The sequence below is a fragment of the Chimaeribacter arupi genome (assembly GCF_002858805.1).
Classification (GTDB): domain Bacteria; phylum Pseudomonadota; class Gammaproteobacteria; order Enterobacterales; family Enterobacteriaceae; genus Chimaeribacter; species Chimaeribacter arupi.
This window is the reverse complement of sequence record NZ_PJZI01000012.1, coordinates 1-115343: the sequence shown is the minus strand read 5'-3', so window position 1 is coordinate 115343 and position 115343 is coordinate 1. Positions and strand designations below refer to the sequence as shown.

General features: G+C 61.8%; 53 protein-coding genes (1 of these 53 running past the window's edge). 38 read left to right on the top strand and 15 right to left on the bottom strand.

Annotated elements, in window-relative coordinates:
- The 21 genes from CYR52_RS09245 to menE all read left to right on the top strand — a co-directional run.
- Positions 1–114, top strand: partial view of a NuoB/complex I 20 kDa subunit family protein gene (locus CYR52_RS09245; RefSeq protein ID WP_072930543.1) — the end only. Its footprint begins 561 nt before the window's first position; 114 of the gene's 675 nt are visible here — the last part of the coding sequence; the start codon falls outside the window, past its left edge; it ends in the stop codon at positions 112–114.
- 151 nt (positions 115–265) lie between these two features.
- Positions 266–2065 carry an NADH-quinone oxidoreductase subunit C/D gene (gene nuoC, locus CYR52_RS09240; protein ID WP_072930541.1) on the top strand — a complete coding sequence of 600 codons (1800 nt, stop codon included), beginning with the start codon at positions 266–268 and terminating at the stop codon, positions 2063–2065.
- Between the two features lie 2 nt (positions 2066–2067).
- Positions 2068–2604, top strand: a complete 537-nt coding sequence (gene nuoE, locus CYR52_RS09235) for an NADH-quinone oxidoreductase subunit NuoE (RefSeq protein WP_072930539.1) — start codon at positions 2068–2070, stop codon at positions 2602–2604.
- The gene (nuoF, locus tag CYR52_RS09230; RefSeq protein ID WP_072930536.1) at positions 2601–3971 is read left to right on the top strand and encodes an NADH-quinone oxidoreductase subunit NuoF; all 1371 of its coding nucleotides are present in this window, start codon (positions 2601–2603) and stop codon (positions 3969–3971) included. Before nuoE ends, nuoF begins: the two co-directional genes overlap by 4 nt.
- Before the next feature lie 97 nt (positions 3972–4068).
- The gene (gene nuoG / locus CYR52_RS09225; protein WP_072930533.1) at positions 4069–6795 is read left to right on the top strand and encodes an NADH-quinone oxidoreductase subunit NuoG; all 2727 of its coding nucleotides are present in this window, start codon (positions 4069–4071) and stop codon (positions 6793–6795) included.
- Positions 6792–7769, top strand: a complete 978-nt coding sequence (nuoH, locus tag CYR52_RS09220) for an NADH-quinone oxidoreductase subunit NuoH (RefSeq protein WP_072930531.1) — start codon at positions 6792–6794, stop codon at positions 7767–7769. Before nuoG ends, nuoH begins: the two co-directional genes overlap by 4 nt.
- A gap of 14 nt (positions 7770–7783) precedes the next feature.
- Positions 7784–8326, top strand: coding sequence for an NADH-quinone oxidoreductase subunit NuoI (nuoI, locus tag CYR52_RS09215; RefSeq protein WP_072930529.1), 543 nt, complete (start codon positions 7784–7786; stop codon positions 8324–8326).
- Positions 8327–8339: 13 nt separating this feature from the next.
- Positions 8340–8885: an NADH-quinone oxidoreductase subunit J gene (gene nuoJ / locus CYR52_RS09210; RefSeq protein ID WP_072930527.1), complete on the top strand. Its 546-nt coding sequence runs from the start codon at positions 8340–8342 to the stop codon at positions 8883–8885.
- A complete protein-coding gene (nuoK, locus tag CYR52_RS09205; RefSeq protein WP_072930525.1) occupies positions 8882–9184 on the top strand; it encodes an NADH-quinone oxidoreductase subunit NuoK in 303 nt (100 codons plus the stop codon). The genes nuoJ and nuoK overlap by 4 nt, the downstream gene beginning before the upstream one ends.
- A complete protein-coding gene (gene nuoL, locus CYR52_RS09200; RefSeq protein WP_072930522.1) occupies positions 9181–11025 on the top strand; it encodes an NADH-quinone oxidoreductase subunit L in 1845 nt (614 codons plus the stop codon). Before nuoK ends, nuoL begins: the two co-directional genes overlap by 4 nt.
- A gap of 106 nt (positions 11026–11131) precedes the next feature.
- Positions 11132–12661, top strand: a complete 1530-nt coding sequence (gene nuoM / locus CYR52_RS09195; RefSeq protein WP_072930521.1) for an NADH-quinone oxidoreductase subunit M — start codon at positions 11132–11134, stop codon at positions 12659–12661.
- Between the two features lie 6 nt (positions 12662–12667).
- On the top strand, positions 12668–14125 hold the full coding sequence (gene nuoN / locus CYR52_RS09190) for an NADH-quinone oxidoreductase subunit NuoN (protein ID WP_072930519.1): 1458 nt from the start codon (positions 12668–12670) through the stop codon (positions 14123–14125).
- A 182-nt stretch (positions 14126–14307) separates the two neighbouring features.
- Positions 14308–15555 carry a VWA domain-containing protein gene (locus CYR52_RS09185; protein ID WP_101828477.1) on the top strand — a complete coding sequence of 416 codons (1248 nt, stop codon included), beginning with the start codon at positions 14308–14310 and terminating at the stop codon, positions 15553–15555.
- Positions 15556–15693: 138 nt separating this feature from the next.
- Positions 15694–16185: a DUF1097 domain-containing protein gene (locus tag CYR52_RS09180; protein WP_101828476.1), complete on the top strand. Its 492-nt coding sequence runs from the start codon at positions 15694–15696 to the stop codon at positions 16183–16185.
- A 155-nt stretch (positions 16186–16340) separates the two neighbouring features.
- The gene (gene elaB / locus CYR52_RS09175) at positions 16341–16709 is read left to right on the top strand and encodes a stress response protein ElaB (protein ID WP_072930512.1); all 369 of its coding nucleotides are present in this window, start codon (positions 16341–16343) and stop codon (positions 16707–16709) included.
- 229 nt (positions 16710–16938) lie between these two features.
- The gene (menF, locus tag CYR52_RS09170; RefSeq protein ID WP_072930510.1) at positions 16939–18249 is read left to right on the top strand and encodes an isochorismate synthase MenF; all 1311 of its coding nucleotides are present in this window, start codon (positions 16939–16941) and stop codon (positions 18247–18249) included.
- 117 nt (positions 18250–18366) lie between these two features.
- Positions 18367–20034 carry a 2-succinyl-5-enolpyruvyl-6-hydroxy-3-cyclohexene-1-carboxylic-acid synthase gene (gene menD / locus CYR52_RS09165; RefSeq protein WP_072930508.1) on the top strand — a complete coding sequence of 556 codons (1668 nt, stop codon included), beginning with the start codon at positions 18367–18369 and terminating at the stop codon, positions 20032–20034.
- Positions 20031–20795, top strand: coding sequence for a 2-succinyl-6-hydroxy-2,4-cyclohexadiene-1-carboxylate synthase (gene menH, locus CYR52_RS09160; RefSeq protein WP_101828474.1), 765 nt, complete (start codon positions 20031–20033; stop codon positions 20793–20795). The genes menD and menH overlap by 4 nt, the downstream gene beginning before the upstream one ends.
- A gap of 13 nt (positions 20796–20808) precedes the next feature.
- Positions 20809–21666 carry a 1,4-dihydroxy-2-naphthoyl-CoA synthase gene (menB, locus tag CYR52_RS09155; protein WP_072930504.1) on the top strand — a complete coding sequence of 286 codons (858 nt, stop codon included), beginning with the start codon at positions 20809–20811 and terminating at the stop codon, positions 21664–21666.
- On the top strand, positions 21666–22628 hold the full coding sequence (gene menC / locus CYR52_RS09150; protein WP_101828473.1) for an o-succinylbenzoate synthase: 963 nt from the start codon (positions 21666–21668) through the stop codon (positions 22626–22628). Before menB ends, menC begins: the two co-directional genes overlap by 1 nt.
- Positions 22616–23992, top strand: a complete 1377-nt coding sequence (menE, locus tag CYR52_RS09145; protein ID WP_420912793.1) for an o-succinylbenzoate--CoA ligase — start codon at positions 22616–22618, stop codon at positions 23990–23992. Before menC ends, menE begins: the two co-directional genes overlap by 13 nt.
- A gap of 39 nt (positions 23993–24031) precedes the next feature.
- Here menE and katA read toward each other — a convergent pair whose 3' ends face one another.
- Complete coding sequence (gene katA / locus CYR52_RS09140) at positions 24032–25474, bottom strand: catalase KatA (protein WP_072930498.1); 1443 nt, start codon at positions 25472–25474, stop codon at positions 24032–24034.
- Between the two features lie 317 nt (positions 25475–25791).
- Between katA and CYR52_RS09135 the strand changes: the two genes are divergently transcribed.
- From CYR52_RS09135 to mltB, 3 genes are all read left to right on the top strand, one after another.
- Complete coding sequence (locus CYR52_RS09135; RefSeq protein WP_241506080.1) at positions 25792–26337, top strand: YfaZ family outer membrane protein; 546 nt, start codon at positions 25792–25794, stop codon at positions 26335–26337.
- 130 nt (positions 26338–26467) lie between these two features.
- On the top strand, positions 26468–27658 hold the full coding sequence (locus CYR52_RS09130) for a nicotinamide mononucleotide deamidase-related protein YfaY (RefSeq protein ID WP_101828470.1): 1191 nt from the start codon (positions 26468–26470) through the stop codon (positions 27656–27658).
- 102 nt (positions 27659–27760) lie between these two features.
- Positions 27761–28831: a lytic murein transglycosylase B gene (gene mltB / locus CYR52_RS09125; RefSeq protein ID WP_101828469.1), complete on the top strand. Its 1071-nt coding sequence runs from the start codon at positions 27761–27763 to the stop codon at positions 28829–28831.
- Positions 28832–28912: 81 nt separating this feature from the next.
- Here mltB and yfaE read toward each other — a convergent pair whose 3' ends face one another.
- The 4 genes from yfaE to ubiG form a co-directional block, all read right to left on the bottom strand.
- The gene (gene yfaE, locus CYR52_RS09120; RefSeq protein ID WP_072930488.1) at positions 28913–29194 is read right to left on the bottom strand and encodes a class I ribonucleotide reductase maintenance protein YfaE; all 282 of its coding nucleotides are present in this window, start codon (positions 29192–29194) and stop codon (positions 28913–28915) included.
- Between the two features lies 1 nt (position 29195).
- Positions 29196–30326: a class Ia ribonucleoside-diphosphate reductase subunit beta gene (nrdB, locus tag CYR52_RS09115; protein ID WP_072930486.1), complete on the bottom strand. Its 1131-nt coding sequence runs from the start codon at positions 30324–30326 to the stop codon at positions 29196–29198.
- A 53-nt stretch (positions 30327–30379) separates the two neighbouring features.
- Positions 30380–32665 (bottom strand): class 1a ribonucleoside-diphosphate reductase subunit alpha, encoded by a 2286-nt coding sequence (gene nrdA, locus CYR52_RS09110; RefSeq protein WP_101828468.1) that lies wholly within the window; start codon positions 32663–32665, stop codon positions 30380–30382.
- Between the two features lie 491 nt (positions 32666–33156).
- Entirely contained in the window at positions 33157–33897 is a 741-nt protein-coding gene (gene ubiG, locus CYR52_RS09105) for a bifunctional 2-polyprenyl-6-hydroxyphenol methylase/3-demethylubiquinol 3-O-methyltransferase UbiG (protein WP_101828467.1), read from the bottom strand.
- A 220-nt stretch (positions 33898–34117) separates the two neighbouring features.
- On the opposite strand from ubiG, the gene gyrA reads away from it, so the two are divergent.
- Both gyrA and rcsC read left to right on the top strand, forming a co-directional pair.
- Positions 34118–36769 (top strand): DNA topoisomerase (ATP-hydrolyzing) subunit A, encoded by a 2652-nt coding sequence (gene gyrA / locus CYR52_RS09100; RefSeq protein WP_072930480.1) that lies wholly within the window; start codon positions 34118–34120, stop codon positions 36767–36769.
- Positions 36770–36914: 145 nt separating this feature from the next.
- On the top strand, positions 36915–39851 hold the full coding sequence (rcsC, locus tag CYR52_RS09095; RefSeq protein WP_072930478.1) for a two-component system sensor histidine kinase RcsC: 2937 nt from the start codon (positions 36915–36917) through the stop codon (positions 39849–39851).
- A gap of 75 nt (positions 39852–39926) precedes the next feature.
- Here rcsC and rcsB read toward each other — a convergent pair whose 3' ends face one another.
- From rcsB to CYR52_RS09075, 4 genes are all read right to left on the bottom strand, one after another.
- On the bottom strand, positions 39927–40577 hold the full coding sequence (gene rcsB / locus CYR52_RS09090) for a response regulator transcription factor RcsB (RefSeq protein WP_072930476.1): 651 nt from the start codon (positions 40575–40577) through the stop codon (positions 39927–39929).
- Positions 40570–43263: a phosphotransferase RcsD gene (rcsD, locus tag CYR52_RS09085; protein WP_072930474.1), complete on the bottom strand. Its 2694-nt coding sequence runs from the start codon at positions 43261–43263 to the stop codon at positions 40570–40572. The genes rcsB and rcsD overlap by 8 nt, the downstream gene beginning before the upstream one ends.
- Positions 43264–43285: 22 nt before the next feature.
- Positions 43286–44437, bottom strand: a complete 1152-nt coding sequence (locus tag CYR52_RS09080) for an MFS transporter (protein ID WP_101828466.1) — start codon at positions 44435–44437, stop codon at positions 43286–43288.
- A 71-nt stretch (positions 44438–44508) separates the two neighbouring features.
- Entirely contained in the window at positions 44509–44967 is a 459-nt protein-coding gene (locus CYR52_RS09075) for a DUF4186 domain-containing protein (RefSeq protein WP_101828481.1), read from the bottom strand.
- A gap of 466 nt (positions 44968–45433) precedes the next feature.
- On the opposite strand from CYR52_RS09075, the gene CYR52_RS09070 reads away from it, so the two are divergent.
- The 9 genes from CYR52_RS09070 to CYR52_RS09030 all read left to right on the top strand — a co-directional run bounded on the left by CYR52_RS09070 (position 45434) and on the right by CYR52_RS09030 (position 102499).
- Positions 45434–51943 (top strand): Ig-like domain-containing protein, encoded by a 6510-nt coding sequence (locus tag CYR52_RS09070; protein WP_165699081.1) that lies wholly within the window; start codon positions 45434–45436, stop codon positions 51941–51943.
- Positions 51944–52090: 147 nt separating this feature from the next.
- Positions 52091–58618 carry an Ig-like domain-containing protein gene (locus CYR52_RS09065; protein WP_165699080.1) on the top strand — a complete coding sequence of 2176 codons (6528 nt, stop codon included), beginning with the start codon at positions 52091–52093 and terminating at the stop codon, positions 58616–58618.
- Positions 58619–59063: 445 nt separating this feature from the next.
- Positions 59064–63725, top strand: a complete 4662-nt coding sequence (locus CYR52_RS09060; protein ID WP_101828463.1) for an Ig-like domain-containing protein — start codon at positions 59064–59066, stop codon at positions 63723–63725.
- Between the two features lie 629 nt (positions 63726–64354).
- Positions 64355–69910, top strand: a complete 5556-nt coding sequence (locus CYR52_RS09055; protein ID WP_101828462.1) for an Ig-like domain-containing protein — start codon at positions 64355–64357, stop codon at positions 69908–69910.
- 604 nt (positions 69911–70514) lie between these two features.
- Positions 70515–76940, top strand: coding sequence for an Ig-like domain-containing protein (locus CYR52_RS09050; protein ID WP_101828461.1), 6426 nt, complete (start codon positions 70515–70517; stop codon positions 76938–76940).
- Between the two features lie 709 nt (positions 76941–77649).
- Positions 77650–97590, top strand: coding sequence for an Ig-like domain-containing protein (locus tag CYR52_RS09045; RefSeq protein WP_101828460.1), 19941 nt, complete (start codon positions 77650–77652; stop codon positions 97588–97590).
- Positions 97591–97735: 145 nt separating this feature from the next.
- Entirely contained in the window at positions 97736–99100 is a 1365-nt protein-coding gene (locus tag CYR52_RS09040) for a TolC family outer membrane protein (protein WP_072930457.1), read from the top strand.
- A 77-nt stretch (positions 99101–99177) separates the two neighbouring features.
- The gene (locus CYR52_RS09035; RefSeq protein ID WP_072930455.1) at positions 99178–101322 is read left to right on the top strand and encodes a type I secretion system permease/ATPase; all 2145 of its coding nucleotides are present in this window, start codon (positions 99178–99180) and stop codon (positions 101320–101322) included.
- Between the two features lie 10 nt (positions 101323–101332).
- Positions 101333–102499, top strand: a complete 1167-nt coding sequence (locus CYR52_RS09030) for a beta-barrel domain-containing protein (protein WP_072930453.1) — start codon at positions 101333–101335, stop codon at positions 102497–102499.
- Between the two features lie 637 nt (positions 102500–103136).
- Here CYR52_RS09030 and CYR52_RS09020 read toward each other — a convergent pair.
- Positions 103137–105119 (bottom strand): DUF4034 domain-containing protein, encoded by a 1983-nt coding sequence (locus CYR52_RS09020; protein ID WP_101828457.1) that lies wholly within the window; start codon positions 105117–105119, stop codon positions 103137–103139.
- A 777-nt stretch (positions 105120–105896) separates the two neighbouring features.
- Here CYR52_RS09020 and ompC point away from each other — a divergent pair.
- The 3 genes from ompC to CYR52_RS09005 all read left to right on the top strand — a co-directional run bounded on the left by ompC (position 105897) and on the right by CYR52_RS09005 (position 112059).
- Positions 105897–106997, top strand: coding sequence for a porin OmpC (gene ompC / locus CYR52_RS09015; RefSeq protein WP_101828456.1), 1101 nt, complete (start codon positions 105897–105899; stop codon positions 106995–106997).
- Between the two features lie 314 nt (positions 106998–107311).
- Positions 107312–109537: a glycosyl hydrolase family 18 protein gene (locus tag CYR52_RS09010; protein ID WP_101828455.1), complete on the top strand. Its 2226-nt coding sequence runs from the start codon at positions 107312–107314 to the stop codon at positions 109535–109537.
- 296 nt (positions 109538–109833) lie between these two features.
- Positions 109834–112059, top strand: coding sequence for a glycosyl hydrolase family 18 protein (locus tag CYR52_RS09005; RefSeq protein WP_101828454.1), 2226 nt, complete (start codon positions 109834–109836; stop codon positions 112057–112059).
- 95 nt (positions 112060–112154) lie between these two features.
- Here the strand turns inward: CYR52_RS09005 and CYR52_RS09000 are convergent, their stop codons facing one another.
- The 5 genes from CYR52_RS09000 to CYR52_RS22810 form a co-directional block, all read right to left on the bottom strand.
- Positions 112155–112541: a helix-turn-helix domain-containing protein gene (locus CYR52_RS09000; protein ID WP_072930440.1), complete on the bottom strand. Its 387-nt coding sequence runs from the start codon at positions 112539–112541 to the stop codon at positions 112155–112157.
- A gap of 115 nt (positions 112542–112656) precedes the next feature.
- A complete protein-coding gene (locus tag CYR52_RS08995) occupies positions 112657–112872 on the bottom strand; it encodes a hypothetical protein (protein WP_072930438.1) in 216 nt (71 codons plus the stop codon).
- A gap of 873 nt (positions 112873–113745) precedes the next feature.
- Positions 113746–114069 (bottom strand): DUF2502 domain-containing protein, encoded by a 324-nt coding sequence (locus CYR52_RS08990; RefSeq protein ID WP_394853992.1) that lies wholly within the window; start codon positions 114067–114069, stop codon positions 113746–113748.
- A gap of 155 nt (positions 114070–114224) precedes the next feature.
- Positions 114225–114470 (bottom strand): DinI-like family protein, encoded by a 246-nt coding sequence (locus CYR52_RS08985; RefSeq protein WP_072930436.1) that lies wholly within the window; start codon positions 114468–114470, stop codon positions 114225–114227.
- 650 nt (positions 114471–115120) lie between these two features.
- Positions 115121–115343, bottom strand: a 223-nt coding sequence (locus CYR52_RS22810) for a hypothetical protein (protein WP_206605017.1), incomplete at its 5' end; no start/stop codon positions are given.

Below are 115343 nucleotides of genomic sequence, written 5' to 3'. Positions count from 1 at the left end.
TCGTGGGTGGTGGGTGACCAGGGGGTGTACCGCGCCAACATGCAATCCGAAAGAGAGCGTAAGCATGGTGAGCGTATTGCAGTGAAAAACCTGCGTACTCCTGACGAGATTTAACGCTACGGTCAGATTCGTCCGTTACGTTGGCTGCTGCACCCCGCACTCTGCGCGCCCGGCAACACGATGCCGCCGTGCAGGGCACAGAGCAGAAAGACAATAAGCGCAGCGACGCCCGGCACGCCCTGACCATTTTGTGTGGTGAAAAAATATGACAGATTTGACGACGCACGACCTCGCCCAGCCGGCCTGGCACTCCCGCGATCACCAGGATGATCCGGTCGTGGGCGAACTGCGTAACCGTTTTGGGCCGGATGCCTTTACTTTGCAGGCAACCCGTACCGGGATCCCGGTATTGTGGGTCAAGCGTGAGCAGTTGCTGGAAATCATGACCTTTTTACGTAAGCTGCCGAAGCCTTATGTCATGCTGTATGACCTGCATGGCATGGATGAGCGGCTGCGTACCCATCGCCACGGCCTGCCGGCGGCGGACTTTTCGGTGTTCTACCACCTGCTTTCCATTGAGCGCAACACCGACATCATGCTCAAGGTCGCGCTGTCTGAAAGCGATCTGCATGTGCCGACCGCCACCAAGGTCTTCCCGAATGCCAACTGGTATGAGCGTGAAACCTGGGAGATGTTCGGCATCACCTTTGACGGCCACCCGCACCTGACGCGCATCATGATGCCGCCGACCTGGGAAGGGCACCCGCTGCGCAAAGACTACCCGGCCCGCGCCACCGAATTTGATCCCTTTACGCTGACCAAGCAGAAAGAAGCGCTGGAGATGGAAGCGCTGACCTTCAAGCCGGAAGAGTGGGGCATGAAACGCGGCACCGAAAATGAGGACTTCATGTTCCTCAACCTCGGCCCGAACCACCCCTCCGCACACGGGGCGTTCCGCATCATCCTGCAACTGGACGGTGAAGAGATCGTCGACTGCGTGCCGGACATCGGCTACCACCACCGCGGCGCGGAAAAGATGGGCGAGCGCCAGTCCTGGCACAGCTACATTCCCTACACCGACCGCGTTGAATACCTCGGCGGCTGCGTCAATGAGATGCCGTATGTGCTGGCAGTCGAAAAGCTGGCCGGGATTGTGGTGCCGGATCGCGTCAACGTTATCCGTGTGATGCTCTCTGAGCTGTTCCGCATCAACAGCCACCTGTTGTATGTCAGTACCTTTATTCAGGACGTCGGGGCGATGACCCCGGTGTTCTTTGCCTTTACCGACCGCCAGAAAATTTACGACCTGGTTGAAGCGATTACCGGCTTCCGTATGCACCCGGCCTGGTTCCGCATCGGCGGCGTCGCGCATGACCTGCCGCGCGGCTGGGACCGCCTGCTGCGCGAGTTCCTGAACTGGATGCCGGCCCGCCTTGACAGCTATGTGAAAGCGGCGCTGAAAAACTCCATCCTGAAAGGCCGCTCTCAGGGCGTGGCGTCATATAACGCCAAAGAGGCGCTGGAGTGGGGCGTGACCGGGGCCGGCCTGCGCGCTACCGGCATCGACTTCGACGTGCGTAAAGCCCGCCCTTACTCCGGCTATGAACACTTCGATTTCGAGGTGCCGCTGGGCGACGGCAACAGTGACTGCTACACCCGCGTAATGCTGAAAGTGGAAGAGATCCGCCAGAGCCTGCGCATCCTGGAGCAGTGCCTGAACAACATGCCGGAAGGCCCGTTCAAGGCCGATCACCCGCTGACCACGCCGCCGCCGAAAGAGCGCACGCTGCAACATATCGAAACCCTGATTACGCACTTCCTGCAAGTGTCGTGGGGCCCGGTTATGCCTGCCAACGAGGCGTCGCAAATGATTGAAGCGACCAAAGGGATCAACAGCTACTACCTGACCAGTGACGGCAGCACCATGAGCTACCGCACCCGCATCAGGACGCCGAGCTTCCCGCACTTGCAGCATATTCCGTCGGTGATCCGTGGCAGCCTGGTATCCGATTTGATCGTGTACCTCGGCAGTATCGATTTTGTAATGTCAGATGTGGACCGCTAACGATGACAGATTTCAATAAAGACTCCCAACCGCTGGCGGTAAACGCTGCCGCACCGGCCGCTGCAGAGCCGTTTGTGCTCTCTGCGGCTGAACGCGATGCGATTGAGCATGAAAAGCACCATTACGAAGATGCCCGCGCCGCCTCCATTGAAGCGCTGAAGATTGTGCAGAAACAGCGTGGCTGGGTGCCGGACGGCGCTATCCACGCCATTGCCGAGGTGCTGGGCATTCCGGCCAGTGACGTAGAAGGCGTCGCGACCTTCTACAGCCAGATTTTCCGGCAGCCGGTTGGCCGCCACGTGATCCGCTACTGCGACAGCGTGGTATGCCATATCACCGGTTATCAGGGCATTCAGGCGGCTATCGAGAAAAAATTGAACATCAAACCAGGGCAAACCACCTTTGACGGGCGTTTTACCCTGCTGCCGACCTGCTGTCTGGGCAACTGTGACAAAGGGCCGACCATGATGATTGATGAAGATACCCACAGCCATCTGAAGCCGGACGATATTGACGGGCTACTGGAGCAATATCAATGACAACCACGGGCTTTACTCCACGAACCATCGTCCGTACCGCTGAGCAGCACCCGCTGACCTGGCGCCTGCGTGACGACAAACAGCCGGTGTGGCTGGATGAATACCGCAGCAAAAATGGCTATGTCGGCGCGGAAAAAGCACTGAAAGGGCTGGCGCAGGATGACGTGGTCACCCTGGTGAAAGACGCGGGCCTGAAGGGCCGCGGCGGCGCAGGCTTTTCCACCGGGCTGAAATGGAGCCTGATGCCGAAAGACGACAGCATGAACATCCGTTACCTGCTGTGTAACGCGGATGAGATGGAGCCGGGCACCTACAAAGACCGCCTGCTGATGGAGCAACTGCCCCACCTGCTGGTGGAAGGAATGCTGATTGCGGCCTATGCGCTGAAAGCGTACCGCGGCTACATCTTCCTGCGCGGTGAATACATTGAGGCAGCCGTCAACCTGCGCCGCGCCATTGCCGAAGCCACTGAAGCGGGCTTGCTCGGCAAAAACATCCTGGGTTCCGGCTTTGATTTTGAGCTGATTGTGCACACCGGGGCCGGCCGTTACATCTGCGGTGAAGAGACGGCGCTGATCAACTCCCTGGAAGGGCGCCGCGCGAACCCGCGCTCCAAGCCGCCGTTCCCGGCCTCTGCCGGGGTGTGGGGCAAACCCACCTGCGTGAACAACGTGGAAACGCTGTGCAACGTGCCGGCCATCGTCGAACACGGCGTGGAGTGGTATCAGGGCATTACCGGCGGCAAAAGCAAAGATGCGGGCACCAAAATGATGGGCTTCTCCGGCCGGGTTAAAAATCCGGGCGTCTGGGAGCTGCCGTTCGGCATCACCGCACGTGAAATCCTCGAAGATTACGCCGGGGGGATGCGTGACGGGCTGAAATTCAAAGCCTGGCAGCCGGGCGGGGCGGGGACGGACTTCCTGACCGCTGACCACCTTGACCTGCCGATGGACTTTGAAAGCATCGGTAAAGCCGGCAGCCGTCTGGGGACGGCACTGGCGATGGCGGTCGACCACGAGATCAACATGGTGTCGCTGGTGCGCAACCTGGAAGAGTTTTTTGCCCGTGAATCCTGCGGCTGGTGCACACCGTGCCGTGATGGCCTGCCGTGGAGCGTCAAAATCCTGCGGGCGCTGGAGCGCGGCGAAGGCCAGCCCGGCGACATCGAAACGCTGGAGCAGCTCTGCCGCTTCCTTGGCCCCGGTAAAACCTTCTGCGCCCATGCGCCGGGGGCCGTGGAGCCGCTGCAAAGCGCGATTAAATATTTCCGGGACGAATTTGAGGCGGGCATCGCCAAGCAGCATTTCAGCAATGCACATGCCATCAATGGCATCCAGAGCAATAACCTGCTGAAGCAGCGTTTTTGATTGCCGCCGCAGAGGCGGGGAGGTTATCCCGCCCGCGCCCTATAGAATTTTTGATTAACGCCCGTGCCTGCACGGGCCTCGTGGAAGCATGCTGACTATGGCTACGATTCATGTAGACGGCAAAGAATACGAAGTAGACGGAGCGGACAACCTGTTGCAGGCTTGCCTCTCCCTTGGCCTCGATATTCCTTATTTTTGCTGGCATCCGGCGCTGGGAAGCGTCGGCGCTTGCCGCCAATGTGCGGTCAAGCAGTACCAAAATGCGGAAGATACCCGTGGCCGCCTGGTGATGTCCTGTATGACACCCGCATCGGACGGCACCTTTATCTCCATTGATGATAAAGAAGCGAAGGATTTCCGTGAGAGCGTCGTTGAATGGCTGATGACCAACCACCCGCATGACTGCCCGGTCTGCGAGGAGGGCGGCAACTGCCATCTGCAGGATATGACGGTAATGACCGGCCACAGTTTCCGCCGTTACCGTTTCACCAAACGCACCCACCAGAACCAGGATCTCGGGCCGTTTATCTCACACGAGATGAACCGCTGCATCGCCTGTTACCGCTGCGTACGCTACTACAAAGATTATGCGGACGGCACCGACCTTGGGGTGTACGGCGCGCATGACAACGTCTATTTCGGCCGCCCGGAAGATGGGGTTCTGGAGAGCGAATTCTCCGGCAACCTGGTGGAAGTCTGCCCGACCGGCGTATTCACCGACAAGACGCACTCCGAGCGCTATAACCGTAAGTGGGACATGCAGTTTGCCCCGAGCATCTGCCAGCAGTGCAGCGTCGGCTGCAACACCAGCCCCGGTGAGCGTTACGGCGAACTGCGCCGTATCGAAAACCGCTATAACGGCACGGTTAACCAGTACTTCCTGTGTGACCGCGGCCGCTTTGGCTACGGGTACGTGAACCTGAAAGATCGCCCCAAACATCCCCGCCAGCGGCGCGGCAATGACTGGATCGAACTCAACGCCGAACAGGCGATGCAGGGCGCGGCGGATATCCTGCGCCAGGCGAAAAAAACCATCGGTATCGGGTCACCGCGCGCCAGCCTGGAGAGCAACTTTGCCCTGCGTGAGCTGGTCGGCGCTGAAAACTTCTATACCGGCATTGCGGCGCAGGAACAGGCGCGGCTGAAAATGATGCTGAACATCCTGCAAAACAGCGGCGTACATACGCCGTCGTTGCGCGAGATTGAGAGCTATGACGCCGTGCTGATTCTGGGTGAGGATCTGACCCAGACCGGCGCGCGTATTGCGCTTTCCGTCCGTCAGGCCGTGAAAGGCAAAGCGCGCCAGATGGCCGCCGCCCAGCGCGTGGCTGACTGGCAGATTGCTGCTGTGCTTAACATCGGCCAGCACGCCAAACACCCGCTGTTTATGACCAGCGTCGACAGCACCAAAATGGATGATATCGCTGCCTGGAGCTACCGTGCCCCGGTGGAAGAGCAGGCGCGCCTCGGTTTTGCCATCGCCCATGCACTGGACGACAGCGCCCCGGCGGTCACCGATCTCGCTGACGGCCTGAAAGGCAAACTGGACGTGATCGTGCAGGCCCTGGCCGGTGCGCAGAAACCGCTGATCATCACCGGCAGCAATGCAGGCAGTGATGCGGTGATTGCCGCTGCGGCGAACGTGGCCCGTGCACTGAAAACCCGCGGCAGCAATGTCGGCATCACCTTCGTGGCCTCGGCCGCCAACAGCATGGGCCTGGCCCTGATGGGCGGCGGGTCGCTTGACGACGCGCTGGCGCTGCTGGCGAACGGCCATGCAGACAGCGCCATCGTGATGGAGAACGATCTCTACCGCCATGCCGCCGCTGACCGTGTGGATGCCGCATTGGCAAACGTCAGCAACCTGATTGTGGCCGATCACCAGCATACGGCGCTGATGGATAAAGCGACGCTGATTCTCCCGGCCGCCAGTTTTGCCGAGAGTGACGGCACGCTGGTGAACCAGGAAGGCCGCGCCCAGCGCTTCTTCCAGGTTTATGATCCGGCGTATTACGATCACAGCGTGGCGATGCTGGAGAGCTGGCGCTGGATGCACTCGCTGCATTCAGTCTATACCAGCCGCCAGGTGGACTGGACGCAGCTCGATGATGTGATTGCCGCCTGCGTCACCGCGCTGCCGCAACTCAGCGCCATCCGTGATGCCGCGCCGGATGCCTCTTTCCGCATCCGCGGGCAGAAGCTTTCCCGTTCCCCGCACCGTTACAGCGGCCGTACGGCGATGCGCGCCAATATCAACGTGCATGAGCCGCGTCAGCCGGTTGACCGTGACACCATGTTTGCCTTCTCAATGGAAGGGAACAACAACCCGCTGGCCGACCGTAACCAGGTGCCGTTTGCCTGGGCACCGGGCTGGAACTCCCCGCAGGCCTGGAACAAGTTCCAGGACGAAGTGGGCGGCCACCTGCGCCACGGCGATCCGGGTGTGCGCCTGATCGAAGCAGGGGAGGGCAGCCTCGACTGGTTCCGCGATGTCCCGGCCGCCGTTCCGGCGGTTGCCGGTCAGTGGCGCGTGGCCCCTTACTATCATCTGTTCGGCAGTGAAGAGCTGTCACAGCGCGCGCCGGTTATCCAGCAACGGATGCCGCAACCGTATGTGATGGTCAGCCGCGACGACGTGGCCCGTCTGGGCGTCAACCCCGGTGCGCTGGTGGAATTCACCTGCGCCGGCCAGCGCCTGCGCCTGCCGGTACGCCTGAGTGAGACACTCAGCCAGGGGCAGCTTGGCCTGCCGCTGGGGTTGCCGGGTATCCCGCCTATCCTGGCCGGGGCAACGGTTGAAAATCTGCGGGAGGCGGCATTATGAGTTGGTTTACCTCTGAGGTGATCGATGTCCTGATCGCCATCCTGAAGGCGGTGGTGATTCTGCTGGTGGTGGTCTCCTGCGGTGCCTTTATGAGCTTCGGTGAACGCCGCCTGCTCGGCCTGTTCCAGAACCGTTACGGGCCAAACCGTGTCGGCTGGGGCGGGTCGCTCCAGCTGGTGGCCGACATGATCAAGATGTTCTTCAAAGAGGACTGGGTACCGCCGTTCACCGACCGGGTGATCTTCACCCTGGCCCCGATGATCGCGTTTACCTCGTTGCTGCTGGCCTTCGCCATTGTGCCGGTCAGCCCGACCTGGGCGGTCTCCAACCTGAATATCGGGATCCTGTTCTTCCTGATGATGGCCGGCCTGACGGTGTACGCCGTGCTGTTCGCCGGCTGGTCGAGTAACAACAAATACTCGCTGCTGGGGGCGATGCGTGCCTCTGCCCAGACCCTGAGCTACGAAGTGTTCCTCGGGCTGTCGCTGATGGGCGTGGTGGCACAGGCGGGGTCATTCAATATGGCCGACATCGTTAATGACCAGGCACACGTGTGGAACATCATTCCGCAGTTCTTCGGCTTCGTGACCTTTGCGATAGCCGGGGTAGCCGTGTGTCACCGTCACCCGTTTGACCAGCCGGAAGCCGAGCAGGAACTGGCGGACGGTTACCACATTGAATATTCCGGCATGAAGTTCGGGCTGTTCTTTGTCGGGGAATATATTGGGATCGTGACGGTTTCTGCCCTGATTGTGACGTTGTTCTTCGGCGGCTGGCAAGGCCCGTTCTTGCCGCCGTTTATCTGGTTCGCGCTGAAAACGGCCTTCTTCATGATGATGTTTATCCTGATCCGTGCGGCCCTGCCGCGTCCGCGTTATGACCAGGTGATGTCATTCGGCTGGAAAGTCTGTCTGCCGCTGACCTTGCTGAACCTGCTGGCGACGGCCGCGGTTATTTTGTACAACGCTCAATAAGGGGTGAATGAACCATGACATTGAAAGAGTTAGTGGTTGGTTTCGGCACCCAGCTACGCAGTATCTGGATGATCGGGCTGCACGCGTTCAGTAAGCGTGAAACCCAGATGTATCCGGAAGAGCCGGTTTACCTGCCGCCGCGCTACCGTGGCCGCATCGTGCTGACGCGCGATCCGGACGGCGAGGAGCGTTGCGTAGCCTGTAACCTGTGTGCGGTCGCCTGCCCGGTCAGCTGTATTTCCCTGCAAAAAGCAGAGACCAAAGACGGACGCTGGTACCCGGAATTTTTCCGCATCAACTTCTCCCGCTGCATCTTTTGCGGCATGTGTGAAGAGGCGTGCCCGACCACTGCCATCCAGCTGACGCCGGATTTCGAGCTGGGCGAGTTCAAGCGCCAGGATCTGGTGTATGAGAAAGAGGATCTGCTGATCTCCGGGCCGGGTAAATATCCGGAATATAACTTCTACCGGATGGCCGGTATGGCAATTGACGGCAAAGCGAAAGGCGATGCGGAAAATGAAGCCAAGCCGATCGACGTCAAAGGCCTGATGCCTTAAGGAGCCCGCAAGCATGGAATACGCCTTTTATATCGCCGCATTGGTGGCCGTGGTCGCGACCATCCGCGTCATCTCGCACACCAACCCCGTGCATGCCCTGCTGTACCTGATTATCTCCCTGCTGGCGATTGCCGCGGTGTTCTTCTCACTGGGCGCGTACTTTGCGGGCGCACTGGAGATCATCGTGTATGCCGGGGCCATTATGGTGCTGTTCGTATTCGTGGTGATGATGCTTAACCTCGGCAACTCGGTACAGGAGCAGGAGCGTACCTGGCTGAAACCCTCAGCCTGGGTCGGGCCCGGTATTCTGTCACTGCTGCTGCTGGCGGTGCTGATTTACGCCATCCGCACCATCAACGACCAGGGCATTGACGGCCAGGTCATTGATGCGAAAGCGGTAGGCATCAGCCTGTTCGGCCCTTACGTGCTGGCGGTGGAGCTGGCCTCAATGCTGCTGCTGGCCGGCCTGGTGGTGGCTTACCACGTAGGCCGTGAGCAGAAGCCCGGCGACGTGCTGAGCAATGACGCGGTGAAAAGAAAAACGGAGGAAAAAGCATGATCCCTCTACAACATGGCCTGATTCTGGCGGCCATCCTGTTTGTGCTGGGGCTGACCGGGTTGCTGATTCGCCGCAACCTGCTGTTTATGCTGATAAGCCTTGAGGTGATGATCAACGCGGCCGCACTGGCCTTCGTGGTGGCAGGAAGCTATTGGGGACAGGCCGACGGCCAGGTGATGTATATCCTGGCGATAAGCCTGGCGGCGGCAGAGGCCAGCGTGGGCCTGGCGCTGCTGCTCCAGCTCTATCGCCGTCGCCATACCCTGAATATTGATACTGTCAGTGAGATGCGCGGATGAACTTACTCTACTTAACTGTTCTGCTACCGCTGATCGGCTTTTTGCTGTTGGCATTTTCCCGCGGCCGCTGGTCGGAAAACCTGTCGGCGACTGTCGGCGTCGGGTCGATTGGCCTGGCGGCGCTGGTCACCGTCTATGTGGGTATGGATTTCTTAAGCCAGCGCGCGGCCGGGGTGCAGGTCTTTAACCAGAACCTGTGGAACTGGATGCAGGTCGGCGATTTCAACATCGCTGCCACCCTGACGCTGGACGGCCTTTCGCTGACCATGCTGTCGGTGGTGACGGGTGTCGGCTTCTTCATCCACATGTTTGCCTCCTGGTACATGCGGGGAGAGGAGGGCTACTCGCGCTTCTTCGCCTACACCAACCTGTTTATCGCCAGCATGGTGGTTCTGGTGCTGGCCGATAACCTGCTGCTGCTCTACCTCGGCTGGGAAGGGGTGGGCCTCTGCTCCTACCTGCTGATTGGGTTCTACTACACCAACCCGGAAAACGGCAAAGCGGCGATGAAGGCGTTTATCGTGACCCGCGTGGGTGACGTGTTCCTGGCCTTTGCGCTGTTTATCCTCTACCACGAGCTGGGCACGCTGAACATCCGTGAACTGATGGTGCTGGCCCCGCAGAAACTGGCGGTGGGCGACACGGCCATTACCTGGGCGACGCTGATGCTGTTGGGCGGTGCAGTGGGTAAATCTGCGCAATTGCCGTTGCAAACCTGGCTGGCTGACGCGATGGCCGGCCCGACGCCGGTCTCCGCGCTGATCCACGCCGCGACCATGGTGACGGCGGGCGTCTACCTGATTGCCCGTACGCATGGCCTGTTCCTGATGGCGCCGGAAGTGTTGCATCTGGTCGGGATTATTGGTGCCGTTACGCTGCTGCTGGCCGGGTTTGCCGCGCTGGTGCAGACCGACATCAAACGTGTGCTGGCCTACTCCACCATGAGCCAGATCGGCTACATGTTCCTGGCGCTGGGTGTGCAGGCCTGGGACGCGGCGATCTTCCACCTGATGACCCACGCGTTCTTCAAGGCATTGCTGTTCCTCTCCTCCGGTTCGGTGATCCTGGCCTGCCACCACGAGCAGAACATCTTCAAGATGGGCGGCCTGCGTAAAACCATTCCGCTGGTGTATGTCTGCTTCCTGGTGGGTGGTGCGGCCCTGGCAGCCCTGCCGCTGGTGACCGCGGGCTTCTACAGTAAAGATGAGATCCTGTTTGGTGCCTTTGCCAATGGCCACATCAACCTGATGCTTGCCGGGCTGGTGGGTGCATTCCTGACCTCGCTCTATACCTTCCGCATGATCTTTATCGTGTTCCACGGTGAGCCGAAAACCAAGGCGCACGCCGGTAAAGGCATCACCCATCATCTGCCGCTGCTGGTGCTGCTGGTGCTCTCGACCTTTGTCGGCGCATTGATTACGCCGCCGCTGGCGGGCGTGCTGCCGGAGAATCACTTCGGGGAAGAGGGCAAGATGATGCTGGAAATCACCTCCGGGATCGTGGCGATTGTCGGCATCCTGCTGGCGGCTGCCCTCTACCTGGGCAAGCGTTCGCTGGTGAACAGTGTGGCGAAGAGTGCCCCAGGCCGCTTCTTTACGGTCTGGTGGTTCCATGCATGGGGCTTTGACTGGCTCTACGACATGATCTTCGTCAAACCTTACCTGTTCATTGCGAAATTGCTGCACCGCGATCCGCTGAATTCAGTGATGAACCTGCCGGCGCTGGTAACCCGTGTCGGTAACCGCGGGCTGGTTCTCACGGAAAATGGCCAGGTGCGCTGGTATGTGGCGTCAATGGGTCTGGGTGCAGTGGTCGTACTGGCGCTGTTGTTAGTGGTTTAACGAATAAGAGTTTGTCGAACATTGCAATGCGGGCAGGTGCGCCAGGTATTGGCCGCCTGCCGGACAGCACGTTTCACGTTTATTCAAATAAGGGACACCAAACGCCATGCTACTACCTTGGCTAATTCTTATCCCCTTTATCGGCGGTCTGCTGTGTTGGCAGTGTGAGCGCTTCGGTAGCAAGGTACCGCGCTGGATCGCTCTGATCACCATGGGGCTGACGCTGGCGCTGTCGCTGCAACTCTGGTTGCAGGGGGGTTATTCTTTACTGGTGCCGCAGGGCATTCCGCAATGGCAATCTGAATTCCGCCTGCCGTGGATCCCACGTTTCGGCATTGAATTCCATCTGGCGCTGGATGGCCTGTCGCTGCTGATGGTGGTGCTCACCGGCCTGCTCGGCGTGCTGGCAGTGCTCTGCTCATGGCGTGAGATTGAACGCTATCAGGGTTTCTTCCACCTGAACCTGCTGTTCATCCTGGGCGGCGTGATCGGCGTGTTCCTCGCCATCGACATGTTCCTGTTCTTCTTCTTCTGGGAAATGATGTTGGTGCCGATGTACTTCCTGATTGCGCTGTGGGGACACAAAGCGTCAGACGGGAAAACGCGCATCACGGCGGCGACCAAGTTCTTCATCTACACCCAGGCAAGCGGGCTGGTGATGCTTATCGCCATCCTCGGGCTGGTGTTTGTGCATTACAACGCTACCGGTGTCTGGACGTTCAGCTACGAAGCACTGCTGAGCACGCCGATGTCGCGCAACGTTGAATACCTGCTGATGCTGGGCTTCTTCATTGCCTTCGCGGTAAAAATGCCGGTGGTGCCGCTGCACGGCTGGCTGCCGGACGCCCACAGCCAGGCCCCGACTGCCGGTTCCGTTGACCTGGCGGGGATTTTGCTGAAAACCGCGGCCTACGGCCTGCTGCGCTTCAGCCTGCCGTTGTTCCCGCACGCGTCGGCCGAGTTTGCGCCGATTGCCATGTGGCTTGGTGTCATCGGCATTTTCTACGGTGCCTGGATGGCCTTTGCCCAGACGGACATCAAACGCCTGATCGCTTACACCAGCGTGTCACACATGGGCTTCGTGCTGATTGCCATCTTCACCGGCAGCCAGCTCGCCTATCAGGGTGCGGTAATTCAGATGATCGCCCACGGCCTTTCTGCCGCCGGTCTGTTCATCATCTGCGGCCAGCTCTATGAGCGCCTGCACACCCGTGATATGCGCCTGATGGGCGGCCTCTGGGGGCGCATCAAGTTCATCCCGGCGTTGTCGATGTTCTTTGCGGTTGCCACCCTCGGGATGCCGGGGACCGGTAACTTCGTCGGCGAATTCATGATCCTGTTCGGCAGTTTCAGTGTGGTGCCGGTAATTACCGTGATCTCAACCTTTGGTCTGGTGTTTGCCTCGGTCTACTCGTTGATTATGTTGCAGCGTGCCTATTTCGGTACGCCGAAATCCGATCAGCCGCTGCCAGGGATGTCGTTGCGTGAGCTGTTCATCATTCTGTTGCTGGTGGTACTGCTGGTGCTGCTGGGGGTTTACCCGCAGCCTATCCTGGACACCTCCCATGCGGCGATGAGCAACGTGCAGCACTGGTTCGGGTCTGTGATTCCATCCATTTCAACAACAAGGCCGTAATTCGCCATGACATTTACTCCTCAACACCTGATCGCACTATTGCCACTATTGATCGTCGGATTGACGGTAGTGGTTGTGATGCTGTGCATTGCGTGGCGACGCGACCACTTTTTCAACGCGACTCTCTCGGTTATCGGGCTGAACCTGGCGTTGCTGTCGCTTTACTTTGTCTGGCAAAACGGCGCGATGGATGTCACGCCGCTGCTGCGCGTGGATGGCTACGCAATGCTCTACACCGGGCTGGTGCTGTTGGCCAGCCTGGCGACCTGCACCTTTGCCTATCCGTGGCTGGCGGGTTACCCGGACAACAAGGAAGAGTTCTACCTGCTGGTGCTGATTGCGGCGATGGGCGGCATTTTGTTGGCCAGCGCCAACCATCTGGCATCGCTGTTCCTGGGGATTGAGCTGGTTTCGCTGCCGCTGTTTGGCCTGATTGGCTATGCCTACCGGCAGAAACGCTCGCTGGAGGCCAGCATCAAGTACATGCTGCTGTCAGCGGCGGCCTCCTCTTTCCTGCTGTTTGGGATGGCGCTGCTCTATGCCGATTCCGGCGATCTGTCGTTCGTCGGCCTCGGCAAGAGCATCAGTGACAGTATGCTGCACCAGCCGCTGCTGCTGGCAGGCCTGGGCATGATGATTGTCGGCCTCGGCTTCAAACTCTCGCTGGTGCCGTTCCAGCTCTGGACGCCGGATGTCTACCAGGGCGCGCCGGCCCCGGTCTCGACCTTCCTGGCCACCGCCAGCAAGATCGCGATCTTCGCGGTGGTGATGCGCCTGTTCCTGTATGCGCCGGTCACTGACAGCGAAGCCGTGCGTACTGTGCTGGCGATTATCGCCGTCTGCTCGATCCTGTTCGGTAACATCATGGCGGTCAGCCAGAGCAACATCAAACGTCTGCTCGGCTACTCCTCCATCGCCCATCTGGGCTATCTGCTGGTGGCGTTGATTGCCGTGCAGACGCACCAACTGGCGATGGAAACTGTCGGTGTCTATCTGGCGGGTTACCTGTTCAGCAGCCTGGGTGCCTTTGGGGTGGTCAGCCTGATGTCCAGCCCGTACACCGGGCCGGATGCGGAATCCCTGTTCTCTTACCGCGGGCTGTTCTGGCATAAGCCGATCCTTTCTGCGGTGATGACGGTGATGATGCTGTCGCTGGCAGGTATTCCGGTCACGCTGGGCTTCATCGGGAAATTCTTCGTGATTGCGATGGGTGTCAGCGCGCACCTGTGGTGGCTGACCGGCGCAGTGGTGGTGGGCAGTGCGATCGGCCTCTACTACTACCTGCGCGTGACGGTGAGCCTCTACCTCAACGCCCCGGCAGAATTGCAGCGCGACACGCCAACCAACTGGGCGTTTACCGCCGGTGGGGTGGTGGTGCTGATCTCCGCCATTCTGGTGCTGCTGCTCGGGATCTTCCCGCAACCGCTGATTTCGCTGGTGCAGGCCGCGCAGCCGTTGCTGTAAATAACGCGAGAAAACAGAGCCGCCTCCGGGCGGCTTTTTTTATGGCGCAGGGCAGGGGCCGGCGGCGTTTTAACTCATGATTTATGAGTGATTAAACGTTAATGCCTGATCACTGCTTTACAGTAGTACCGGTGTTATTTCCCGGTGCATTGACCGGACATTTTTCTTTAAAGGAGGCAGTTATGCATCTTCAGGCCGGCCAGAATATCGTTTTACCCCACACATCACTCCAGTTAACCCTTGCTTACCCCACGACTGCGGCGTTCACCAGTGAAGTGGATACCTCGGCGTTTTTGCTTACCGCAGACGGCCGCGTCAGGGGCGACGATGACTTCTACTTCTTTAACCACCCAGCCGCAGCGGACGGCAGTTTGCGGCTGGACACGGCGCCCCGGAACAGCCGCATCACGCTGGATCTGGCAAAGGTGCCGGCTGACATCAGCAAAATAGCCATCACGCTGGTGATCGACGGGCCGGACACCCTTGCGCAACTCCAGCAGGTGACCCTGATGGCGGAGCATATTGCGCAGTTCGGGGTGGCGACCGCCGGGCGCACTGAAAAGGCGCTGATTATGGCGGAAATTTACCGCCATGCAGGAAACTGGAAACTCCGGGCGTTGGGGCAGGGCTTTAATGGCGGGCTGGAGCCACTGGCGGTGCATTATGGCGTTGAGGTTGAACCCGCGGCACCCGTGGTTCAGCCCCCGGCCAGGACGGTCAGCCTGGAGAAAAAGCTACAGGCGCAGGCACCCCGGCTGGTCAGCCTGGCAAAAGAGGCTACGATCAGCCTGAAGAAATATCAGTTACATGACATCCGGGCCAAAGTGGCGTTTGTGCTGGATGCCTCAGGATCGATGAAAGGGCAGTTCAGCAAAGGGAATGTACAGGCAGTGCTTGACCGCATTGCCGTGCTGGCGGTGCAATTTGATGACGATGGCGCAATGGACCTCTGGGGCTTTGCCGAGCGGCACCGGAAATACCCGGATGTGACACTGGCTAATCTTGATGAGTATATTCTGGAGATTCAGGGCACGGCGAAGCGCGCGGCCTGGGAAAACCTGCCCGGCCTGGGCGGCACCAATAACGAGCCGCCGGTGATGGAAGAGATTACCGACACGTTTAAACGCAGCGAATTACCGGTGTTTGTAGTGTTTATTACTGATGGCGGCATCAGCAAGACCCGGGAAATCAAGCAGGCGATCCAGCGGTCAGCCAATTACCCGATATTCTGGAAATTCGTCGGGCTGGGCGGAACGAATTACGGCGTGCTGGAAAAGCTGGATACCTTTACCGATCGGCGGCTGGATAATACCCACTTTTTCGCCATCGACGATTTTGCTGCGATGAAAGACGATCGTTTATATGACCTGTTGCTGACCGAATTTAAACAATGGCACGATGCCGCACAGAATGAACGGATCATCGGCTGAACGCGGCACTGGGTAGAGTGATGTAGATCACATTTTTTCATGCAAGCTACATTTTTTTTAGTATAAAAAGTGATGGAGATCGCGTTTATTTTTTAGCACTCGCGTACACTGCGCGCTTTTCTCTGCGGCAGGTCACTGATGAACGTACTTCTCTCTCTTGCACTGACCACCGGCCTGCTTTCCGGCCTGTGGGCCTGGGTGGCAGTCAGCCTCGGGTTATTGGGCTGGGCCGGGTTTCTCGGCTGTACCGCCTATTTTGCCTGCCCGCAGGGCGGCCTGCGCGGGCTGGCGATTGCCGGGCTGACCACCCTCAGCGGCGTATTCTGGGCACAGGTCATTATGGACGGCACGGCACTGCAACCGGAATGGACGATGCTCGGCTACCTGATGACCGGCGTGGTGTCGTTTCTCATGTGTGTGCAGGCGGCGAACCGCTGGCTTGCCTTTGTGCCGGGCACCTTTATCGGTGCCTGCGCCATGTTTGCCGCCCAGGGCAACTGGCGGCTGGTGCTGCCTTCACTGCTGGTCGGGCTGGTGTTTGGCTACGCGATGAAAAACAGCGGGCTGTGGCTGGCCGCCCGGTCGAAGACAGGTAAAGCCGGCCGACAACCGGTCACCAAATCCCGCTAAGGTTGTCGCGGGCGGGCTTTCGTCAGGCCACGCCGCGGTGTAAGAAGGTTCTTAAACTGCTGACTCCTCACAAAAACAGACGGCCGCGTTCTGCAAAATGGTGAAAAAGTGACTATGTTTAATAGACCAGTCCTACAAAAACCAAGGAGACACGCATGGTAGATACTACGGAACCACAACAGCCAAAACAGCCGAAACAAAATCCGCAGCCAAAAAAGGCTGAGTTCCAGGAAGACTCCAAAAGCTCCCTGGATGATGATCTGAAAATGCTGTCAGAAACCCTGGAAGAGGTACTGGCCTCCTCCGGCGATAAGTCTGATCAGAAATACATTGAGATCAAACATCGCGCGGAAGAAGCGCTGCATCAGGTGAAAAAGCGCCTGAGCGAAAAGTCAGATGCCTACTACTACAAAGCCAAGCAGGCTGCCTGTACTGCCGACAGCTACGTGCATGACAAACCGTGGCATGCAGTCGGGATGGGCGCAGCGGCCGGGATGATCCTGGGCCTGCTGATGCGTCGTTAACAGGCCAGGCCTTGTTATTGACAGGTATCACGTTAATAACAGGTGCAGCAGGGCCGCCAGCGACAGGCAGTCCGGTGACTGACAGGGTGCACTCAGGTGCACCCTTTTTTGTTGCGCCGCCGCCGGTGACAGACAGTTTTTTTCTCCCGCAGGCCACGTATAATCCCCTACTTTCTCTTTGGTTATTGAGGTTGCGGTGACGATACTTCCCGGATGTCTCCAACAGATCATGGCGGCGCTTGAACAGGCTTTACAGGATGAGGCGCTGTGCCGCGCAACCGGCGTCAGGCAATTGGTGCTGACCTTTTACAGCCCGCAGGATCTGCCGTTGCTGGGCTGGCTGGCGGCCCAGCCGCACTTCCCGAAATTCTACTGGCAACCGCGTGACGGCACCGAAACGGTGGCGGTGTGTGGTCAGGTCGCGCAGTTTGACGACCCGGCACAGGCGGGGCAGTTCTTACAACATCATGTGGAAGGGGCAGAGCGGCTGCGCGTCTGGGGCCTGAATGCTTTTGAGGCGGTGCCCCAACCGGGCGGGGCGCAACAGGCCTGCTTGTTTGTTCCGCGCCTGACCTTGCATCAGCAGGCCAACACCCTGACGCTGACCCTCAACCTGGCCGATCCGCACGCCTTACAGGGCGATCTGACACGCGCCGCGGCGTTCCTGCAACAACTCCAACCGGTAGCCATGCTGTCACCGCTGAATCTGACGCTTACCCATGCCTGCCACCAACCGGACGAAGCGGGGTGGGAAGCGATGCTGCGGCGCGCCCTGGCAGAGATCGCCGACGGTGTGATGGAAAAAGTGGTGCTGGCGCGCAAAACCGTGCTGACTTTCAGCCAGCCGGTGGATGCCTGGCGGATGCTGGCGGCCAGCCGGCAGGTTAATCATCACTGTTACCATTTTCTGATGGCGTTCTCGCCCACGATGGCGTTTCTCAGCGCCAGCCCGGAACGGCTGTTCCTGCGGCAGGGGGATCAGCTCACCACCGAGGCGCTGGCCGGGACGGTGGCAGGCAGTGACGACGACAGCCAGGCCGCGGCACTGGCCGCCTGGTTGATGAAGAGTGAGAAAAACCAGCGTGAAAACTGGCTGGTAGTGGATGACATCTGCCGCCAGTTGCAGGATGAAGCGCACGGGCTGGATGTGATGCCGCCGGAGATTGTCCGCCTGCGCAACGTGCAGCATCTGCGGCGCAGCATCCACGGCCAGTTGCGTGCCGCCAATGACGCCCTCTGCCTGGCGCGGCTGCAACCCACGGCGGCGGTGGCCGGGTTGCCGCGCCGGCCTGCAAGGCGGTTTATCCTCAGCCATGAGCCGTTTGCCCGCCACTGGTATGCCGGGTCGGCAGGTTACCTCTCCCGCGGCCAGTCAGAATTTGCGGTGTCACTGCGTTCAGCGTTGCTGGAGGGAAACCAGGTGCACCTCTATGCCGGGGCGGGCATCGTGGCCGGGTCTGACCCGGCGCAGGAGTGGCAGGAGATTGAGAACAAGGCCGCCGGGCTGCGCACCTTGTTACATACGCCCGCCGTCCAATAGCTGCTTTACCCGGTTCAAATCAATAATCGATCCATTGAAAAAAAATATACTCCCCCCGCACGGCCCCGGTTGCCGTGCATAACTGCCCCTCTTCTCCGCACGTTGCATAGGCTTCAGATGTTAACCAGTGAATTTAATCGCCGCTGGGCGACGTTAATCCTTGAGGCGCTGAGCCGCCATCATATCCAGCATGTCTGTATTGCGCCCGGATCGCGTTCTACCCCATTAACCCTGGCGGCAGCGGCCCACCCCCGGTTGCAGTGCCACACCCATTTTGATGAGCGCGGGCTGGGGCATCTGGCCCTGGGGCTGGCGAAAGGCAGCGGGCAGCCGGTGGCTGTGATCGTCACGTCCGGCACCGCGGCCGCCAACCTCTACCCGGCGTTGATTGAGGCCGGGCTGAGCGGCGAGCGGCTGGTGATGCTGACGGCGGATCGCCCGCCGGAGCTGTGGGCGTGCGGCGCAAACCAGGCGATCCGGCAGGAGGGCATGTTCGGCGCGCACCCGGCGGCCGTGCTTAACCTGCCGCGCCCCACACCGGCTATCCCGGCCGCCTGGCTGGTGTCGGCGCTGGATAATGCGATCTCCTCGCTTTCAGGCGGCGCGCTGCACCTGAATTGCCCGTTTGCTGAGCCGCTGTATGGCGAAGACGACGGCGCGCATCAGGCGTGGTCCGCGGCGCTGGGCGACTGGTGGCACGGGCATGAGCCCTGGCTGAACCAGCCGGCGCAGAGCCGGGTAACGCCTGAGCCTGACTGGCCACACTGGCGGCAGACGCGCGGCGTGGTGCTGGCGGGGCGGCTGAGCGCGCCGGAAGGTGAGGCCGTGGCGCGCTGGGCGGCGGCGCTGGGCTGGCCGCTGCTGGCGGATGTGCAGTCGCAAACCGGCCAGCCGTTGCCCTGCGCGGAACTGTGGCTCGCGACGCCGGAAGCCCAGGCCACGCTGGCCGAAGCGGAGCTGGTGGTGCAGTTCGGCAGCAGCCTGACCGGCAAACGGCTGCTGCAATGGCAGGCCACCGCCCGGCCGCCGCACTGGTGGCTGATTGAGGCGCAGCCGGGGCGGCGTGACCCGGCGCACCACCGGGGCCGCCGTATGGTGGCCCCGGTCATGGCGTGGCTGGCGCAGCATCCGCCGCTGGCGCGCCAACCCTGGGCACCGGCGCTGGCCGCCTGCGCCGCGCAGGCACAACAACGGGTGGCGCGTGAGGTCACGTCCTTCGGCGAGGCGATGCTGGCGCACCGGCTGCCGGCACTGCTGCCGGCGAACGGGCAACTTTTTATCGGCAACAGCCTGATCGTGCGGCTGGTGGATGCGCTGGCGCAACTGCCCGCCGGGTATCCGGTGTCCGGCAACCGGGGGGCGAGCGGCATTGACGGCCTGATCTCCACCGCGGCCGGGGTGCAGCGGGCCACCGGTAAACCGACGCTGCTGTTGCTGGGCGACCTCTCCGCCCTGTATGACCTGAACGCGCTGGCGCTGCTGCGCTATACGCCCGCCCCGCTGGTGATCCTGCTGGTCAACAATAATGGCGGGCGCATCTTCTCCTTGCTGCCGACGCCGGAAGCGGTGCGCGAGCAGTTCTACTGTATGCCGCAGCAGGTTTCGTTTAAACCGGCGGCCGCGATGTTTGGCCTGCGTTATGCCTGCCCGGCAGAGTGGCATGAACTGGAGGCGGCGGTGCAGGAGGCGTGGTGCTGGCAGGGCACCACCCTGATTGAAGTCTGTACCGCGCCGGATGCCGGGGCAGAGATGTTGCAGCGCCTGCAACAGGCAGGTGCGACATGAGCCTGGCCTGTCGCGCGTATCCCGCGCATTCCGGCGTTCAACGCCGTCCGTGGCTGGTGTTCCTGCACGGGTTGCTGGGTCGCGGCAGCGAATGGCAGCCGGTGCTGGCCCGGTGCGGTGACTGGCCCTGCCTGACGGTGGATTTGCCGGGGCACGGGGCGTCCGCCGCCGTCAGCCCCTCCGGCTTTGCCGCGCTGGACAACCAGTTAACCGCGGTGTTGCGTCAGCAGAACATTGAGCGCTATTGGCTGGTTGGCTACTCGCTGGGCGGCCGCGTGGCGATGTACCACGCCGCCCGGCAGCCTGTCGGGCTGTGTGGGCTGGTGGTGGAGGGCAGCCACCCCGGCTTGCTGCATCCGGCAGAGCGGCTGGCGCGGCTGGAGAGCGATCGCCGCTGGGCGCAGCGTTTCCTGCAGCAGCCGCTGCCGCAGGTGCTGGATGCCTGGTATCGCCAGCCGCTGTTTGCGGAATTGACCGACCCCCAGCGGCAGGGGTTGATTGGCCTGCGCAGCCACAATCAACCGGCCGGGATCGCCCAGATGCTGCTGGCCACCTCGCTTGGCCACCAGCCGCCATTCGATGCCGCATTGCGGCGGTTGCGCCACCCCTTTTATTGCCTGTGCGGTGAGCAGGATGCCCGCTTCCGTGCGCTGGCTGAGGCGCGCGGGCTGCCGCTGTCGCTGCTGCCGGGCGGGCACAATGTGCATCATGCGCACCCCGATGACTTCGCCCACCGTCTGTTGTCCCTTATCCGCTGTTAACCAAGGAATAAATATGATCCCTGTAGATGAACATGCCCTGTATGCCCCGGTTGACTGGCGGGATTGCAGCGCCGGTTTTGACGATATCCGTTACCACAAAACCGCTGACGGCATCGCGAAAATCACCATTAACCGCCCGCAGGTGCGCAACGCGTTCCGCCCGCAAACGGTAAAAGAGATGATGCGGGCGCTGGATGATGCGCGCCATGATGAGGGCATCGGCGCGATCATTCTGACCGGTGAAGGCGAAAAAGCGTTCTGCGCCGGGGGCGACCAGAAAGTGCGCGGCGACTACGGCGGTTACCGCGATGAAGCCGGTACGCATCACCTGAATGTGCTCGATTTCCAGCGCCAGATCCGCACCTGCCCGAAACCGGTGGTGGCGATGGTGGCGGGCTACGCGATTGGCGGCGGCCATGTGCTGCACATGATGTGTGACCTGACGCTGGCGGCGGAGAATGCCGTATTCGGCCAGACCGGGCCGAAGGTTGGCTCGTTTGACGGCGGCTGGGGGGCTTCCTATATGGCGCGCATCGTCGGGCAGAAAAAGGCGCGTGAAATCTGGTTCCTCTGCCGCCAGTATGGCGCAGCTGAGGCGCTGGAGATGGGGCTGGTGAACCATGTGGTGCCGCTGGCGAGGCTGGAGCGCGAAACCGTGCGCTGGTGCCGGGAGATGCTGCAAAACAGCCCGATGGCGTTGCGCTGCCTGAAGGCGGCGCTGAATGCCGACTGTGACGGGCAGGCCGGGTTGCAGGAGCTGGCGGGCAACGCCACCATGCTGTTCTACATGACGGAAGAGGGGCAGGAGGGGCGCAACGCCTTCAACCAGAAACGCGCGCCGGATTTCAGCAAATTTACCCGGAATCCCTGATGCGCCGCGCGACCCTTTACCGTTACCGGCTGCCGCTGGTGCCGGGCACCGTGCTGCGTGACCGGCGCGTCACTGAACGCGAGGGGCTGCTGGTGCAGCTGTGCCACGGCACGGCCGTGGGCTGGGGCGAAGTGGCCCCGCTGCCGGGCTTCAGCCAGGAAACCCTGGCAGAGGCGCAGGCCGCCGCGCAAACCGGGCTGGCGGCCTGGCGGGCGGGCGGGGCACCCGCACAGAGCGGGCTGCCGTCCGTGGACTGGGGGCTGAGCATCGCGCTGGCTGAACTCACCGGCGCATTGCCGGATGCCGCGGAGTTCACCACGGTGCCGTTATGCCACGGCGACCCGGATGCGCTCTTTACCCGGCTGGCGGGACAGCGGCTGGCGAAGATGAAAGTCGGGCTGTATGAGGCCGTGCGTGACGGCATGTTAGTGACGCTGCTGCTGGAAGCCCTGCCGGATCTGCGCCTGCGGCTGGATGCCAACCGGAGCTGGACGCCGGAAAAAGCGCGCCAGTTCGCCCGCTATGTCGCCCCGGCGCTGCGTGCGCGTATCGCGTTTCTGGAAGAACCGTGCCGCACGCCGCAGGCATCGCGCGCGTTTGCCCAGGAGAGCGGCATCCCGCTCGCCTGGGATGAAACCGTGCGTGACAGCGGGTTTCAGGTGCAGGCCGAACCCGGCCTGGCAGCGCTGGTGATAAAACCCATGCTGATGGGCAGCCTGGCGCAGGTGCAGGCGCGCATCACAGAGGCACAGGCGGCCGGGCTGGCGGTGGTGATCAGCTCATCGGTGGAGAGCAGCCTGGGGCTGACGCAACTGGCGCGGCTGGCCGCCTGGCTGACGCCCGGCAGCACGCCGGGGCTGGATACGCTCTCCCTGATGGCGGCGCAACTGGTGCGCCCGTGGCCGGGCAGTACGCTGCCGCTGCGGCCTGCTGCCGATCTTCAGGAGGTCTGGTCATGCTGACGACGTGGCCGTGGCAGCACTGGGCGCGGCTGCGGCCCGAACAGCCGGCGTTGCACGGGGAAAGCGAACCCTATAACTGGCGGCAACTCGCCGCCGAACTGGACCGGCGTGCGGCGGGCTATCAGGCGCAGGGGGTGCTGGAGGGGAGCGGCGTGGCGCTGCGCGGCAAAAACAGCCTTGCGCTGCTGCTCGATTATCTGGCGCTGATCCAGTGCGGCGCGCGGGTGCTGGTACTGAACCCACAACTCCCGGCGGCGCTGCTGGCGCAGTTACTGCCCGGCCTGACGCTGGCGTTTCTGCGCGAGCACGCCGCGCCGGTCACCACCCCGGTGCCGCCGCTCTATCCGCCGCGTCACGCGCCGGCCCCGTGCCATGTTGCGCCGGTGGCGTTTTCGCCGTCCCGGCTCGCGACGCTGACCCTGACCTCCGGCTCCAGCGGGCTGCCGAAAGCGGCGGCGCACAGCCTCGCCGCGCACCTTGCCAGCGCAGCGGGCGTGCTGGCGCGGATCCCTTTCCCGGCTGACGCCTGCTGGCTGCTCTCGCTGCCGCTGTTCCACGTCTCCGGCCAGGGCATTGTCTGGCGCTGGCTGCGCGCCGGGGCGGCGCTGGCGGTCAGGCCGCAGTGGCCGCTGGCCGACGCGCTGGCGGGGTGTACCCACGCCTCGCTGGTGCCGACCCAGCTCTGGCGGCTGCTGGAGCAGGGCCGTGTGCCGGAAACGTTGCGGGCAGTGCTGTTGGGCGGTGCGGCGATTCCGACATCACTGACAGACCGGGCGGAGCAGGCGGGCATCCGCTGCTGGTGCGGCTACGGCATGACGGAGATGGCCTCGACGGTGTGCGCCAAACGTGCCGATGCGCGGCCCGGTGTCGGGCTGCCGCTGGCCGGGTGTGAGATCTCGCTGGTGGATGAGGAAGTGCTGATCCGTGCGCCGGGGCAGGCGGCGGGCTACTGGCGTGACGGCGTGCTGCACCCGCTGGCAGACAGTGAGGGCTGGTACCACAGCCGCGATCGCGGGGTGATGGAGGCGGGCGAGCTGCGCATCCTCGGCCGGCTCGATAATCTGTTTTTCAGCGGGGGCGAAGGCATTCAGCCGGAGGAGATTGAGCGGGTACTGGCGCGCCATCCGCAGGTGACGCAGGCGTTTGTGGTACCGGTAAACGATGTGCAGTTTGGCCAGCGGCCGGTCGCGGTGCTGGAAACGGCCGCCGCGCTGCACCCGGAACAGCTGGCACACTGGCTGGCCCCCCAGGTGCCGCGCTTCCAGTTGCCGGTAGCCTATTACCCGCTGCCGGCGAGCCTGAAGCAGGGCGGGATTAAAATCCCGCGTCATCAGGTGCAACAATGGGTGGCCGCGCAGCCATAAAAAAGGGCCGCATTAGCGGCCCTGTTCACGTCAGCAGGCTTATCTCACCAGATTCAGCGCATCCACGATGCCCTGGCCATACTCCGGGTGCACCTTGAAGAACAGCTCGATCTGGCGCTGGCGGATGTTCTCCGGCACCTGCGCCAGTTCACCGGCGATGCGGGTAAACATCCGCTGGTGCTCCTCGTCGCTCAGCAGGTTATAGAGCGCGCGCGGCTGGCTGTAGTAGTCGTCATCTTCGCGGTGGTTCCAGTGGTCAGCCGCGCCCTCCAGGGAGAGCGGTGGCTCGCTGTAGTCCGGTTGCTCCTGGAACAGGCCGAAGCTGTTCGGCTCATAGGTCGGGCCGTTGTTGCCGCCGTTGCCGTCCACGCGCATTGCGCCGTCACGGTGGGTGTTATGGAACGGGCAGCGCGGCTGGTTCACCGGGATCTGGTGGTGGTTTACCCCCAGGCGGTAGCGGTGCGCATCACCGTAGGAGAACAACCGCCCCTGCAACATGCGGTCCGGCGAGAAGCCGATGCCCGGCACCACGTTGGCTGGGGTCATCGCCACCTGTTCCACTTCGGCAAAGTAGTTGTCCGGGTTGCGGTTCAGTTCGAACTCCCCGACCTCGATCAGCGGGTAGTCGGCGTGCGGCCACACCTTGGTCAGGTCAAACGGGTTATACGGCACCGCAGAGGCCTCTTTCTCCGGCATAATCTGCACAAACATTGTCCAGCGCGGGAAGTTGCCGCTTTCCACCGCCTCGAACAGGTCACGCTGCGAGCTTTCGCGGTCACGGCCGATCAGTTCAGCGGCTTCGTCATCCATCAGGTTCTCAATCCCCTGTTGGGTGCGGAAGTGGAATTTCACCCAGAACCGTTCGTTGTCATGGTTGATAAAGCTGAAGGTGTGGCTGCCGAAACCGTGCATATGGCGGTAGGAGCGCGGCAGGCCGCGGTCGCTGAAGTCGATGGTCAGCTGGTGCAGCGCTTCCGGCAGGTGCGAGAAGAAATCCCATTTGTAGACCGGGTTGCGCAGGTTGGTGCGCGGGTCACGTTTCACCACGTGGTTCAGGTCAGGGAATTTCAGCGGGTCGCGCAGGTAGAACACCGGTGTGTCGTTGCCGACCAGATCCCAGTTGCCCTCTTCAGTGTAGAAACGCATCGAGAAGCCGCGGATGTCGCGTTCGGCATCGGCACCGCCGCGCTCCCCGGCCACGGTAGAGAAGCGCACAAACATCTCGGTCTGCTTGCCAATCTCCGCAAACAGTTTGGCACGGGTGTAGCGGGTGATGTCATGGGTCACGGTGAAACGGCCATAGGCGGCGGAGCCTTTGGCGTGCATCCGGCGCTCAGGGATGACCTCACGGTCAAAATGCGCCAGCTTCTCCAGGAACCAGACATCCTGGAGCAGCATCGGCCCGCGGCGGCCGGCAGTCATCACATTGTTATTGCTGACAACCGGTGCACCTGCTGCTGTAGTCATAAATTTTTTTGTCATGTTCTCTACCTGCTTTTTTTATGCCGGCAACACGCTGCCGGAAAGGGGAAGATCAGAGGCGGTGTGAAAAATGTGCCATGCGCCGTGATCGCCTGGTCACTTTGCGCGCCTATCTTCCCGCGGGTGTTGATCTGCGGCAAATCGGCCTCGGTTATCGTTACTATTGGTTATTTATTCAGTGGTTTACGGCCACATACTCTGTGGGGAATAAGGGAGGGTTACCTGCCGCTTTTATGCGTTAGAACACGGGATTGAGGGGAGAGCGGGTTTACACTCTGCGCCGGGAATGCGCTTTGTTTTACTACTCACAGGAATGAATGATGAAAAAAATGAAAAGTGCCCTGGCCGCCGCGCTGTTACTCAGTGCCGGCGCGGCCCAGGCAGTCAGCGTCAGCGGCCAGGCGGGCCAGCATTACACCAACCTCGGCGTGGGTTTCGGCACGTCGTCACCGGGGCTGGTCACCACCCTGAACTGGGCACACAGCGACAATGACGGCGACATCGCCGGGCTGGGGCTGGGCTTCAACCTGCCGCTGGGGCCGTTTATGGGCACGCTGGGCGGCAAGGCGCTCTACATGGGGCCGAAAGATGGCGAGGAAGGCTATGCACTGGCGGTGGGCGGCGGGCTGGAACTGCCGCTGGGGCGCTACTTTGCGCTGTATGGCGACGGCTACTTCTCGCCGGATTCCCTCTCCAGCGGCATCAATGATTACACCGAGGCCAACGCCGGGCTGCGGCTGAACGTCATCCCGCTGCTTTCGGTGGATCTCGGCTACCGTTACATGGCGATGTCCGGCAAGGATGATCACCGCGACAACGTGGTGGCAGACGGCCCCTACATCGGTGCCAGCCTGAACTTCTGATCCATGCCGTGAAAAACAGGCCGGGCATGTCCCGGCCTGTTCTGTTTCTGTGCCTATTTATCCCCGGTGGATTGTAATCACCGCGCGGGCTTCCTACTCTGTAAAGCATATTAATGCGCAGGAGAGAGAGATGCTTAGGGTTGAGATGCTCAGTACCGGTGATGAAGTGCTGCACGGCCAGATCACCGACACCAATGCCGCCTGGCTGGCGGATACCCTGTTTAACGAAGGATTCCCGCTCACCAGCCGTGAAACGGTAGGCGATGAGCTGTCGGCGCTGGTGGCGGTGTTGCAGGAGCGCAGCCAGATTGCCGATGTGTTGATTGTGAACGGCGGGCTGGGGCCGACCAGTGACGATTTAAGCGCGCTGGCAGCAGCCACGACGGCCGGGGTGGAGCTGGTGGAACATGCCGGTTGGATCGCACGTATGGAGGCATTTTTTGCCGGGCGCGGCCGGGAGATGGCCCCGGCGAACCGTAAACAGGCGCTGATCCCGGCCACGGCTGAGATGCTGGACAACCCGGTCGGCACCGCCTGTGGTTTCAGCCTGCGCCTGAACCGCTGTTGGCTGTTCTTTACGCCGGGCGTGCCGTCCGAATTCAAGGTGATGGTGCAGCAGCAGATTGTGCCGCGCCTGCGGCAACAGTTCCCGCAGGCCGAGCCGCCGCTCTGCCTGCGCCTGACCACCTTTGGCCGCGGCGAAAGCGATCTGGCTTCCGAGCTGGACGGCCTGGCGCTGCCGGAAGGCGTGGTGATGGGTTACCGCTCCTCCGCCCCGATTATTGAGCTGAAGCTCACCGGCCCGCGCGCGCAGCAGGCCGCGATGCACCAGGCGTGGGAGCGGGTGCGGGAAGTCGCGGGCGAAAGCACGCTGTTTGAGGGCACCGGCGGCCTGCCGTCACGGCTGGCTGAACAGATGCTGACCCAGGCGCTGCGTGTGTCGCTGAGTGAGCAGTTTACCGCCGGGCTTATCAGCTGGCGGCTACAGGGCGGCGGGGTGCCGCTGGCGGCCGGTGAGGTGTTGCCGGAAAGTGATGACACCCTGGACGCGCTGCTGGGCCGTGCGCAGGATTTGGCTGAGCAGCAGGGCGCACCGCTGGCGCTGGCGGTCGGCTCACTGCGTGAGGGCGAAATCAGCCTGGCGCTGCATACCCCGGCCGGCACCCGCGGCCAGACCCTGCGCTACAGCGCGAAACACCACAGCACGGTGCTGCAACAGGAAACCATCGCCATGGTGGCGATGGACATGTTGCGCCGTTACCTCAACGGCTGGCCGCCGGTGGGCCACTACCCGTGGATGACGCGGCTGGCGGAAGTCTGATCGCGCTATTTTTCACGCGGTGCGCCGGTGGCTGTTCCCGGCGCACCGGGCGATGTTTTATGATGTCGCTCTTTTCTTTTTCTCTGGCTGTATGGAAACCTGATGCGTCACCTTGCTGCACTTTTGCCCGTATGTCTTTTGCTCTCCGCCTGTAGCAGTAAACCCAAGCCCGCTGATCTCACTGCCCAGCCGTCGCCGGCTCACAGCGGTTTCCTGCTGGAACCGGCCCACAACATCCACCCGCTGACCGGGGATTTCGCCAACAACCCGGCCACTGAACGCTTCATCGACAAAATGGTGCGCGAGCACGGTTTTGACCGCCAGCAACTGCACGATGTGCTGGCGCAGACCAAACAGCTCGATTACGTGCTGCGTCTGATGAACCAGCAAGCCCCGACGCCCGGCCAGCGCCCCAGCGGCCCGAACGGCGCCTGGCTGCGCTACAGCAAAAAATTCATCACGCCGGATAACGTGCAAAACGGCGTGGTGTTCTGGAACCAGCATGAGCAGGCGCTGCGGCGTGCCTATGCCACCTATGGCGTGCCGCCGGAAATTATCGTCGGCATCATCGGCGTGGAGACGCGCTGGGGCCGGGTGATGGGCAAAACGCGGATCATCGACGCGCTGGCGACGCTGGCCTTCGCCTACCCGCGCCGCGCCGAGTACTTCACCGGCGAGCTGGAAACCTTCCTGCTGATGGCGCGCAGCGAAGGGGATGACCCGCTCTCCCTGCGCGGCTCCTTTGCCGGGGCGATGGGCTACGGCCAGTTTATGCCGTCCTCGTTCAAGGATTACGCGGTGGATTTCAACGGTGACGACCACGTCAACCTGTGGGACCCGGAAGACGCCATCGGCAGCGTTGCCAACTATTTCAAAGCGCACGGCTGGGTGAAAGACCAGACGGTGGCCGTCCCGGCCAGCGGGCAGGCACCGCTGATGCAGCAGGGCTTCACCACCAAATATACCGTGGGCGCGCTGAGCGCCGCCGGGCTGCGGCCGTTAAGCCCGCTGAATGATGACCAGCAGGTGAGCCTGCTGCGTCTGGACGTCGGCACCGGCTACCAGTACTGGTACGGGCTGCCGAACTTCTACGTGATCACCCGTTACAACCACAGCACCCACTACGCGATGGCGGTGTGGCAACTGGGTGTGGCGGTGAGCCGCGCGCGGTAAGTGCCGGAAGGGTGGGATCGCCGGAAGGGTGAAATAAAAAAAACGGGCTGAAAATTCAGCCCGTTTTTTTATGCGCGTCGGTCAGATATCGATCTCAATATCTTCCTGCGGCAGGCAGCAGCAGGGCAGGATCTCGCCCTGCTGGATAAAGGCCAGCGGCGTCTGGTGGTAACTGACGCTGCCTTTGAGCAGCCGCACGCGGCAGGCACCGCAATAGCCTTCGCGGCACTGGTACTCGACCTCAAGCTGGTGGGTTTCCAGCAGCTCCAGCAGGCAACGGTGTTCCGGCGCGCAGGGGAGTTGCGCGCCGCTGCTGCGCAGCAGAATGGTGTGGCCGCCGCGCGTCAGGGAGTCGCCGGCCATATCAGAGCTGGAAGTCGCTCAGGTCGTCGGCATTGACTTCAGAGTCAATCTGGCCGACCAGATAGGAGCTGACTTCCACTTCCTGCGGCGCGACCTGCACGTTGTCCGACACCAGCCAGCTGTTGATCCACGGGATCGGGTTGGAGCGGGTTTTGAACGGCAGATCCAGCCCTACCGCCTGCATACGGATGTTGGTGATGTACTCCACATACTGGCAGAGGATGTCTTTGTTCAGGCCAATCATCGAGCCGTCACGGAACAGGTATTCCGCCCACTCTTTCTCCTGCTGCGCCGCCAGCACGAACAGGTCATAGCTCTGCTGCTGGCACTCTTTGGCGATCTCCGCCATCTCCGGGTCATCCGCGCCGGAGCGCATCAGGTTGATGATGTGCTGGGTGCCGGTCAGGTGCAGCGCCTCATCACGCGCAATCAGGCGGATGATTTTGGCGTTGCCTTCCATCAGCTCGCGCTCGGCGAAGGCAAAGGAGCAGGCAAAGCTGACGTAGAAGCGGATCGCTTCCAGCGCGTTGACGCTCATCACGCAGAGGTAGAGCTTCTTCTTCAGCTCATGCAGGCTCACCTCAATGGTTTCGCCGTTGACCTGGTGGGTGCCTTCACCCAGCAGGTTGTAGTAACCGCTCAGGGTGATCAGCTCATCGTAGTAACCGGAGATGTCCTTGGCGCGCTTCAGGATCTCTTCATTGGTCACGATGTCATCAAACACCAGCGCCGGATCGTTAACGATGTTGCGGATGATGTGGGTGTAAGAGCGCGAGTGGATCGTCTCAGAGAAAGACCAGGTCTCAATCCAGGTTTCCAGCTCCGGGATGGAGATCAGCGGCAGCAGCGCCACGTTCGGGCTGCGCCCCTGGATCGAGTCCAGCAGCGTCTGGTACTTCAGGTTGCTGAGGAAAATGTGCTTCTCATGGTCCGGCAGGGCCTGGAAGTCGATGCGGTCGCGCGAGACGTCCACCTCTTCCGGGCGCCAGAAGAAGGAGAGCTGCTTCTCGATCAGTTTCTCAAAGATCGCGTGTTTCTGCTGGTCAAAGCGGGCAACGTTCACCGGCTGGCCGAAGAACATCGGCTCCAGCAGCTGGTTGTTTTTAGTCTGGGAAAACGTGGTATAGGCCATAATGCAAATCCTGTCTGTCAGCAGGGGCCGGGCATCCACCCGGCCCCGCTGTGTTAAATCTTGCAGGCGCCGCTTTCGCAGCCGTCATCCTGAATCGACGGGGCCAGGTCATCCTGGGCATCTTCCGCGCCATCACGGGTGTTTTGGTAGTAGAGGGTTTTCACGCCGAACTTGTAGGCGGTGAGCAGGTCTTTCAGCAGCTGCTTCATCGGCACCTTGTTGCCCGCGAAACGTGACGGGTCATAGTTGGTGTTGGATGAGATCGCCTGATCGATGAACTTCTGCATCACGCCGACCAGTTGCAGGTAACCGTCATTGTTCGGCATTTCCCACAGCAGCTCATAGGCGTCTTTCAGGCGCTCATACTCCGGCACCACCTGGCGCAGGATGCCGTCTTTCGACTGCTTGATGCTGACGTGGCCGCGCGGCGGCTCAATGCCGTTGGTGGCGTTGGAGATCTGCGACGAGGTCTCGGACGGCATCAACGCAGAGAGCGTGGAGTTACGCAGGCCGAACTCTTTGATGTCGGCACGCAGGCTGTCCCAGTCGAGGTGCAGCGGCTCGCTGCAGACCGTGTCCAGGTCACGCTTGTAGGTGTCGACCGGCATGATGCCCTGGGCATAGGTGGTTTCGTTGAACCACGGGCAGGCACCTTGCTCTTTCGCCAGGTTGTTCGAGGCTTTCAGCAGGTAGTACTGGATCGCCTCAAAGGTGCGGTGCGTCAGGTTGTTGGCGCTGCCGTCAGAGTAACGCACGCCGTTTTTCGCCAGGTAGTAGGCGTAGTTGATGACGCCGATGCCCAGGGTACGGCGGCCCATCGCGCCGCGTTTGGCGGCCGGGATCGGGTAGTCCTGGTAATCCAGCAGCGCATCGAGGGCGCGCACGGCCAGCGTCGCCAGCTCTTCCAGGTCGTCCAGGCTCTCAATCGCGCCCAGGTTGAAGGCGGAGAGGGTGCACAGGGCGATTTCGCCGTTCTCGTCGTTGACGTCTTCCAGCGGTTTGGTCGGCAGCGCAATCTCCAGGCAGAGGTTGGACTGGCGCACCGGGGCGATGGCCGGGTCAAACGGGCTGTGGGTGTTGCAGTGGTCCACGTTCTGGATGTAGATACGGCCGGTGGAGGCGCGCTCCTGCATCATCAGGGAGAACAGCTCGACCGCTTTGATGCGCTGCTTGCGGATGCTCTCATCCTGCTCATATTTGGTGTACAGGCGCTCAAATTCGTCCTGATCGGCGAAGAAGGCGTCATACAGCCCCGGCACGTCAGACGGGCTGAACAGGGTGATGTCTTCGTTTTTCACCAGGCGCTGGTACATCAGCTTGTTGAGCTGCACGCCGTAGTCCATGTGGCGCACGCGGTTGCCTTCCACGCCGCGGTTGTTTTTCAGCACCAGCAGGCTTTCCACTTCCAGGTGCCACATCGGGTAGAACAGGGTGGCCGCACCGCCGCGCACGCCGCCCTGCGAACAGGATTTCACTGCGGTCTGGAAGTGCTTATAGAACGGGATACAGCCGGTGTGGAAGGCTTCGCCGCCACGGATCGGGCTGCCCAGCGCACGGATACGCCCGGCGTTGATGCCGATGCCGGCACGCTGGGAGACATATTTCACAATGGCGCTGGAGGTGGCGTTGATGGAGTCGAGGCTGTCGCCGCACTCAATCAGCACGCAGGAGCTGAACTGACGGGTTGGGGTACGCACGCCGGACATGATCGGGGTCGGCAGTGAGATTTTGAACGTCGAGATCGCATCATAGAAGCGCTTGATGTAATCAAGGCGCGTCTCACGCGGGTAGTTGGAGAACAGGCACGCCGCCACCAGGATGTAGAGGAACTGGGCGCTCTCGTAGATCTCGCCGGTCACACGGTTCTGTACCAGGTACTTGCCTTCAAGCTGCTTCACGGCCGCGTAGGAGAAGCTCATGTCGCGCCAGTGGTCGATAAAGCTGTCCATCTGCTCGAACTCTTCAGCCGTGTAGTCTTCCAGCAGATGTTTATCGTATTTGCCCAGGTCAATCATCCGGCTCACGTGCTCAAGCAGTTTTGGCGGCTCAAACTGGCCGTAAGCTTTCTTGCGCAGGTGGAAAATGGCCAGGCGGGCAGCCAGGTACTGGTAGTCCGGCGCGTCACGCGAGATCAGGTCCGCGGCGGCTTTGATGATGGTTTCATGGATGTCGGCGGTTTTGATGCCGTCATAAAACTGGATGTGGGAACGCAGTTCTACCTGGGAAACGGAGACGTTTTGCAGCCCTTCCGCGGCCCAGTCAATGACACGGTGGATTTTATCAAGATTGATGCGTTCTTTGCGGCCATCACGTTTAGTAACAAGCAGACTCTGGTTCATGGGGTGCGTACCTTAAAGGTTTATAAACGGCCAGCGCCGCACCGCGCAGCACAGTGCGCAGCAGCAAACGAAGTATAGGCAGTTGGTCAGGATATAAACACAATATATTGTGGGTGTCGTCAGTTCGGCTAACAAGATAGTGTCAGTTCAGTGAATTGACAAGGGGACAAAACCACGGGAGATTGTGGATAACTTGGGGGTTAAAATGTGAAGCAACGGTGAAACGCCCAGCAGCGCTGGCGTGGCTGCGCTGTCAATATCTTCGATAGGAAATTCTTATATTTTTTCAAAACTTGATCGACTGCTGATTTATTAAACGTTAGAAAAAATCGCTATATTGATGTGGTTTACTATTCTAAAAATGCGTATTTCTGCAACGGCGCGTGCCAAATGCCTAAAAATAAAGATTTATTCGGATATGCCGCCCGCCGGGCTGCGGTAATTCCTAAAAAAGCGCTGGCGGTACGGCATGAAATATGGCAGAGCGCCGGTCAGACCGGGGCCGGGTACTGGGTGTGCACCATGTAGTTGACGTCCACATTCGGTGCCAGCCTGAAGTGGTTGGTCAGCGGGTTGTAATGCAGCCCGATGATGTGGCGCTCCACCAGCGGCGTATGGTCTACCCAGTGCAGCAGCTCAGACGGTTTGATGAACTTTTTGATGTCGTGCGTGCCTTTCGGCACCATCTTCAGCACATATTCCGCGCCGACAATCGCCATCAGCCAGGCTTTATTGTTGCGGTTCAGGGTGGAGAAGAAGACATGGCCGCCCGGTTTCACCAGTTTCGCGCAGGCGATCACCACCGAGGCCGGGTCCGGCACGTGCTCCAGCATCTCCATACAGGTCACCACGTCATACTGCTGCGGGTTGGCTTCGGCGTGCGCCTCGACCGTCTCCTGCACGTAATTGAGCGTGACGCCCGCTTCCAGCGCATGCAGGCGCGCCACCTGTAACGGCTCGGCACCCATGTCCAGCCCGGTGACGTCCGCGCCCTCGCGCGCCATGCTTTCCGCCAGGATGCCGCCGCCGCAGCCGACATCCAGCACTTTCTTGCCGAAAATGCCGTCAGCGCGGGTGATGATGTAATTCAGGCGCAGCGGGTTGATGCGGTGCAGCGGCTTGAATTCCCCTTCCAGGTCCCACCAGCGTGAGGCCACGGCCTCAAATTTGGCGATCTCGTTCTGGTCAACGTTTTGTGGCGCAGCGGCCTGTGCAGACAGATGTTCATTCATCGGCTTTATCACTCCTTAAACCTCAATATTCCGGATTATACATATTACTGCGGCGCGGCGGCAGATTTGTGGCGCGCCCCCTGCACCGGAAAGGCATGAAAACCGGGGCATAATGGTGCCTTTGTTTCCCACGAATGGGCGGTTTGTGGTATAGTTTTACACCTTTGCCTATCCACAGGCAGCGGGCAGATGAACCATTCAGTAGAGGGATAGCAGCTCCATGAGCGACCTTGCCAGAGAAATCACACCGGTCAACATCGAAGAAGAGCTCAAGAGCTCGTATCTGGATTACGCCATGTCCGTTATCGTCGGGCGTGCGCTTCCGGATGTGCGCGATGGGTTGAAACCGGTGCACCGCCGCGTACTGTACGCAATGAATGTTCTGGGTAACGACTGGAATAAAGCCTATAAGAAATCGGCCCGTGTGGTCGGTGACGTCATCGGTAAATACCACCCGCATGGCGACACTGCGGTCTATGACACCATCGTCCGTATGGCGCAGCCGTTCTCGCTGCGCTACATGCTGGTTGACGGCCAGGGCAACTTCGGCTCGATCGACGGCGACTCCGCCGCGGCGATGCGTTACACCGAAGTGCGCATGTCGAAGATTGCCCATGAATTGCTGGCGGATCTCGAAAAAGAGACGGTCGACTTCGTCCCGAACTATGACGGCACCGAGCAGATCCCGGCCGTGATGCCGACCAAAATCCCGAACCTGCTGGTTAACGGCTCGTCCGGGATCGCCGTGGGCATGGCCACCAACATCCCGCCGCACAACCTGGCGGAAGTGATCAACGGCTGCCTGGCCTACATTGACGATGAGAACATCAGCGTTGAAGGGCTGATGGAACACATCCCTGGGCCGGATTTCCCGACCGCCGCGATCATCAATGGCCGCCGCGGCATTGAAGAGGCGTACCGCACCGGGCGCGGTAAAATCTATATCCGCGCGCGCGCGGAAGTGGAAGCGGACGCCAAAACCGGCCGCGAAACCATTATCGTTCACGAGATCCCGTATCAGGTGAACAAAGCGCGGCTGATCGAAAAAATCGCCGAGCTGGTGAAAGAGAAGCGCGTCGAGGGCATCAGCGCCCTGCGTGATGAGTCCGACAAAGACGGCATGCGCATCGTCATCGAGATCAAACGTGACGCCGTCGGGGAAGTGGTGCTGAACAACCTCTACTCCCTGACCCAGTTGCAGGTGTCGTTCGGCATCAACATGGTGGCACTGCACCAGGGGCAGCCGAAGATCCTCGGCCTCAAGGACATCTTGTCCGCCTTTGTGCGCCACCGCCGTGAAGTGGTGACGCGCCGTACCATCTTTGAACTGCGCAAAGCGCGTGACCGCGCCCACATCCTGGAAGCGTTGGCGATTGCGCTGGCCAACATCGACCCGATCATTGAACTGATCCGCCAGGCACCGTCGCCGGCCGAGGCGAAAGCCGCGCTGGTGGCCCACCCGTGGTCGCTGGGCAACGTCGCGGAGATGCTCTCCCGTGCCGGTGACAACGCGGCCCGCCCGGAGTGGCTGGAGCCGGAGTTCGGCATCCGTGACGGCAAATACTTCCTGACCGAGCAGCAAGCCCAGGCGATTCTGGACCTGCGCCTGCAAAAACTCACCGGTCTGGAGCATGAGAAGCTGCTGGATGAGTACAAAGAGCTGCTCAACCAGATCGCTGAACTGATCTTTATCCTGGAAAACCCTGACCGGCTGATGGAAGTCATCCGTGAAGAGCTGATTGCGATAAGAGAGCAGTACAACGACGCGCGCCGTACCGAAATCACCGCCAACACGGCGGACATCAACATCGAAGACCTGATCAACCAGGAAGATGTGGTCGTGACGCTGTCGCACCAGGGCTATGTGAAGTACCAGCCGCTGACCGACTATGAAGCCCAGCGCCGCGGCGGGAAAGGCAAATCCGCCGCCCGTATCAAGGAAGAGGACTTCATCGACCGGTTGCTGGTGGCGAACACCCACGACACCATCCTCTGCTTCTCCAGCCGGGGCCGTCTCTACTGGATGAAGGTTTACCAGTTGCCGGAAGCCAGCCGCGGCGCTCGTGGCCGGCCGATCGTCAACCTGCTGCCGCTGGAGCCGAACGAACGCATCACGGCGATCCTGCCGGTGCGGGAGTACGAAGAGGGGCGTTACGTCTTTATGGCGACCGCCAGCGGCACGGTGAAGAAAACCGAGCTGACCGAGTTCAGCCGTCCGCGCAGTGCGGGCATCATCGCGGTGAACCTGAACGAGGGCGACGAGCTGATTGGCGTTGACCTGACGGACGGCAGCAACGAAGTGATGCTGTTCTCCGCCGCCGGGAAAGTGGTGCGCTTCAACGAGAGCGCCGTGCGTAAAATGGGCCGTACGGCGGCCGGTGTGCGCGGCATCCGTCTGGCAGAAACCGACAGCGTGGTGTCACTGATTGTGCCGCGCGGCGAGGGGGATATCCTCACCGTCACGCAGAACGGTTTCGGCAAGCGTACCGCTGCCGCCGAGTACCCGACCAAATCCCGTGCCACGCAGGGCGTGATCTCCATCAAGGTCAGCGAGCGTAACGGGCCGGTGGTCGGCGCGGTGCAGGTGGATACCAGCGACCAGATCATGATGATCACCGATGCCGGCACGCTGGTGCGTACCCGCGTCTCCGAAGTCAGCATCGTGGGCCGTAACACCCAGGGCGTCACATTGATCCGCACCGCGGAAGATGAAAATGTGGTTGGCCTGCAACGTGTGGCGGAACCGGTGGAAGACGAGGAGCTGGACGGCGTGGTCGCCGTGGAAGGCGAACTGCCGGTCGACGAGGGTGAGCCGGACGAGGCAGAACCCGACGACGCCGATGACGTGGAAGACGAGGGTGACGACGCCTGATGGCGTGACGACACCGGGCGGCGGAGCCTCTCCCCGCCCATGCATCTTGAAGCCAGCCTGCGGGCTGGCTTTTTTATGGCGGATCGGTAGTGTATTCTGTTCGCTGCCTGCCCTGATTAGCCTGACACATTAAGATGGTATCCGATTGAAATATCTGGCTTCGTTCCGCACAACGCTGAAAATTTCCCGTTACTTGTTCCGGGTGCTGGCCATTATGCTCTGGTCGCTGGGCGCGTTGCTGACTACCTTTTACATCCTGAATATCTTCCACGAAAAAGAGTCGCAAATCCGCCAGGAGTATTACCTCAACTACGATCAGGCCCAGAGTTACTTCCGCCATTCGGCGGACATCATGCGCGATATCCGCTATATGGCGGAGAACCGCCTCAGCGGCGCGGTCAACGGCCTCGACATCCTGAACGGGGTGTTTGCCGGGAAAACCAACCAGCCGCGCATCTACCCGCTGTTCAGTGATTCCGACTGTGCCCAGCTCAACGGTGACTACCGCAACTCGCTCCAGTCGCTGAGCAACACCGTGCATTACTGGAAAGATAATTTCTCCGCCGCCTATGACCTGAACCGGGTGTTCTTCATCGGCGGCGACAGCCTCTGCATGGCCGATTTCAACATCAACAACACCACGCGGCCCATCGACCACGAAAATGTGCTGAAATCGCTGCATGAGCGCATCCTGAAATTCCGCAATGCCAAGAACAAAGAGAAAGACAACAACCTTTACTGGGTCAGCCCCGGCCCGCGCGCCGACGTCGGCTACCTCTATGTGCTGGCACCGATCTACGTGGGCAACAAACTCGAGGCGCTGATCGGTATCGAGCAGATCCTGCGGCTGGAAGATTTCTCCAGCCCGAGCGCCCTGCCGATTGGCGTCACGCTGCTGGGGCCGTCCAACGAGCCGCTGCTGCGCTTCAGCGAAGGGGAGCGCTACATCTCGATGCTGGGCCGCTACCCGGACGCCGCCAGCTACTTTGGCTACGTGAACGGGTATAACGACCTGATCATGAAAAAGAGCCTGCAACCGTCGACGCTCAGCATTGTCTACTCGCTGCCGGTGCGCACCCTGCTGGACCGCTTTAAAATCCTGATCCTCAACGCCTTCCTGCTGAACATCTTCTCGGCGATCCTGCTGTTCACGCTGGCGTGGCTGTTTGAGCGCAAAATGTTCTTCCCGGCGGAAGAGAACGCCTTCCGGCTGGAGGAGAACGAGCAGTTCAACCACAAAATTGTGGCGTCGGCACCGGTCGGCATCTCTATTTTGCGCATCAGTGACGGCGTGAACATCCTCAGTAATGAGCTGGCGCATAACTATATCAACATGCTGACCCACGAGGATCGCCAGCGCATCACGCGCATCATCTGCGATCAGCAGGTTAACTTTGTGGATGTGATCACCAGCAATAACAACAACCTGCAACTGAGCTTTGTGCATTCGCGCTACCGCAACGAGGACGTGGCGATCTGCGTGCTGGTGGACGTCAGCGCGCGCGTGAAGATGGAAGAGTCGTTGCAGGAGATGGCCAACGCCGCCGAGCAGGCGAGCCAGTCGAAATCGATGTTCCTGGCCACCGTCAGCCATGAGCTGCGCACGCCGCTGTACGGCATCATCGGCAACCTGGATCTGTTGCAGACCAAAGGGCTGCCGGAAGGCGTTGACCGGCTGGTCACGGCGATGAACAACTCCTCCGGCCTGCTGCTGAAAATCATCAGCGACATCCTCGACTTCTCGAAGATTGAGTCTGAACAGCTGAAGATTGAGCCGCGCGAGTTCTCCTGCCGGGAAGTGATTACCCACATCGCCGGCAACTATTTGCCGCTGGTGGTGAAAAAGCGCCTGGGCCTCTACTGCTTTATCGAGCACGATGTGCCGGAGTTCCTCTCCGGTGACCCGGTGCGGTTACAGCAGGTGCTCTCCAACATCCTCAATAACGCGATCAAATTCACCGATACCGGCTGCATCGTGCTTCATGCCTGCACGCGGGATAACTACCTGGAGTTCCGCGTGCGGGATACCGGCGTCGGTATCCCGGCGAAAGAGATCCCGCGGCTGTTTGACCCGTTCTTCCAGGTCGGCACCGGCGTGCAGCGCCACTTCCAGGGCACCGGGCTGGGGCTGGCGATCTGTGAGAAGCTGATCAACCTGATGGATGGTGACATCGGCGTGGAGTCGGAGCCGGGGCTGGGCAGCCTGTTCACCGTGCGCCTGCCGATGTACGACGCCAAATTCGCCACGCCGCCGGACGGCACCTTGTGGCAGGGGAAACGCATTATCCTGTCTGTGCGCAATGCGCGGCTGGAGGACTACCTGGAGCCGATGCTGAAACAGCACGGGGCGGACGTGGTGCGCTACCAGCCGGGCATGATCACCTATGAAAGTGACATCCTGCTTGCTGACTATGCGCTGAACCATCCGCTGTCATTGCTGGCGCAGATTGAGTTTTCCCTGGAGCACATCGGCCCGCCGGTGGAGACGCGCCCAGGCTACTGGCTGCACAGCACCTCGACCCCGCTGGAGCTGACCAGCCTGTTCAACCGCCTCTACCAGCTGGACGAGGGCAACGCGCGCGCGATGCTGCAACTGCCGGTGGTCAACACCGAAGCGCAGCAGGCGAACCATGAAATCCAGTTGCTGGTGGTGGATGACCACCCGATCAACCGCCGCCTGCTGGCCGACCAGCTCGGCTCGCTCGGTTACCAGATCCTGACCGCCAACGACGGGCTGGACGCGCTGGAGGTGATGCGCTGCAACACCATTGATATTGTGCTGACGGACGTCAACATGCCGAAAATGGACGGCTACCGCCTGACGCAGCGCCTGCGGCAGATGGACTACATCCGGCCGGTGATCGGCGTTACCGCCAACGCGCTGGCAGAAGAGAAGCAGCGCTGTATTGAAGCGGGCATGGACAACTGCCTCTCCAAACCGGTGACCCTCGACACCCTGCGCACCACGCTTGCGTACTACAGCGCGCGTACCCGCCAGATCCGCCAGGCTGAACAGCGCGCCCGCGAACGCGCCGAACGCGAAGCCGCTGACGCAGAGCAGGGCGGTGACGTCCCGGCGTGATGCCGCCTGCCACCGCGATCAACGCACCATAAAAAAAGCGCCCATTGGGCGCTTTTTGTTTTTCTGACGGGGTTATCAGCCGCGATCCACCGGGGTGGTGCTGACGGAAGAGAGGTAGTTGAGCAGGGCGATGTCGTTGTCCACGCCCAGCTTCATCATCGCCGACTTCTTCTGGCTGCTGATGGTTTTGATGCTGCGGTTCAGCTTTTTGGCGATCTCAGTCACCAGGAAGCCTTCGGCGAACAGGCGCAGCACTTCGCTCTCCTTCGGTGACAGGCGCTTGTCGCCGTAACCGTTGGCACTGATCTTCTCCAGCAGCTTGGAGACGCTCTCCGGCGTGAACTTCTTGCCTTTTTGCAGGGCGGCCAGCGCTTTCGGCAGATCGGTCGGCGCACCCTGTTTCAGCACAATGCCTTCGATGTCCAGATCCAGCACGGCGCTCAGGATCGCCGGGTTGTTGTTCATGGTCAGTACAATGATCGCCAGTTGCGGGTAGTGGCGTTTGATGTACTTGATTAGCGTAATGCCGTCGCCGTACTTCTCGCCCGGCATCGAGAGATCGGTGACCAGTACGTTGGCGTCCAGTTTCGCCAGATTGTTAATCAGCGCGGTGGAGTCCTCAAACTCCCCAACCACATTCACCCACTCTATCTGTTCCAGTGACTTTTTGATGCCAAACAGAACAATAGGGTGGTCATCGGCAATAATTACGTTCAGGTTATTCATGGTTTTGGCTACCTTGCTGTAGCAGTCTGCTGACAAAATGATCAATCTGACTGATGTTATTCTCGATTTTCAGCATATCGGTTTCAACAATATGCTGTTCTAACGTTTCACATAATACTTTGCCGGGGGTCAGATTCAACATGGCAAAAACCCCCTTCAGGCGATGTGCAGTCTGAGAAAGTGCTGTGAAATCATGTTGCTGGCTTTCGCTATGCAGTTTTTCCAGGTCCTCCGGGACGGTCTCGGTGAACAGCGCGTAGTAATCGCTGGCCTCAAGCTGCGCCCGGTAATCCTGGGTGTCGTCGCCCAGGGTGCTCTCTGGGGCCGGGCTGTCAACGGTGGCCGCCATCTGTTGCTCGATCAGCACCAGAATGGCATCAATGACAGCGCTGCTGATATTATAATTCACGCGAATATAATCCCGCTGCAACTGTTGGAAGCCCGCCTCGTCGCTGGAGAGCAACAAAGTGTAGCGATCACAGTGATGGGGATTATCTGTCAACATGACATCATAATCACGACTAATCTGTCTATCCTCTGCGGTAATACAGTTTGCACCGTATCCGGCCAGCAGCCGGGTGACGATCGAGCGCACCTCTTCCGAGGTCACATCCAGCAATACCGTCACGTCATCCAACAGTTTTTCGCTCTCTTCCTCGTCACGCGGCTCGATCCCCAGCAGGATGCGCACGGTATAACGCGTGCCGATATCCGCCTTGCTGCGGATCTCCAGCTGGCCGTTCAGCTTCTTGCACAACTGGTTGCACAGGAAGAAGGTGAGGCCGGAACCGTGGTTGAAGCGGTCGATCAGCGTCTGGCTGAGGAACGGGTAGTTCAGGTTACGGATCTCCTCTTTGGAGATGCCGCTGCCGGTGTCGGTGATGTGGAAAATCAGTTGCTCAGGCTGTTGCGGCTCACTCTCCACAATCAGCGAGATCTTGCCGAACGCGGTAGTGACGATCGCGTAGTCCAGCAGCAGCGACAGCACTTTCTTCAGCGCCTGTACGTCGCCGATGTAGTTCTGCGTCGCATCAAGCTGGAAGTGGTTGAACAGCGACAGCCCTTTGCGGTTCAGTGCCGGCAGCGTCTCCAGCAGCAGTTCATCCACCATCCCGGAGAGGGAGAACTGGTGGCGGGACGGCTGCCAGTCCTGGGTTTCCAGCCGGGTCAGCAGGGTGATGTTGTCAATCAGCGTCAGCACCGACTGCGACTCATACGCCAGGTCATCCAGCAGCGGCTGCCGCTCGTTGTCCGGGGCTTCCTGGAGGGCGGTGGAGAGCGCATGGATGGTGTTGAGCGGCTGGTTCAGCTCGATCCCCAGGTTATGCAGCATCAGTTTGCGTGCCTGGAGGTTCTTCTCATATTCGCGCCGCGCCTGTTGCAGCTTCTTGTTGACCATCACCTCTTTGTCCTGGTCATGCAGCAGGAACAGGTAGGTTTCCGGCGCAAACTTGCTGCGCAACATGCGGATCTCATACACCTCATTGTTCACCGTGGCCTGAATGGTGCCGTGGTGCTGCTCCGCCATCGCGGCGATCTTTTGCAGGCTGAGGTGCGGCAACAGGTGGTCGGCAATCTTATTGCTGGCGACCACACTGTTGCTGCCGAAGTTATACACCAGCAGCCCGGTCGGCAGGCTGGAGACAATCTCCTGGTTCAGCGCCTGCTGGGCGCGCAGTTGCGCCGCCATGTTCTCACTCGGGCGGATAAACTGATGGCGGATAAAGTAGATGCCGCTCATCGCCATCCCCAGCAGCGCCAGGTTAATCAGCAGCAGCCAGCTGTTGTTGTGCAGCATATCCAGCGCCAGGCCCGGCAGGGGAACGCGGTATACCACCTCTAACGGCGCGTTGGCGAGCGGCGTGGAGAAATCAAGCCACCAGCCGGTGCGCGTCACCTGCGTGTTGCTGCCGTTATTGTCGGCCTCACCTTCGCCGGCCGGTGCCGTGGGTTCGCGCAACTGGAAATTGGCGCGCGCCAGGTTGGCCGGCAGCAGGTCGTTCACCGGCAGGTCAAAGGCGATCACCGTCGCCAGATGGCCGGGGTTATTAAAGGTGGTGCGCAGCGAGAAGAACATGTCATTGCTGAAGCGGGATTTGCGCAGGGTCGAGAAGCTCTCGCGCTCATCCAGCGTATTGGCCTGTTGCAGCATCTCATTGCGGCGTGCGTCGGCGGAAGTGGTGAGGTAATTCTCCTTGAAGCGCGACGTCAGCTCCTGCAACGGCTGGGTGGTGACCATGATCAGGCTGTTATCCTGCCCGTTCAGGTAGTACATGGTGTAGGTCTGCGGCTTGCCGCCCCACTGCATGTCGAGGTAGTTCGACACCTGCAGGGTCAAATCCAGGGTGGCGCTCTCATGGTTGCCGAAAATCACCGCGTCGGTTTTGCGGTGCGGTTTCTGCACATAGAACACGTCCGGCCGCAGGCGGATCTCCTGCGCCGGTGTCGCGCTCTCCCCTTGCGGGCTGCCGGTATAGTTGTCGTAAATCTGGTAGGTGTTATAGCGGTAAATATCGATCCGCTGCTGCATCCGGCCGGCGATGTTCTCCAGCACGTGCTTTTTATCGTTCAGATACGCCGTGGTGTAGTTATACCCATATATCCCAATCCCGGTGGTGAGCAACAGGATAAACACCAGAAAAAACCGGGTGATATTGGTAGACGTCAATGACAAATACTTTTGCATAAAAGTGAATAGGGATCCTTGATTACCGCGTCACGAATCTGGCGCTGGCAGTGACTACCAGCATCAGGGCGGCCACGCAGGCAAAGGCCACCGACAAATTACTCAATTGGGCAATAAAACCAATCAGCGCCGGCCCGGCCAGAATACCGGCGTAGCCCAGCGTCGTGACTGAGGCGATCGCCAGGTTGGCGGGCATCGCCGTCTGGTTACCGGCGGCGCTGAACATAATCGGCACCAGGTTAGCCGCCCCGATGCCCACCAGCACAAACCCGGCCAGCGCGCTCACCAGGCCCGGCACCAGGATCGCCAGCAGCAGCCCGGCCACGGCGCACAGGCTGCCGGACAGCAGCACACGGAAGCGGCCGAGCGCCTGCACAATGCGGTCACCGTTCAGCCGCCCCAGGGTCATCGCCACCGAAAAAGCGGCATAGCCGATGCCGGCATGTTCCGGTGCCACGCCGCGTGAGCCGATCAAAAACAGCGCGCCCCAGTCCAGCATCGCGCCTTCCAGCAGGAACATCACAAAACAGAGGAAACCGAGAAACACCACCCAGCCGCGCGGCAGCACCAGCAGCGGCCCCGACTGTGGCTCATGTTGCGGCCAGAGGTGGCGGCGCGCCGGGGCCATCAGCAGCACGGTGACCGCCACCACCGCCAGGGCAGCCCACAGCGGCGAGCGCGTCAGCCACAGCAGCGCACTCACGCCCAGCGCACCGGCAATGCTGCCGATGCTGAAAAAGCCGTGGAACCCGGACATCATCGCCCGCCCGCTGGCTTTCTCCACCAGCACCGCATGGACATTCATCGACACATCGAGCATCCCGATCGCCGCCCCGAACAGCAGCAGCGCCAGCGCCATCCCGGCCTGGCTCTCCATCACTGCCAGCAGCGGCAGGTCCAGGCAGATGAGCGCGGCCGCCAGCATAATTACCCAACGGCACCCCAGGCGGCCGGTCAAGACGCCGGTCAGCGGCATCCCCAGCATGGAGCCGGCCCCGATGCAGAGCAGCAGCAGGCCGAGTGACGCGTCGTTAATCGCCAGCCGCGCTTTCACAAACGGCACCAGCGGCGCCCAGGCGGACATCCCGAACCCGGCGACAAAAAACGTCACACGGGTGGCGATCTGTTGCGCAATGCCCGGCGCAGGTTGCCCGGCGCAGTAGTCAGTGGTCATGGCGATACGAATTCCCTGTTTCAGACCTGTTATGTGAAGGATACCGTTTTTAGCGTATCTGGTAAAACCAGTTAACGTTCCCGGCCGCCGGGCGGCAGCAGTTCCAGTTGTTGCGGCGCTGCCGGGGCAGGGGCGGGGGCCGGTGCCGTGGGCGCACGGCGTTGCAGCCACAGCGCGATCATCTCCACACTATACGCCTGTTGCGCCGGGGTAAGCGGCACGCCGCGCGGGATCCCGTGCCATTTCTCCAGGCAGCCGCGGCAACAGGTGGCGGTGGCGTGCTGGGCAACAAACACCGGGTGGCCGCGCATCGGCGTCTGTTTGCCGTCATTGGCCGGGTGAGCCGCCGCCAGCCGCCGGGCAATGAATTCCCGGGCATGGGCCAGCACCTGCGGCAGGCCTTTGGCGTGCAGGTAAGCGGCATCGTGGGTATTCAGCCGGAAGCGGGCGCGAAACGGTGAGGTTTGCAGCCGCTGCCAGCACTGTTCAGTGGGTTTCACATTTACCTCGCGGGCGGGCAAGCGCGTCATGTTAGCAGAAAGTAACAGGGTATAACGTGGCATTTTTCCGAAAGTGAACCCGTGGCCCCCGCCGGAGAGACCGGGGCGCACGAGGTTTTTGGCAGGCGGTGAAAAATAGCGCCCGGCAACCTGCCGGCACCCCCTTTTAAGTTGTGAAAATTTGTGTCTACACTGTGCGCCTTAAATCAAATTTCGCGCCATTTTTCTAATGTGTCATTCTGCTTATTAATAATAAGCGGAAGGGTGGCTTAATACGCCTTTCCCTTTCCGCTAAGGCGATGTCGTTTTTTTAAAAATAGAAAAAAAGTTTATTCATTTCGCTTTTATTTCATTTTTATTTAGCGTTGCCGCACCAGTTCAGAAAGCGTAGCTATGTGATGTTGAAGTGATTTTATGATCACCATGCCCGTTACCCATGAATAATGGGGAAAACGGCATGGACATTATTTACAGCTTATTGAATAAGAGGCAATCCATGACGACCGCAACTCTTTTTTCCCGGCAGACCGGCAACCTTATTTCCCAGATTATTGATGCCAGTCAGGTTATTTCACTGACAGAGCCCAGCGTGATTACCATTAATAACGCCCGCGGCTGGGCCACCGGTTATTCCCGCAGCGGTGACGACCTGTCGCTGGCGACCCAAGACGGCACCACCCTGCAATACCGTCACTTCTTCGCGGCCGGCAGCGCCGGCACCCTGGTATTTGATGACGGCAGCGGCCCGGCCACGCAGGCGGTGTTCAGCCATGATGCCGGCAGCAGCAGCCTGACGCCGGTGTTTAAGGCGTACCACGCGCCGGTTGAGGCCGCCGGCGCCGCGCGCAGCACCCAGGCGAGCGCCGCCGACATTAACGCCGTGGCTGATGTTGATGCGGCCGATACACCCACGATTACCATCAATACCTTTGCCGGTGACAACATCATCAACTACGCCGAAGGGCAGGTCGAGCAGGTGTTGAGCGGCACCACCACCGGCATTGAGGCCGGGCAGTCGCTGACGGTCGCCTTCAACAGCATAGTTTCCTTCTGGACGGAGGTGCAGGCCGACGGCAGCTGGCAGCTGACGCTTAACGCCGCGTCGATGTACGACCTGTTGCGCTACGGCTCCACCGAGATCACCGCGGAAAGCGCCAATGCGGCCGGGGAGGAAGCCACCGTCAGCGTGCCGTTCCAGGTGCTCAGCGACTGGCCCTCCGTGACCCTGAACGCCTTTGCCGGGGATAACGTCATCAGCGGCCCGGAAGATCAGGCGACCCAGATCCTGAGCGGCAGCACCAGCCGGGTAGAAGCCGGGCAGACGGTCACCCTGACGCTGAACGGCAACACCTACACCGCCACCGTGGATGCAGACGGCTACTGGCGCACCAGCGTGCCCGCCGCGGACGTGGCCGCGCTGCCGGACGGCGCGCAGCTGGTCGCCACCGTCACGAATGCGCTCGGCCGGGAAGCCGGGGACAGCGCCACCCTGACGGTTAACAGCAGCCTGCCGTCCCTGACCGTTGACCCGTTTGCCACCGACAATGTGTTGAGTGATGCCGAGGCGCAAAGCGCCCAGACGCTGAGCGGCACCACCACCGGCGTGGAGGCGGGGCAGGCCGTCACGGTCACCCTGAATGAGAAAACCTACAGCACCACCGTCGCGGCAGACGGCAGCTTCTCCCTTTCCGTGCCGTCTGCTGACCTGCTGGCGCTCTACAGCGGCCAGACCACGATCGCGGCCCGCGCCGCCAACCTGGCCGGGCAGGAGACCCAGGGCAGCGAAATCCTGACCGTGGACTTCGCCACCGCGCGGCTGGTGGTCGACCCGGTCGCGGGGGATAACTACATCAATGCCAGTGAATCCAGCTACCTGGTGCTGAGCGGCACAACGGTGGATGTACCGGCCGGGTCGTGGGTCGTCATCACCTTCAATGACCGCATCTTCCGCGCCGAAGTCGAAGCGGACGGCAGTTGGAGCACCTACGTCAGTGACCTGGTGGTGAACAGTTTCCCCGACGGCCAGTACCCCATCACCTTCAGCGCGCCGGGCAGTGCGCCGGTGACGCTGGATGTCGGGCTGTACATTGATAACCAGGCGCAGCTCAACGTGCAGATTGATACCCTGTTCGGTGACGACGTGCTGACCCCCGGTGAAACCTTGCAGGATCAGGTACTGACCGGCACCACCGGTATCACCGGCGCGGGCCAGACAATCAGCGCCGAGCTGGAAGGGGTCACCCACACCGGCAGCGTGGACAACGACGGCAACTGGACGATCACCGTGCCCGCCGCCGCCTTGCAGGCGCTGCAAAACCCCAATGGTTATGTGTATGTGCAGGCCGCGGATCTGGCCGGGAACAGCATCGCCGTGGGCAGGTCATTTGAGCTGGTTTTCAGCCCCGCCACCCTGACCATTGACCCGATCACCGGCGATAATATCCTGACGGCGGCCGAAACCGCGACGCCCCTGACAGTAAGCGGCGTGTCGTACCGGGTGCCGGAGGGCGTAACGATTACCGTAACGCTGAACGGCAAGGAGTACACCACCACCGCACCGGGTAATGACACCTGGAGCGTGCAGATGCCGGCGGCCGATCTGGCGGGGCTGACGGACGGTGTCTACACCGTGACTGCCGCCACCATCAACATTGACCTCGAACCGGTCACCACCCAACAGGATCTGACGGTGGATCTTGCTCCCGCCCCGGCCTTCAGCGTAGACCCGGTCACCGGTGACGATATCCTCTACGTCGATGAAACCTCCGGTGAGATTGTGATAACAGGCCGTGCGCCGGTCAGCGCCGTGGGCGGGTCCGTCACCGTCACCGCATTTGACGACCCGGCTTACCGCTACACCGGCACCGTCGCGGCAGACGGCACCTGGCAGGTTACCGTGCCGGAATATAATTTCGGCGGCACATCGAATGGCGTCTATACGCTGGTGGCGGAACTCACCGCACCGGACGGCACCGTCACCACCACCACCACCACCCACGACATCACCATTAACGTGTGGCCCTTCAGCGGTGACTTCTACTTTGATGACTTTACCGGCGACAGCACATTGACGGCGGAAGAGCGCACGCAGGATCAGGTCTTCAGCGGCACCTTCGCGAGCGAGGAGAACGATGTCAGCGGGTTGGGGATCACCGTCTACATGCATGACAACGACGGCCAGACCTTTGCCTATACCGGCACCACGGACGGCAACGGCCGCTGGTCAGTCACCATTCCGGCCGCCGACCTGCAACAACTGAGCGAGGGCTGGAGTTACATGACGGCCACCGCCACAGACGCCGCAGGCAACGGTGCCTCCAGCTCCCGCGAAGCAGACTTCGCCGTATTGCCGGCAACCGGCGGCACCATCACCGTTAACCCGATCGCCGGGGACAATGTGCTGACGGCGGATGAAATCAGCGATGGGCTGACGATCAGCGGCAGCAGCACCTATATGGGGGAGCGGTATACGCAGATCGAGGTCGAGATAAACGGGACGCTCCGCATTTATGCCGATTATGAGTCCGACTGGTCAGTGACCTTCAGCCGGGAGTTTATCGCCACCCTGCCGGACGGCCCGCTGACAGTGACCGCCTCCGGGTATGACCTCAGCGGGAACCGGGTGACCACCACCGCCACCCTGGAGGTGAACCTGAGCGATGTGTCAACGCTGACCCTTGACCCGGTCACCGGCGACGATGTGATCTCTGCCGATGAGGCAGGCGGCGAGATTGTGATCACCGGCCGCGCGCCGTTAAGCACCCAGGGCGGCACCGTCACGGTCACTGCCTTTGACGACCCGGCTTATCGCTACACCGCGACGGTGGAGGAGGGCGGCACCTGGCAGGCCACCGTGCCGGCCGGGGCCTTCAGCGGCCGGGCCAACGGCGTCTATACGCTGGTGGCGGAGCTCACCGCGCCGGACGGCACCGTCACCACCCTTAACCATGACGTCACCAGCAACCAGCTGCCGTTCAGCGGCGGTTTTGCGTTCTACGTTTTTGCCGGGGATGATGTGCTGAACGCCGAGGAACAGGCGCAGGATCAAATCCTGGAGGGGGAAGTCTTCAGCGACGACGGCGGTAATGTCGCGGGGCTGGCGGTGACTATCCAGATGACCACATTCGACGGCCAGCAATTCACCTACACCACCACCACCGGCGAGAATGGGTATTGGCAGGTAACCCTGCCGTCGTCTGATTTGGAGCAATTACGCAACGGCTGGGTAAACCTGGTCGGCACGGTGGCTGACGGCGCAGGCAATACCCTCAGCAATGAAAGCCAGTTCACGGTGCTGGCAGGCATCGGTACCCTCACCATTAACCCGATCGCCGGGGATAACGTGCTGACGGCGGATGAGATTGGTAACGGGCTGGTGGTCAGCGGCAGCGGCGAATTCCTGGATATGCCGCTCTCCCTTGAGGTGACGATTAACGGCGTCTCCCAGGGGTTCTCTGATTACAGTTCTGACTGGTCAGTGACCTTTACCCCGCAACAGCTGGCCGGCTTCCCGGATGGCCCGCTGACCGTGACGGTCACGGCTTACGATATTGAATTCAACCTGATTACCGCGACCTCGACGTTGACGGTGGATCTGGGCGACCTGCAACCGCTGACCTTCAACCCCTTCGGCGGGGATGACAACTACCTGGATGAAGATGAACTGGAGAGTGACCAGCTGCTCAGCGGCCAGGCAGGCAACCTCGCGGCGGGCAGTATCGTTACGCTGACGCTGGGCGAGTTTACCTACCAGGCCGAGGTGCAGGCGGACCACAGCTGGAGCGTGCTGATCCCGTCTGCGGATCTGCAAACCCTGCCCAATGACGCCACCACCGGCATCAGCGCCACGGTCACCGACGCTGACGGCAACCTGCTGGCGGCGGGCAGCCATACCTTCCTGCTCTACCGCACGCCGGGCGAGCTCAACATCGACACCCTGGCGGGGAACGGCATCCTGACGGCCGATGAGGCCACCGTGCCATTGGTTATCAGCGGCACCATCACCAACGGCCGGGTGGGCGCGGCAGTGACGGTGGACCTGAACGGCCACCTCTACCAGACCACGGTCACGGCCTCTGACGGCAGCTGGCAAGTGTCGGTGCCGGTGGAGGATCTGGCGCAGCTGGGCAACACCGAGTACTGGGTCTCGGCGACCTCCACCGATCTCAGCGGCAATGAGATAAACGGCCTGAACCTGCTGGTGGTCGATCTTTACGTGCCGGTGATCACCCTCGACCCGATCGCCGGGGATAACATCATCAACGTCGCCGAAGCGGCGGCGGGGGTGGTGCTCAGCGGCCAGAGTTCGGAAGCGGGCGGGGTGGTCAGCGTACAGCTCAACGGCGTGACTTATGAGGCCGGGGTTGATGAAGAGGGCAGCTGGCAGCTGGCCCTGCCGAACAGTGCCCTCGCCGGGCTGGAAGATGGCCGCTATACCCTGACCCTCAGCCAGACCGGTTTCAACGGCCAGACCACCACCGTCACGGAGTCGCTGCTGCTGGACGCCGACCCGGCCAACCGGCCGGTGTTGCGCATCCACACCATCTCCCACGATAACGTGCTCAACGGCGCGGAGCTTCAGAGCGACCAGATTATCACCGGCAGCTCGGAGAACGTGGAGAGCGGGCAGACGTTGAGCCTGAAAATCGGCGGCGTGACCTACACCACCCAGGTGCAGCCGGGCGGCGGCTGGTCGCTGATTGTCCCGGCGGAAGACCTGGCGGCGCTGGGTGACGGTGGCGAGACGCTGCGCGCCGGCGTCACCGATGCCTCCGGCAACCGCGCCACCGCCAGCCGCAACCTCATTATCAAAAGCGACCGTGACGGCCTGAGCATCGACCCGGTCACCGGCGACAACCTGATTAACGCTGCCGATGCAGAGGGCGCGATTACCCTGACCGGCCACACCGACGGCGTGCGGCATGGCGCCACGGTACGGCTGACGCTCAACGGTGAGCACTACACCGCCAAAGTCGGCAAAGACGGCAGCTGGTCGGCTAAGGTCCCGGCCGCCGATGTGGCGGCGCTGGAGGAGGGCAGCGCCACGCTCACCGCCTGCGTGAAAAGCGCCTGCGGCCAGATGTTGTATGCCAAAGCGGTGCTGACGGTGGACACCCGCGCGCCGGAGCTGACGTTGACCGCAGTCACCGGTGACAACCTCATCAGCCTTCAGGAGGCGCAGGCGGGCTTTGCGCTGACCGGCAGCGCCGGGATTGCCGCCGCCGGATTATTGGTGCTGGTGGTGCTCAACGGCGTGGAGTATCACGCCACTGTGCAGGCGGGCGGTGACTGGACGATTGCCATCCCGGCCGGGACGCTGGCTGACCAACCGGCCGGGGATTACCCGCTGACGGTGAGCCTGACCGACACCGCAGGCAACCTCACCTCGTTGACCAGTGTCGTGACGCTGGAGGCCGCGCCGGACGCGGACGCCACAGAGACCGCCGCCCTGACGGTCACCAGCCAGACGGTGGCAGCGGAGAGCGCTGACAGCACCCTGACCAGCGCGCTGGCGGTACCGGACACCGCAACGGATACGGCAGACGGCACCTACGCCATCGGCGGCCAGACGCTGACCCTGACGGAACCGGGCGCTGAAGCCCTCGGCGGCAGCGGCAATGACACCATCCTGCTCAACACCCTGGACTTCCTGCACATCGACGGCGGCAGCGGCATAGACACGCTGCTGCTGGCGGGCAGCGACCAGCATCTCGACCTCACCGCGTTCGGGCTGAAGATCGAGAACATCGATATCTTCGACCTCGGCAACGGCAGCAACAGCCTGACGCTGGGCCTGCACGAGGCCGAAACGGTGCGGGATACGCCGGAAGAGAGCCTGTTTATCCGTGGGGCAGACGGCAGCCAGCTGACGTTAGCGGGCGATAACACCTGGGAAACCAGTGGCCAGCGCGAAGTCGGCGGCCTGTTGTTTGATGTCTACCACGCCACCGGGCTGGAGAGTGCGGATCTGCTGGTACAGCAGGGCATTCTGGTGCAACAGGGGTAATCAGCCACAGGGGGCCGAGCAACCCGGCCCCCTTATCCCTTTAACGTAACGTCCCACCAGGATCTCCCTGCGCTTTTTCCTGAGCCGTGCATAACGGGAAGGTGCCGCATGGGGGATATTTATGGATTCGTGAACACGAGGCACTCTATGACAAGGACATTTTCTCTCTCCCGCTACCACAGCACCCTGACGTCCCCGCGTATTGATGACACCCCGGTTATTACGCTGGCCGGATCGTTAAACAGCGCCGCCGCCAGTCACACCCCGGCACCGGAAACTGACATCCCGCAGGCAGACGCGGGACAGGCCACCACGGCCACGGAAGCACAAGCCGTTGCCCCGACGCTGACTATTTACCCCTTTGCCGGTGACAACATCCTCAATGGCGTTGAGGGAGAAACTGAACAAATTATTCGTGGTATGACAACCGGTATAGCCGCCGGGCGGGTCGTCAATATCACGGTTGGGGATTACGCCCATGCAACCGCTACCGTCCAGGCGGACGGTAGCTGGAGCGCGGCCATCCATCCCTCGGATATGTACTACGTGTTTCGCTATAACGGAAGTGGAATTGTGGCGTCGGTCAGTAATGCCGACGGCACCAATGCCTACGCTTCGTCACCTCTTACCGTGAATTATGGTTGGCCCTCCCTGACCCTTCACGCCTTTACCGGTGACGATATTGTCAGCGGCCAGGAAGGGCAGGCAGCCCAGCGCCTGAGCGGCAGTGCAGGGTTTGTTGAGCCGGGCCAGATTGTCACGGTCACCCTGAATGAAAAAACCTATACCGCGCAAGTCGGGACGGATGGCAATTGGTACATCGACATCCCGGCCGCGGATATGGCAACTCTGCCCGATGGTGCAGAGATAACCGCCACCGTCAGCAATGCGCGCGGCCAGCAGGCGGGGGACAGCGCCACCCTGACGGTCAACAGCAGCCTGCCGTCACTGACCTTAAATGCGTTCGCCACCGACAACGTGCTGAGTGATGCCGAGGCCTTCCGCTCACCGGCCCTGAGCGGCACCACCACCGGGGTCGAAGCCGGGCAAACGGTGACCATCACCCTGAACGGCAAAACCTATACCACCCTGGTCGCCGCCGACGGCAGCTTCTCCGCCGCGATCCCGGCCGCCGATCTGTTGCGGCTTTACAACGGGGAGGCGGAGATTTCAGCAACGGCGACCAACCAGGCGGGGGAAACAACCCGTGACAGCCAGTTTTTTACCGCCGTTTATACCACGCCGCGTATTATCGTTAACCCGGTGACCGGCGATAACTATATTAACGGGTTGGAAGTCGGCAGCGTTGAGATTAGCGGCAGCGCACCCTCTATTGCCGGTTCTGTGATTAACCTGACGTTTGTTAACAGAAGCTTCAGCACGCAGGTAGAAGCTGACGGCACCTGGCGCATCCCGATTGAGGGGATGTTTATGTACGGCTTGCCGGACGGCCAGTATACGCTGACCGTTGACGCCCCCGGCAGCGCCCCGGTCAGTGTGGACGTGGGGCTCTATGCCTCACCGCTCAATAATTTCCCGATGCGTATCGACACCCCGTTTGGTGATGGCGTGCTGACCTCTGCCGAAGCGGCACAGGCGCAGACCCTGACCGGATCGACAGGAATTACCGGCGCAGGTCAGCGAATTGAGCTGAGTATCGGGGAGTGGCGTTATGAGACCACCGCCGCTGCCAACGGGGAGTGGGTGGTCACCGTCCCGGCGGGCGCACTCCAGGAAATCTCAGGGACGAGTGAGCGGATCTCTGTTGTAGCGTATGATTTCGTCGGTAACTACGATTACGAAGATAAACGTTTCGAAGTGGCGTTCGGCGATGCCAACCTGACTATGAAGCCGGTCGCCGGGGATAACATCATTAACGCCGCTGAAGCCGCTGCCGGTATTGTGCTCAGCGGCACCGCGAATGCGTCGGCCGCCGGGCTGACGCTGACCGTCACGCTTAACGGTGTGGTTCACCGCACCACCATTACCAGTAACGGTAGCTGGTCAGTACCAATCACCACCGCGGAGCTGGTCAGCCTGCCTGACGGCATTGTCACAGCAACCGTGGCCCTGCCGGGCAGCGCGCCGGTTAATATTGACGTGAACGTCGCGATTCAGGCCAGTCCCGCCCCGGTGTTTGACACCCCCTTTGGTGACAGTGTACTGACAGCGGAAGAAGCTGCCACCGACCAGCTGTTGACCGGCACCACCGGGGTTACCGGCAGCGGGCAGTCGGTGGTGGTCACGCTGAACGGCAAAACCTATGCTGCCACCGTGGATGACAGCGGCCACTGGCAGGCGATCCTGCCATCTTCTGTTTTGCAGGCGTTGCCGGAGGGCGGCGCGACCCTGAAGGTGATTGCCACCGATGCGGCAGGTTACAGCGGAAGCGACACCCTCACGATACTGGTCGATCAGATCACTGCCCCGATCACCATTTACCCGGTTACCGGTGACAATCTGGTTAACTTTGACGAAGCGCTGGACGGCATCACCCTGGGCGGCATCACCGATGGGTTGCCGACCGGCACCGTGCTGACGCTGACGCTCGCCGGGAACACCTACACCACCACCACCGGCACAGACGGCAGCTGGACGTATGACGTGTCTCAGCATGATGTTTTCAATAGCTGGTGGCAGGCCAGCCCGCTGGTACTGACCGTAACGGCCCCCGACGGGCAGTCCGCCAGCACTGTGATCGGCAACTATATCGATAACCGCGCAGACGCGACCTTCAATCAGCCCTTTGGCGACGGCATCCTCACCCTTGCCGAGGCGGCCACCGACCAGGTGCTGACCGGTAAAACCGGGATGCGCGGCGCCGGGCAAACGGTAGTGGTGACGCTGGAGAGTGAGCCACTTGGCAACGGCAACGTCGCCTCCTTTAGCGGCAGCGTGGATGAGAACGGCAACTGGCAAGTGACCCTGCCGTCCGCCGCATTACAGGCGCTGACCGGGAGCTGGGTTTACATGCTGGCTACCGTCACCGACATCGCCGGTAACAGCGGAACCGCTGAGCAGATCCCGACGCTGGCCCTGACGCCGCCGACGCTGACGCTCGACCCGCTGACCGGCGACAACCAGCTTAACCGTGATGAGTTGCTGGCAGGCGTCACCCTCACCGGGCAGACGAATGCACCCGGTGCCAACGTTATTGTGACCTTAAATGGCAGTTCCTACTCCGCACTTGCCGATGGTGATGGACACTGGAGCATTGAGCTTTCACCGGAAGTCTTGGCGGAACTGACATCCGGCAGCTATACGCTGACAGCCACAGTGAACGATAAGCACAATAATCAGGAGCAAATCAATCAGGTTATTGTTGTGGAGGAAATGGCGCTGCCGGAGCTGACTTTCAACCCGTTTACCGGTGATGATCTCCTGAACAGTAGGGAACAGAGCCTCGATCAATCCCTCAGCGGCTACGCCTATAACATTGATGCGGGCAATATTGTTACCCTGACGCTGAAAGGAAAGCAGTATAGCGCTGAAGTTCAACAGGATGAGCGTTGGAGTGTACAGGTTCCGGCCGATGATCTGGCCCTGCTTACTTACGGGGACGTCACTATTACCGGCAATGTCACGGATGCAGCAGGCAATGTGATGGCTTCTGCAGAACATCTCTTTGTTGTCGACCCAAGCGCAGGCGGTATCAGCATCAACCCGCTGGCGGGGGGCGATAATATGCTGAATGCCGAAGAGGCTGCCGGGGGGCTGGTTGTCAGCGGCACCGTAGATCAGGTCTCGGCGCGTGCCGGGGTCACAGTCATCTTGAATGGGGGGCATTATCATGCTTCCCTGGACTTCCCGGAAATTGGCGTTGACTGGACGCTAACCATTCCGCCGGAAGATTTGGCCCTGTTGCCGGATGGCCCGGTCACGCTCAAGGCCACGACATATGATTTCTTATTTAATACCATCTCGACTATCACCACACTTGACGTGTATCTGCATAACCTGCCTGAACCCACCGTCAATACGCCATTTGGGGATGGCGTGCTTACCAGTGATGAAGTGCAACAGGCACAGATTCTCACCGGCAGCACCGGCGTCAATGGGGCCGGGCAGAGTGTGGCCCTGACCATTGCCGATTATCCGGTCTCCGCCGTCGTAGACAGCGACGGCCACTGGCAAGCCACAGTGCCGGTGACGACCCTGCAACAGCTCAGTAACGGCGACCTGGCCCTGACGGTGACGGCCACCGATGCTGCCGGTAACATCAGCAGCACCCAGACGACCTTTTTCGCGGACATTAACGCGCCGACTTTCCAGATCGACCCGATCAGCGATGACAACATCCTGAATGCCGATGAGACGGCAAACGAGATTGTGATCAGCGGCCATGCACCGGCCGGCACGATTGTTGTCACCGTTTTTGATGATCCGGCCTACCGCTACACCGGCACCGTGGAGACCAACGGCCGCTGGCAGGTCACCGTACCGGCCGGAAGTTTCAGCAGTGCGGCCAACGGCACTTACACGCTGGTGGCGGAGCTGACCGCGCCGGACGGCACCGTCACCACGGCCAGCCATGACGTCACCATCAACCAATGGCCCTTTACCGGCAGCTTCTCTTTTGATGCGTTCACCGGGGATGGGGTGCTGACCTATGACGAACGGGCGCAGGATCAGCTGTTTAGTGGCCGTTTCCTGAGTGATGAAAATCCTGAGGGTGGGGTGAGGATCCGTATCCAGGCGTTTGATCTGGAAGGTCAGCCATTCTATTACACCACCACGACCGATCGAGAGGGGCGCTGGCAGGTGACGTTGCCGTCTGCAGATTTACAACGGATGGGCGAAGGTCATCTGGTGGTGCTGGCAGAGGCCACTGATGGGGTGGATAACCGCATCAGTGGGCGGGATGAGTTTGTGGGGCTGCCGGAAGAGAGCGGCTTCATCACCCTTGACCCGATCGCCGGGGACAACATCATCAACGCTGCTGAGGCGGCAGCCGGGGTGGTGCTCAGCGGCCAGAGCTCGGAGGCGGGCGGGGTGGTCAGCGTGCAGCTCAACGGCGTGACTTATGAGGCCGGGGTTGATGAAGAGGGCAACTGGCAGCTGGCCCTGCCAAACAGTGCCCTCGCGGAGCTGGAAGATGGCCGCTACACCCTGACCCTCAGCCAGACCGGTTTCAACGGCCAGACCACCACCGTCACGGAGTCGCTGCTGCTGGACGCCGACCCGGCCAACCGGCCGGTGTTGCGCATCCACACCATCTCCCACGATAACGTGCTCAACGGCGCGGAGCTTCAGAGCGACCAGATTATCACCGGCAGCTCGGAGAACGTGGAGAGCGGGCAGACGTTGAGCCTGAAAATCGGCGGCGTGACCTACACCACCCAGGTGCAGCCGGGCGGCGGCTGGTCGCTGATTGTCCCGGCGGAAGACCTGGCGGCGCTGGGTGACGGTGGCGAGACGCTGCGCGCCGGCGTCACCGATGCCTCCGGCAACCGCGCCACCGCCAGCCGCAACCTCATTATCAAAAGCGACCGTGACGGCCTGAGCATCGACCCGGTCACCGGCGACAACCTGATTAACGCTGCCGATGCAGAGGGCGCGATTACCCTGACCGGCCACACCGACGGCGTGCGGCATGGCGCCACGGTACGGCTGACGCTCAACGGTGAGCACTACACCGCCAAAGTCGGCAAAGACGGCAGCTGGTCGGCTAAGGTCCCGGCCGCCGATGTGGCGGCGCTGGAGGAGGGCAGCGCCACGCTGACCGCCTGCGTGAAAAGCGCCTGCGGCCAGATGCTCTACGCCAAAGCGGTGCTGACGGTGGACACCCGTGCGCCGGAGCTGGCGTTGCTCCCGGTCACCGGTGACAACCTCATCAGCCTTCAGGAGGCGCAGGCGGGCTTTGCGCTCACCGGCAGCGCCGGGATTGCCGCCGCCGGATTATTGGTGCTGGTAGTGCTCAACGGCGTGGAGTATCAGGGCAAGGTGCAGGCGAGCGGTGACTGGACGGTTGCCATCCCGGCCGGGACGCTGGCTGACCAACCGGCGGGGGATTACCCGCTGACGGTAAGCCTGACCGACACCGCAGGCAACCTCACCTCGTTGACCAGTGTCGTGACGCTGGAAGCCGCGCCGGACGCGGACGCCACAGAGACCGCCGCCCTGACGGTCACCAGCCAGACGGTGGCGGAGAGCGCTGACAGCACCCTGACCAGCGCGCTGGCGGTACCGGACACCGCAACGGATACGGCAGAGGGCACCTACGCCATCGGCGGCCAGACGCTGACCCTGGCGGAACCGGGCGCTGAAGCCCTCGGCGGCAGCGGCGATGACACCATCCTGCTCAACACGCTGGACTTCCTGCATATCGACGGCGGCAGCGGCACCGACACGCTGCTGCTGGCGGGCAGCGACCAGCACCTCGACCTCACCACGCTCGGGCTGAAGATTGAGAACATCGATATCTTTGACCTCGGCAACGGCAGCAACAGCCTGACGCTGGGGCTGCATGAGGCCGAAACGGTGCGGGATACGCCGGAAGAGAACCTGTTTATCCGCGGGGCGGACGGCAGCCAGCTTGTGCTCACCGGCGATAACACCTGGGAAACCCACGGCCAGCGCGAAGTCGGCGGCCTGTTGTTTGATGTTTACCACGCCACCGGGCTGGAGAGTGCGGATCTGCTGGTACAGCAGGGCATTCTGGTGCAACAGGGGTAATTAAAAGAGGCGCCGGGGAAGCCCGGTGCCTTATAAACCAGAGAGACCGCGGTAAATAAACGGCGTCTCTGGCCTTTTTCCTAAAAATGACTGTTTTTACCCTGCGCTGTCAAAAGGAAATATTCAGAGGTCGCGCGCAGAATATATAAATAACCCGGTTTACCCTATTTTCCTGTTATTTTTCAGTTACACTGGACACCTGACAATAGACCCTGAATCAATACGTTAATCCGCCCCGGTGGCGGATCATTGCCTATCAGGGCGGGATGTTATTTTATTCGCGTTATTAATTAACCTTTTTATTCTTTTTTTGCCTTTCTGCACCAGTCTGGAAAGCGTAACGCCATGATCGTTGAGTCTTTATGGAATCGCCACGCGGTTTATTTCCATTCATCAGAATATACCGCAGGGCAATTATTCAGGATTATTAAATAAGAGGCAGTATATGACTACCACGCGTTCCTCCCGCTCTACCGGCAACCTTATTTCCTCTGCGTCCGATGAAAACGCCCTGAGTGCGCTGGCCGTGCAGGCAACCGCCGCCACCACTGACGTGCAGGCCGCTGTGACCCCGACAATTACCATTGACCCCGTTAGCGGGGACAATATTCTCACGGCATATGAAAAAAATTTTTTTCAGACCAGCATCCTGAGCGGCACCACCACCGGCATTGCACCCGGGTCTACCCTTGACATCGATTTCGGCCCCTTTGAGCAATCGGAGTCGGCGATAGTCCAGGCGAACGGCAGCTGGCGCGCGGAAATCCCCTCGCAGTTAAGTAACATGGTCAGACTGGGCGGTGGCCATGCCGATGTGTCTGCAAGCTCGGCAGAAGGGACAATCGCCAGCGACAGCGTGTCGATATTGGTAAAACCTGCCTGGCCCTCACTGATTGTCTATCCGTTTGCCGGTGATAGCATCCTCAGCGGCCCGGAAGGCCAGGCCACCCAGACCCTGAGCGGCACTACCCATTATGTGGAAGCGGGGCAGACGGTCACCCTGACGCTCAACGGCCACACCTACACCGCAACGGTCAATGAGAGCGGAGAATGGCGCACCAGCGTCCCGGCGGCTGAGGTGGCCGCGCTGCCTGACGGCGCACAGATTATCGCTACCGTCAGCAACCTGGCCGGGCAGGAAGCCGCGAGTTACAGCAGGCTGACGGTAGACAGCAGCCTGCCCTCCCTGACCATGAACCCTTTTGTCGGCGACTATGTGCTGAGCGACCTGGAAGCATTGCGGCCGCAGACCCTGAGCGGCACTACCACCGGCATTGAAGCGGGGCAGACCGTCACCCTTACCCTGAACTATAAAACCTACAGCGCCACCGTCGCGGCAGACGGCAGCTTCACCACCACGGTGCCGGCCGCCGATCTGCTGGCACTCTATAACGGGGAGGAGCAGATCACCGCCGTCGCGACTAACCTGACCGGGCAGGTGACACGCAGCATTGAAACGCTGACGGTGGACTATACCGCCCAAAAACTTCTGGTAAACCCGGTGGCCGGGGATGACTACATCAATTCCGAGGAAATGTCTCGTATTTACGTCAGCGGCAGCGCACCCACCCTCCCGCAGAACACCTACATAACAGTCGATTTTGCGGATAAAAGCTATTACACCCAGACCAAAGCAGACGGGAGCTGGAGCCTCTATATCGAGAATGTCGAGGATGTCCCTAACGGCCGGTATCCCTTTACCTTCAGCGCGCCGGGCAGTGCGACGGTAACCCGCGAGGTGGGCGTCTATAGCCAGTATGACTCACGCGGGGTGACGATTGACACTCCCTTTGGCGATGGCGTGCTGACGCCCGAAGAGGCAGCGCAGGATCAGGTCTTGACCGGCACCGTCGTGAAGGGGATACAGCAGGTTAAGGTCATTTTCTTCCTCGACACTTTTCAGGCTGACGTAGATGCGAACGGCCACTGGGCGTTCACCGCCCCTTCGGCCATCTTGCAGGACCTGCACCGTTTTGCAGAAAGGAATGTCTTTTATATTGAGGTGTCTGCCGAGGATGTGGCAGGGAACTATATGTCTTCGTCATACCCCATTGAAATCGTCCCCGGCAATATCCACCTGACCCTGGATCCGGTGACCGGGGATAACCGCATCACGGCGGCGGATGCGGTGGCAGGCGTCGTGCTCAGCGGCACTGCCGACCCCATCGCGACGGGGCTGACGGTGACGGTGACGCTCAACGGCGTGGCCCATACCACCGTCATCAAGGATGACGGCAGCTGGTCGGTGCCGATCCCTACGACAGAAATTATCAACTTACCGGACGGTACCGTCACCGCGACGGCCAGCGTACCGGGCAATACGCCGCTCTCGCTCGACGTGGCCGTGGGGATTCAGGCCAGCCCCACGCCGGCATTTGACCTGCCGTTTGGTGACGGCGTATTGACGGCAGAGGAGGCGGCCACCGACCAGTTGCTCACCGGCACCACCGGCGTCTCCGGCAGCGGGCAGTCAGTGACCCTGACGCTGAACGGCAAAACCTATGCCGCTGCCGTCGATAATGACGGCCACTGGCAGGCCACGCTCCCGGCGGTGGATTTGCAGGCGCTGCCGGAGGGTGCTGCGGCGCTGTCAGTGCTGGCCACCGATGCGGCCGGTAACAGCGGCAGCGCGGCCACCACTGCCCAGGTGGATTTGGTTTTCGCCCCCATCAGCATCAACCCAGTGGCCGGTGACAACCTGATCAACTATGCGGAAGGCAAGGCGGGGATCACCCTGAGCGGTATGACGGACGGGTTGCCGGCCGGTACCGGGCTGACCCTGACTATACTCCAGCACCCGAGCGACGGCGGCATCCGGTATTATCACACCACCACCCGCGAAGACGGCAGCTGGTCGTATAAGATCTCGAGTGACGAGCTCTACGGATACTGGAATCGGGTGGACCAACAGACGCTGACGGTGAAAGCGCCGGACGGGCGGAGTGCCAGCATACAGATTGGCATGCATTACGACTCCGCCACGGCCCAGCTTGATACGCCGTTTGGCAACGAGGTGCTCAACGCGGAGAAGGCCGCCGTTGACCAGCTGCTCACCGGCACCACCGGCCTGCGCGGGCCGGGGCAGACGGCGACCGTCACGATGGAAGGCATCACCTACAACGGGACGGTTGATGAAGAGGGGAACTGGCAGCTGATCCTGCCGTCCTCTGCGTTGCAGGCGCTGGCCGGTAAAGATTTCACCACGCTTATCGTTACCGTGAGTGACATTGCCGGTAACACTGCGACCGAGGACCGGTATTTCGTCACCGTTGACCTGGTTGCGCCGACCCTGACGCTGGAGCCGGTCGCCGGGGATAACGTGATCACCTTCGCCGAGGCGGAAAAGGATATCACCCTCAGCGGCACCTCCTCCGAACCCTATGCGACAGTGACGATAACACTCGGTGGCCTGACCCTCACCACCGAGGCCGGGAGTAACGGCATCTGGCAGATCACCATCCCGGCGCATACCCTCAGCGGCCGCGACGGCAGCTTCCCGGATGGCACCTATCAGTTGGTGCTCACGGCAAACGACGACCACGGCAACACCACCACCACCACCCAGGATCTGCGCCTGGAGGTGGAATCCACCGTCCGCCCGGTGCTGCGCATCCATAACATCTCCGGGGATAACCTGATCAACGGCGCGGAACTCCAGAGCGACCAGGTCATCACCGGCAGCTCAGAGAACGTGGAGAGCGGGCAGACGCTGAGCCTGAAAATCGGCAGCGTCACCTACACCACCCAGGTACAGCCGGGCGGCGGCTGGTCGCTGCTGGTGCCGGCTGCGGATCTGGCGGCGCTGGGCGATGGCGGGTTGACGCTGCGCGCCAGCGTCATGGACGCGGCCGGCCACCGCGCCACCGCCAGCCGCAACCTCAACATCAAAAGTGACCGTGACGGCCTGAGCATCGACCCGGTCACCGGCGACAACCTGATCAACGGTGACGAAGCGGGCGGCGCGATCACCCTGACCGGCCACACCGACGGCGTGCAGCATGGGGCGACAGTACAACTGACGCTGAACAGCAAACACTACACCGCCACCGTGGGGGAAGACGGCAACTGGTCGGCGATGCTCCCGGCGGCCGATGTGGCAGCACTGAAAGCGGGCAGCGCCACGCTGACCGCCTGCGTGAAAAGCGCCGGCGGCCAGATGCTCTACGCCAAAGCGGTATTGACGGTGGACACCACCGCCCCTGAACTGGCATTTAACCCAGCTACAGGTGACAACCGGATAAGCCAGCAGGAGGTGCAGGCGGGCTTCTCCCTGACCGGCAGCGCCGGGATGGCCGCCGCCGGGCTGCTGGTGCTGGTGGTGCTTAACGGCGTGGAGTATCACGGTAAGGTGCAGGCGAGCGGTGACTGGTCGGTGGCGATCCCGCCTGAGGCACTGGCCGACCAACCGGCCGGTGACTACCCGCTGACGGTGAGCCTCACGGACGTCGCCGGCAACCTGACCACGGTGACCAGTGCGATCACGCTGGACGCGGCACCGGATACCGATAGCGCCGAACAGCTTTCCGCGCTGACGGTCACCAGCCAGGCGGTGGCGGCAGATAACGCCGACAGCACCCTGACCAGCGCGCTGGTCACGCCGGAAGCGGCCGCTGCGGAGACCCCGGCCGGGCACGGCACCTACGCCATCGGCGGGCAGACGCTGACCCTGACAGAACACGGCGGTGAAGCCCTCGGCGGCAGCGGCAATGACACCATTGTGTTGCACACCCTGGACTTCCTGCACATCGACGGCGGCAGCGGCACCGACACGCTGCTGCTGGCGGGCAGCGACCAGCACCTCGACCTCACCGCGCTCGGGCTGAAGATAGAGAACATCGATATCTTTGACCTCGGCAACGGCAGCAACAGCCTGACGCTGGGGCTGCATGAGGCCGAAACGGTGCGCGACCAGCCGGAAGAGAACCTGTTTATCCGCGGGCAAGACGGCAGCCAGCTTGTGCTTACCGGCGATAACACCTGGGAAACCAGTGGCCAGCGCGAAGTCGGCGGCCTGACCTTTGACGTTTACCACGCCACCGGGCTGGAAAACGCCGATGCGCTGGGCGACCTGCTGGTGCAGCACGGTATTCAGGTGCAGCAGGTGTAACCCAAAACAGCCTGTTATTTATATCAGGGGCCGCTATTGTGGCCCTTTTTTATTGCCGCTTCGCTGTTTATTCTTTTAAACAGCAGATGAAATGGCGGTTTATTTTGGACGCCGTTAATAGGCGCTGGGTTATCTGCGATTCAGCTCCCATAATGAATAAAATCGCCGGGCGGAAGTTGCAGGCTATTTAATCTGCCAGGAAATAAGCCTATTATTTAACCTGATTTTAACAATGGCTAAATTTGTTAAAACCGGGGCAGGTGACAATGCCAGGCGCGGGGGTGGCCTGTAACGCCCTGTTTTTGTGTGTAACCCCCCATCTCTTTGAGCATAAAGGTTATTTCTGCCCGGCGTGTGCAGTGAAAAACAGAACAGATAAGCAGGGCTGAAAAGGAAATTCAACGCGGTGGTTATTTAAAAAACATTGCTTATCAATACACAGGAATAATGCACAGGAAAATAACCGTTTTCATAGGGTGATTTTTTATTCAGGTTCGCTCATTAAAAAGAGGTACGCCTTGCCGGGCAGGGTGTACAGATAATTTTCCATCTCCTTTTTGCCTCCGAATGAAATAAGCGGGGGCGTTCAGGATGGAATGTAGTCCGTTTTTTTAAATAAGAGGCAGCCTATGAAAAATAACCCAGAACTTTCCCGTTATTCCGGCGCGTCAGACATGAGCCGCGCCGGGGTGGTGGCCGCCGCCGCGAGCAGCGCGCTGGCCGTCCCGGTGCTGGCCATCAACCCGCTGGTGCCGGACAACGTCATTAACTTTGCCGAAGCGGAACAGGATATTGTTGTCAGCGGCACCTCCTCGCTGGAGAGCGCGCTGGTCACCGTAACCCTCGGCAGCCAGACCTTTACCGCCCAGACCGGGGCCGGGGGCGACTGGCAGTTCACCATCCCGGCGCATACCCTCAGCGCCCGTGACGGCAGTTTCCCGGACGGCACCTATTCGCTGGTTGCCGAAGCCGCGGATGGCGACGGCAACCCTGTTTCCGCCACACGGGAACTGCGGATCAACGCCGACCCCGCCTCACTGCCCTCGTTAAGCGGTGGGCTGGACAATATCCTGACGGGTGCGGAGCACCAGGTCGCGCAGGCGATTTACGGCACTGCCCAGAACGTGGAAGCCGGGCAGGTGGTGACCGTCAGCCTGAATGAAAAAAGCTACACCGCCGTGGTGCAGGCCGACGGCAGCTGGAGCCTGATTATCCCGGCGGCGGACATCGCCGCCCTGCCCAACGGGGCCAATATCCTGCTGGCCGACGTCACTGACAGCGCCGGTAACCCGGCGGAAACGGTGATCAACCGTTTTGCGGTGGAAGACACGCTGGACGGCATCGCCATCGATACACTGGCCGGGGATAACCGCCTCAATGCGCAGGAGGCGCAAAGCGATCTGACCGTGCAGGGGGCCTCCAGCAATCTGGCGCAGGGCACGCCCGTAACCCTGACGCTGAACGGCCAGAGCTACAGCGGCACCGTGGCGGCTGATGGCCTCTGGAGCATCACCGTGCCCGCCGCCGACCTTCAGGCGCTGTCCGATGGGCCGGTCACGGCAGAAGTCACCACCGTTAACGCCGCCGGTGACCCGCTGACGGACAGCCTGACCCTGGGCGTCTACGCCGGTGCGCTGCCGCAGATCTCTATCGATTTCCCCATTTCAATCAACGCTGAGCGCGCCCAGCAGGACCAGAGCCTGACCGGCACCGCCAGCGTCAACGGGCTTAACCCGGTTGTCAGCGTCACCCTCGACGGCCAGACCTACCAGGGGCCGGTGGGCAGTGACGGCACCTGGCGCGTCACGCTGCCTGCCGGTGTCCTGCAAACCCTGGATGACGGCAACTACCCGCTGACCGCCACCGTGACCGATATGGCGGGCAACAGCCGCAGCGCCACCAGCCAGCTGGAGGTGGATGTCACCGCGCCAACGCTGACCTTCGACCCGGTCACCGGGGACGACACGCTGGACCGCGCGGAGCTGCTGGCGGGCATCACCCTTACCGGCCACAGTGACGAACTGGGCACCAGTGTCTTCGTTACCTTCAACGGCAATAACTATTATGGCTCTGTGGACGGCGACGGGCTGTGGAACGTGGTGCTCTCCCCGGCGGCGCTGAACGGCCTCGCGCCGGGCAGCTATACCGTGACGGCCAGGGTGGGCGATGGGTTCCTTAATGAAACCCTCGTGAGCCGTGAAATCACCGTTGCAGAGACCGACCTGCCGCGGCTGATCATTGACCCGTTCACCGGTGACAGCGAGCTGAACAGCGCCGAACGCGGCGTGGCGCAGGAGCTGACCGGCACCACCACCAACGTGGAGGCGGGGCAGACCATCACCGTCACCTTTAACGACACCACCTACACCGCTGACGTGGAGGCGGACGGCAGCTGGCGGCTGATTGTGCCGCAGGCCGACCTGGCTGAACTGGGTGTGGTGCGCCCGCGCTATGACCTCACCGCCACTGTCAGCAACGCCGGGGGCGAGAGCGTCACCGCCACCGAAGAGGTGACGGTGGTCACCGGCCGCACGGCAGTGGCCATCGGGATTGTGGCCGGGGATAACCAGCTCGACACCGCCGAAGCCGCCAACAACCTGACGGTCAGCGGCGTGGTGATCGGCGTGCCGGCGGACAACACCGTCACCGTGACGCTGGGCGGCCAGAGCTACACCGCGCTGGTGCAGAGTGATAACACCTGGAGCCTGCAAATCCCGGCCGGGGATCTGGCTGACCTGACCAGCGGCGTCTACACCATTACCGCCGACGCGCTGGACACCAACACCGTGCCGGTCAGTGACACGCTCACCCTGAGGGTCGCGTTCGATGACTTCCGCCTCGACCCGCTGACCGAAGACAACATCCTGACTGCGGAGGAAACAGCCAACGACGTCGTCATCAGCGGCCATGCGCCGGTGAGCGCGGCGGGCGGCACCGTGGTGGTCACCGCCTTTGAGGACCCGGCCTACCGCTACACCGGCACCGTGGCGGCTGACGGCACCTGGCAGGTGACCGTACCGGCGGGCAGTTTCAGCGGCGTCACTAATGGCGTCTATACCCTGGCGGCAGAACTCACCGCCCCGGACGGCACGCTCACCACCACCAGCCACAACGTCACCTTTAACACGCAGCCCTTCAGCGGCGGCTTCGTGTTTTACCCCTTTGCCGGGGATGATGTGGTCGATGCCGGGGAGCAGGCGCAGGATCAGATCCTCGACGGCACCTTCTTCCTGGACGACAGCCCCACGGGTGAGGGCGTGGCCGGGCTGGCGGTGACGATCCGGATGACCTCGTTTGACGGCCAGAGCTTTATCTACACCACCACCACCGGCATCGGCGGCTACTGGCAGGTCACGGTTCCGGCGGCCGATCTGGCCCAGTTGCCTGACGGCCGGGTTGACCTCGCCGGCAGCGTCACGGACGGCGCAGGCAACACCCTCAGCAATGAAAATGTCTTTGTGGTGCTGGCCGACCCCGGCACCCTTACCATTGACCCGATCGCCGGGGATAACGTGCTGACGCCGGAGGAAGCCGCCGCCGGGCTGGTCATCAGCGGCAGCAGCCACTTTATGGCGATGCCGCTGGATGTGCAGGTGACGATCAACGGCGTGACCCACAGCTTCTCTGATTACAGTGAAGACTGGGCCGTGACCTTCACCCCGCAGGAGCTGGCCGGGCTGCCCGATGGCCCGCTCACCGTCACCGTCACCGCCTACGATCTGGCCGGTAACCTGATCACCGCCACCGCGCCGCTCACTGTCGAACTGGGCGACCTGCAACCGTTGACCTTTGACCCGTTCGGCGGCAGCGACAACTATCTGGATGAAGATGAGCTGGAGAGCGACCAGCTGCTCAGCGGCCGGGCGGAAAACAGCCCGGCGGGCAGCATCGTGACCCTGACGCTGGGCGGCTTTACCTATCAGGCGGAGGTGCAGGCGGACCACAGCTGGAGCGTGCTGATCCCATCTGCGGATCTGAAAACCCTGCCGGATGACCCGACCACCGACATCCTCGGCAGCATCACCGACGCGGGCGGCAACCTGCTGGCGGTGGGCAGCCACAGCTTCCTGCTCTACCGCACGCCGGGGCAGCTTAACATCGATACCCTGGCCGGTGACGGTACCCTGACCGCTGACGAGGCCAACGCCCCGCTGGTGATTAGCGGCACCATTACCAACGGGCAGGTGGGGGCGGCAGTGACCGTTGACCTGAACGGCCACCTCTACCAGACCACGGTCACGGCCTCTGACGGCAGCTGGAGCGTGACGGTGCCGGTGGCGGATCTGGCGCTGCTGGGCAACACCGGCTACTGGGTCTCGGCGACCTCCACCGATCTCAGCGGCAATCAGATAAGCGGCCTGAACCTGCTGACGGTGGATCTCTCCGCGCCGGTCATCACCCTCGACCCGATCGCCGGGGATAACATCATCAACGCCGCCGAGGCGGCCGCCGGGGTGACGATCAGCGGCCAAAGCTCCGAAGCGGGCGGCACGGTCAACCTGTTGCTTAACGGCGTAACGTACCACGCTGCGGTCAATGACGAGGGCCAGTGGCAGGTCACGCTGCCGCGCAGCACGCTGGCCGGGCTTGATGACGGCCGCTATACGCTGACCCTCAGCCAGACCGGCCCCAACGGCCAGACCACCACCCTCACCGAGTCCCTGCTGCTGGACGCCGACCCGGCCAACCGGCCGGTGCTGCGCATCCATAAAGTCTCCGGGGATAACGTGCTGAACGGCGCAGAGATCCAGAGCGACCAGATTATCTCCGGCAGCTCGGAGAATGTGGAAAGCGGGCAGACGCTGAGCCTGAAAGTGGGCGGCGTCACCTACACCACCCAGGTGCAGGCGGGCGGCGTCTGGTCGCTGATTGTCCCGGCGGAAGACCTGGCGGCGCTGGGCAACGGCGGTGAAACATTGCGCGCCAGCGTCACGGATACCTCCGGTAACCGCGCCACCGCCAGCCGCACCATCAGCCTCCACAGCCACCGCGACGGCCTGAGCATCGACCCGGTTACCGGTGACAACCTGATCAACGCCACGGAGGCCGACGGTGCCATCACCGTCACCGGCCATACCGACGGCGTGCCGCGCGGGGCGACGGTGCATTTAACCCTCAATGGTGAACACTACACCGCCAAAGTCGGCCGGGACGGCAGCTGGTCAGCGACCCTCCCGGCGGCGGATGTGGCGGCGCTGGAGGAGGGATGCAACACGCTGAAAGCGAGCGTCAGAGGCGCGGGCTGGCAACGCCTGCACGCCAAAGCGGTGCTGACGGTGGACACCACCGCGCCGGAGCTGGCGTTTAACCCGGTCTCCGGCGATAACCGGATAAGCCACCAGGAGGCGCAGGCGGGCTTTGCGCTGACCGGCAGCGCCGGGATTGCGGCGGCCGGGCTGCTGGTGCTGGTGGTGCTCAACGGCGTGGAGTATCACGCCACGGTGCAGGAGGCGGGGAACTGGGCGGTCGCGATCCCGGCGGAGGCGCTGGCGGAGCAACCGGCCGGTGACTACGCGCTGACAGTGAGCCTGACGGATGTCGCCGGAAACCTGGCCTCGATGACCCATACCGTGACGCTGGAGGCGGCCCCGGATGCCGCTGACAGCGAAGCCGCACGGGCCGTCGCCGGGCAGGCCACCGCAGACAGCGCCGACAGCACCCTGACTACTGCGCTGGTGACGCCGGAGGCAACGGCAACGGACACGGCAGACGGGACGTACGCCATCGGCGGCCAGACGCTGACCCTGGCGGAGAGCGGCGGCGAAGCGGTGGGCGGCAGCGGCAATGACACCATCCTGCTGAACACGCTGGACTTCCTGCATATCGACGGCGGCAGCGGCACGGATACCCTGTTACTGGCCGGGACGGATCAGCATCTGGATCTCACCGCGCTCGGGCTGAAGATCGAAAACATCGACATCTTCGACCTCGGCAACGGCAGCAACAGCCTGACGCTGGGGCTGCACGAGATGGAAAGCGTGCGCGACCAGCCGGAAGAGAGCCTGTTTATCCGTGGCGCAGACGGCAGCCGCCTGATGCTTGCCGGCGATAACACCTGGGAAACCCACGGCCAGCGCGAGGCAGGCGGCCTGACCTTTGACGTCTACCACGCCACCGGGCTGGAAAGTGCCGAGGCGCTGGGGGATTTGCTGGTACAGCACGGTATTCAGGTGCAGCAGGTATAACAGGCGATCGATTTAACAAAAACAGGTGGCCTGAACCCCTGAAATAAGTGAACGAGGCCGGGGCAACCCGGCCTTATTTATCGGGTTGATTAACCGGCAATCGGAATAACGGCCATAATAGCGCCCTAAAAAGGATAAAATATTCTAATGATTTCTTTGTTATTTTAATGATGCGGCTTTTTATTTTATTCGGCCTTATATGGACGAATATGCGGGCGTTCCCGGAAAAAGGAGAAATATCAAAAAGTCACTGATAACGTTTATTTCCATCCGGTTATTTCTTTTGGTTATGCCGTGTTTACGTAACACGTTTCAGGACTTTTCTTAGATCAATCCCGGTGGGTTTTTCCCATAGACTTCCTGTCAGGCCGGAATATCCGGCCCTTTTATTTTTCTAAAAAACAGTGTTTATCGATTATTACGATAACCTCAGGCCCTTTTTTGCTTTTTTTGCCCGGCGTTTTATGACGGTATTTCACCAGACTGGAAAACACAGAGAGCCGCCGCAGACGGGGGCTTTTGGATTAATGCACGTTGAGCTGTGGCTCTGCTCCAGGGGCACCCGGCATCAGCGCGTGATGACGATTCCTACAAGAGGCCGTTTATGGCAACCGCAACCTACAACTCCCGTAACGCCGGCAGCCTTATCGCCCCGCTGGCCGCCAGTGACCTGATCATCGACCCCCTCTCCGGTGATAATGCCCTCAATGCCGCCGAAGCAGCACAACCGCTGGTCATCAGCGGCACCACCACCCAGACCGCGCCCGACAGCAGCGTCACGGTACTGCTGAATGACGTCCCTTACAGCGCCGCGGTGAACGCGGACGGCACCTGGCGCGCCACGGTGCCGGTGGAGGCCGTCAGCGCCTTGCCGGACGGCCCCCAGCCGGTGGTGGCGACCATCACCCTGGCGGACGGCAGCACCCAGCGCACGGAGGCCACGCTGGCCGTGCACGTCACCAACCTGCCGCAGGCGGTGCTGAACCCGCCCGCCACCCTTAACCTGGCGCAGACGCAAAGCGACCAGACGCTGACCGGCAGCACCGGCGTCAGCGGTGATGGCCAGAGCGTGGTGGTTGCGCTGAACGGCCAGACCTACCGCGGGGAGGTGGCGGCCGACGGCAGCTGGAGCGTGACGCTGCCGTCCGGCGCGTTGCAGGCGCTGGCGGAGGGCAGCTACCCGGTAAACGTGACGGTGACCGATGCCGCCGGTAACCTCAGCACCACCGGCGGCAGCCTGGCGCTGGACATCACCGCGCCGCAACTGGCCATCGACCCGGTCACCGGGGATAACCTGCTGAACCAGCGCGATGTGCAGAACGGCATTACCGTCACCGGCCAGTCCGGTGAGGCGGGCAGCACGGTCACGGTGGACTTTAACAACCAGGCTTATACCGCCACGGTGGCCGCAGACGGCACCTGGCGGGTGGCGGTGCCCGCGGCTGACCTGGCCGGCCTGACCGGTGATTATGCCCTGACCGCCACCACCACCGACAGCGCAGGCAACCCGGCCACCGCCCGCCAGACCGTAACGGTGGACAACAGCAACCTGCCGCAACTGGCGATTACCCCGTTCACCGGCGACAACCGGCTCGACAGCGCAGAGCGCGGCGTGGCGCAGGAGCTGAACGGCACCACCACCAACGTGGAAGCCGGGCAGGTGGTGACCGTGACGCTGAATAACCACACCTACCTGGCACCGGTGCAGGCGGACGGCAGCTGGCACCTGATCGTGCCGCAGGCGGATATGTCCCTGTTGCCCACCGGCGCCCTCACGCTCAGTGCCGGCGTGGCGGATGCGGCGGGGAACACCGCCAGCACGCGGGAAACCCTCACGGTGGTGAGCGGCGGGCAGACGGTGGCGATCGACACCCTGGCGGGGGACAATATCCTCAATGCGGCCGAGGCCACCACCGACCTCACCCTCAGCGGCGTGGCGCAGGGGCTGGCGGCCGGTAATACCGTGACGGTCACGCTCAACGGCGTCACTTACACCACCACCCTGACCAGCAACGCCACCATCAACGGCGGCACCACCTGGCGCGCCACCGTCCCGGCGGCCGACCTGGCCGCGCTGGAGGACGGCAGCTACAGCGTGACCGCCGAGGTGCGTAACAGCAGCGGTGGCCTGATCACCTCCACGCAGGATCTGCTGGTGGTGATCAACACCCAGCCGGAGTTGCTGAATAATACGCCGTTCGGCGACGGCTACCTGAACGTGGCCGAGGCGGCCGCCGGGCAGACGCTCTCCGGCTATACCGGCGTCACCGGGGCAGGGCAGAGCGTCACGGTCTCGCTCTCCGGCCGGAACTTTACCGCCACGGTGGAGGAGAGCGGCCTCTGGCGCGCCGCCATCCCGGCGGAGGTGTTGCAGGCGCTGCCCAGCGGGCTGGTTACCTACACCGTCACCGCCAGTGACATCGCCGGGAATACGGTGTCCGGCCCCGGCGCCTTCACCGTGGACTTCACCCCGCCGGGCGTGCACATCAGCCCGCTGACCGCGGACAACATCGTCAATACGGAAGAAGCCGCCAGGGCGCTGACCCTGCAAGGCACTTCCGCCGATGTGCCGATCAACACCACCCTGGGGGCGGCCGTGGTGGTGACGCTGAACGGCGAAACCTACACCACCACCGTGACCGAGGACGGCATCTGGACGATCCCGCTGCCGCGCGGCGCGCTGGCCGGCCTGCCGGACGGCAGTTACCCGATCACCGCCACCATCATTGATGACGCCGGTAACAGCACCTCCGTCACCGGCGCGGTCACGCTGGCCGCCGGGCCGCTCAGCACCCCGGCGATCACCTTCGATGCCTTCGCCGGGGACAATGTGCTCAACAGCGCCGAGCAGAACACCGCCCAGACGCTGAGCGGCCACGCCGACCATGTGGAGGCCGGGCTGCTCGTCACCCTGACGTTGAACGGCCGCACCTATACTGCGGCGGTGCAGCCGGACGGCAGCTGGAGCACCGCCATCCCGGCCAATGACCTGCGCCTGCTCAGTGACGGCAGCCTGACCGTCAACGCCGCCGTCACCAACAGCGCGGGCAACAGCGCCACCGCCAGCGACATCCTGACGGTTGACCTCAACCGGGGCGGCATCAGCGTGAACCCGCTGGCCGGGGACGGGATGCTGAACGTCGCTGAACAGGCCGCGGGGCTGACCCTCAGCGGCACCACCGCCGGGGTGCCGGAGGGCAGCACCGTGACGGTTATCCTTAACGGCCAGAACTACACCACGCAGACCGACGGGCTGGGCCTCTGGACGCTGACCCTTCCCCCGGAGGCGCTGGCCGGGCTGCCGGACGGCCGCCAGACGGTCAACATCAGCACCTTTGACGCCGACGGCGACCCGGTCTTTACCACCGCGCCGCTTAACGTCTACCTGCACAGCCTGCCGCACCCGACGCTGGATACGCCGTTTGTGGATGGGCGGCTCAATGCCGCCGAGGTGCAGGCCCCGCAGACCCTCACCGGCCACACCGGGCTGACCGGCCCTGGGCAGAGCGTGAGCCTGGCGCTGGGCGGGCTTATCTACACCGGCACGGTGGATGAGAGCGGCGTCTGGCAACTGACCCTGCCGCCCTCTGCGTTCCGCGGGCTGGCGGAAGGCACCACCGCACTGGATGTGGTGGTGAGCGATCTGGCGGGCAACACCGCGCTTGTCAGCGGGAATGTACAGGTGGATTTCACCGCGCCGACGCTGGTGGTCAACACCATTGCCGGTGACAACATCGCCAACGCGCGCGAAATGGCGGCGGGCGTCTCCTTAAGCGGCAGCGGCTCGGAAGTGGGCGGCGTGGTGAACGTGACGGTGCTGTTCAACAACATTACCTATGAGGCCACGGTGCGGCCGGGCGGCGGCTGGAGCCTGCGCCTGCCGCCGGGCGCGCTGGTTAACCTGCCGGACGGCCGCTACGACCTCCAGGTGAGCCTGACGGATGCGGCGGGCAATACCGCCACAGAGACCCGGGCCCTGGTGCTGGACGGCAACGCCGCCACCCTGCCGCGCCTGCGGATCGACACCGTCTCCGGGGATAACCGGCTGCACGGGGCTGACCTGTTCAGTGACCAGATCATCACCGGCTCAGCGGACAATGTGGAAACCGGCCAGCGCGTGCAGCTGAAAATCGGCGCGAATACCTACACCACGGTGATTCAGGCGGGTGGGATCTGGTCGGTGACCCTGCCGGCGGAGGATCTGGCGGACCTGAACAGCGGGCGTGTCACCCTGCTCGGGCGCGTGACCGATGCCGCCGGTAACACGGCCACCGCCACCCGTTTTGTGAACGTCAACACTGACCGCGCCGGGTTGAGCATCGATCCGGTCACCGGCGATAACCTGATCAATGCGGCCGAGGCGGGCGCAGCGATTACCCTGAGCGGCCACGCCCTTGGGGTCGCCACCGGCACCGTGGTCAACCTGACGCTGAACGGCCACCGCTACACCGCCAGGGTGGACGCAGAGGGCCACTGGGCGACGGAAATCCCGGCGGCCGATGCGGCGCAGTTCCCTGACGGCATTCTGTCGCTGGTGGCCCGTTCGTCCAGCCTCAGCAGCGGGCAGCTCTACGCCAGCGCCGCGCTGGGTGTGGCAGTGAACACGCTGCCGGCACCCACGGTAAACACGCTGTTTGCCGATGGCCTGCTGGGCCAGGCGGACGCGGCGCAGCCGCTGGGGCAGAGTATCGCCGGGAACACCGGCATAACGGGTAACGGGCAGACGGTGGTGGTCAGTTTGAACGGCCAGCAGATCGCCGCGGTGGTGGAGGCCACCGGGGCCTGGAGCGCCACGCTGCCTGCCGCCTGGCTCACTGCTTTGCCGGACGGGCAGCACAGCGTGACCGTCACGGCCACCGATGCCGCCGGTAACCAGGCGCAGGCCGAAGGCAGCTTCCAGGTGGACTTCACGCCACCGGCGCTGACGCTGGACCCGCTCTCAGGCGATAACGTGCTGCTTAACAGCGACACCAACACCACCATTTCCGGCACCGCCGACCTGGACGCCGTGGGCCAGAAAGCGGTGGTCACGCTGTTTGGCGTGCCGTACCAGGCGGAAGTGCTGTGGGACGGCAGCTGGGCGCTCTACCTCAGCGGCCTGAACCAGATGCCGAACGGCATCTACCCGATCACCGTCAGCGTCGCTGATGCCGCCGGTAACGTCAGCACGCTGGAACAGGAGATCGAGGTAGCGCGCAACCTCGACATCGCCATCACCCGGAACGCGCTGACCGGGGATAATGTGCTGGATGCCGCAGAAGTGCAGGTGGACCAGGTCATCACCGGCAGCACCGTGGGCGTGGAAGCGGGGCAGACCCTGACGCTGCGCTTTAACGGCGTCAACTACACCACCACCGTGGCCTCCGGCGGGGAGTGGCGCGTGGCGATCCCGCAGTCCGCGCTGGCCGGGCTGGAAAACGGCGAGCGGATCGTCATTGAGGCGCGGGTTACCGATATCCACGGCAACCCGGCGGTGCAGAGCCAGGCCGCCACGGTCAACCTTGAACAGGGCGGGCTGGCCTTTAACCCGGTAGCCGGGGACAACACCCTGAATGCTGAAGAAGCCGCCGGGGCCGTGGTGCTCAGCGGCGTCACCGCCAGGGTCGCTGAGGGGGAAACGCTGTCGCTGGCGCTGGACGGCCACGCCTACAGCACCACCGTGGCGGCGGACGGCAGCTGGCGTTTCACCGTGCCCGCCGCGGATGTGGCGCTGCTGCCGGATGGCCAGGTGCCGCTGACCGCCTCGGTCACCGACGTGGACGGCACGCCGATCACCCAGACCATCGACCTCGGCGTGCACATCACCACGCTGCCCGCGCCGACCCTCAACACCCCGTTTGCTGACGGCGCACTGGGCGCGGCGGAAGCCGCGGTGGGGCAGGCGCTCTCCGGCACCACCGGCATCAGCGGTGACGGCCAGCAGGTCAGCGTGGCGGTGGGCGAAAACCGCTACAACGCCATTGTGAACAGCAGCGGCAACTGGACGGTGACGATCCCGGCGGCCGATCTCCAGGCCTTGCCGGAAGGGCGCGCCACCGTCACGGTGACGGCGCAGGATGCGGCAGGCAACAGCCGTGCGGTGTCCGGCACCTTTACCGTGGACTTCACCGCGCCGGAACTTCAGCTTAACCCGGTCACCGGCGACAACCTGATCACCGCGCGCGACGTGCAGAACGGCTTTGCCGTCACCGGCAGCACCACTGCCGCCGCGGCCGGGCTGCTGGTGGCGGTGGTGCTTAACAGCGTCAGCTACCATGCCACGGTACAGGAGAACGGCAACTGGTCGGCGGCAATCCCGGCACGGGCGCTGGCCGGGCAGCCGAACGGGGAGTACCCGCTGACGGCCAGCCTCACCGACGCGGCGGGCAACGTCACCACGCTCACCAGCCACATCACCCTCGGCACCGCGCCTGCGCCGGCGGCAACAGAGAGCACGGCGGCCCCGGAAGCGGCAACCGTGGCGGCGGCCGGCCATGAGGCCGCGGTGGCCGATCACGCAGGCAGCACGCTGAGTGCCGCGCCTGCCGCTGCTGAGGCGTCCCCGGCGGAGACGGCCTATTCCATCGGCGGGCAGGTTATTGATGTCACCACGCCCGGCAGTGATGTGCAGGGCGGCAGCGGCAATGACCTCTTTACGCTGCACACCACGGAGATCCAGCACCTGGACGGCGGCAGCGGCCTCGACACGCTGCTGCTGGCGGGCACCGATCAGCATCTGGACCTGTCGGCACTCGGGCTGGATGTGGCGCATATCGAGATCATTGACCTGGGCGAAAGCGGCACCAACAGCCTGCGGCTTGATGAGCGGAGCGCGCAAACCCTGACGGATCAGCCGGACGACAACCTGTTGGTGCGCGGGGCGGCGGGCAGCCAGCTCACGCTGGCAGGCGGCGGCGATGCCTGGGCGGCTGACGGCCAGCGGGTGGTGGACGGCCTGACGTTTGACGTCTACCACAACGGGGCGCTGGAGAGCGGCCATACCCTGGGGGATGTGCTGGTGCAGCACGGTATTCAGGTGCAACAGGCCTGAGTGACACCGCAACGACGCCAAGCCGGGGAAACCCGGCTTTTTTATGCCCGGCGGGCGGGCGGCAAAAGCGGCCCAGCCACGGCCGGGAAGGCCATAAAAAAAGATAACCAAAACCGATAAATCAATGCCCTGGACACCCCGCCCGGCCAATGCAGTGCGCGCTGCAAATACGATTCAGTCCGCACAAAAGATAAATTTTCCTGATGTGTCGTGTGCGTGGCTTCAAAAATGATAAAAGTTGTGTTTATTATGTGTGACTTAAGTTAAATTGTGATTCATTGAGTTAAATTTGTTTTAAATCAGCAGATTATTTGGATTATTTATTGTTATAAACCGGTTTATCTGACTTGATTTTGTAAAAATACCGTTCTGTAATAAATATTTTTTATCCCTTTGATAGATTTTTTTTCAAGCAGACACGGCTTTTGCCACATATACCTAGAGAGCCACTGATTTAAAAAAGTGCTGCTTATCAATAATCAGGGTAACGATAGCTATTTTTGTTTCTATTGCTGTTTTCTTTTTTCCTTGTGCTGTTGCCACACCAGATTGAAAAAAATGAAGCCACGGAATTCCAGGGCTTTTAGTTAATTTCCCCTACTGCATCTCTGCTGCTCAGGACGGGCCTGTCTGTGCCAGGCGTCTGTTATGAAAGGTAAAAGTTTGCCGTCATGGGATTTTTTACGACGATTTGGAGAAGAGGCAGCATATGGCAACCGCAGATATCCTTTCCCGCACTTCCGGCGACGTGATTACCCAGGTCGCAGACGGCACCCAAACCCATTCCCTGACTGAACCCAGCGTAGTGCGCGTGAACGGCTCACGTACGCTGGTGGCCCGTTATGAGCGCGTCGGCAACGACCTGATCCTGCATATGCAGGATGGCTCAACGGTCACCTACCGCAGCTTTTTCCTGACCAATGCGGAAGGGCTGCACAGCGAACTGGTGTTTGATGACGGTATCGGCGTGCTTGACCATGCGGTCTTTGCCGAGGGCGTGGCGACAGCGGCACCCACTGCCGTGGTGCCGACGTTCGCGGCGCTGGATACGATTGGGCCGCTGATTGCCACCGGCTCCGCCTTTGCCTTGTCACCGCTGGCGCTGGCCGGGATTGGTGCCGTGGCGCTGGGCGGCGGGATCGCCCTGGCGGCCGGTGGCGGCGGCGGTGGCGGCGGCAGTGCCGGGGACGCAGGCGGCGGGGGCGTGACGCCCGGTGCCGCACCGGTCGTGACATTAACGCCGTTTGCCGCGGATAACCTGCTCAACGCCGGCGAGGCGCAGGCTGCCCAGACCCTGACCGGGACGGTACAGAATGCCGAGGCCGGCAGCAGCGTGCTGCTGACCCTGAACGGCGTGACCTATACCGGCGTGGTGGCGGCGGACGGCAGCTTCAGCATCAGTGTGCCTGCCTCTGCCCTGCAAGGGCTGGCAGACGGCAGCTACCCGCTGAATGTTACCGTCACCAATGCTGCCGGGCTGAGCGGCCAGGCGACCCTGACGGTCGGCGTGGATACCACTGCGCCTGCCGTCACCGTCAATGCGGTGGCCGGTGACAACCTGATTGATGCCGCTGAGGCAACCCAGCCGCTGGTGATCAGCGGCAGCGCCACGGCGGCAGACGCCGGGCAGACCGTCACCGTGACCCTGAACGGCACCACCTATACCGGCGTCGTCAATGCGGACGGCAGCTGGAGCGTGACCCTGCCGGCCGGGGCGCTGAGCGGCCTGGCCAACGGCACCTACCTGCTGACCACCTCCCTGACTGACGCCGCCGGCAACACCACCAGCGTGACCCAGAGCGTGGTGCTGAACACCACCGGCGCGGCCCTGCCGACGCTGACGCTGGCCCCCGTTACCGGTGACAACGTGATTGACAGCACCGAGGTGCAGAGCGCCCAGACGCTGAGCGGCACCACCACCGGCGTGGAAGCGGGGCAGACCGTGACGCTGGTGCTGAACGGCATCACTTATACCGCCGCCGTGAACGCGGACGGCAGCTGGAGCACCACCGTGCCGGCTGCCGATCTCGCGCTGCTCGCCAGCGGCAATACCACGCTGACGGCCACCGTGTCCAACCAGGCCGGGGTGCAGGCGGCAGACAGCGAAACCCTGACTGTGAACCTCGGTGCCGCGCAACCGACGCTGACCCTGGCCGCGTTCGCCGGGGATAACGTGCTCGACAGTACGGAAGCGCAGACGGCCCAGACGCTGAGCGGCACCACCACCGGCGTGGAAGCGGGGCAGACCGTGACGCTGGTGCTGAACGGCATCACGTATACCGCCGCCGTGAATGCGGACGGCAGCTGGAGCACCACGGTGCCGGCCGCCGATCTCGCGCTGCTCGCCGCCGGCAGCCTGCCGCTGACCGCCACGGTCAGCACTGTGGCCGGGGCCACTGCCGGGGCCAACGCCACGCTGGTGGTCGCCGGTGCGCCGACGATCAACCCGGTGGCAACGGATAACATCATTAATGCCGCCGATGCGGCCGCCGATCTGGTGCTGAGCGGCACCACCGGCGCGCCCGGAGCCGGGCAGGGCGTCACCGTGACCGTGGGCGGCACCGTCTACACCGGCAGCGTGGACGCCGCCGGGAACTGGAGCGTCACCGTCCCGGCTGCCACCCTCCAGGCATTGCCGCAGGGCACCACCACCCTGAATATTGCGGTGACCAGCGCCTCCGGCAACGTCACGCCGCTGACCGCCACCGTCACCAATGACACCGTCGCCCCGGCGCTGGTGGTGGACCCGGTCGCCGGTGACCAGACCATCAACATCACCGATGCACAAAGTGACATCATCGTCAGCGGCACCACCTCCGACCCGGCCGCCCCGCTCAGCGTGACGCTGAACGGCGTCAGCTATACACCGGTGGTCGCGGCCGACGGCAGCTGGACGGCGACCATTCCGGCCAACACCCTGACCTACCCGGCCGGCAGCTACCCGCTGGTGGTCACCACCACCGATGCCGCCGGTAACCCGGCCAGCGTCACCCAGAACCTTTACCTGCACGCCGACCCGGCCGCCGCGCCGACCGTCAGCGTGAACCCGTTTGCCGGGGACAACACCGTAGACGGTGCCGAGCTTAATGTGGCGCAGGTGCTGAGCGGCACCACCACCAACATGGAAGCCGGGCAGATCCTGACGCTGCAAATCGGCCCGGGCCTGCAGCGCACCGCGCAGGTGCAGGCGGACGGCAGCTGGCAGCTGACGCTCACCGCCGCCGAGCTGGGTGAGCTTCCGGCCGGTACCACCACGCTTACCGTACAGGCGACAGACGCTGCCGGTAACCCGGTCACCGCCACCAGCAGCATCGGCATTATCCCGACGCAGGGCGGGGTGGCGATTGCCGCCGTCACCGGGGATAACCTGATCAACGCCGCTGAGGCCGCCGCCGGGGTGACGCTGCAGGGCAGCACCCAGAATGTGGATGAAGGCGCCACCGTGCAGGTGACGCTGAACGGCATCACCTACACCACCACCACCCAGGCGGACGGCAGCTGGAGCCTGGAGGTGCCGGCCGCGGATCTGCAGGCGCTGGCCGACGGCAGCTACCCGGTTACCGCCACCACCACCGACAGTGGCGGCACGATGGTCACCTCCACCACCACGGTAACCACCGTGATCACCACCTTGCCGGTGGTGACGGTGAACCCGCCGCTGGGCGATGGTGTGCTGAACCTGGCGGAAGCCGCCGCAGACCAGACCCTGACCGGCAGCACCGGCGTGGCCGGGGCAGGGCAGACCGTGACCCTGACCCTGGGCGACACCGCCTATAACGCCGTGGTGGCCGCCGACGGGAGCTGGAGCCTGGTGGTGCCGGCCGCAGATTTGCAGGCGCTGCCCAGCGGCAGTGTGCCTTACAGCGTGCTGGCCACCGATGCCGCCGGCAACAGCACCACCCTGACCGGCAGCCTGCCGGTTGATTTCGGCGCCCCGACCCTGACCCTGAACCCGATCGCCGGGGACGGCACCCTCAATGCCGCAGAACAGCAGGTGTCGCAGATCCTGAGCGGTACCGCGTTCGGCGTGGAGGCCGGGCAGACGGTCACCGTGACCCTGAACGGCATTACTTACAGCGCGCCGGTGCTCTCCGGCGGTAACTGGGAAGTGACCATTCCGGCGGCCGATCTGGCGCTGCTGGCCAATGGCGGCCTGACCCTCACCGCCACCGTGGCGGATGCCGCAGGCAACAGCGTTTCGCAAAGCCAGACGCTGATCGTCAATAACACCGTGGGCGGGCTGGCGGTCGATCCGATCGCCGGGGATAACCGCATCAACGCCGCGGAAGCCACCGCCCCGCTGGTGCTGACCGGCAGCGCCGCCAATGTGGCGGAGGGCAGCCCGGTCACCGTCACCCTCAATAACGTGACCTATACCGGCACCGTGGGCGCCGACGGCAGCTGGACGGTCACTGTGCCGGTGGCGGACGTCGCGGCCTTGCCGGATGGCACCAACACCCTGACCCTCAGCGCCACGGATGCCGGCGGCACGCCGCTCAGCAGCAGTGTGGCACTCGACACGCGCATCACCACGCTGCCGGAGCCGGTGGCGGATACCCCGTTCGGTGACGGCACCCTGAGCGGCCCGGAAGCGGCCGTTGACCAGACGCTGACCGGCAACACCGGCGTCACCGGTGCCGGGCAGGCGGTGGTGGTTAACCTGAACGGCGTGGATTACCCGGCCACCGTGCAGGCAGACGGCAGCTGGAGCGCCACGGTGCCCGCCGCTGATTTGCAGGCGATCCCGGCGGGGACCACCACGTTGACCGTGACCGCCACCGACCCGGCCGGTAACACCGACAGCAGCACCACGCCGCTCACCGTGCTGGGCAGCAGCAACCTGATCACCATCGACCCGGTCACCGGCGACAACCTGGTGAATGCGGACGAAGCCGCAGGCGGCATCACCCTGAGCGGCACCGCCGACAGCCTGGCGGCCGGTTCCACCCTGACATTGACCCTTGCCGGGCAGACCTACACCACCACCACCGGCACTGACGGCAGCTGGAGCGTGGAGGTGCCGGAAGCGGATGTGCTGGCCTGGACCGGCAACCCGCTGACGCTGGTGGTCACCGCCCCCGACGGTACCAGCAGCAGCGTGGAGATTGGCAACTACGTCACCAACCCGGCGGCACCGACCTTTGACACGCCGTTCGGCAATAACGTCCTGAACATTGAGGAAGCGGCCGTTGACCAGGTGCTGACCGGCACCACCGGCATTACCGGTGCCGGGCAGACCGTTTCCGTGACCCTGGGCGACACCGCCTACCCCGGCAGCGTGGATGCAGACGGCAACTGGACGGTGATTTTGCCGTCCGCCGTGTTGCAGGCGCTGGAAGACGGCAGCACGCCGTTGCAGGTCACGGTGACCGATATCGCCGGTAACAGCGCCACCGCCACCCAGACGCCGACCGTGGCCCTGACCGCGCCGACGCTGACGGTGGGCACCGTGGCGGATGATAACGTCATCAACTATGCCGAAGCACAGGCAGGCGTGGCCGTCAGCGGCACCGCCTCCCTGCCGGACAGCACCGTCACCGTGACGCTGGGTGACCAGACCTTTACTGCACAGACCAACGGCGACGGCGACTGGACGCTGTCACTGCCGGCGGGCGCCCTCAGCGCAGGCGGCGCATTCCCGGACGGCACCTACCCGCTGACGGTGTCCGTCACTGACGCCAACGGCAACACCACCACCACGTCGCAGGACGTGGTGATCAATGCCGATGAAGACTCCCTGCCGACCGTGACGCTGGATGCCGTCAGCGGCGACAACCAGCTCTCCGAGGCTGAACACCAGGTGTCACAGACCCTGAGCGGCACCACCACCAACGTGGAAGCCGGCCAGACGGTGACCCTGACGCTCAACGACCAGACCTACACCGCCACCGTACAGGGGGACGGCACCTTCAGCGTGATTGTCCCGGCTGCCGATGTGGCGGCGCTGCCGGGCGGGGCCAGCACCGTGGTCGCCACGGTGAGTGACAGCGCCGGTAACACCGCCCCGGCCGCTGAGCAGGGCATCACGGTGGAAGATGCCCTGGGCGGCATCGCGATTGACACCGTCGCCACCGATAACCGCATCAACGCCGCCGAAGCCGCCAGCGATCTGGTGGTGCAGGGCACCGCCTTCAATGTGGCGGACAATACGCCGGTCACCTTCTCCTTCGCCGGGCGCAGCTTCTTCGCCCGTGTGGCAAGCGGAAGCTGGCGCGTCACCATTCCGGCGGAAGTGGTACAGGCTGTGGGGAGCGGCACTGTCGTGGCGACAGCCACCACCACCCAGGCGGACGGCACCACTGCCACCAATGAACTGCCGATTTCGCTGTATGTCAGCCCGGTGCCGGTTGCCACCCTCGACACCCCGTTTGGTGACGGCTTCCTGAATGCGCAGGACATCACCACCCCGCAGACCCTGACCGGCCGCACCGGCGTGACCGGGGCCGGGCAGACCATCACCCTGACGCTGGCGGATATCCCGCTGACCGGCACGGTGGACAATGACGGCGTCTGGCGCGTCACCGTACCGGTGGACGTGCTGCAACAGCTGGCAGAAGGCAATGCGCCGATCGCCGTCCAGGTGCAGGTCGCGGATGCGGGCGGCAACACCAGCAGCACCACCGGCAATGCCGTGGTGGACCTCACCGCCCCGGCCGTGACCATTGATGCCCTGGCGGGCAACGACATCCTGAACGCCGCTGAGCAGGGGGTACCGCTGGTGATAAGCGGCACCGCCACCGGCGGGGTGGAAGGGCAGAGTGTCACCGTGACGCTGAACGGCGTGACCTATACCACCACCGTGCAGGCCAGCGGCAACTGGCAGCTGACAGTACCGGCTGCCGATCTGGCGGCCCTCGGCAACGGCGGGCTGACCGTCAGCGCCACCGTGAATGATCTGGCCGGTAACCCCGGCACAGCCGACCGGGTGCTGATCGTCAATACCGCCCTGGGCGGCATCGCGATCGATACCCTCGCCGGGGATAACGCCCTCAGCGCCGCCGAGGCGGGCCAGCCGCTGGTGGTCAGCGGCACCACTGCCAATGTCACGCCGGGCAGCGTGGTCAGTGTCGAACTGGCAGGCACCACCTACACCGGCACGGTCAATAGCGACGGCAGCTGGACGGTCACCGTCCCGGCGGCGGCCGTGGGCGCGTTGCCGGATGGCCTGAACAGCGTCACTGCCACCGTCACCGATGCGGGCGGCACCGGCGAAACCGCCACCGCTACCCTGGATGTGCACATCACCAACCTGCCGCAGGCCACGCTGGATACCCCGGCCACCCTGAACGGCAGCGATGCGCAGGCTGAACTGGCGCTCACCGGCAGCACCGGTGTCAGCGGCGACGGCCAGAGCGTCACCCTGACGCTGAACGGCCAGACCTTCACCGGCCTGGTGGACGGCGACGGCGGCTGGCAGGTGACGTTGCCTGCCGCGGCGTTGCAGGCGCTCACTGACGGCACTTACCCGCTGACCGTGACGGTCACCGATGCCGCAGGCAACACCAGCACGGCCACCGGCAGCCTGCCGGTGGATGTCACCGCACCGACGCTGGCGATTGACCCGGTCACCGGCGATAACGTCCTTAACCAGGCCGATGTGCAGGCCGGGATCGCCGTGACCGGGCAGTCTGACGACCTCGACGGCACCGTCACCGTGACCTTTAACGACCAGACCTTTACGGCCACCGTGGGCAGTGACGGCAGCTGGAGCGTGACCCTCCCGGCCGCGGCGCTGGAAGGGCTGGACGGCAGCTTCCCGCTGACCGCCACCCTGACCGATGCGGCGGGCAACCCCGCCACCTTCACCCAGACAGTGACGGTAGACGCCACCGACCTGCCGCAACTGACCCTGGATCCGTTTGCCGGTGACAACGAGCTGGACAGCGCCGAGCGCGGCGTGGCGCAGACCCTGAGCGGCACCACCACCAACGTGGAAGCCGGGCAGACGGTCACTGTCACCCTGAACAACACCACCTACACCACCACGGTACTGGCGGACGGCACCTGGAGCCTGCTGGTGCCGGCGGCCGATCTGGCCCTGCTGACCACCGGCCCGGCAACCCTGACTGCCACCGTGGCGGACATCGCCGGGAACAGCATCACGGCGGATGAAACCGTGACGGTGGTCACCGGCCAGGAAGGGGTGGCGATTGACACCCTCTCCGGCGACAACTTCCTCAATGCCGCCGAGGCGGGCGAACCGCTGGCGGTAAGCGGGGTGGTGGTGGGCGTGCCGGAAGGCAACACCGTCACCGTGACCCTGAACGGTGAAACCTATACCGCCACCGTGAACGCGGATGCCACCTGGCGCCTGGAGATCCCGGCGGACGATCTGGCCGGGCTGGCGGACGGCACCTACAGCGTGACGGCAGAGGCGGTCGACAGCAACGGCGCGACGGTGAACGCCGCGCTTGATCTGGTGGTGCTGATCAATAACCTGCCGCAACCGCAGGCCAACGCCCCGTTCGGCGACGGCTACCTGAGCATCAGCGAGGCTGCGGCCGGGCAGGTGCTGAGTGGGCAGACCGGGGTCTCCGGCACCGGGCAAACCGTGACGGTGACGCTCGCCGGGCAGAACATCACCGCCACCGTGGATGAAAATGGCTTCTGGAGCGCGGCTGTCCCGGCGGACCTGCTGCAATCGCTCAGCAACGGGCTGGTGAATTTCAACGTGAACGCCAGTGACGCCGCAGGCAACAGCGCCGACACCACCGGTGCCTTTACCGTGGACTTCACCGCGCCGGGGCTGAGCATCAGCCCGCTGACTGCGGACAACATCGTCAATATCACCGAGGCCGCCGGGGAAGTGACGCTGCGCGGCACCTCGGCCGACATCCCGCTGAACGGCGCGGCCGGGGCCACGGTGACCGTGACGCTGAACGGCGAAACCTACACCACCACCGTGACGGAAGAGGGCACCTGGAGCGTGCCGCTGCCGGTCGGGGCGCTGGCCGGGCTGCCGGACGGCAGTTACCCGGTCACCGCCTCCATTACCGATGACGCGGGCAACAGCACCAGCGTCACCGGCAGCGTGACCCTGGCGACCGACCCGGCCAACGCGCCGCAAATCACCTTTAACGCGTTTGCCGGTGACAACACCCTCAACGGCGCGGAGCAGAACACCACCCAACTGCTGAGCGGCACCGTGGCCAATGTGGAAGCCGGGCAGGTCGTGACCCTGACCCTGAACGGCCGCACCTATACCGCCACCGTGCAGCCGGACAACAGCTGGAGCACCACCGTACCGGCCAACGATCTGCGCCTGCTCAGCAACGGCACGGTGACCATCAGTGCCAGCGTGGAGAACGTGGCGGGCAACAGCGGCACCGCCGAGAACACCGTGACGGTTAACCTGGACCAGGGCGGCATCAGCCTGAACCCGCTGGCCGGGGATAACCTGCTGAACGCACAGGAGGCGGCCAACGATCTGGTGATCAGCGGCACCACGCTGAATGTGCCGGCCGGCACCACCATCACCGTGGCGTTTAACGGTGAAACCTACACCACCCAGGCCAGTGAGCAGGGCGTCTGGAGCGTGACCGTGCCGTCAGCGGCGCTCGCGTTGCTGACCGACGGCACGCAAACCGTGACCGTGACCAGCACCGACGGTGGCGGTAACCCGGTCACCACCAGCACCAGCCTGTCAGTGTTTGTGAACAACCTGCCGGTGCCGACGCTGGACCTGCCGTTCCTCGATGGGGTGCTGAACACGGCGGAGGCACAACTTCCCCAGACCCTGACCGGCTCCACCGGCATCGCCGGGGCCGGGCAGAGTGTGAGCCTGACGCTGGGCGGCACGCTCTACACCGGCACGGTGGACGCCAACGGCAACTGGAGCCTGACGCTGCCGGCGCAGGCGCTGAGCGACCTGCCGGACGGCACCGCCACCCTGCCGATCACCGTGAGCGATCTGGCGGGCAACACCGCCACCCTGAACGGCAGTGCGCAGATTGATTTCACCGCGCCTACCGTGGTGGTCAACCCGATTGCCAATGACAACATCGCCAACGCTGCAGAAATTGCGGCCGGGGTGGTGGTCAGCGGCAGCGGCTCGGAAGTCGGGGACATCGTCACCGTCACCATCCTGTTTAACGGCATCGCCTATGAGGCCATTGTGCAGCCGGGCGGCGGCTGGAGCCTGACCCTGCCGCCAAGTGCGCTGGCCAACCTGCCGGACGGCAACTATGACCTGCTGATCAGCCTGACGGATGCGGCCGGTAATACCTCTGATCTGATCCAGACCCTGGTGCTGGACGGCGCGGCAGAAAACCTGCCGGTGCTGACCATCAACCCGATCGCCGGGGATGACATCCTCAACGGTGCGGAAATCCAGAGCGCGCAGCTGATAAGCGGCGTGGCGCAGAATGTGGAAAGCGGCCAGAACGTGCAGGTAACGCTGGGCGACAACACCTACATTGCGCAGGTGCAGGCGGGCGGCGTCTGGTCAGTGAGCATTCCGGCAGCCGATCTGGCGCTGCTGGCCGACGGCGCGCAGACCCTCAGCGCCGGGGTCGCGGACGCGGCCGGTAACCTGACCACCGCCAGCCGGCCGATTACCCTGAACACCGCGCAGGGCGGGCTGAGCATTGACCCGGTCACCGGTGACAACCTGATCAACGCCGCCGAGGCCGGGGCCGCCATTACCCTGAGCGGCAACAGCGCCAACGTGGCGGAAGGGGCCACCGTCACCCTGACGCTGAACGGCATCACCTATACCGCCGCCGTGGGCGCGGACGGCAGCTGGAGCACCACCGTCCCGGCGGACGATGCCGCGCTGCTCACTGACGGCAGCCTGTTGCTCTCCGCCGGCGTCACCGATAACGGCGGCACTGAGCAGACGGCCAACGTCACCCTGGGTGTGTTTGTCACCCCGGTGCCGGCACCGACGGTGAACGATCTGTTTGCCGACGGCGTGCTGAGCAGCAGCGAAGCCGCCCAGAGCCTCGGCCAGAGCATAGCCGGGAACACCGGCATCACCGGCAACGGGCAGACGGTGGTGGTGACCCTGGCGGGCCAGACGATCAATGCAGTGGTGGACAGCACCGGCGCCTGGAGCGCCACGCTGCCCCCGGCGCTGCTGACCGGCCTGGCTGACGGCAGCAACAGTCTGACGGTGACCACCACGGACGCCGCCGGTAACACCAACCAGACCCAGAGCACCTTCCAGGCCGACTTCACGCCGCCGGCCCTGACGCTGGACCCGATCGCGGGTGACAACATCCTGATCAACAGCGACGTGAACACCACCATCACCGGCACCAGCAGTGCCACCGGCCAGACGGTGGTGGTCACTCTCTTCGGCGTGCCTTACCAGGCCGAAGTGCTGGAAGACGGGAGCTGGTCACTGTTCCTGAGCGGCCTGAACCAGGCGCCGAACGGCACCTACCCGGTGACCGTGAGCGTCACGGATGCGGCCGGGAACGTCACCACCCTGACGGATGAACTTCAGGTGGCGCGCAACCTCGACATCGCCATCACCCGTGACACCTTCACCGGCGACGACGTGCTGAATGCCGCCGAAGTGCTGGTCGACCAGGTGATCAGCGGCAGCACCGTGGGCGTCGAGGCGGGCCAGACCCTGACCGTGCGCTTTAACGGCACCGACTACACCACCACCGTCACCTCCGGCGGCGGCTGGAGCCTGCTTCTGCCGCAGTCGGCGCTGGCCGGGCTGGCCAACGGCGAGCAGGTGGTGATCGAAACGCGCGTCAGTGATGTGTACGGCAACCCGGCGGTGCAGAGCAGCAGCATCACGGTGAACCTGGACCAGGGCGGTATCGCCTTTAACCCGGTCACCGGCGACAACTACATCAATGCGCAGGAGGCGACGGCGGACGTGGTGCTCAGCGGCACCACCGCCAATGTGGCCGAAGGGGCGACGCTGGCCCTGACCTTTGACGGCCTCAGCTACACCACTACCGTCGGCGCGGGCGGCAGCTGGAGCATCACCCTGCCGGCGGCCGATGTGGCCACCCTGCCGGACGGCGATGTGCCGCTGACCGCCACCGTCACCGACCTGGGCGGCACGGAAATCACCCAGACCCTCGATATCGGCGTGCATATCACCACGCTGCCGGCACCGGTGCTGAATACGCCGCTGGGCGACGGCTTCCTGAGTGCCGCCGCCGCCGGGCAGGACCAATATCTCTCGGGCGCCACCGGCATCAGCGGGGACGGCCAGACGGTGCTGGTCACCCTCGGCAACTTCACCTACAACGCCCGGGTGAACAATGACGGCAGCTGGACGGCTACCCTCCCGGCGGCTGACCTGCAAACGCTGCCGGAAGGCAGCACCCCGATCGTGGTCGCCGCCAGCGACATCGCCGGGAACACGGTCACCACCACCAGCGCCCTGACGGTGGACTTCACCGCCCCGGCCCTGACGGTGGCCGACGTCGCCACCGACAACGCGCTAAACGCCGCTGAAGTCCAGCAACCCTTCAGCCTGAGCGGCACCGCCCCGGCCGGGGAAGCGGGCCAGACCGTGACCGCGACCCTGAACAGCGTCAGCTACACCACCGCCGTGCTGGCGGACGGCACCTGGTCGCTTTCGATCCCGGCCGGGGCGCTGGCCGGCCAGCCGGACGGCAGCTACCCGCTCACCGTCACCCTGACTGACGCCGCCGGGAACACCAGCACCAGCACCAGCGCCCTGACGCTGGCGGCCACCCTGCCGCTGCCGCAGGTCGATACCCCGTTGCAGAACAGCTACCTCAATGCCGCCGAAGCGGCCGCACCGCAAACCTTCACCGGTAACAGCGGGGTGGCGGGCAGCGGCCAGAGTGTGGTGGTGAACATTGCCGGGGCCGACTATCCGGCCACCGTGGATGCAGACGGCAACTGGTCGCTGACGCTGCAACCGGCCGTGTTGCAGGCGCTGACACCGGGCACCCAGCCGGTGGTGGTGACGGTGACCGATGCCTTCGGCAACCAGGGCGTGGCCCAGAGCGCCCTGATTGTGGACTACGCCGCCCCGGCCCTGACGGTGTCGCCGGTGGCGGGTGACAACACCCTGAATGCCGCCGAGCTGGCGGGCACGGTGCTGTTTACCGGCACCACCGATGCCGCGGAAACCGGGCAGACCGTGACGCTGGACTTCAATAACCAGGTGTACCAGACGCAGGTGCAGGAGGACGGCAGCTGGAGCATCACCCTGCCGGACGGGGTGAGCCAGACGCTGGCCGACGGCAGCTACCCGGTCACCGTGTCCCTGCTGGATGCGGCGGGCAATACCGCCGTGCAGACCTTCCCGCTGGTGGTGGCCGCGTCGGCCACTGCGCTGCCGACCCTGACGGTGCTGACCGTCAGCGGTGACAACTACATCAACCAGGCCGAAGCCGCCGCCGATGTGACGGTCACCGGCAGCAGCACCAACCTGCCGGCCGGGCAGGTGGTGACGCTGACGCTGGCAGACCAGACCTTTACCGGCACGGTGGCTGCCGACGGCACCTGGAGTGTGGTGGTGCCGTCAGCGGCGGTGGCGGCACTGGGTGACGGCACCCAGAGCTTCACCGTGAGCGCGGCAGATGTGGCGGGCAACCCGGCCAATAACATCGGCCAGTTCACGCTGGTGGCGCAGGCCGCCAGCCTGCCTGCCGTGAGCATTGACCCGGTCAGCAATGACGGGGTGATCAATGCGCAGGAGGTGCAAAACGACCTGACGCTCACCGGCAGCAGCCAGAACGTGCCGGAAGGCAGTACGCTGACCATCGCCCTCAGCGGCGTGCTGACTTACACCGCGACCGTGAATGCGGACGGGAGCTGGAGCGTGCTGGTGCCGTCAGCGGATCTCGGCACCCTGCCGCAAGGGGCCAACAGCATCACGGTCACCGGCAGCGATGTCGCGGGCAACCCGGCGACCGGCAGTGAAACCTTCACCGTCGACACCGACCTCCCGCTGCTGAACGTCACCACCAGCCTCGGGACGGATGCCACCCTCAACCAGGCTGAAGCCCTGGCCGGGCTGGTGGTAAGCGGCACCGCGGAGGCGGGGCTGCCGGTCAACGCGACCCTGAACGGGGTGACCTATACCGTGGTGGCCGCAACCGACGGCAGCTACAGCCTGACCATCCCGGCCGGTGACCTGCAACAGTTGCCGGACGGCGCGACCACCCTGGACATCACCATCACGGATGCCAGCGGCAACCTGTCGGCCCAGTCATTGCCGGTGACGGTCGCCATCAATACCCTGCCGGCCCTGACGCTGAACACCCCGTTTGGTGATGGGCTGGTGAGCGCGGCCGAAGCGGCCGCCGATCAGGTATTGAGCGGCACCACCACCAACCTGGCCGCCGGTACGCCGGTGACGGTCACCCTCGGCAGCCTGACCTTTGCCGCTGTGGTGAATGCCGACAACACCTGGAGTGTGACGATCCCGGCCAATACGCTGACGCCGCTGGGTGACGGCGCAGAACAAATCCTGGTGTCCGCGGCGGATGTCGCGGGCAACCCGGCCAGCGCCAGCGCCAGTGCGGAGCTGGTGATCGCGGCGGTGCCGGTGGCGGCGATCACCACGCCGTTTGTCACCGGGCAACTGAATGCCGTGACCGCGGCGACCGATCAGGTGATCAGCGGCTCCACCGGCGTGACCGGCAGCGGCCAGACCGTGACCCTGACGCTGGACGGCGAGCCGGTGCCGGTAACCGTGGAAGAAAACGGCCTCTGGAGCGCCACGCTGACCTCCGCCCAGCTCACCGGGCTGAGTGACGGCACCCACACGCTGGACGTGACCGTGACCGACCGGGCAGGGAACACCTCCTCCACCGCGACCCCGTTCACCGCGATTGTGAACACCCTGCCGGACGTCACCTTCAACCTGCCGTTTGGCGACGGCATCATCAACGCCGCCGAGGCGGCGCAGGGCGGCGCGCTCAGCGGGAATACCGGCATCACCGGCACCCAGACGGTGGTGGTGAACGTCAACGGGACGCTCTACCCGGCAGACGTTGACCCGGCGACCGGCAACTGGTCGCTGACGCTCTCCCCGGCACTGCTGACCTCGCTGCCGGACGGCGCATGGCCGGGTGCCGTGACCGTGACCGATGCGGTCGGGAACACCTCGACCCTGGGCGGCGATCTGATCATCGCCATCAATAACCTGCCGACAGCCACCCTGAACGCCCCGTTCGGCGATGCGCAGCTGAACATTGCCGAAGCGGCGGCCGGGCAGACGCTGAGCGGGAAAACCGGCCTCAACGGGGACGGCCAGACCGTGACCGTCGCCATTGACGGCGGCACGCCGTTCACCGCAACAGTCACCCCCAACGGTGACTGGACGCTGGATCTCACCCCTGCGCAGTTGCAGGGGCTGGCAAACGGCCCGCACACCCTGCTGGTGACGGCCACAGACTTTGCCGGGAACAGCAGCACCACCTCGCTCGGCTTCGTCGCCAGCCTGATCCCGCTCGATCCGGTGATTGATACGCCGTTCACCGATGGCGTGCTCAACATCGCCGAAGCGGCCGGGCCGTTGACCATCACCGGGAATACCGGTGAGGTGGGCGTGGGCCAGGGCGCGCAACTGACGCTCGACCTTGCCGGTATCAGTTACCCCGGCACCGTGGATGCGCAGGGCAACTGGTCGGTGACCCTGCCGGCCGGGGCGCTCAGCGGCCTGCAAACCGGCCAGCATGAACTGGATGTCACGCTGGTGGATCAGGCGGGCAACACCACCACCGAGGTGCTGGCCTTTACCGCCGCGCTGACTGCGCCGGTGCCGACCTTTGCGGTGGCTTCCGGCGAGGGGGTGATTAACGCTGCCGCCGTGGCCGGCGGCATTGTGATGAGCGGCACCACCGGGGCCACCGGCGCCGGGCAAACCGCCATCGTCACACTGGGCGGCACCCCGTACACCGCCACCGTGGCCGAGGACGGCAGCTGGACACTGCCGCTCTCTTCCGCCCAGCTCGGCGCACTGGCGCAGGGTGACCAGCCGCTGATCCTGACTGTCACGGACAGCGCCGGCAACACCGCCACCCTGAATGACAGCGTGCGGGTCGACACCACGGTGCCGGCGATTGACACGCTGGTGTTCTCGGCGGGCGACACCCTGGACTACGTCGAGAGCTTCACCACCCAGACCCTGAGCGGCACCGCCACCAACGCCGAAGCGGGGGATACCATCACCGTGACCATCGGTGACGGCACGCAGAGCGGGATCGTGAACGCTGACGGCAGCTGGTCAGTGAACCTGACCCCGGCCCTGCTGGAGGGGCTGGACGAGGCGGGCGCGATTGGCGTCAGCATCACTGACCTGGCAGGCAACACCAGCAGCACCAGCCTGCCGGTCGCGGTGGATCTCACCCCGCCGGCCGCGCCGGATGTGGCGGTGGGGGCACTGGGCGGGGATAACATCGTCAATGCCGCGGATGCGCAGACCCTGTTCCTGACCGGCCGCTTCTTCCGGCTGGCGACCGGCAGCGCCGGGACGGTCACCGTGACCCGTGCAGACGGCACGGTGCTCGGCACCACGCCGATTTCCGGCACGGACGGCGAATGGAGTGTCGGCATCGCCAACACCGCCGCCAACCTGCCGGACGGCACCCAGACGCTGACGGTGACGCTGGCGACCGCCACCACCACCCTGACCAGCACCGCCACGGTGCTGGTTGACCGCACCGCGCCGACCCTGACGCTGGATCCGTTCACCGGTGACAACACCCTGAGTGCCGGTGAGCAGGCCAGCAGCCAGATCCTGAGCGGTACGGTCTCGGCGGCGGATGCCGGGCAGACGGTGACCCTGACGCTGAACGACAACACCTTCCGCGCCGTGGTGCAGGCGGACGGCACCTGGTCCACCACCGTGCCGTCGTCCGCCCTGCAGGCGCTCACCGACGGCGATTACCCCATCACCGCCACCGTGTCCGACGCGGCGGGCAACGTCACCACCCAGACGCAGACCCTGACCGTGGACACCGCTGCGCCGCTGATTACCGTGGCGGCGCTGGCGGATGACAATATCCTGAATGCCGCCGATATTCTGACAACACAGGTGCTGACCGGTACGGCGTCCGGCGCGGAAGGGCAGACCATCGGCCTCTACCTCGGCGACGGCAGCCCGATTGCCACCGCTGTGGTCAGTGAAACCGGCACCTTCAGCCTCGACCTGACGCCGGAAGTGCTCGGCAGCCTGGCCGAAGGCGCGCTGGTGTTCGGCTTGCGCGTGGGCGATCAGGCCGGGAACACCACCGCTGCCACCGTGACCGTGAATAAAGTGGTCAACAGTGCGCTGAACCTGGTGGTGGACTCGGTGTTTGGCGACAACACCCTGAATGCGCTGGATACCGCTGTGGCGCAGACCATCAGCGGGGTGGCGACGTCCGCCGGGATCGGGGCCACCGTGGCCGTGACCCTGGGCGGCACCACCCTCACCGCCGACGTTGGCCAGAACGGCCAGTTTGCCATTGTGGTGCCGCCGGATGTGCTTGGGCTGCTCAGCGACGGCAACCTGGCGCTGGACATCACCCTGACGGATGCCGCCGGTAACACCCGCACCGTAAGCGAAACCGTGACCGCCATTGTTGACAATGTGCCGGTGGTCGGCGAACTGACCGGGCTGTTCGGCGGGGATAACCTGCTGAACGTGGCGGAAACGCTGGCCGGGCAGACCCTCAGCGGGGTGGTTGATGCCGCAGAGGGTTCCACCGTCACCGTGACGCTGGGGACGCGCGCCTACCAAAGCCTGGTCGGCGCAAACGGCAGCTGGAGTGTCACCCTGCCGTCGGCTGACCTGTCTGCGCTGGCGGTGGGCGACCTGGCGCTGAACCTCAGCGTGGTGGACCCGGCGGGCAACATCGCCACCGGCTCGGCCACCATCGGCGTCTTCAACACCCAGCCGACCATCACGCTGAACCCGATCTTCGGCAACGGCCTGCTCAATATTGCCGGCGCCCTGGTGGATCAGACCATCAGCGGGGTGGCGACCAACGCGGCGCCCGGCAGTACCGTGACGCTCGCTATCGGCAACCGCACCGTAGAGGCCACCGTGGGCACCAACGGCAGCTTCAGCGCGGTGGTCACGCCGGATATCCTCAGCACCCTGACCAGCGGCCCGCTCACGGTCGGGGCCACGCTGAACGGGCTGTCAGGCAATACCGCCACCACCACCGGGTCGTTGACGGTGGATGTCACCGCGCCGACCATTACCCTGAACCCGCTGTTTGGTGATGCGCTGCTGAATGCGGCAGACGCCACCGTCAGCCAGCTGATTGGCGGCACCATCGCCAATGCGGAGGCGGGGTCACGCGTGGTGGTGTCGGTCGGCAACCAGCAGTATGTCACCACCACCGCGGCGGACGGCACCTTCAGCCTGTCGCTGGCACCTGCCATCCTGCGTACCCTCACGGATGGCAACCTGTCGGTGGGCGTCAGCGTCACGGATGCCGCCGGCAACACCAGCAGCACCAGCGGAACAGCGCTGGTCGGGATCACCAACCTGCCGACCATCAACCTCAACCCGTTGTTTGGCGGCGATAACATCCTGAACGTGCTGGAGGCGCTGACCACCCAGACCATCAGCGGTAACGTCGGTAATGTGGCGGCCGGCAGCACGGTGCGGATCAACGTCGGGAACATTGTGACCACCGCCACCGTCGGGCAGAACGGCAACTTCAGTGCGCAACTGACGCCGGATGTGCTCGGCACGTTGCTCTCCGGCAACCTCACCGTGGGGGTCTCGGTCACTGACCCGGTCGGCAACGTCGCCCGTGCCAGCGTGGGGGCCGTGGTCGGCCCGCGGGTGACCCCGACCGTGACGCTGAACACCATCTTTGGTGACGGCGTGCTGAGCGCGGCGGATCTCACTACCGCCCAGACCATCAGCGGGAGCACCACCAACGCCGCCACCGGGTCAGCCATCAGCGTGGCGCTGGGCGGGTCCACCTACACCACCACCGTGGGCAGCAACGGGGCCTGGTCACTGAGTGTGCCGGCCAGCAGCCTGACCGGGCTGGCCAACGGCACCCAGACGGTGAACGTCACGGTGACGGACCCGTACGGCGCCACCGGCACCGCCAGCCGCACCGTGAGCGTGATCGCCCAGACCCCGCCGACCGTGACCCTGTCGTCGGTATTTGGCGATAACGCCATCAGTGCCGCGGACGCCCGCCAGGCGCAGACCATCAGCGGCACCACCACCAACGCTGAAGGATCGACGCTACGGGTGACGCTGGGCGGCACCACCTACACCACCACCGTGGGCAGCAGCGGTGCCTGGAGCGTGTCGGTGCCGGCGGCCGCGCTGGCGGCGCTGGCGGACGGGAGCTACACCCTGACCGCCAGCGTCACCAACGCCGCCAATAACACCGGCAGCAACACCGCCCCGGTAACGGTGCTCACCCATACCCAGCCGACCATTACCCTGGGCAGCGTGTTCGGTGGGGACGGTTACCTGAACCTCAATGAAGCCAACAGCGGCCAGACCATCAGCGGGACGTCCACCAACGCGGTGGGCAGCACGGTGTCGGTGAATGTGGCCGGGAACGTGCTGACCACCACCGTGGGCAGCAACGGCGCATGGAGCGTGACGGTGCCGAGCGGGACGCTGCGTAACATCAACGACGGCAGCCAGACCCTGACGGTTTCGGTGAGTGATGCGGGCGGCAACACCGCCAATGCCAGCACCACCTTTACCGCCATCACCCGGAACGTGCCGCAGGTGGGGGTTGACCCGGTGCTCAACCTGGTCAACTACCTGCTGTTCGGCCTGACGATTTCCGGCGGCACGCGCAACCTGGCGCAAGGCTCGCGGGTCAAAGTCACCCTGCAAGGGGTGAGCCAGAACGCCACCGTGGATGCGTTCGGCCGCTACAGCGTGCACTATTCCTCGTCACTGCTGGGCGGCTTGCTTATCAACCTGAACTCGATTGTCACCGTGTCGGCGGTGGACGTGGCCGGTAACACCGCCTCGACCACCACCACGCTGCTGCTCGGCTCACTGCTGCCGGTCGCTGCCACGGCGGAGGCGCAGACGCTGATGATGGCGGTGGCCACCGATGATGCCTCGGCGCAGGCGGCCGGGGATGACAATAACAGTGACGGCACCGTGACCACGCTGTCGGCGCTGAGCGTCGGCAGTGAGGCGGCAGCCACCAGCGACAGCGCTGACAGCACGCCGGCCACGGCCACGGCAGACACCACCACGGCCGCGGCCGTCACGGAAGAGGGCGGTGAAACCGCTTATTCCATCGGCGGGCTGACGCTGGATCTCTCCACCAGCGGCGGCGAGGCGCTGGGCGGCACCGGCAACGACACCATCCAGTTGCATACGCTGGACTTCCTGCACATTGACGGCGGGGACGGCATCGACACCCTGCAACTGGCCGGCACCGGGCAGCACCTCGATCTGGTGGCGCTCGGGCTGAAGGTGGAGCACATTGAGATCTTCGATCTCGGCCAGAGCGGCACCAACAGCCTGACGCTGGATCTGCATGAGGCGGAAACCGTGAAGGATCAACCGGATGAAACGCTGTTTATCCGCGGGGCAGAAGGCAGCCAGGTAACGCTGGTGGGCGACGGTGCCACCTGGGCCACTACCGGCCAGCGGGTGGTGGATGGCCTGACGTTTGACGTCTACCACAACAGTTCACTGGAAAGCAGCAACACGCTGGGGGATGTGCTGGTGCAGCACGGCATCCAGGTCCAACAGGTATAAGGGGGCAACCGGCAACCAACCCGTACTGACGCAGGGCCGCGGGTGACTCCCGGCCCAACAGGAACGTAAGGAAGACACACACCGCGCGGCGGCGACGGCCGCCGCGCAGGATGGGATAAAAACCAGATAGGGGGTCGCGTCGGTAATGACCAGACAACGCAGGCGGTGTGCTGGGGTATTGCTCAGCACCCTTTGGATAACAGGGATAACAGCACCGGGCGCAGCCCATGCTGAGACACAACCGGAGTTTCACTGGCAGGCCGCACCCACCGAGGAGCAGCGGGCCAGCCTTACCCTGCGCGAAGCCATTTTGCGGGCTTTCGCGCGCAACCCACAAATCGCCTCGGCGGCGGCGCAAATCCACGTCGGCGAAGGTGACCTTAAACAGGCGCGCAGCGCCTGGTTCCCCCAGATCTCCCTGAACGCCTCGGCCGGGCACTCCAACCAGACGGACTCCGCCGGGCAGCTTAATAACAATGCGTCCGGCGGCATTGAGCTGAGCCAGTTGCTGTATGACTTCGGCAAAACCGGCGGCGCCATCGACGAGCAGGAGCAGCTCTCTGCCTCCTACCGTTACACGCTGTTCAGCACCATGACCGATGTCGGCCTCAGCACGCTCCAGACCTATCTGGAGGTGAAGCGCTACCAGGCGCTGACGCTGGCGGCGCGCGACAACATCGCGTCGCTTGAGCGGGTGCGGGACACCGCCAAAATGCGCGCCGACGCCGGGCTTAGCTCGCAGTCGGACGTGTTGCAGGCGCAGACCCGCATCGCCGGGATGCGCGCCACCCTGGAGCAGTACCGCGCCCAGCAACGCTCTGCCTCCGCGCAGCTCACGGTGCTGACCGGCGTGGTCTCTGACAACCTGCCCGATCTGCCGCAAAGCCTGCTGGAGCAGCAGGTGGCGCTGGACCGCATCCCGTACCAGAACAGCGCGCTGGTGCGCAGCGCCCAGGCCAAACAGGAAGCGGCGATCCAGCGGGTGCGCTCGCAGCGGGCGCAGCACTGGCCGACCCTGCGGGTGCAGGCCGGGCGCACACGCTATGAAAATGACACCCGTTCCTACTGGGACGATCAGGTGCAGCTGGCGGTAGAGGCCCCGGTCTATCAGGGCGGGGCGATCAGCGCGCAGGTGGAATCCGCCGAGGGTGAGCGCGAGGCGGCGCAGGCGGAGGTGGAAAAGGCCAAGCTGGACATCAACCAGAAAGCCTCCACCGCCTATGCGGACATGATCGGCGCGCAGCAGCGCCAGCAGGCGGGGGATGAGCAGTATGAGAGCGCCATCCACACCCGCAGCGTCTATCAGGATGAGTACAAACTCAGCAAGCGCAGCCTCAATGACCTGTTGACGGTGGAGCAGGATGTGTTCCAGGCGGACACCATGCGCATCGGCGCGTTGTATGACGGCTGGGACGGCACGGTGCGCTATGCAGCGGCAGTGGACAACCTGCTCGACATGCTGGGCATCGACCGGCAGCAGCAGAGCGGCGACAAGCTGCCTGCGCTGTAACCGGGCCGCGGCCCGTAAACTGTTTCTCCCGGACGGAGGCGGCCCACGCCCGGCCGGGACACCAGAGAGAGTGTGACATGAAAACAACAACGGAAGCATGGATCGCCGCGATGGTCAGGGCGGCGGAGATTTTCGGCAAGCCAGCCGATCCGCAGTTCCTGCGCCAGCAGATGCGCTGGTTCGAGCAGCTCAGCCCGGCGCGCCAGCTTGAGCGCCTGAGCGGGCTGATGGGGTTGCAGGTGAGTGTGGTGCCGCGTGACCGGGTGCGCTGGCGGCAGGAGGTGCTGCCGGCAATTGTGGTGCTGGAGCAGGGCACCACGGCGGTGATTGAGACGCTGGACGCCGACGGGCAGGCCGGTTACTGGTTGCAGGACGGCGGCGACATCCTGCGGCAGGCTGACCTCTCCTCGCTGCTTTCCCAGGGGGACAGCAACGTGGTGCTGGTCGGCGTGGCGGCGCGCGGGCGCGACAGGCGGATTGATGAGTTTGTGCAGCCCTACCGCAAGCACTGGTTCTGGCACAATTTCCGCGGTGCCGGGCGGCGGATCGGCGAAATTTCCCTGGCCTCGGTGATCGGTAACGTGCTGGCGCTGGCCGGGATCCTGTTCTCAATGCAGGTGTATGACCGGGTTATCCCGGCGGAGTCGTTCTCCTCGCTCTGGGTGCTGTTCGTTGGCGTGCTGCTGGCCGCGGCGATTGAGTACGGCATCCGGCTGATGCGCACCCGCGTCTCTGACCTGATGGGCAAACGCATCGACCTGAAAGTCTCCTCGCTGTTTTTCGCCCGCGCCATGAGCATGAAAAATGAGGCGCGGCCCAAATCCACCGGGTCGTTTATTTCGCAGTTGCGTGAGATTGACCAGGTGCGCGAGCTGCTGACCTCCACCACCGTCGGCGCGGCGGCGGATATGCCGTTTGTGCTGCTGTTTCTGGCGATCATGGCGTTTATCGGCGGGCCGCTGGTGATTATCCCGCTGCTGGCGATCCCGCTGATCGTGATCCCCGGCCTGCTTATCCAGATCCCGATGGCGAAGCTGGCGAAAGAGGGGATGCGCGAGGGCGCGCTGCGCAATGCGGTGCTGGTCGAGGCGATCGAGGGCATTGAGGACATCAAGGCCCTGCAGGCGGAACCCTATTTCCAGCGCCAGTGGGAGCAGAACCACGAGGTCGGCGCGACCATCGGCATGAAGCAGCGGCTGTGGGGCGCCCGCCTGACCGGCTGGGCCTCGACGGTGCAGCAACTCACCTACGCCGGGATGCTGGTGTTTGGGGTCTATCTGGTGCTGAACGGCGACATCACCACCGGGACGCTGGTGGCCGCCAGTTTGCTCTCGTCCCGCACCATTGCGCCGCTGATGCAATTGACGCTGGTGTTCTCGCGCTGGCAGCACGCCAAGAGCGCGATGAAGGGGCTGGACGAGTTGCTGAAAAAACCGCTCGACCGGCCGGAAGAGGGCGAGATGGCGCACTGCCCGGCGCTCAGCGGCCACTACCAGCTCAGCAATGTGCAGTACGCCTATGACGCGGAGCAGGGGCCGAATGTGCTCGGCGTCGGCAAGCTGGAGATCAAGCCCGGCGAACGGGTGGCGATCCTCGGCAAGGTCGGGGCGGGGAAATCGACGCTGCTGAAGTTGCTGGCCGGGCAGGCGACGCCCACCGGCGGCAAGATCATTATTGACGGGGTGGACATCACCCGCATCGACCCGGTGGATCTGCGCCGCCAGCTCGGTTACCTGTCGCAGGATTCACGGCTGTTTTTCGGCACCTTGCGGCAGAACCTGATGCTCGGCCACCCGCACGCCACCGATCAGGAGATGTTGCAGGCGCTGCGCATCAGCGGCGCGCTGAGTATGGTGCAGCAGGACGCCGCCAGCCTCGACCGGATTATCAATGAGGGCGGGCGCGGGCTGTCCGGCGGGCAGCAGCAGATGGTGCTGATCAGCCGGATGGTGCTGCGTAACCCGCAGGTGGTGCTGATGGATGAACCCACTGCCTCGATGGATGAGCAACTCGAGGAGTATGTGTTGCGCCAGATGCACAGCTGGCTGACCGGCCGCACGCTGGTGCTGGTGACCCACCGCCCGGCGCTGCTGAAGCTGGTGGACAGGATTGTGGTGATGGACAACGGGCGCGTGGTGGCGGATGGCCCGCGCGAGCAGATTCTGGCGAATGCGGCGGCCACGCAGGCCGCGGCCGCCAAGGCGCAACAGGGCGCAGCCTGAGGACAGGATTATGTCGCATATCGTAACGGATGAGTTTGAGCGCGATCAGAAGCGGGTGTCAGGGATTATCTGGCTCTCGCTGGTGGCGCTGGTGGTGTTTTTCGTCTGGGCTTATTTCGCGGTGCTGGATGAGGTGACGGTAGGGACCGGGAAGGTGACGCCGTCGAGCCGCGCCCAGCAGATCGAGAGTTTTGACGGCGGGGTCATCAAGCAGTTGCTGGTGCAGGAGGGGAGTATTGTCAATAAGGGGCAGATTCTGGCGCGCCTCGACCCGACGCGGTTCCAGTCGAATTACGGCGAAGCCGCCGCGCGGGTGCAGACGTTGCGCGCATCGGCGGAGCGGCTGACTGCCGAGCTGACCGGTGAGCCGCTGAAGTTCAGCCCGCAGACCATGAAATCCCCCGAGCTGGTGGCGCGTGAGCGGCAGCTCTATCTGTCGCGGTTGCAGAACCGCAATGAAACGGTGAAGAATTTGCAGGATTCATTGCGGCTGGTGGAGCAGGAGTTGCGGATGACCGAGCCGCTGGTGGCCAAGGGCGCGGCCGGGCAGGTGGAGGTGATCCGTTTGCGGCGGCAGGCCAGCGAGATCCGCGGGAAGATTGACGAGGCGCGCAACCAGTACGCGGTGAAAGCGCGTGAGGAGCAGGTAAAGAATAACGCCGATCTGGAAGCCGAGATGCAGGTGATGGCGGGCAAGGAGGATCAGGTGACGCGCGCCGATCTGTTCTCGCCGGTACGCGGGATAGTGAAAGACATTCAGGTCACGACCGTCGGCGGGGTGTTGCAGCCCGGCGGCAAGTTGATGGAGATTGTGCCGATTGAGGATCAACTGCTGATTGAAACCCGCATCAACCCGCGCGACATCGCTTACATCCGCCCCGGATTACCGGCGACGGTGAAGATCACGGCGTATGACTCGTCGATCTACGGCGATCTCAAGGGCCAGGTAGAGACCGTCTCCCCGGACACCATTCAGGACGAAGTCAAACGCGACCAGTTCTATTACCGGGTATACGTGCGCACCGGCAAAGCGACCCTCACCAACAAAGCCGGCCGCGAATTCCCGATTGTCCCCGGCATGGTCGCCACCGTCGACATCAAAACCGGCCAGAAGAGCGTGCTCGACTACCTGTTGAAACCGCTCAACAAAGTCAAAGAGTCGCTGCGGGAACGTTAACCCCCCAAGGCAGGCACCGCGCCTGCCTTTTTCTTATCTAAAGATTTGCATAGCCGCGGAACCGGATGAATATTGCTCGCCTACTTTTTCCTTACATAGCCAAGAATTTGCAATTTGGTGGGGGTGTAAAAATCATTGCTGAGTGGAGCCGGAAAGCGAAAACCGATGCACGTTCAGCGAAAGTAACGCGCCTACTTTTTCCTTACATACTAAAAGATATGCAGTTTGGTGGGGGCGTAAAAATCATTGTCGAGTGGAGCCGCAGGGCCGGGCGAGCGGACAGGATAGCCTAGAAAGCACCCCTACTTTTTCCTTACATACCTAAGGATTTGCAATCTGGTGGGGGCGTAAAAATCATTGCCGAGTGGAGCCGCAGGGCCGGGCGAGCACACAAGGATGTGTGCGAGAGGGACAGCCACGCCGGGAGCGTGTCTGTACCGGCCCGGAAAGCCCGGAGGCGAAATGAGGGGACACGCGAGAGCGTGCAATGATTCAGCCAAACCACCGAAAGTGCGCGGGTGCAGGGCGAGCGCACTGGCGCGCCCTGCTCGGTTGAGGCTGGGAAAGCCGGGCAGACAACTACACATGAACAACCGAAACCTGCCACCATACCTAACTAAAACACTCAGCCCAAGGCTTAACCATCACCCCTTAAAAAATCAATCCCCCCATCACTCACCTTCCGCCGATCCTGCCACAACCCCATCCTGTCCCGCAGGGACTCACTCAACCCGGCCAGCGCCACCTGCGCCGCCTCCAGCCCCGGATTAATCGAGAGCGCCAGCTCAAACAACTGTTGCGCCCGGTAACGGTTTTTCTCGCACCCCAGCCCCTCACGCCATGCCATGCCCAGCGACCAGGCGGCCTCCGCGCGGGTGCTGCTCTCCTCATCCCGGATGATCTCCGGCAACCACTGTTGCACCGCCTGCTGTTTGTCCGCCTCTGATCCGGCTTCCAGCGCCCAGGTGGCGCGCCAGTAGCGGGCGTTCAGGTCGCCGTGCTCAATCGCCTGCTGGTACCAGTGCATCGCCCCGGCGTAATCCGGCCCGCTGTCTGCGCCTTCGCGCAGGGCATTGGCGTACGCAAACATCGCCGGTACCAGCCCGGCTTCAGCGGCGCGCCCGGCCGCCTGCAACGCGCCTTGCGCACTGCGCAGATCCTCCGGCACATCCTCGTGCCAGGCATCGCGGTAAAACAGGTAGAGTTCGTAACTGTGCAGCGCACTGCCGCGCAGTGCCATGCCGAGCAACATCGTGTGGGCGGCGTGCAGATCGCCGTTCAGCGCCATGTCATGCGCCAGCGTGATCTGCTGCTGCTCAGTCACCGCCCGGTCAGGCTGCGCGGCCAGCAGCGAGGCGGCGTAATCCAGCAGCGACGCCGAAAGCCGCAGGTTCTCCTGCACGCCATACAGCCCATGTGCGCAGGCACAGGCGGCAAAGGCCGCCAGCAGCGCATCGGACGGGTAAGCACAGGCGCGCTGCAACAGCGTCGGCAGCACGGCGTGGGCATCCTCCACGCCGGAGGCCAGCACCGCGCGCGAGATAAACAGTGTGGCAGACGGCGCAGGCATCAGCTCCGGGGCCAGCGCCAGCAATTTGGCATAACAGGCCAGCCCGGCGGCGTCATCATCCTGCCAGTAGGCCAGGCACGGCGCGGCCGCTTCCAGCAGTTGCTGGTGCAGTGCCGGGGCAGGCGGCGGCGCCAGGGCGTCAGCCAGCTGTTGCTGGAGCGCTTCTGCCCGGTCGCTGCCGCGCTCCGCCACCTCGCCACTAAGCGCAAACAGCAGTATTTCGGCGCGGAAACGGCGGCAGGTCGCGTCGTCAAACCCTTCCTTGAGTACGCGCGCTAACACCGCCTCACTGTGCGCCGGGGAGCCGCCCCAGTGCGGTGACTGAAACACCAGCCAGGATTCCACCGTGCCGGTGTCACCCGGCCGCACCGCCAGCGCCAGCCGCAACCAGTAGTCAATGGCCTCTTCCTCTGCGCCGCGCGTGTCTGCCAGCGCCGCCGGCAACTGCGACGGCCACGGGTCAGGCGCACCCGCACCCAGCGCTTCCAGCCATGACAGCCCCTCCGCCCAGACCGGGTTGCCGGTCAGCCGGAATTTCTGGTGCAACGGCACCGGTACCTCACCGGCAAACAGCGCGCGCAGCCAGTAAGGTTCACCAAAGCCGCCGCTGAGGGTCATTAAATGGCGGAAAGCGTGGGTCGGCCGTGGGTGGCAGCCTACCGCCCGCAGCAGCGCCTGCACCGCGTGGTCACAGCAGAGCTGCGCGCCGAGCCATTGGCTGTCCGGCAGGGCGGCTTCGTCCCCCTGGCTGCGGATGGCCCACGCCTGCTCGTGCCAGAACATGCCCAGCAATACCTGGGCATGGTAACTCTGCGGCGAAAGCTGTACCCATTCGCGCAAGAGTTCGAGCCGGGCGGCCCCATCCAGCTCACTGCCGCTAAACAGGCTCTCCATGCTCATGATAAGCCCGTACTGGCTGTCCGGCGTGGTGTGCGACTGCCAGCCGCGCATTTGCATCAGCAGCCACTCATCCAGTTTGGCAAAACGGCGGGTCAGGAGCAGGGTGCGCGCCCGGAGGATGTCATCGGGCTGGGTGTCAGAAAGTGGCATGCGATTCCTTCAAGCTGGCTGAACGGGCTGCCGTGCGGCGGACGGCAAAAGTGGGGTAATTATGCGAAGTTTCTGCCCATAAGTCTAAGTAATGGCCATGAATCTCAGCAGCAGAATGTTCTGAGAAGCGCCGCCAACCGGCAGAAAGCAGGCCGGGGGGAAAGGGGCTTGCCGGAACCGGGGAAATAATGCCCGGAAGTGATAAACAAGGCGGGGCAGGTTATTACCGGAACTCAACGATAAGGGTTATTATCTGACCAATAAAGGGAGGGGGATATATTATTTCCCTCAGGTAATACAAGGTGGAAAATAATCGATAATAACGGTTATCACTCATCACGAGACGGAATTACCGCACAAAAAGGCAATAAAAAACCGGCCATAAGGCCGGTGCAAAAACAATCAAATTATCTGAGATAATGAAGGTAATAAATACAAATAATGATGATAGCAGGCGCTATTATAGCGGGGGGATTAGGATTTCCTTTATCATTCGGTGCGATACAGGTGGTGTAAATTAACTTATTGAATTTAATGTTATTTTTTAAAATATAGGCAAAATAGTACATTATTTGACTGCATTGGCAGCATAATCAGTCACCATTTAATTACATATTGATACGCTTACTCATAACAAAGAAACATTATCGATAAATTAGTAGCATTTTCTTTCTGGATTAGTTATGCACTTATCCTGAGAATGAATTCGCCTTGTCGGGCTTAATTATTCATCGGTAACTGTGGCGCACACCCGACATCACGATCAAGGACACTACTATGAAACTCCGCATTCTTTCTCTGATGGTTCCCGCTTTATTGGTTGCCGGCACCGCAGGTGCTGCAGAAATTTATAACAAAGATGGCAACAAGCTGGATCTGTTCGGCAAAATTGACGGCCTGCACTACTTCTCTGACAACGACGGCAGCGATGGTGACCAGTCATACATGCGTTTTGGCCTGCGTGGTGAGACGCAGATCAGCAATCAGTTAACCGGGTACGGCGAATGGGAATACCAGGTCGCACTGAATACATCTGAAGACGAAGGCACCGCTGACACTTACACCCGCGTCGGGTTTGCCGGTTTGAAATTCGGTGACTACGGCTCACTGGATTACGGCCGTAACTACGGCATCATTTATGACGCCAGTGCCTGGACTGACGTGCTGCCGGAATTCGGCGGCGACACCTACGGTGCCGATAACTTCATGATGCAGCGCGGTAACGGGATGCTGACCTACCGCAACAACAACTTCTTTGGCCTGGTTGACGGCCTGAGCTTTGGCCTGCAATACCAGGGCAAAAACAACAGCGGCACTGAAGCAGAAGGCCGTGATGTGCTGGACAGCAACGGTGACGGCTACGGCATGTCACTCTCCTACGACCTGGGCAACGGCATCAGCGCAGCGGCAGCCTATGCCAGCTCTGACCGTACCTCTGACCAGAACAGCGACGCGCTGTATGGCCGCGGTGACCGCGCAGACGCCTACACCGGCGGCCTGAAATATGACGCCAACAACATCTACCTGGCGGCGATGTACACCAAAACCTACAACGCCACCCGCTTCGGCGGCGGCGGCAGCACTATCGAAGGTTTTGCCAACGAAGCAGACAACTGGGAAGCAGTGGCACAGTACCAGTTCGACTTCGGCCTGCGCCCGTCTGTGGCGTACCTGCAATCCCGCGGTAAAGACATTGAAGGCTTCGGTAACCAGGATCTGCTGAAATATGTGGATGTCGGTGCGACGTACTACTTCAACAAAAACATGTCGACCTATGTTGATTACAAAATCAACCTGCTGGATGACAATGAATTCACCAACGCAGCCGGCATCAACACCGATGACGTGGTGGGTGTGGGCCTGGTTTACCAGTTCTGACGTTTCACACCGCTGCCTGTATTCGCCCCCTGTTGGGGGCGTTTTTATTTCGCTTACGCGCTTTTTATTCCTTATTTATTATTCCTTTTTGTTTTTTCTTTTTGCTTTTCTTTTTATTCCCATCATTTAAATATCACACGCTTTTTTTCACTGTTCAGTAAAGAGTGAAAATAGCAGGGTGTTTAGCTTCACTCAAAATTAACCAAAGATGTAATAATTATTAATTTCGCTGTGAGTTAGTTTGTTTATTATTCCCCGGAAGTTAATTGAGCTTGATATGATCGCGAGTTTAATCTTTCACAAGGAAAGTAATGATGAAACTAAATAAAATAACCGCGGCCCTGATCCTGTCAGCGGTTGCCCTTCCTTTATATACATCAGCAGCCACCCTCAGCGCCAACGACAGTACTAATACCATTTCCGGCCTCGACAGCAGCCAGATGATCTCCACGGATAACGGCCATAAGTGGAAAGCCTATACCAATGAGAGCCAGAATAATTTCCCCGGTACGCTGACGGTCACGGTAGCGGTGAAGGACGATCAGGCGATTAACTCCGTGGAGTATGATCCGTCCGTCGCCTATTCCGAAGCCGGTACCGTGGTGCGTTATAACGGCTATTACTGGACCAACCAATGGTGGGCGAACCCAGGCGAATTGCCGGGCAGCAATGCGGTCTGGACACGAGGTGATAAAATCGGGATTAACACCCTCGCCACCTTTAAATTCACCCCGTATACCGGCCAGGAAGCGATAGATTTCCAGAATCAGCAAAAAGCCAACGTCGCTGCACAACGCAAAGTTACCGGCTATTTCCCGGAATGGGGCGTGTATGACGCGCATGAAAACTTCACCCCGGACAAAATTGATTTCTCTCTGCTGACCCACCTGAATTACGGCTTTGGGATAGTGAAAAGCGGCGAGGTAGAAATTCATGATACTGAGCAAGGCCCGTTATTACTGGCAGAGCTGGATGAGATGACCGAAGAAGCGGGCGTCTCGTATATGGCGTCTATCGGCGGCTGGAATAACTCGGAAGAGGGCGTATTTGAAGAGGCCACCGCGACCGATGCGGGCGTGGAAAAACTGGCCAACAGCATGATGGCCTTTATGCTGGAATGGGGCTTTGACGGGATTGACGTGGACTGGGAATACCCGGACAGCGACACAGAAAAAACCCAGTTCACCAAGCTGATTCAAAGCCTGCGCAGCAAGCTGGACGCGCAGGGCAAGAAAGATGACAAGTACTACCAGCTCTCTGCGGCGGTGACCACCAACCACAACAACATTAAGTTTATCAACCCGGAGGTGACGACGCCGCTGCTGGACAGCGTGAACGTGATGGCGTATGACATTCACGGCGCGTTTGACCCGATCACCGGCCACAACGCCCCGCTGTATGCCAACAGCCAGGACGCCGACCTGAAACTCAATTCATCATCAGCCATGAAAGAGTACGCCGACACCTATAAGGTGCCAAAAAATAAACTGCTGATGGGGATCCCGTTCTATGGCCGCGGCTGGGGTGATGTTGAGCCGACCGAAATCGTTCAGGGGCTGCCGGGGCTGTTTGCGCCGGGCAGTGCGACCATCCACGGTGCCTGGGACGACGATGGCCAGTTCACCGGCACCAACCCGTGGTATCTGCTGAAACAGAAAGTGGCCAGCGGCGACTATACCCGTTACTGGGACAGGGAATCACGCGTGCCGTATCTCTATAACGCCGCCACCAAAGAGTTCCTGACCTATGACGACCCGCAATCTGTGCGTGAAAAAGTCGATTTCATCAATAACGAAGGCTATGGCGGCGCGATTATCTGGGACCTGAGCGGCGACACGCCGGATCATGAACTTGGTAAAATCGTGAAAGATGTGAAAGAGTATGTGGTGGAAGACAGCGATGTTGAAGCCGTATATATCGATGTCTTTGACAGTAAACGCCGTATTAACGTTAACTTCGACAATGAAAAATTAAAAGAGAGCAGTTATCAGATAGAGGTAGATGGCGAGTCTATTTTCTCAACATCAAACGGTAAAATCTATAATGCTCAACAAGACAATGCCGGTGAGGTCACGACAGCCTATTCCTATGATGTGTCAAAGTATCTGGCACCTGGGAAAGTCGTTACCGTTAAACGAACCTCCCCGAATGAGAAAGTGCTGAAGACACTGACTGTGACAGAAGCTATGCTGGAAAATAATCGTGACCCGATCGCAAATGAGGATATTACTGGCCTGCGGATTGAAAAACGTAATGGGGTGAATGGTATTGCTGTTGATTTCAAACGCGATAAGCTGGATGGCAACAATAGCTACTACGCAAAAATAAGCGGTGAAGACTTTGAGGGTAACTACGTTCTCTCCTGCTATGTAGGTAAATGCTATTACGCTTCTCGTGAGAATAAAAATGATAATACTTCCATCATTCATGGTGGTGGTGGTAAGTTACTTAAAGCGGGGAATGAAGTGATCATTGAGCGTCGTGCACCAAATCCAGGTGTGTTGATGAAAATGACCATTACTGAAGATATGTTGAAATAATATTTAAATGATATCGGTAGTGCCATGTCAACGCCCCGACAATACATGTCGGGGCGTTTTTTATTGTACTCATCTTGACTTACCGCCTGCTAACAACATTCCTGCCTTTTCCCATCTGCAATCACTATTAAAAACCCCGCATTTACGCGCCCACAACATATTATTAATTTAAATAATGCTTAATTTAGAGTGTAGCAATAATTACTTTTAGTCTTGGCCGATTTATTTATCATCCACGCTCGTTTTAATTAAATACCGTTATGATCAACACATAAATTATTTTAAAGGATATAATTATGAAACTAAGCAAGATCACGACTGCCATTCTTTTGGCGGCTGTGTCTGCACCTTTGGCTGTGTCAGCGGCTGCACTGTCAGCCAATGACAACACCAATAAAATTTCCGGTCTTGATAAGAGCCAGATGATTTCCCGTGATAATGGGAAAACCTGGTCAGCTTATGTCTCTGAAAAGCAGAATAATTTTACCGGCACTCTGAGCGTTGTTGTCGCGAAGAAAGATGATCAGGCGATTAAAGCGGTTGATTATGATCCCACGGCTACCTATTCCCAGGCGAATACACTGGTGCGTTACAACGGCTACTACTGGAGCAACAAGTGGTGGTCTAACCCAGGCGAACTGCCGGGCAGCAATGAAGTCTGGGCAAAAGGCACGAAAATTGCGGTGAATAAGCTCGCTACGTTCAAATTCACGCCTTTTACCGGCAAACAAGCCACAGATTTCCAAAAGCAACAAAAAGCGAAAGTCGCTGAACAACGTAAAGTGATCGGTTACTTCCCTGAGTGGGGTGTGTATGACGCGCATAAAAACTTTACCCCGGAAAAAATCGATTTCTCTCAAATTACCCATCTGAATTATGGCTTTGCCGTGGTTAAAAATGGTGAAGTCGGCATTCATGACACCTATAAAGGGCCTGAATTACTCCGTCAACTCGATAAGATGACCGAAGACGCAGGTGTCACCAATATGATTTCGGTGGGCGGCTGGAATAACTCCTTCGAAGGCGTCTTCGAAGCGGCGACAGCCACCGATGCGGGCGTGGATAAACTGGCCAACAGTATGGTGGCCTTTATGCTGGAATGGGGTTTCGACGGGGTTGACGTGGACTGGGAATACCCGGATACCGCAGCCGAAAAAGCGCAATTCACCAAACTGATGCAGAGCCTGCGCAGCAAGCTGGATGCGCAGGGCAAGAAAGATGACAAGTACTATCAGCTCTCTGCGGCAGTGACCACCAACCACAAAAACATTGAATTTATCAACCCGGCTGTGACCACCCCGTTAATGGACAGCGTGAACGTGATGGCGTATGACATTCACGGCGCGTTTGATTCTATTACCGGCCACAACGCCCCGCTGTATGCCAACAGCCAGGATGCTGACCAGAAACTCAACGTCGCCTCCACGCTGAAAGAGTACGCGGAAACCTATCACGTACCGAAAAACAAGCTGATGGTCGGCATCCCTTACTATGGCCGCGGCTGGGGCAATGTCGAGCCGACCGAAATCGTCAAAGGTCTGCCTGGCTTGCTTGCGGCAGGTTCTGCGACCTCTCAGGGGGCCTGGGATGACGCTGGTCAGTTCACCGGCACTAACCCGTGGTATGTGCTGAAAGAAAAACTGGCCAACGGTGGCTTTACCCGTTACTGGGACAGCGAATCTCAGGTGCCGTATATGTATAACGCCGCCACCAAAGAGTTCCTGACCTATGACGATGCGGAATCTGTCCGTAAAAAAGTCAACTTCATTAACAAAGAAGGCTACGGCGGTGCGATTGTCTGGGATCTGAGTGGCGATACGCCGGATCATGAACTGGGCAAAATCGTGAAAGATGTCAAAGAGTATGTCGCCGGCGAAAATGATGTCGAATCTATTTTTGTTGATGTTCTTGATAATAAGCGCCGCATTAACGTTAACTTTGATAAAGACCAGCTGAAATCCACTAATAACTACCGGGTGGCACTGGATGGTGCCTATGTATTTTCCGGCTCGAAGGGCAGTGTTTACTACAGTGCTCAAAAGACTTACGGTGATATTACCAACGTCTACACCGCTAATGTTTCTAACCAGGTAACACCGGGTAAGGTCATTACCGTTGAGCGCACCTATCCTGACAATAAAGTACTGAAAACGTTGACCGTCACTGAAAATATGTTGAATAACACCAACCCGGTCATTGCGAATGACGATGTCACCGCAATCCGGATTGAAAAACGTAACGGTAAGCCAAATGTTGCTATCGATTTCAAAACCGATAAATTAAAAGGCCAGAACGGTTATATTGTGAAACTTGACGGCCCGGACAGAAAAGGCCGTTATACTTTCCATTGCGATAACGGCAAATGCCAATATGGCAAAATCGAAGATAAAGGCAATAACATCTCCACCGTTTACACTACCGGTGGTGGCTTTAAAGCTAACCATAAAATCATCGTTGAGCGCCGCGCACCGAATCCAGGCGTGCTGATGGAAATGATGATCACTGAAGATATGCTGAAATAATTCCGGCACTATTCAGTAATACGTTGTTCAAACGCCCCGGCTTCCATGACCGGGGCGTTTTTTATCGCCATTACATAGCGCCGGGCAGGCCGGTATCAGGCTGTTTTCTGGTGGATGAGGTGCAGCGGCGGGGCGATGTCCAGCGTGATGTCCGGGTTTTGCCGGAACTCGTGCGGGGTAATGTTAAAGCGCTTGCGGAACATGTAGGTAAAGTGCGACTGGGAGCCGAAGCCAAAATCCATCGCAATATCGAAAATCGGCGTATCGCTGGCACTGAGCTGGTATACCGCGCCCGCCAGACGGCGTTCGCGGATGTACTTACCCAGCGAAATGCCTGTGGATTCTTTGAACAGTTTCTGCATGTGCCACAGGGAGTAACCGGAGTAGTCGGCCAGCTCTTCCAGATGGATGACGCGGCCAAGGTGGTTTTCAATCCACTTGCTCAGGGCGCAGACAACTGTGATATGAATATCGTGTGCCATGGGTTTGTCTGTTTCTGAATTTGATATAGGGCAGTATACACAAAAACGATGAAATAGCGGAGCGGGAGAGGCAGGGTGGCATGCAGCGGCCCGGCTTCCGGACCGCCACAGAGAATCAGTGATGGAGATGACGGGTAATGATGCCCAGCGCAGCGGCGCGGTCGTCAGCAGGATCGGGCGATAATGCATAGGCACCCTGCGCATCAATCCTGACTGCCCACCAACCCTCTGCCTCGCCAAAGATGGCGTAACTTCCCTGTTCACAGGCCGTCAGCAGCTCATCAGCCTCAAGCTGATAGACGACGTTATCCAGATAGACCGTTTTAATCATTTCTCATCCTTGAACATTGATGGCCTGAATACAACCGGCGGCATTATTGCTACCTGGCTGCGGTATTCAGGAATACCTCAAGCCGGCACTCTAGTATCAGCCTGCTGCCGGTGGCTGTGAAGCATAACGTCTCAAATCTGCGAGTTGTCACAAAAAGTGAGAGGATGAAAAAGGTAAGTTACTACTTTTCAGCAGATTACCTCTGTTTTGGTCATCGGGACGATGGGCTGCCCGGTTAAAAAAGTTGTACGGCCAGCATGACCATCGAAAACCAGAACAGGGCGCAGCCGCTCAGCAGCAAGGTCCAGACAGAAGACAGTGTTGGGATCAGGGTCATAGCAGCCTCAGGCATCAGGGAAGAGAGGTGCCATTATTGATCACCCGCCTGGCGGCAATAGGAGGAGCAGAGAGGGGTTTTGCTGTTAATTTAGGCGGTAAACATTTACTTAAACCGTCGCCCACGGATAAACCAGGCAATGGCATCATTCAGCACCGCCATTGCCGCCGGAATACCGGCCATCAGCCAGTAAAAATGCGTGCCCTTGACCGGGGTACCGCTACCGCGTTCAGCCCCACGGATTAGTCCCTTGCATCAGCGAAATAATGCCGGCGCACACGGCAATAAAACAGACAAAAACGATCAATAACCGAATCATCAGCCACGACTCCCTTAATGAGGTTGGGAAATTTACCGGGCAATATTTTTTCAGAAACCCATTAAAAAACAAACTGAATTTCTTATTGATATGCCTTTGCCGCAAAGAGGACAGTGAAAACCGTACGGGAATCAGGGGGAAAGGGAAGGGGGAACGGCGAAAACCGGGTTAATGATGTCGAAAATTAACCGGCAGCCCTCAGGGCAGCCGGTGAGTATTACCAGTCATCATGACCATGATGATGCCAGTGCGGCGGGGGGCCGTCGTGCCAGTCATCATGCCAGTGCGGCGGCGGGGGCGGCGGGCCGTCATCGTGCGGCTCTTCCACCCAGACCCAGCGGCCATCTTCGTGATGGCGGTGATGGTGGTGCCACCACTGCGGATCACGCCAGTCATCACCGTCCCAGTAATAACCACGCCGATCCTGGTCACCAATATGCAGTGACAGCCCAGGGACATTCACGCCCAGTTCAACGCCCGCATGGGAAACCAGCGGGCAGGACAATAACAGGGCAAACAGTGTGACGGCTTTTTTCATCATAATAAACTCCAGCGCCTGATAGTCAGGTGCCGCTAAAGTAATCCTGAAAAAAACCAGCGCCTATAGGATTTTATCCCATTTACGCAGTCATACGGATTCTTAACAGTTGCGACTGAAAAAACACACTTTTTTCCATTTTAAGCCATTTTCCGCGTTTAATAGTCGCTGTGTGTCAGCCATTCATCCGCATCATCAAACATCTCTTCCACTAATCGGTTCAACACCGATTTGTCTTGTTTGTTGGCGTCACTGTTCAGGCCATTCGCCTGCATCGCTTTCACTTTGATTTCGGCATCCGGGAACACACGGTGTACACGTTTGGTCAGCTCAGCGGTAATCATGGCATGGGCGTTCGGCAGCCCGGCCACATTGCGTTTATCGTAAATCAGCTCTACACGCATGGCGCGTCCTTATAAGGTGGCAAATTCAAGGTGGACGAATATACAGTGGTTGCTGTCATTTCGCTATGGGTTTGCCGGGTGAGGCAAAAAAATTTTTTATGGTAGCCAGATCAGCAAGCTTGTAGGCAAAGTGCAGTGAAATCGCGGGCTGTCATCAGGCCTGTAACAGCACATGCCCGGTGAATCATTTTTCAACGGATACATTACGTGAAGCTGAAAAAGTATACCGGTAGCCTGCGCTCTGCATATTACCCCATAAATGCTGAATCATAGCCTCGGCATAGTTTAATACCTTCTTATACATTGCTCCCGAAGAAATAGAGATAAACTCAGGCGTAGGGTCTTATCTTGTTTAAATAAGAATCTTAGGTATTTCCTATTATGGAATAGTGAAACAAGTTGAATTTTGGCCTGATCGAAAAAGCAACTATTTATTTGAGTGATTAAATCATAATTTTTATACTTTAATTCTATGATTGTAGGCTGGCTAATGTTTAATTGTTAATCTTAAATATTGTTAAAGTCATGATCTTATTAAATCGCTTTCTGTAAATATCTTTGATTTTAAAGGATATTTATGGAATCAAATGAAGCAATAAGAGGGTGGTTAAATTTATAGTAACCAGGGTTTACTATTGTATAAAAAATAATTATAGCAAAAGTGTGTAAAGTGGGTCTTTTAAGTTGATATTATTTGTGCCTATAAATTTAAGTGGTATTTTAAGCGGGTAGGTGGTCGGCCTTTTATGCTTTTCCCAAGGCGAATTATTTCTTAATTGCGCCTTCTCTTTCCTTATATAAAAGGAGTTATCGTGTCCAGTTCGTTTCAAAATGAGATCCCCAAGGCCCGCGTTAATATAAAGCTTGATCTGC

What these genes read in the sequence shown, in the direction of transcription:
- nuoC (WP_072930541.1), top strand. Translation starts at nt 266, where the DNA reads ATGACAGATTTGACGACGCACGACCTCGCCCAGCCGGCCTGGCACTCC.
- nuoE (WP_072930539.1), top strand. Translation starts at nt 2,068, where the DNA reads ATGACAGATTTCAATAAAGACTCCCAACCGCTGGCGGTAAACGCTGCC.
- nuoF (WP_072930536.1), top strand. Translation starts at nt 2,601, where the DNA reads ATGACAACCACGGGCTTTACTCCACGAACCATCGTCCGTACCGCTGAG.
- nuoG (WP_072930533.1), top strand. Translation starts at nt 4,069, where the DNA reads ATGGCTACGATTCATGTAGACGGCAAAGAATACGAAGTAGACGGAGCG.
- nuoH (WP_072930531.1), top strand. Translation starts at nt 6,792, where the DNA reads ATGAGTTGGTTTACCTCTGAGGTGATCGATGTCCTGATCGCCATCCTG.
- nuoI (WP_072930529.1), top strand. Translation starts at nt 7,784, where the DNA reads ATGACATTGAAAGAGTTAGTGGTTGGTTTCGGCACCCAGCTACGCAGT.
- nuoJ (WP_072930527.1), top strand. Translation starts at nt 8,340, where the DNA reads ATGGAATACGCCTTTTATATCGCCGCATTGGTGGCCGTGGTCGCGACC.
- nuoK (WP_072930525.1), top strand. Translation starts at nt 8,882, where the DNA reads ATGATCCCTCTACAACATGGCCTGATTCTGGCGGCCATCCTGTTTGTG.
- nuoL (WP_072930522.1), top strand. Translation starts at nt 9,181, where the DNA reads ATGAACTTACTCTACTTAACTGTTCTGCTACCGCTGATCGGCTTTTTG.
- nuoM (WP_072930521.1), top strand. Translation starts at nt 11,132, where the DNA reads ATGCTACTACCTTGGCTAATTCTTATCCCCTTTATCGGCGGTCTGCTG.
- nuoN (WP_072930519.1), top strand. Translation starts at nt 12,668, where the DNA reads ATGACATTTACTCCTCAACACCTGATCGCACTATTGCCACTATTGATC.
- CYR52_RS09185 (WP_101828477.1), top strand. Translation starts at nt 14,308, where the DNA reads ATGCATCTTCAGGCCGGCCAGAATATCGTTTTACCCCACACATCACTC.
- CYR52_RS09180 (WP_101828476.1), top strand. Translation starts at nt 15,694, where the DNA reads ATGAACGTACTTCTCTCTCTTGCACTGACCACCGGCCTGCTTTCCGGC.
- elaB (WP_072930512.1), top strand. Translation starts at nt 16,341, where the DNA reads ATGGTAGATACTACGGAACCACAACAGCCAAAACAGCCGAAACAAAAT.
- menF (WP_072930510.1), top strand. Translation starts at nt 16,939, where the DNA reads ATGGCGGCGCTTGAACAGGCTTTACAGGATGAGGCGCTGTGCCGCGCA.
- menD (WP_072930508.1), top strand. Translation starts at nt 18,367, where the DNA reads ATGTTAACCAGTGAATTTAATCGCCGCTGGGCGACGTTAATCCTTGAG.
- menH (WP_101828474.1), top strand. Translation starts at nt 20,031, where the DNA reads ATGAGCCTGGCCTGTCGCGCGTATCCCGCGCATTCCGGCGTTCAACGC.
- menB (WP_072930504.1), top strand. Translation starts at nt 20,809, where the DNA reads ATGATCCCTGTAGATGAACATGCCCTGTATGCCCCGGTTGACTGGCGG.
- menC (WP_101828473.1), top strand. Translation starts at nt 21,666, where the DNA reads ATGCGCCGCGCGACCCTTTACCGTTACCGGCTGCCGCTGGTGCCGGGC.
- katA (WP_072930498.1), bottom strand. Translation starts at nt 25,474, where the DNA reads ATGACAAAAAAATTTATGACTACAGCAGCAGGTGCACCGGTTGTCAGC.
- CYR52_RS09135 (WP_241506080.1), top strand. Translation starts at nt 25,792, where the DNA reads ATGATGAAAAAAATGAAAAGTGCCCTGGCCGCCGCGCTGTTACTCAGT.
- CYR52_RS09130 (WP_101828470.1), top strand. Translation starts at nt 26,468, where the DNA reads ATGCTTAGGGTTGAGATGCTCAGTACCGGTGATGAAGTGCTGCACGGC.
- mltB (WP_101828469.1), top strand. Translation starts at nt 27,761, where the DNA reads ATGCGTCACCTTGCTGCACTTTTGCCCGTATGTCTTTTGCTCTCCGCC.
- yfaE (WP_072930488.1), bottom strand. Translation starts at nt 29,194, where the DNA reads ATGGCCGGCGACTCCCTGACGCGCGGCGGCCACACCATTCTGCTGCGC.
- nrdB (WP_072930486.1), bottom strand. Translation starts at nt 30,326, where the DNA reads ATGGCCTATACCACGTTTTCCCAGACTAAAAACAACCAGCTGCTGGAG.
- nrdA (WP_101828468.1), bottom strand. Translation starts at nt 32,665, where the DNA reads ATGAACCAGAGTCTGCTTGTTACTAAACGTGATGGCCGCAAAGAACGC.
- ubiG (WP_101828467.1), bottom strand. Translation starts at nt 33,897, where the DNA reads ATGAATGAACATCTGTCTGCACAGGCCGCTGCGCCACAAAACGTTGAC.
- gyrA (WP_072930480.1), top strand. Translation starts at nt 34,118, where the DNA reads ATGAGCGACCTTGCCAGAGAAATCACACCGGTCAACATCGAAGAAGAG.
- rcsB (WP_072930476.1), bottom strand. Translation starts at nt 40,577, where the DNA reads ATGAATAACCTGAACGTAATTATTGCCGATGACCACCCTATTGTTCTG.
- rcsD (WP_072930474.1), bottom strand. Translation starts at nt 43,263, where the DNA reads ATGCAAAAGTATTTGTCATTGACGTCTACCAATATCACCCGGTTTTTT.
- CYR52_RS09080 (WP_101828466.1), bottom strand. Translation starts at nt 44,437, where the DNA reads ATGACCACTGACTACTGCGCCGGGCAACCTGCGCCGGGCATTGCGCAA.
- CYR52_RS09075 (WP_101828481.1), bottom strand. Translation starts at nt 44,967, where the DNA reads ATGACGCGCTTGCCCGCCCGCGAGGTAAATGTGAAACCCACTGAACAG.
- CYR52_RS09070 (WP_165699081.1), top strand. Translation starts at nt 45,434, where the DNA reads ATGACGACCGCAACTCTTTTTTCCCGGCAGACCGGCAACCTTATTTCC.
- CYR52_RS09065 (WP_165699080.1), top strand. Translation starts at nt 52,091, where the DNA reads ATGACAAGGACATTTTCTCTCTCCCGCTACCACAGCACCCTGACGTCC.
- CYR52_RS09060 (WP_101828463.1), top strand. Translation starts at nt 59,064, where the DNA reads ATGACTACCACGCGTTCCTCCCGCTCTACCGGCAACCTTATTTCCTCT.
- CYR52_RS09055 (WP_101828462.1), top strand. Translation starts at nt 64,355, where the DNA reads ATGAAAAATAACCCAGAACTTTCCCGTTATTCCGGCGCGTCAGACATG.
- CYR52_RS09050 (WP_101828461.1), top strand. Translation starts at nt 70,515, where the DNA reads ATGGCAACCGCAACCTACAACTCCCGTAACGCCGGCAGCCTTATCGCC.
- CYR52_RS09045 (WP_101828460.1), top strand. Translation starts at nt 77,650, where the DNA reads ATGGCAACCGCAGATATCCTTTCCCGCACTTCCGGCGACGTGATTACC.
- CYR52_RS09040 (WP_072930457.1), top strand. Translation starts at nt 97,736, where the DNA reads ATGACCAGACAACGCAGGCGGTGTGCTGGGGTATTGCTCAGCACCCTT.
- CYR52_RS09035 (WP_072930455.1), top strand. Translation starts at nt 99,178, where the DNA reads ATGAAAACAACAACGGAAGCATGGATCGCCGCGATGGTCAGGGCGGCG.
- CYR52_RS09030 (WP_072930453.1), top strand. Translation starts at nt 101,333, where the DNA reads ATGTCGCATATCGTAACGGATGAGTTTGAGCGCGATCAGAAGCGGGTG.
- CYR52_RS09020 (WP_101828457.1), bottom strand. Translation starts at nt 105,119, where the DNA reads ATGCCACTTTCTGACACCCAGCCCGATGACATCCTCCGGGCGCGCACC.
- ompC (WP_101828456.1), top strand. Translation starts at nt 105,897, where the DNA reads ATGAAACTCCGCATTCTTTCTCTGATGGTTCCCGCTTTATTGGTTGCC.
- CYR52_RS09010 (WP_101828455.1), top strand. Translation starts at nt 107,312, where the DNA reads ATGAAACTAAATAAAATAACCGCGGCCCTGATCCTGTCAGCGGTTGCC.
- CYR52_RS09005 (WP_101828454.1), top strand. Translation starts at nt 109,834, where the DNA reads ATGAAACTAAGCAAGATCACGACTGCCATTCTTTTGGCGGCTGTGTCT.
- CYR52_RS09000 (WP_072930440.1), bottom strand. Translation starts at nt 112,541, where the DNA reads ATGGCACACGATATTCATATCACAGTTGTCTGCGCCCTGAGCAAGTGG.
- CYR52_RS08995 (WP_072930438.1), bottom strand. Translation starts at nt 112,872, where the DNA reads ATGATTAAAACGGTCTATCTGGATAACGTCGTCTATCAGCTTGAGGCT.
- CYR52_RS08990 (WP_394853992.1), bottom strand. Translation starts at nt 114,069, where the DNA reads ATGATGAAAAAAGCCGTCACACTGTTTGCCCTGTTATTGTCCTGCCCG.
- CYR52_RS08985 (WP_072930436.1), bottom strand. Translation starts at nt 114,470, where the DNA reads ATGCGTGTAGAGCTGATTTACGATAAACGCAATGTGGCCGGGCTGCCG.